Origin of the sequence: Pedobacter sp. ASV1-7, assembly GCF_040203335.1 — a bacterium.
Taxonomy (GTDB): Bacteria; Bacteroidota; Bacteroidia; order Sphingobacteriales; family Sphingobacteriaceae; genus Pedobacter.
In genome coordinates this window covers 115,343-230,685 of sequence record NZ_JBEHBV010000005.1, presented here as the reverse complement: position 1 = coordinate 230,685, position 115,343 = coordinate 115,343, and the positions used below count along the sequence as shown (strand labels likewise).

Here is a 115,343-nt window from a genome sequence, read left to right as displayed (position 1 = left end):
TGTCATCAGAGCTGACTTTCGAATAGATATTGTTTGCTGTAACGTTGTTGCAGCTCATAAAATCATAGATGTCACGGGCATTTCCTTGATTGTTTTTGCCAAAATAAGTATTGTGGACATAGATATTGTCTGTGCCGGTGGCAAGTAAAACAAAATGGCCAGCCTGGTCAATTTGTAACATATTACCCAGGTCTGTTATTTTACTGCCATCTTCGCCAATATAGTAAGGTTCATCAATCTCAGCGTCATACCAAAGATCTTCAGGGCGGTAGATGCCACCAATTTCCAGATTGCTGCATAATTTTAATGTGAACATTTTGTCTGCACGATGACCCACTGGATTATTCATAACTTTATCGCTTGTAACCAGGTTTCCATTACCGGTTATTAAGCCGTTTCCAATAATCTTAACATTGTCTAATCTTTCCCCGAAAAACATAGTATTCCTGAAGTAATGATGACCAACATCCTGCTTGGTCATGTAGTTTTCCGGATCAGCATATGGACCGATATCCGTCGGGGATAAGCCTGAACGATATTTCTTATCACTAAACCAGGTTCTCTCTGGCGGATCTGCACCTTTTAGTGCAGCAATAATCGCCTTTTTATCGATAAATAAGTAAACATTGCTTTTTAAATGGACAGTTCTTACATTATAGGTTCCGGCACTAAATAAAAGAGAACCACCACCCATTTTATTTAGAGAATCAATGGCATCATTAATTTTTTGTGTATCATCCGCCTGCCCATTGCCATTTGCACCAAAGTGTTTAACATCTATCTTTCCGGTATAAAATCTGAGCTCATTTGATAAACCTTTGTTTGGACCATGTTTAATATCAAGCTTAAACATGTATAATGTATCAGGTAGTAAGCCCGATACTTTGGCGGTTGCTTTTTTAGTATCAATTACGGCTCTGGCAACCGTCCAATTTTTACCGTTGTTTACGGATTGTAGCAATTTAAAGTGCTTTATATCAACGTTAATTCCCCATTTAAAACTAGCTGAGGTGTATCGGTTTGCATGTTCAGTATAATGAAGTTCTCTGCTTACAATCCTTTCAAAGCTCGAAACTGTTGCTGTTACTTTAAGTATTGTGTTAGCTCTGCCAGTTGTTGGACTGTTTAAAATTTCTGGTTCGGAGGTGGTGTAGCTGCTGCTAAAAGCATATTCTCCAATTTTTTTCAGCTTTACATTTTGAATGGTCAGTATTAAATCAGGGCCGTTTGAAGGTCTCAGATCTAAATCGTTAAAAGTTAGGATAGAGCCACCCTCATTCTTTTTTCTGATGGTGAAAGTTCCGACCTTAGAATAGGAATAGTTAGCACCAAAACGACCTATAGATTGTGTGTTCAGATCCTTTAATTTAACAGTGCCTCGCCCAATCACATTCACGGTGGTGTTTTCTGGGGTGACTTCAATTCCTGCAGGTAAAAATAACTGAACCCTCGCCTTAGGTGTCCTTTGTCCGGCGGTAAAGAATAATGTTAAATCATTACTGGTGTTAAGTGTAGCCTTAGAATGTAATAGAGAGAGTTCACTGGCTATGGCCATTGCTTTGGTGATAATCTGATAAACTTTGGTAGCCCTTCCATCTGCAGAAGTAACTACAAGTTGGTCGCCATTTAGGATCTCTCCCTCATTTTTGTCAGTTCCATCTTTATTGGTAATCCTGTATTTTTGAACTGAACCATCTTTAGACCTTAGCTGCATTGCTATTTGTTTTACATCAATACCTGTAGAAACTAATCCTTTGTCTTCTGGCGTGTCAACAGTAAAACTATAAGTGCTCCCGGAGATAATAACCAGTTGGTTATTTGTTATTTTTGCAATATGTGTAGCGGACTTAGCAACCATTATTTCAGGATCAGACTTATGCTTGTCAATTTTAATTGCTTTTGAAGTTGTATGAATACATATCATGAGCAATAGAAACAATGATTTTAGATTGGACATAATAGGTTAAGATGACTGCTAAAAGTCGGAATTATGTATTAAATATATATGGCCAATCATTAAACTATTCTAGCAGAAAACTTATATTTACCAACAAGCCCATTGGTGTTATGAAGAAAATCCTATCGATAGACGGAGGTGGAATAAGAGGAATTATTCCCGGAATGATTTTAGTCGCCCTCGAAGAGAAGTTAAAGAGGGTGAGTAAAGATCCTGATGCAGCGATTGTTGATTATTTTGATTTTTTTGCTGGAACCAGTACTGGAGGTATTCTTACCTGTTTATTATTATGTCCTTCGGAATCTGATCCAACAAGGCCTCGTTTCTCTGCTAAAGCCGCTTTAGATCTATATCTGGAGCATGGGAATGAGATTTTTAAAATGAGCTTTTTTAAAAGAATAAGGGCTAAATTCGGACTTGCAGGTGAACGTTATAACAGTGCTATTTTTGAAGGTGTATTGAATAATTATTTTGGTGATACCAAGCTTAGTGAGCTTATTAAGCCTTGTATCATCAGTGCATATAATATTGAACTTAGGAAAACACATTTTTTCAGACAGCAATCGGCTATTGCCAGAGGTGATGCAAGGGATTTTTATTTAAGAGATGTGTGTCGGGCTACATCTGCTGCACCTACCTATTTTAGTGTTGCAGAAATCCATTCTATTGCCAATGTACGTTATCCTTTACTTGATGGTGGTGTTTTTGCAACAAATCCTGCGCTTAGTGGTTTAATAGAAGTTACCCGGGCTTTTAATCAAACTCGTATTAACGATATATTTTTAGTGTCACTAGGTACGGGGAGATCCAGAAGATCATATGATTATGAGCACTTTAAAAAAAGTAGCGCCATGGCTATTGTACCAGCAATTCTGGATATTATGATGAGTGGTGTTGCAGAAACCAGTGATTTTTTTCTGCAGCAGCTGTTTCGCTCTGCCGGAAGGATAGAAAATTATATCCGTGTAGAACCTAATAGTCTGGAGAGTATTAAGGAAGGCCTCGATGCTGCCAGTGCATCGAATATTGAGAAATTAATGGCTCTTGGAGATAGAACGGTTAGCGAAAATAATGCACGTATTACAGAGCTTGCCAGGCTTCTGGTTGAAGAGAAAAAACATGGTTCAACTAAAAAAACATGGGACTTCTTAAAAGCTGTAAGATCTCTAGGTTCTTTATAATCCATTATATTTGTAGCATATTTTTTGTTTTTTATAGGACTGCGGTATTAAACTCTGATTATTGCCGTTTTTAATTAACAAACATGAATAGTAAATCCCCTAAAATTTTCTTTAAAGCCATAAAAGGAAAAATCATTATTGCTTTGCTATTGGCTTGCTGTGCCTTGTTTATGGCCTGGGGGGTAAGTAAGATGGCTTTTAAGGAAATGTTGACTACGGTCGAGAATATTAACGCTCCAAGTGAAAGATTGCGAGTGGTAAATGCCATTTCAAGGAAAATAAGCAGTCTTGACCAGCTACAGAAAAAACAGGCTTTTAATGATCCTGGAAATTATAATAAACTGTTTAAAGAGTCCGGACAACTGCGACTGGTACTGGATACTTTAGCCGGTTTATATGCTGCTGATTCTTTACAGCTGGACCGTATTCTGACCATAAAAAAACTCTTGGGGGAAAGAGATAAGCAGTTTATAAATTATCTCAAAGTAAGAGAGCGCCTTATAAATAATAAGTCTTTTTCTTCGCAGGTTAAGAGTCTGAGTGCAATGGTAGCCAAAGGTTCAGAACAAGGCGATAGTACAATTGTTGCCACCGAGCGGAAAACATCAACCACAACTGTATACCCCACAGAAGAACAGGAAAGGCAGAAGGGTTTTTTTAGCAGGCTGTTTGGTAAGAAAAAAAATAATGAAGAGGATAATTCCTTAAAAATTGTAAATGAAGAAAGCGTAAAAAGAGATACAATTGCTTTGTCGGCCGAAGACCGCATGACCAGAAATCTGGAACAATCTTTAAAGGAAATTGAAAAGGAACAGCGACTTAAAAATGAAAGTTTCCTAACCAGGGAAGCTATTTTAACCAATGCAAATAACCTTTTGGTGAGCCAGATGCTGGATGTTTTAAGAAAGGTAGAGAGTGAAGTGGTAGCCCAGATTGAACTTAATGGAATTCAGGCTAAAAATGTGGTAAATACAGGTATCAATACCATAAGCATTATCATGCTGGTATTTTTCTTTTTAACAGTTTTGCTATTATATTTCATATTAACAGATATTACTCAAAGTAATAAATACAGAGTGGAGCTGGAAGCTGCAAAAGATGAAGCCGAGTATCATGGGATGGCAAAACAAAGGTTTCTTTCTAATATGAGTCATGAAATCAGAACTCCATTGCAGTCTATTATTGGCTATTCTGAGATCATTAAAAATGAAAAGTCTCCTCAGAAAAAAGATATAGATGCAATCTATAATTCCTCCACACACTTATTGCAAATTGTGAATGAGGTGCTGGATTACAACCGGATTATTTCTGGTAAATTTACTTTTACGGACAAAGCTTTTGATATTATAAAACTGCTGAATGAAGTAGTTTCTGTAATGAGACAGCAGGCGGAAAAGAAATCACTTGAACTGAATACAGAATTTGATTTACCAGGGTTGAATTATATTGAAGGTGACCCTTTCAGGCTAAAGCAAATCTTGTATAACCTTTTAGGGAATGCGATAAAATTTACCAGTAAAGGTGAGGTTACTCTATCTGCTTTTTATAAAAGACAAGGTGAACTTCTGCACTTTACTTTCATGGTAAAGGATACTGGAATAGGGCTTACTGAAGTTGAAAGCCAACAGATATTTAATGAGTTTGAACAGGTTAATTCCTTAGAAAATGAAGAGCTGAATAAAGCAGGAGCAGGATTGGGATTAACAATTATCAAATCACTTATTGAACAGCAAGGAGGTAGGGTTTATGTTAAAAGCAAGAAAGATGAAGGTAGTATTTTTACGGTTTACCTGACTTTTAAAATCGCTGATGCACCTCAGGATGAAAATACTACAGAAGCATTGCGCGTATACAATGGACAAGTTTGGGTTGTAGATGACGACCAGTTGATTCTTGATTTGTGTGAAATCATTTTTAAAAAGAATGGAATTGACTGCAAGTTGTTCAGTTCCCCATCACAACTGCTGACTGCAGAATGGGATAGGAGGGTGAAATACGTACTTATGGATATGCGAATGCCGGAAATGAATGGCATTGCATTATGTGGTTTGTTAAGGGAAAGGGTAGGGGCAGATGTAAAGATTTTTGCCATTACAGCTCAGGTATTACCTGATGAACGAGAACTGCTTTTAAACAGTGGCTTTGATGGTCTTTTAATGAAGCCCTTTAAGGAAAAAGAACTTTTATCTGTGTTTACGGAGGTTCAGGATTTAAAAGAAGATTCAGATGAAGGTAATGAGGACGTTGACCTTGATTTGAGTAATCTGAAAAGGATGACTTTCGGTGATGAAGAACAGCTCCAGCGTGTATTATTGAGGTTTACTGAAGATAGCATAAATGATACCAGTGAAATTCAGGAAGCTTTAAGGATTAACGAACAGGATCAGGTAAGGTTGCTTGTGCATAGAATGGCTGGAAGAATAGCACAGATTGGCTCAAAAGGTCTGGCAGCATCGTTCAGGCAAGTGGAGATTGATATTGCTGCAGAGGGACTGGATGAGGGTAAAAAAGGCAGGATAGAGAAGCTGTTAAAGCAACTGAGATCATTGCTTAAACAATTAGAGTAATAATAGTTGATTTATTATTCGATGTCATAACGTTCCATTTTACTATACAATGTTTTCCGGTCAATGTTAAGTAGTTTGGCCGCTTTGGATTTATTGTATTTAACCTTTACAAGGGTTTCAATAATCATTGCTTTCTCGTTGATTTCATTGATGGCTTTAAGGTCTGAAGTATTGGGTCTTGGTACTTGATTTACTGATACGATCATTTCATCAGGAAGTGAATCTATATCTGCAGTCTCGCCGGGGGTTAGTAAAACCATTCGCTTTATCACATTTTTTAGTTCACGTAGATTGCCTGGCCAGTCGTATTGCAGTAACAGATCTTTTGCTGTTGTCGAAATATGTTGCACATTTCTGTCCAGCTCCTGGTTTGATAGTTTCACGAAATGGTTAATAAATAGCTCGATGTCTTTTCCTCGTTCCCTCAGTGCAGGTAACTGTATTTTGAATTCATTGATGCGGTGATATAAATCTTCCCTGAATGATCCATTAGCAACACTATTTTTAAGATCATCATTTGTAGCTGTGATGATTCTTACATCAACTTTAACAGACTTAGTACTACCAAGTGGTTGTATAATTCTTTCTTGAAGGGCACGAAGCATTTTTACCTGAACTTCATAACTTAAATTACCAACCTCATCTAAAAACAGAGTACCACCATCTGCCGCTTCAAATTGCCCTTTTTTATCAGTTAAAGCACCTGTAAAGGCGCCTTTTGTATGACCAAATAATTCACTCGCAGCAAGTTCTTTTGAAAGTGCCCCACAATCAATTGCAATAAAAGGCTTATCATTTCGCTTACTCTGGCTATGTAAAGCACGGGCAGCATATTCTTTACCTGTACCACTTTCACCCTGGATGATGACCGACATGTCGGTTGGGGCAACCAGATTAATGTGCTCATAAAGCTTGTCAGCAATTGCACTTTTACCTTTTATAGCATCTGTATGCTCTACAGATCTTCCAGATTTCCCTTTTTCCTTTTTACCAAGTGCATTTTTTATGATCATTAACAGCTCATCCGGATTAACAGGCTTGGTAATGTAATCAAATGCACCCAGCTGAATAGATTTTACAGCGGTGCGGACATCGTTAAAGCTGGTCATGATAATTACAGGCTGGGCCTGACCCTTTTCAAGAATGTGCGAAAGAATATCTAAGCCAGTGCCATCTGGTAAACGATAATCTATAAGTAACAGATCAAAACTTTGTTCATCAGTTATCTTAAAAGCTTTTTTTACATCATTTACAACATGAGCTTCATGACCATGTTTTGCAAGAAAGCCTTCCAGTACCTGAGAGAAAGTAGAATCGTCTTCAATGATGAGTATTTTTGCCATAGGATTTCGCTTAGATACAGCAAAAATACAAAAGCCGGACGAAATCCGGCTTTTATAAGGTGTTTAATTGTTATTTATTAAGGGATATAGGGATTATTCAATAACTACTCCATCTTTTCCTATTTTTAAAGAAGCAGTTTCTTCTTGTTTTTTAACGTCAACTTGATAATATTCTGATTTGTCAGCTTTTGTTACAAGGAATGCTGCAGTTGGAATCCATTCTTTATATTTTTCTGAAGAAAGAGTAGCCTTAACCGGATCCGGAAGGTCTTTCACCTCAACCGGTGTTTTAGTTACACTGTCTTGTAATGTGCTGATAACTATTGGAGCTTTGATGTCGCTTGCTTTTACTGTGGTTAATCCAGCAAATGCCAGGATCGCTGCAGATAAAATGATCTTTTTCATACTTATAATTTTAAGTTCTTATCTAAATTAATTACGAATAGATCTGATACAGAATGATGCCATAAATGATTTTTGTGCTTAATTGATTGGTATTCAGTTGTTTTGTTGTTTTTGTGAAGTTGCACATTGTAGAATTATTCTACAATGTGTAGCGATGTGAAGCATTAAATCTCTGATATGAAAGAATGTTGGAATGAATGCAGTCAGTTCAAAATTTATACAAATCCGTAAATCTTTTCTTAGCTTTGCTAGTATGCTGTCTAAGAAAACGAAATATGCAATAAAGGCACTGGTTGCTCTTGGCAAAAATATGGAAAATCCTCCAATGCAAATAGTGAGGTTGGCGGAGCAGGAAATGATACCCAGAAAATTCCTGGAACAGATTCTGTTGGATATGCGTAATGCAGGATACTTATATAGTAAGAAAGGTGCAGGTGGAGGATATAGTCTTAATAAAGATCCACGTGATATTTATCTGGCTGATATACTTCGTATTACGGATGGGCCTATCGCGATGGTTCCTTGTGCTAGTTTAAAGTTTTACCGTAAATGTGACGAATGCCATGATGAGGTAACCTGCGGTATCAGAAAGACATTTATTGATGTAAGAAATGCTACGTTAAAAGTTTTAGCCCAAACATCAATTGCCGACGTAATTGCCAGAGAAACTGATGATACATTGGTAAGTTAATGTGTTCCTGTAGGACAGGACATTTTATAACAATTTTAATACACAATCGCCGCATAGAAATAAATTCTTGCGGCGATCGTTTTTTAAGGCGTTTACGCTGTATTTATGATAAGATTGAATTATTTCTCCTGATATGTATGGCCAGAATTTAATTAACTTTGTCAAAAATTGAAAAACTATGAAAAAGAATGTCATGACATTTTTCGGCGGTAAGGGATGGTGCATAGCGTTATTGGCTGCTATGCCATTTGCTTCATTTGCCCAGAAGCCAAATTGGCAGAATCTGGATTTGCAAGCAGATTCTACATTTGGTATAAGTACAGAAAAAGCATATAATGAACTTTTAAAAGGTAAGAAATCTGTACCAGTTATTGTGGCGGTGCTTGACGGTGGTGTTGAGATTGCCCATGAAGATTTGAAAGCAGTTATCTGGGTAAATAAAAAAGAAAAGGCTGGTAACGGTAAAGACGATGATAAGAATGGTTATATAGATGATGTACATGGCTGGAATTTTTTAGGTTCATCAAAAGGTTCTATTAACTATGAAACATTGGAATTGACGCGTTTGGTGAGAAGAGATAATGCGAAATTTGCGAATGCAGATGCTACATCTGTAAAAGCAAATGAATTACCTGCATTTGAAGCTTATCAAAAGAATAAAGCTGAATTGGAAAAAGAACTTGAAGAAGCGAAAATAGGATTACAGCGTTTTTCAGGTATTAAAAATGCAATTGATGCCTTAGTAAAGAAAATTGGTAAAGATCAACCTACGCGTGCAGATTTTGAGGCGTTTAAGCCTTCAGATGATATGGAAACCAATATTCAGAGAATCTTGGTTAATCAGCTAAAAAATACCAGTTTCGAAGATTTTTATAAAAAGCAGATTGAACCAGGATATGATCATTACAAGCAACAGGTTGATTATAATCTGAATCTTGACTATGATCCTCGGGGAATTGTTGGAGATGATCCAAACAATAGTAAAGAGCGCTTTTATGGCAATAATGATGTTACTGGTCCTGATGCAAGACATGGTTCTCATGTTGCAGGGATTATAGGTGCTGTACGTACCAATGATCTTGGTATTAAAGGGGTCGCTAATAATGTGATTATTATGGGGGTAAGAAATACCCCAAACGGTGATGAGCGCGATAAAGATGTTGCTAATTCTATTCGTTATGCAGTTGATAATGGTGCTAAAGTAATCAATATGAGTTTTGGGAAATCATATTCCTGGGATAAGGCAATTGTAGATGAGGCTGTTAAATATGCAGTTTCGAAGGATGTATTATTAGTACATGCTGCTGGTAACGATAATAATAATCTGGAAGTTGAATCTAACTTTCCTGATCCTGAATATTTGGGTGGTGGCAAAGCTGCTTCGTGGATAACGGTGGGAGCGTCTGCATGGACAAATGATGGCCAGATAAAGGCTAATTTTTCTAACTATGGAAAAACTAAAGTTGATGTTTTTGCACCTGGTGTAGATATTAACTCTACTGTACCGGGATCAAAATATGAGAAATTAAGTGGTACAAGTATGGCTGCCCCTGTTGTAGCTGGATTAGCTGCCCTTATTCGTTCATACTATCCAAAGTTAAAAGCAGTAGAGGTTAAAGATATCATCCTTAAATCTGTTGTTAAGGTTAATCAGTCTGTAGAAATCAGGACTGAAACGGATGTTAAGACTGTTCCTTTTTCTGATTTATGTGTTACAGGAGGAATTGTAAATGCATACAATGCATTAAAATTGGCTGCTGAATATAAGAAATAACTATAGATCCATTCATAAAAAAGGGCCTTTTATTAAAAAGGCCCTTTTTTATGAATGTTTGATGCCTATTGGCTCTTTTGATATAGAAAATATATTTTTTGAAATGTTATGTTCTTCCATAAAACAAAGACGTTCATATTTATATTCATTCAGCTTAGCAAGGTTTTCAAGATCAGTGTAGATGTCAATCATCAGGTCGTAAATGAGGATGCAATTTAAGTTTAAATTGTTCTCTTTGAAAAAAACGATACATTCCTGACATTTTTCGCCTGCTAAAACATTTTTTCCCTTATTTCTAAGTTGAAAAGCCTGTGTCATTTTAAAGATTGCCTCTGCTTTCTGTGAAACTCTAAATCTTTCTTTATTTTCATGAATAAGAACAAGGATCCTCTCCAGTTTATCTGTTTTTGGACCTGGTCTGAATCTTGAAAGTTGTAATGTGAGGAAATTTATCATTAAGATACTGAAGACTGAACGCTTTGAAAATTCTTCAGGATGTGCTTTGATGATTTTCTCTAAAAGCTCAATATTTCTTTCGTCAGATCCATAGAACATATTAAGTAGGATATTCAAAAAGTAAGTAATTCCTTGTTTGGTTGTAAGCGGCTTTTTGTCTTCTCCAAATGGATATTGTAAACTTTCTACATCTTCCATCAGGTCGTTTAAATCAGTGGGATTATTAGTGATTTTTAAATAAATCAGTTGTAGAATCTCGTGGGGACTTAATTCCCAGCTTGAACAGCTGATCCGATTTAAAATCATCATTCGCTTATGTATTTTCTTCTGGTTCAGGCTTACTACATCCATTATGGTAAGAAGAGACTGATAAAGCAATGTATGCTCATTGGAATCAGAAATGTCAATGGCAACCTCAATTGTCTCTTTATATGATGAGTCAACAAAGTCAAAGTGCTTCATATCTTCAATAATTCTTTCGTGAATTTTGTTGGCCTTTAACAGAGATAGGGTATCGCTGCTATATTTGGATCTATACTTTAAATTTTCTGCAATGAAAAGAGTTAAGTAATTATGTTCAGAATGACCGAATGGGAAATCAAAAATACAGTTCAGGACTTTAAAATCTCCAATTCTAATTACGAAGCGGACAGCCCATTGTAGTAATTGAAAACGTAAATTGACATTTTCATATTCAGTTTGGATGTAGGAGAAGAATTTTTCGTCTACTTGTAAATTGAATTTTTCGAGGAGTTCAACAAATAGGAAGTATTCAAATATATGAGGATGTATAAACAGAACGAATTCCCGAGGATGAAAATCTTCATACCGTTTCTCTTCCATTATTATGCCATCTGAAAGCAATTCAGTATAAGCATTTTTGAATGTTGACAGCTCTCCAATTAGGCTGTCCTTTTGAATTGACGTCCCGTTTCTGCCATAATCTGTAAGCTGGATTATTTTTTTAAGAAATAGAATCTTCTCTGTATAATAATTAGAGCTATAGATATTCTCCTGGATAAATCTGGATGCTAATTCGTGGAAAGTAATATTTGTCGAATAATTAAAAGAAGGATCTTCTTCCTTTAATTGGTGATATAATTGGATATGAAATGGATACTTAAGTTGCGCTTTAAGGTTTGGATTAATTTCTTTGCTGTTCAGCCCATCAATTTTAGAGATAATCAGGTCTATTTCTTTCTCTGTTAATGGTGGCACATTTGAAGGCTCATTTATGTTAAAGTAGTTGCCAGGAAACCATTTTGCTTTTAAATAAGCAGAATGTCTGAACAAATCATAGAACCATGACCAGGTAGCAGATCGCATGCTTATGACTAGTTTAATAGAGCTAATATGTTCAATTGCACAAATGAAATTTATTATACTTTCGAAAAGTTGTTTCATTGATTCCTTTTTTAAAGGAAGTTCTGAAAAACTGTCTAATACGATAACGAGTTTCCCTTTAGTCTTCTTATGATTTTCTTCTATATAAGTCATAAGACTATCCCTTTTAGGGATATTAAGCACGGCTTTTAAGAGGTCTTCAAAATTAAAGGTAGGGTTTTCAACATTGAAAAAACTATAGGCCTGTAAAAACAGGAGAGCGGAGTCTCTATAAATAGAAGTATTGTTTCTGGCGAAGCTCTCGGCAAGGTGACTCAATAGAATAGTTTTGCCATATCCAGGTTGTGCAACGAATGCTGTAAAGCTATGTTCACTTTGAAAAAAATCATCAAAATCATATTCAGCGAATTTTCTGCTTATGGTCATTTCATAAGGCATACCAGATCTGTTTTTGATTCCTTTTAAAGCAAAGTCTGTGATCTTGAGTACTTTTTTCTTGACATCAATCCAGGATGCGGGAATGATATTTTTACCTGTACCTCCGGATTCAATGTTTTCCCCACTAACATATTCAGACAGCGTTGTAATTGTGAATTTTGAGAAATTATGTTTCACTTCAGCAAAGCCAAACAATCTCTTGATTGTTGTTTCACTAACATTCTTATTCAATGTTCTACTGATTTCAATAGATATCCGTTTACAATCAGCCGGGGTCACCGTCCTAATTCCATTTTTGATTAGGATTAATCCCTTGAGTTCATTTAAGATAGATATTTCATCCATACACTTTATAAGTGAGCGTTAAATAACAACCAAAACGAATATATAGCTTTAATAGGAATAATGAACAGAGGTTTTCAGGTTGAAAAATGAACGGAAAGGATGGGTTTTTGCCAAAAACCTCGTCTACAGGTGTTTAGAGGCCGATTTTTGTGAATAACTTTTAACCTTAAATTCAATAATGAACAGAATGAACAGAAATCATGCTGTAGTGAATGAGAAATGAACAATTCGAACAGAGCATAGGATACAATCTATACCTAAAATTGTAGGATAATTATAGTAATCCTCAATCAATCTCCTATGAAAAGAACATCTACTCTGTTCGAAATATTTAAAAAATCGTTACTTCTTCTATTTTGTTTTACAACTATAACGCTATTTAGTGAAAAATTGTATGGACAAGCAAAAGAACGTGTTTATGCAACTTCACAAAACAGTAGTACAACTGGTTTATGCTTATTGTGTAATGTTGCAACTGCAGGCAATGCCGCAGATGGTAAACCAGGTACAAAGTCTACAATAAATTTGCCTGTAGGTTTAGTAGGACCGACCATTTATCAGAACCTTAAGTTTGACAACAATAATATACCTGGTAATACTGAAGTTGTTGTTAAAATAGGTACTACCGGAAAGCTTTTAACCGCCAATGTTTTGGGAGGAGTTAAAATTCAGGCCATAAATGCTTCCGGAGCATTAGTAGGACCGCAAATGGATGGTAACTCTGGCTTATTAACACTTTTAGCAGTAGGTAATCAAACGGAAATATTTATTACACCTGGAGTTGCTTTTGCTGGGGTAAGGGTAACACTAGATGGGGGATTGATCAATGTAGGAGCAACTATAGAAGTTTACGATGCATATTATTTAAAGGATGCAACAAATGCTAACTGTGATAAACCTATAGATGAGTTGCATGGAATATCCGGAAATATTGCCGGTCTGGGTGGGGTTGCCAATCCATTAAATGCGATAGATGGTTCAGATGCTACTTTCTCAACTTTACAAGCAGCAGTAGGAGTTCTTGGCTATTCACAGCAGACAATTATATTTCCTGGCTTATCATCTGCTAAGGATTCTGTTAGAATGCTGGTCTCAACAACTGATGCACTACTTTCTGTAAATCTGCTTAATTCAATAAGTATTGAGACTTTTAAAGGAAATGTCAGCAATGGTTTGATAGACAATTCTGGAGGTTTACTTAGTTTAAGGTTGTTGAATCCCGGAGGTAACATAGGTATACTAACATTTTCACCGGGGGAACCTTTTGATAGAGTTCAGTTGAGAATGGGAGGTGTAGCCAGTGTATTGGCAGCATTAAATCTTCACGAAGTTTCACGTGTTATGTCACTACCCGTATCTATTAAAGTAAATAATGTCAGTTCAGCATCTGGCATTGCATGTTTGAATGATGGCGTAGTTTTAAATATTGAGAATCCAGAAGCAAATGTAATATATACATGGTATACACAAGCGAGTGGTGGAACAGGCATAGCAGGAGCAAGCTTTACTCCTACAAATCTTACTACCGGAACTCATAAGTTTTATGTGACTGGAAAAAGACCAGGATGTCAATTTGAAAGTGACCGTAAACCAATAACTATTACAGTCAAAAATCCAACATTGCCAATTGTCAATACACCACTTCCAACTTGTAGCGGTGGTCAGGTAACATTAACAGTTAGTGCTCCTGTTGCAGGACAATCTTATAGGTGGTTCGATCAGGAAACAGGTGGGGATGTTCTTTTAACTGGTAATAGTTTTACTACTCCGGCTTTAACTATCGGCAAATCATTTTATGTAGAGACCTTTATTGAATCTTGTGTTAGCGTACGTACCAAAGTTGATGTAACGGTAAATCCAATACCAGCCAATGCCACTGTTGCTTTATCCAATGTTGAAATCACAAAAGGACAAACCGCAACACTTACAGCGTCGCCTGAAGCAGGGAGTACGGGTAATACCGTAAAATGGTATGCTGCTTCAACAGGTGGGACTGCTGTATTTACTGGTGCTGTATTTAAAACTCCGGTTTTAAATACAACTACTATATATTATGCAGAAATACAAAATGCAGGAGGTTGCGTTAGTGCTGCCCGTATACCGGTTACTGTAACAGTAACTGATATTAACCCTGGATCAGCATGTAACGTTCCAAATGCACAAGGAAGTGGCGTTGAAGGTTTACTTTGTGTATTATGTGGTGTTGAAAATGGTGCAAATGCAATAAATTCAGATCCTACTAAATTTTCCAGCCTTCGCCTTACATTAGGTGTGGGTGGTCAGGTTTATCAACGTTTGTTTTTTCCAGGTGCAGGTGCTGCAACAGATAGCATCCGTTTGGATTTAGCAATCCCAGGTGGACTGGCTGATCTTAATTTGCTGGGTGGTGTGACTATAAATGTGATGAGCAATGGCGCTGTAGTTAAAAGCTATCCTCTGAATTCAGGTCTTTTACATTTAAGCCTGTTAAGCGGTAACCGTTTTAAAGCAACCCTTCCAGCTGGTGCAGCATATGATGCTGTCGAAATTCGTTTGGGTGCAGTAGCAACTGCTTTAACTACCGTTGATGTTTATGGTGCACAGGTAATTTACCCTAACCCAACGATTCCTGCAGGAGGTTTCAATGCTTGTTCTGGTAGCACAAATACTTTCACTGCAACGCCTGTTGGCGGTACAAGCCTTAAATGGTTTGCTAATTCAACAGGTGGTGTCGCATTGGCTACAGGAAATAGCTATTCTCCATCTGGATTAACAGAAACAACAACCTATTTCATAGAAGTAAGTAATGGCACTTGTGTAAATGCAGAACGTTTCCCTGTTAAAGTAAATGTAAACCCTGCAATCGTTTTTGCAGCTAGTGCTTTAACTAATGCAACATCAGGTTCATCTTATTCAAAACAAATTGCGCTGGCTACAGGTGGAACACCAACGTTCACTTATAAGTTGGCAGCAGGATCTGGCCTGCCTGCAGGTTTAACATTTTCTGCCGATGGTACAATAGGTGGTACTCCAACAGCTGCACCTGCTGATTATAGTTTTACAATTACTGCAACTGACAGTAAAGGCTGTGCTGTTGATGCTATTTTTAATTTAAAAGTTACAGAAGGAATGAGTCTTTCTGATAAGCTTTTACCTAATGGAACTGTAAATACATTATATCCCACGCAGGTAATTCCAGGAGCTAGTGGTGGTACCACTCCTTATACATATACTGCTACGAATCTTCCTCCGGGATTAGATTTTAATGAGACAACAAGAGAAATTACTGGTACACCAACGCAAAAAGGAACCTTCCCTGTTCATGTAACTGCTACTGATCTTAATGGGAATAGCATTACAAAAGACTATACTATTGTAGTGAGAGATCCACTGGTATTAGCCTCAACAAATCTGGCTAATGGTACAGTGAATACTTTATATCCTACACAAACCATTCCAGCAGCTACAGGTGGAAGTGGCTCTTATACTTATACAGCATCAAACCTTCCTGCAGGATTAGATTTTGATCCGCTAACAAGAAATATTACAGGCACACCAACAGTTGCTGGCACTTTTGTGATTCCTGTTAAAGTAACTGATACGGAAGGAAATACTGTAACTACTAACTACACAATTGTAGTTGGTAATCCATTGTTATTAACCGCTAAGCCATTGGCTGATGGCACAGTAGGTGTAGTATATGTTACTGAAACTATTCCAACAGCTACTGGTGGTGATGGTAATTATACTTATACAGCATCAAACCTTCCTTTGGGATTAAGTTTTGATGCCGCAACAAGAGAGATTTCAGGTACACCGACAAAATCCGGATCATACAATGTTTCAGTGAGTGTTACTGATGGTGCCGGAGCAACAGCATCTCAGGTGTATGTGATTAAAGTAAATGGAGAATTAAATCTCCCTTCTGCTACTTTGCCAAACGGACTGGTAGGAGCTCTTTATCCAACACAAATTTTACCAGAAGTAACTGGGGGGACTTCACCTTATACTTATGACTTACAAGGTTTGCCACCTGCATTAACATTTGACAAAGATACCCGCGAAATAAAAGGTACACCAGTAATTGGTGGAACATTTACCTTAACGATGACTGCCACTGATAAAAATGGAATAACGACTTCTACAGATTATACATTGGTAGTAAATGTAAGTGCTCCTGTTGTGGCAGCAGTAACTACATGTAGTGGAAGCACAGCAACTTTAACGGTTACTAATGCAGATCCAAGTTTTACTTATAAATGGTATGCAAGTACTGGTAGTGTATCTATATATAGTGGGCCGACTTTTACAACTACGGCTCTTAACAGTAATGCTACTTATTATGTTGAAGCGATCTCTGGAACAGCAGTAAGTACTAGAACTCCGGTTAATGTTACTGTTAATCCAGCCCCTGAAATGGCAACCGTAATTTCAGCTAATGAAAGTATCAGCGCCGGACAAAAAGCAAGTTTGTCTGTAAGTGCTGCTGCAGGAAATACCATCAAGTGGTATACTACCCCAACTGGAGGGAGCTCATTCTTTACAGGTGCAAATTATACTACACCTGCATTGAGTGCGACTACTATTTATTATGTAGAAACAGAAAATGCATCAGGTTGTGTAAGTGCAGCAAGAGCAGCTGTTACAGTTACAGTAAGTAATGGTCCGGCTAATCCAAACTGTAATGCTGCCGTTCGTCAGGAAACTGGAATTGATGGACTTTGTGTGTTATGTGGCGTTGACAATGCAGGAAACTCTACGGATGATAATCCGAATAACTTTACCAAAATTAATCTTGTAGTTGGTGTTGGCTCAACCGGATACCAGCGTTTGATTTTTGCTCGTACTGGTGCGGCAACTGACAGTATACGTTTAGATTTGGCGACACCAGTTGGTTTAGCTGATATAAATGTACTTGGTGGAGTAACCATCACAGTAATGAACGGAAATACACCTGTAACTACTTATGCTTTAAATAATTCAGTTGTTGATCTTAAATTGTTGGGAGGAACTCGTTTTAAAGCAACTTTACCAGCTGGCGGTGTTTATGACCGCGTTGAGATTCGCTTTGGAGCAGTAGTTGCTGCTTTAAGTAACCTTAGCATTTATGGTGCTGAAGTTATTTATCCTAATCCAACTGTGGCAGCTGCAGGACAGCTAATTTGTGCTGGTAGTGGAACAACGTTGACGGCTACGGCAAATGGTGGTACTACTTTAAAATGGTATGCTACCGCAACAAGTACTACTGTTCTGGCAACTGGCGAAACATTTACAGTGGCTGGTCCTTTAACAAACAACATTACTTATTATATCGAAGTGAGTAAAGATGGTTGTGCAAATGCACAACGCATTCCTGTTACTGTAGTGGTAACTACAGCTCCAACTGTTCCTACATTGGCCGCAACTGCGGAAGTATGTGCGGGTTCAGCTGCAGTATTACCTGTTAACAATCCTGTAACAGGAACAACCTATAAATGGTATACTTCATCTACCGGAGGTACTGCAGTTTTTGAAGGAGCAGTATTTACTACTCCAGCGCTTAATGCAGACATTACTTATTATGTAGAGGCATCTAATGGAAATTGTGTTAGTGCCAGCCGCGCTGCCGTTGCAGTTAAGGTTAATCCACTTCCGGTATTGCCACAGGTTCAGGTATCGTCAAATACAGTTAGTCCCGGACAAACGGCTATTCTGAATGCTACATCTTCGGAAAGTAATGTAATATTTAACTGGTATAGTACAGCAAATGCCACTACGCCAATTTATACAGGCCCTACTTATGTAACCACGCCTTTAATGGTTACTACAACCTATTACCTTGAAGCAGTATCATCAGCTACTGGCTGTGCAGCTTCAGGTCGTGTGCAAATCACCATTAGTGTTGATGGTAATGGTGCTCCAAATCCAGTACCTTGTGAAGCTGCATCTACTCAAACGAAAGGTGTTGACGGAATTGCATTGCTTGCAGATGTATTTAACCCCGGACTGGCAATTGATGATGATACCAAAACAGGATCTTCATTAGTATTACCTGTAGGTTTATTAGGTGGTTCAGTTTATCAAAAATTAGGATTTAATGGCCTGTCAACTGTTGGTGATACTGTAAGGATTAAGCTAACTGCTCCGGGTAAATTACTTTCATTAGGTGTTTTAGGAGGAATTACTTTAACTACATACAATGGTGCAGCAAGTAATAATGATGAATTACTAATAAACAATGCGTTAATCAATCTTGAATTGTTAAGCGGAAATACAGAAGCTTTACTTTCATTTGTTCCTGCTAAAACTTTTGATCAGGTTGAGGTACGCTTAAATGCAGGTATAGCAGGAGTGCTGACTACCGTTGATCTGAACTATGCCCAGCGAGTAATGGTAGCACCGACAATAGCTGCAGCTGTTGTTAATATCTGTGCTACTCAAACAGCTACTTTATCTGTAGCAAACCCAACACCGGGGCTGATTTATAAATGGTACGATAATACAGGTGCTTATATTGCCGGTAAGGATGGAATTACATTTGTTACTGATGCTTTAAGTGCCAATACAAAATATTATGTTGCATCTGCTAATGCTGTTTGTACTAGCTATAAGTCTTTAATTGAAGTAAAAGTAAGTGCAGCTCCGGCAACACCAGAATTAGAATCACCGGTTGTAACCACTTGTGCTAACAATGATGTGATATTACGTGTTAAAAATCCAGTTGCAGGAATCACTTATCAGTGGTTTGATGGAACAAATACTTATCTGGCAGGTAAAGACGGATCAACATTACAGGTTACTGTAGGGTTAACTGATGAAACTTATACTGTAAAAGCATTCGACAATACTTGTGGTATAACCTCTGCTGCAGCAACAGCAACAATCAAAGTTGGTAGTCTGGATGTGCCGATTATAACGCCACCAGCTATTACTGTAAAAGTTAATTCACCAGCTGTTTTAACCGCAACTTCAAGCACGGCAGATGTAGTCTTTACCTGGTATGATGCTCCAAATGGTGGAACATTGTTACATACAGGCCCTACTTATATTACCGTGCCAAGAACAACTCCAGGTGTTGTCACCTATTATGTTGAAGGTTCAGTTGCCGGAGGATGTACTACAAATACAAGAGCAACAGTTACAGTAACAACTGTTCCTAATGATGGAGCTACTGATGTACCATGTGAGCCTGCAATAACAGAAAATCATGGTGTTGAAGGTATCGCTGTTCTTGCTGATGTATATAATCCGCTATTAGCTATTGATAATAATGCTTCAACTGCATCATCATTAGTAATCCCTGTTGGTTTATTGGGTGGAGCAGTTTATCAGCAGCTAGGTTTTAACGGAATATCTAACCTGGGTGATACTGTTCGTGTAATGCTTACATCACCAGGGAAAATTCTTACTTTATCGGTATTGCCATCTTTAGAAATCAGTACCCTTAAAAATGGAGTAAGTAATAATGATGCAACTGTCATTAACAATCCATTGATTAATCTTGAATTATTGAGTGGTGGTACTCAGGCTTTATTATCATTTGTACCGACAAGCACTTTTGATGCAGTTCAGGTGAAATTAAACTCAGGACTTGTTGGCGCCTTCTCTTCTATAGATATCAATTATGCACAACGAGTAATGATAGCACCAACTGTAGCAGCAAAAACTGCATCAGCTTGTGAAGGCTCTTCGGCAACTTTGTCAATCAATAACCCATTATCGAATGTAACTTACAGATGGTATCAGGGAACTACATTCGAGGCAGAGGGCACTTCATTTAATACTCCTGTTAGTTTAACCGCAGGAAATCATGATTTCTTCGTTACTGCAGTTAGAAATGGTTGTGAAAGTGCAAGGGTGAAAGTAGTCGTAACTATATTACCAGTGCCAGTACCTCCAGTGGCCGATGCAGGTAACCCGCCTTCAACTTGTATTGGTTCTGCTGTAACTTTAAAAGTAGTTCCAGTAGCTGGTGTAGTATTTAATTGGTATGACGCAGCAGTAGGTGGAAACCAATTGGTAGCTAACAACATTAGCTATACTACTCCTGCCAATCTTGCCGCTGGTACTTATGATTACTATGTGGAAGCTGTAAATACAAATAGCTGTACAAATGCAACAAGAACAAAAATTACATTAACTGTTAAAGCGAATGCAGTTGCTTCTGATATTACTGCAGCCGACAAAACAATTTGCTCGGGTACAACAGCAACTTTAACAGCAACAGCTACTGCTTTTCCAGGCGCTGTATTCAAGTGGTATACTACTACTGACTTAACGGATGTTCCTTTTGAGGGAGCTAGTTTCACTACCCCAGCTTTAACAGCTACTACTAAATATTATGTGATCATCACCGGAGCAGATATCTGTGCTAATGATGCTTCATCAGCAAAAGTAGTAACGGTAACTGTAAATAGAAATGCAATTGCTTCAGATATCGTTGCAGCAGATAAAACGATCTGCTCAGGAAGTACAGCGAATCTAACTGCATCTACCACTAAGGTTGCTGCTCCGGTATTTAGCTGGTATAAAAACGCTGATTTATCTGATGCTCCATTTGTAGGAGCAAGCTTTACAACAGATGTGCTTACTGCAACTACTAAATACTATGTAACAGTAAGTGGAAGCGATGCTTGTGCAAACGATGCAGCTTCAGCTAAAGTTGTAACAGTAACAGTAAATAGAAATGCAACTGCAGCGGATATTGATGCAGCAGATAGGAGTACATGTATTGGTACTGCAGTAACATTAACTGCGGCTAGTACTACGGTAACAAATCCAGTATTTAGCTGGTACCGAGATGCAAATTTAACTGACCTGGCTGTAAGAGCAGCTTCATTTACAACACCTGCCTTAAGCGTAACGACTAAATATTATGTAACTGTAAGTGGAAGCGATGTTTGTGCAAATGATGCAGCTTCAGCTAAAGTTGTAACAGTAAATGTTAACCGCAATGCAACAGCTTCCGATATTATCCTTGCAGATCAAACCATCTGTGCAGGTACAGCTGCAGTGCTTAGTGCAAGTAGTACAACGGTAGATCAGCCGGTATTCAGATGGTATCGTGATGCTTCTTTAACAGACTTTGCTTTCCAGGGGCCTACATTTACTACTCCTGCTTTAACGCTTACCACTAAATACTATGTAACGGTGAGCGGAACTAATACTTGCGCAAATGATGTAGTTTCTGCAAAGGTGGTTACGGTTACCGTAAATAGAAATGCAGGGGTAACCGACATCATAGCGGCAGATCAAACGATTTGTTCTGGTACGAATACACAGCTTACTGCAAGCAGTCCAACAGTTACCAGTAATCCCGTGTTTACCTGGTACCGTGACGCAGCTTTAACTGATGTAGCTTTTGTTGGTGATAACATGCCTGTTTCAGGATTAACTGTTACTACAAGATTCTATGTAACTGTAAAAGGAGATGGTGTTTGTGCTAACCTTCCGGGATCAGCAAAAGTGGTAACAGTTACTGTTAACCAATTACCAAATGTACCTATCATAAGTACAACAGGAACAGCAATATGTTCTGGTAATACAACATTGCTGAGCATACAAAACCCTCAGACTGGTGTAGTGTATGAATGGTATACTGCCGCTACTGGTGGAACTTTAGTCAACACAGGAACAACATTCCCTACAGGTACTTTGAATGCAAATGTGGATTATTTTGTACAGGCTACAAGTACTACTAATTGTGGTAGTGTTGGAGGTAGGGTTAGAGTAACTGTTGTAGTTACAACTACACCTCAGACCCCTTCAGTTGTATCTGGTACTGTAAGTACCTGTCTGGGTAGTACCGCTACTTTATCAGTGTCTGGTTCAGTAACAGGTGTTACTTACAACTGGTATGCAACTGCAGTTAGTACAACAATACTTGGATCGGGTGTGGATTTCACAACACCTGCAACAACCACTGCAATGACAACATATTATGTAGAAGCAGTATCAGGAACCTGTAAAAGTACTTCACGTAGGCCTGTAGTTGTAAATGCTGGTGCAATACCACTACCGCCACCTACGGTATCAGGCGCAGGAAGCCCGCTTTGTCCGGGTAGCACAACAGTATTAACTGTAAATAATCCGGATCCGGCTCTTAAATATACCTGGTATACCAGCGCAACTGGCGGAACAGGTGTAGACGGAACAACATTTAATGTTCCTGCATTAAATGCAACAACTATTTACTATGTAGGTAGCAGCAATATTGCTAGTGGTTGTACAAGTGCTACAAGAACAGCTGTTACAGTTACAGTGCTAGGTAAGTTGGACGCTCCGGTAGTTTCTACATCAGCAGTAACAGCAACGACTATTACATTCGCATGGCCAGCAGTAACAAATGCTGTTGAATACGAGGTGTCTGTTGACAATGGCTTAAACTGGACCGCACCAAGTTCTGGTGCTGCGGGAACTACGCATACGGTTTCAGGTTTACAGCCAAATCAGAGTGTAACTATCAGGGTAAGAGCAGTAGGACAGTTGGCTTGTCAACTGAGCGATGCAACCACCTTTACAGGTAATAGTGATAATCCATTGGGTAACAACATATTTGTTCCAAACACATTTACGCCAAATAATGATGGTAAAAATGATGTCTTATATGTATATGGAAATACCATCGCTAAAATGCAGTTACGTGTGTATAGTCAGTGGGGCCAGTTCCTTTACGAATCTCTAAAAATAGAAAATGGTTGGGACGGAACCTTTAAAGGACAGATGCAGCCAAATGGAGTATATGTGTATTACCTGGAGGTTGAGTTTAATGATGGCACGAAAGCTACTAAAAAAGGAACCATAACACTTTTAAGATAAGATGTACCAGGCCATAATGAAAAATAAATCTATCATGAAGAAACTAATAAAAACAATAGCCATAGGCGCATTTTTAACACTTGGGACATTTAAGGGGATCGCACAGATCGATCCCCATTTCTCTCAATATTATGCACATCCATTATGGCTAAATCCGGCATTGACCGGTGTTACAGATGGAGAGTACAGGGTTTCTTTAAATGCTAAGCAGCAATGGGGATCAATCTCCAATTCATTTTTAACTGGAGGTGCCTCATTTGATATGGCTCCCGTTAAAAACCTGGCTTTTGGAGCAATGGTATTGAACCAGAATGCAGGTGATATCAGTTATAACCATTTAAATGTAATGGTCTCTGCCGCTTACAGGATTCACTTTGGAAGTGCAGGTTTAAATATGATCAACTTTGGAGTGCAGGCAGGAATACTCAATAAGAGTTTCAATCCTTCCAAGATTACTTTGGGTGACCAGTATAATCCGGTTACAGGATATGATCCGAATTTTGGTATCAGTGAGTCTTTTGCGTCTTCTAATACACTTGTGCCTGATGTAAATGTGGGTGTCATGTATTTTGATGGAAATTCAGATCAGCGAGTAAATGTGTTTGCAGGAGCTATGGCAGGCCATATTACAAGGCCCATTGATAAATTTATAGGTAATGATGTGCGCATGCCAATCCGTTATGCTGCTCACGGCGGTGCTCGTGTTAAAGCTTCTGACTTGCTTAGTATTACACCAAATGGCTTGTATATGAAGCAGGGAAATGCAAAGGAAATTTCGGCAGGAGCATATGCAGAATATATGCTTAATGCAGAAACGGATTTATTGTTCGGATCAAATTACAGGGTAGATGATGCAGCTATTGCTTTTTTTGGTTTGCACATCAAAAATATGGTGTTCGGATTGAGTTATGATTTCAATACTTCTAATTTAAATCGTGTTACTGGTAGTAGAGGCGGATTGGAGCTATCAGTATCATTCACCGGTAGAAAAGGAATACTTGGACCAAACTTCTTTTGTCCACGATTATAGTTGAACTAATATGAAATCTCCCATTAATGATATAATGATGAAAACAAAGATACTTCTGATCCTCTGTATATTTTTCTCCGCTTCGGTGCAGGCACAATTCGTAGCCAATAACAAAAGAGTGGCGGATGTATATTTTCAAAATAAAGAATATTTTGCTGCAGCCGAATATTATAAAAAGGCATTGAATATTAAAAAAGATAGCACAGGAGCTTTTGTTGTAGTACCTTATGGTTTCGCAAATAAAACAAAAGAAGAAAGTCCTAAAAAGGTTGAAGAACAAGAATATTTAAACTTCCAGCTTGCAGAGTCATTAAGACTATATAATAACTTTGAAGAGGCTGTAAGTTTTTACTTTATAGCTAAGGACTATACTAACCCTAAATATATTCTAAGTAATTTTTGGTATGCAGAATCACTTCGCGCCACTCAAAAATATAATGAGGCGATTGATGAGTTTAATAATTTCCTGAATAAATACAAGGTTAAGGATAGTTACACAAAAAAAGCATTAGAAGAAATTGCTTCTTGCCGGTTTGCATTAAAGGAATTGCGTTATCCACGAATGTATAATGTAGCCAAATTGGATAATAAAATAAATACACTGGGATCTAATTACACGCCGAATTTAAAAGCGGGCAATTTGTATTTCACTTCGTCAAGGCCTATTGCTGTTGGAAATAAGAAGGAAGTGCTGGTTAGTAATGACGTTAAGGTTACCAGAAAGGAAACTCCATTTGTAAATGCTATCTATGTAACCAAGGGAGATCCACTAAATAAAGATGTTGCAGTTACTAAAACAGCAGTGATAGGAAAAGATAAGGAGTCGGCAGCACCAGCTTTTCATCCTGGTGGCAAGTTCGCTTATCTGACCAGTTGGACAGCAAATGGTAATAAGAAAATATATCAGTTAAACGCAGTGTCGACTGCTTCAAATGAATGGTCTGAGCCTGTTGAATTAGGAAGTCAGATCAATGTGAAGGGGTTTAATTCAATGCAGCCATTTGTAACTAAGGATGGTAATTACCTGATTTTTTCTTCGGACAGGCCAGGTGGATCTGGTAAGTATGATTTATGGTATGCTGCAATTCGTGTAGATGGGTCACTAGGTGCCGCGGTGAACATGGGGAATGTAATTAATACTCCAGAAGATGATCAGGCTCCTTACTATAATGGAAATACTAAAAGATTACTTTTTAGCACAAATGGGAGAGTAGGAATGGGAGGCTTTGATTTTTTTGAAAGTGATGGTGATTTTGGTAATTGGTCTGAACCGAGAAATATGGGTGCCCCTTTTAACTCGGCTAAGGACGATCTTTATTTCACACCACTTAACAAGGATGAATCTGAAGCATTAATTAGCTCTGACCGCGAGTCGGCTTGCTGTCTGGAGATCTTTCATCTCAGAACACAGAACCTGGTAATTAAAGGAAGATTATTAGATTGTAATGCGTTAACACCGCTAAAGGATGCCACTGTGATACTTACAGATTCGGTAAGGCAGTTTAAGGTGAAAACAGATGATAATGGGAACTATAGTTTTAAAGTAAACTCAAACAGATACTTTAAACTGACTGCAGAAAAGGATAAATACTTTAGTAAAATACTGACCTTTAGTTATGGTCAGATGGCACAAAGGGATACATTATTTAGTCCGGAACTATGCCTGACTCCTTTTGAAGTTGACAAACCAATTGTGCTTAAGGATGTTTTATATGAGTTTAACAAAGCTGAATTAACACCTGATTCTAAAGAAAAACTAGATCACTTATATGATATTATGGTGGATAACCCAACTATCGAGATTGAGTTAAGTTCGCATACTGACAGTAAAGGTACTGATGCTTATAACTTAGATCTTTCAGATAGAAGAGCGAGATCCTGCGTTGATTACTTAATAGAAAAAGGTATAGCTAGTAATAGAATGACCAGCAAAGGCTATGGCGAAAGCAGACCGATTGCGCCAAATGAGCTTGCAGATGGAAAAGATAATCCGGATGGAAGGGCATTAAACAGAAGAACTGAATTTAAGGTTACCAAAAAATAAGTAGTACTAATTCTCTGCAGGGCCCCGTATAGACTTTTTCTTAAGAGTTTATATGGGGTTTCTGCTTTATGGTTGGTTTTACTTGCGTTATTAAAAATATTTATGTTATAATTACATTAAATTGTAAATTGGCATTTTATTCTTAATTATGCGCTACTCTAAATACGCGATTCTCTTGCTCTTGATATTCAGTGCTTTCACTGGTTATGCTCAAAATAATATTCAAGTAACTAATAATGGTGATACTGGTCCGGGAACATTGAGACAGGCACTTCTTGATGCTGCAAACAATGGAACAGTAACTAAGGATATCATAACTTTTAATCTTCCTAATAATGGTGCGGGGAGTAATATTATCCGGTTGAGGAGCCAATTGCCAGTTGTAACAACTAATGTAACAATAGACGGTACTACACAAGGCGGACCACCATTAGGGGTGTCCGGCGCAAAAGTAATTATAGAACCCGAACTTCCTTTATATAGTGGTTTCTCGGGTCTTATTATTGGCTCCAATCCTTATGTAAACGGAAATATTATTAATGTTCAAACAACAGATGTAGAAATTTATGGCTTATATCTTAGGAAGTTTGCAATAGTTAATAGTTTACAACCTTCAAACCAGATTTCAGGGATAATTATTGATTATAGAGTTGACCGGATTCAGATAGGTGCTGCGGGTAAGGGAAATGTAATAGGTGGAAATACGAATGGTATTTTACTTAGAAATAATTCGGGTGGAGCTGAACTCATTAATAAACAGGACCAGATTTCTATTCAGGGGAATTTAATAGGGGTAACTGATGATGGTTATACACATGAACCCAATGTTTCTGGTATAAATGGTGATATTTCTTTTGCGGCTTTATCAATAGGTGGCGATGCTGTCGGTGATGGTAACGTGATCGCAGCGAATGGGACGGATATCAATCTGACAAGACAGTACTACACAACTTTACCAATGCTCTTAAATATTTTTAATAATAAAATCGGAACTGATTTTTCCGGAACAAGAAGCTATAAAACACTCCCTCTATTTTCTGGTTCATCTGCGGTACAGATGACAGGGATAAAGGTGAATGCTGGTAATACAACTGTTAACATTAGCAAAAACATTGTTTCTGGTCATATTACCGCAGGTATCATCATTACTAATTCTATATTTTTAATTAATGGAAACCATATTGGGGTTGGAACTGTCGGGACGGAAACGTCTATGGGAAATGGAGCAGGAATCCGGCTGGAAGGAAGTGCTAATGGAACAATCGGTGGAACTGCCGATCCCGACCCGAACCTTATAGGGTATAATCGTTTTGGAATTGAAAGTGTCTCTACAGGTACGGTGAAAATCATGCGTAACAGTATATATTGTAATTCTGAGGTGGGTATTGCGAAAGTAACTTCTGCCCCTCAGGCTTATATCCAGGTGCTGAAAATAAACCCTAATTATATAACTGGTAAGGCTAATGCAGGATCCGAGATAGAACTATTTTATACAGATGATTGTCCAGGCTCATGTCAGGGTAAGACTTATTTCGCAACAGTAAGGGCAGGTTCAGATGGTAGATGGCGTTATGATGGGCCGATAGCGGGTCAGGTAACTGGTACTGCAACCATGCCTGGTGCTGGGATAACTTCACAGTTTTCAACGGCCGGACTTTTACCAAATGAAGGAATTAAAATTCCGGTAACCTGTAATGGGCTAGGGAGTGTGACCATTGCTGAAGAAAGAGAGGGAATTACTTTTGAATGGTATAAGTTGGAAGCTGATGGAACAGAAGGTCTTATTGGAAGTACACAATCAAAGGATGGTTTAGATGTAGGTTCTTATGAGGTAAGAATTAATGACGGTTGTTATGTATCAAAGCATCGTTTTGATATTACCGATCAGATTATGACTGAACTTATAGTAACAACTCCAATTGCTCAATGTGGCGAAAATGATTTTACTTTTACTGCATCTGTGTATAGAGGAATGGGGACAATCAAGTATGAGTGGACGAATGCTGCTGGTGCATTAGTAGGAAGGGGGCCCTCAGTTAGACTTCCTGAAGGGACTTATACAGTTACAGCTACAGATGATGCCGGGTGCCCTAAAACCCATACTTTCCCATTTATTGAGCGGAGGAAAAAACCTCGTATTGTACCACCGTCTTCGCCAAACTGGTCTGCTAGGTGTGGCCTGTCTGATGGACTAATCAGAGGGATTACCGTTGCTGACACAGAAGGAACGGTAACTTACAAATGGTATAATTATAATAATGTAACTGGTGTTAAAGGAGCAATAATTCCAAATGCTACAACTGCTGATCTTGATGATGTCGCTGGAGGATATTATTTACTTGAAGTAACGGATGGGGGCAGCTGTTCACCTGCGGTTCCTTATATTGCTTTTGTACGCACAACTAAATCTGTTATAATTAAGAATGGTACACCTAGAAATACAACGTGTAATAATAATAATGGTGCAATTTTAGGTGTCACCATTGAAGAAGGAAATACCTGGAAACTGACCACCGCTGCTGGTGCACCTGTAGCTGATGGAGTTTGTAATCCTAATGTTCCGTTCGATATTCCAAATCTTCCCGCGGGGAACTTTGTGTTAAATGCTAGTAATACAACAACACTGTGCGCAGCAGACCCTAGGCCATTTACAATTCTTCCTACTCAAATTGTGCAGTATGTTGCTCAGGTAAGGAGAATTGGTAATGCTTCATGTGGAGATGATAATGGATCTATATCGCTATTTTATCCTAATAACATCAAGCCATTAACAGGTAGGTATTTTTGGGAGAATGAAGCTGGGGTGCCTTTTACAGGTACTTCTGAGTTGATCACCGGTCTACCTGAAGGGAAATATACTTTAAGAATAACAGATCCGAATGGATGTACTTCGCCCTCTATTGGTCCTTTTGAAGTGATCAGAATACCTCTAATTATTGTTGATCAAACTAGTGGCCGGGCAACAGATGATGTATGTGGTTTAGAACGAGGAACAATAGCTGGGGTTTTGGTTACGGGTGGATTACCTTCAATTGACCCTAATGCCACATATACATATACATGGAAAAAAAGTACTGGCGAAATTGTGAGTACAGATAAGGATTATACAAAGGCAAGTAAAGGTATTTATTATTTAGAAGTGACCGACCAAGCTTCATGTACTCCTGTAATAAGTCAGACTTTTACAGTGGACGCGCCTGTTATAAAATTGCCAACGCCATTAGTAAATAATATACGTGTCTGCTATGCAACAGAAATTATGTTGCCAGTTGTCGCTCCTGATGAAGGAGTATATCAAATGTACGTTTCTGAAGATGATGCCAGGCCATTATTAGAAACAAGCAATGGACGCTTTATTTTCAAAGTAAGTAAAACAGGTGATTATTTAATTCGTAGGAAACTGGGGGATTGCTACAGTGATTTTACTTCTGTTCATATAGAAGTAACAAATGATAACCTCGAGATCAAAAATACTATGACTCCAAATGGAGACGGTATGAACGACTATTGGTCAATTACAGGTTTACCTGATCATGCTGATATAAATATAAAGGTTTATGCAAGAAGTGGTCAATTGGTTTATGAATCTGTGGGGGCATATAGCAAACCATTTGATGGCCGTTTCAGAGGTGTAGAACTTCCCAATGGTGCATACTATTATCGGATCGACTTAAGGGCTGACTGTAATCCAATAGCAGGTAGTATTACTTTGCTGCGATAAGTGTATTGAGGCAAGAAAATAACTATGGGTAATTTAAAACTGACGGGTAGAACATTTTACATCATAGCGGTTGTTTAATAAGATACCCATTACAATTTCATGGGTACCATTACTCACAGATCTCAAAGCCGATGTGGTTACATCATAAGAATAACTGATGTTAACTAATGAGCCAATATTAAAACCTGCAAGTGCAGAAAAAGAATCGTTATTTCGTAAACTGCCACCAATCCAGAATTTATCCTGGTAAGCAATTTTAAGGTTCGCATCCATAGTCATTGGTGCACTTAACCAATAGGTAAGTAATGTAGATGGAATAAAGGCAATGTCTTCATCCACAAAAAATTTATAGCCCACCGTACCATAAAATGTAGTCGTCTGGTAAGCCGATAGGTTAGTTTGCTTGTTTGCCGTTGGGTAACGATAGCCTAGTATTTGTTTTGCTGATGCACCTAAAAAGAACCTGGGACTGTAAAGCCAGATTCCGCCTCCAACATCAGGCCTTATTCTGTTATTGTAATCTGCACTTAGGAGTGGATCTGAAGAGTTGTCTACTGTAACATTGGCGATGTCTACACTTGTAGAAGATATTCCGGCAGAAACACCTACAGACAGATTTAAATCGAGGCTTAAGCCCAGGTGATAGGCATAAGTCGCATTTACATTGGTCTGCCTGATTCTTGCCGCCTTATCTGTGATGGCATAAAAACCAACCCCATGATGAGGCTCTGCAGAAGTATATGAATTTACATAACTGCGACTTAATGGATTGTAGCCAGCACCAGAAAAAGAGTTTACTGAGCCTCTGACAAAGTCTTCGCCTATCGGAGCATGTACAGAAATATACTGAGTAACAGGAGCCCCCTCAAGTCCTTTCCACTGATTTCTATGACCGAGTTTTAAGTCAGTATAGTTATCAATCCCGGATACAGCAGGATTAATCAGTAAACTGTTAAAAATGTATTGCGTAGACCGCGGCATCTCCTGCCCGAAGCTTAGAAAGCTAATTAAAACTAATAACGAGGCGTTAAAAAATGATTTCATTTTTATCAAATAGCGGTTTAGATATTCAATATTAAGATAAATTTGTGTATAATAAGCAATTAAAATAAAATCTTTAATTAAATAATAAATTATGCACCCTGAAATGCAGATTAAACTCATCGCAGATACTTTACTACCAGGCTTTATTCCAAAGGATCAGAATGAGCGTGAGCTAACTTTTCACTTTACAATTCCACCTAATAAAAGCTACAAGGTTTATTATCAGAAGGACAAAAAAAATGAATGGACTTTTATTAGCTATGAGTCAGTAGAATACTGAGTAAATTTTGCCTCGCCCATTTCTCGTAAATCCTCAATTTTATTTTTAATCCCTCAATCTTAAATTTAAGCGATGAAATGTAATTATCTGAAAAAGTCAGGAAAATTGCATGAAAAAGGCCTAATATTTTGCTCATCAGGTAGTTGTTCTGGTTCTTTGAACTAATAACTGGATAAAAATATAATATAGGTATGGTAATTGTTTATTTGTATACAACTACCTATTGTCATACAGAATTGGAAAACAGAATAAATAGAGCTATTACAGCTGAAAAGTCGAGACTTAATCATAAAAGCCGATATAGGGTATTAGGAACATCCTCATCAAAAATCCTTGACGATTTAACATCGTATACCGCTGATGTCTTTAAAATGCAAATTGCCATAGTCAATTTTGTTGACGGAGAGGATCTCTGGACCAAAAGGATAAGTCTATTAGAACGATACAAGGAATCAAACGTTTGCTCATTAGCAGTTATCAATGATTTGGTTGATTTCATTGAAAGTCAACTTGAAGCACCAGCATGGCTAACTAATCCTATAATTGCAGCTGAAATGGGGATGAAATTTTATAGGGCTGTACCTATCATAATCAGTAATGGGATACAGGTTGGAACGATCTGTATTCTAAATAGGGAAGACAGGGAATTTCTTCCTAAGGAACAAGATAAATTGAATTTAATCGCCTCAATTATTGGGCGACAAATGGACAAAAGGATTGTCAAAAAGGTTAATGTCTAAACAAAGCTTACTATTAAAGGGGCATCACTTAAACAGTGATGCCCTCTTTACGTAAGATATAGTTATAAATTCCCTCTATAGGTTTTTGGAGAATTTGTCCAACTTTAATATGGTTTTTTAAGCATACCTCTCTAAGGATATCTTGATAATAAAAGGCAATTGAGCCAACGAAATGGCAATCCAGATTTTTATAGTTGTTATAATCTTTGATATTGGTATCCACAAATTCCTGGAATCCCTCTCGAAGAATATCTACAATAAAAGGATGTTCCTTATGATTAATCATGAAGCGGCTTATTGATGCCAGATAAGTATTCGGAGCAGCTTTCTGGTATACATTTGTAATTACCGTTTCCTTGTCTATCTGAAACTCATTGCCGAAAGCTACACTTAATTCTGATGGCATCTGATGGTAAAGGTAAGAGGTAACTAGTTTTCGTCCGAACCAAGTCCCAGAACCCTCATCACCTAATACATAGCCTAAGCCATGAGTACCATGATGTAAATCTTTTCCGTCATAATAAGATATATTTGAACCTGTACCTAATATACAGGTTAAGCCTTCTTTTTCACCACAGGTTGCATAAGCTGAACCCATCAGGTCATGTTCAACAGCTACATAAGCATTGGTAAAAAAAGAAGAAATACCATTTGAGATAACTTCTATCTTATCAGGAGAAGAACAACCAGCCCCAAAAAAGTAAACTTCTTTTACAAGACTTGCATACTTTGCAATTTCTTTCTTCTTTGAAAAAAGTTTGAAAATGTCATGTGCATTAAGAAAATAAGGATTAATGCCTTGTGTACTAAAACTGATTTGTTCAGTTGGGCTGTAACCCATCCAATCGGTTTTTGTGGAGCCACTGTCTGCTACTAGAATCATTTGCTAAAAATAGTAATCTTATTGAATATTTAAAGTGCCGCTGATTTCTTTTAGGTTGATTTCGGTAAGTTTTGCCTGATATTGTGCTTCAAGATAGCGTGTAATTGCATCAATTGAGTTTTTTTGCGCTTCTCTCAGCTCCAAAGGAGAAATACTGCCTAATCGGTATTTCTCTAATGTTATATCCAGGTTCTGTCTGGCAATATCAACATTGCTTTTCTCAATTTTAAGTAAATCGAGATTTGTATTATAGTTCTGATAAGCAGACAACAATTGTGCACCGATTTCCTGTTTCGTTTTTTCGAAAGTTAATTCTGATGAACTGATTCCTATTCTTGCATTACGTTCATTCTGACGCTGCAAGAAACCATTGAAAATGTTTAAACTCGCGGTAAGACCATAGGTGAAGCCGGTGGCTCGGTTCTGAGTATTAAAGCCGGTAGGACTCGCACTTTTCTGAAACTCATATCCACTATTAATGGATACTACCGGATATCGCTGCCCTTTGATCTGTTTTAAATTAAGCTCCGCTATTTTCCTGTTGATAAAAGCATTTTGTAAATCAGGGTTTAATTGAGCCATTTGTGTACTTAAAGTGGAATAATCCAGGGCACCATCAATATTGATTTCATTGTCAACTATAAAATCAGTGTTTAAATCTCTTGCCATTACCTGATTCAATGCAGTCTTGGCAGTTTTAAGTAAATTGATTTCCTGTAAATAAGCTGAAGTATCCGTGTTGTAATCTACCTTAGCTGCAAGGACATCTAGCTTAGAGCCCCTGCCAATAGCTAATTTATTATTGGCTATGCGTAACCGCAGTTGAGAAATGTCAAGGACACTATCTCTTGCATTAACCAATTGTTGCTCTTTCAATACAGTATAGTAAGAACTAATTACATTTCCGACAGTGGTCAATATTGTAGCTTTTGCATTTACTTCACCTAATTTTTGAAGCTCCTTAAGCTTTTCATAATTAGTAAACATCTGCAAACCATCAAAAATTGTCCAACCCAATGAAGCACCATAATTCATACTTGTATTCCTTACTCCATCAAGTGTTTGCTGGTTGCCGTTACTTTGAGTCCGGGTAATGTTTTGTCTGCTTCCTCCATCAGAAAAGCTACCCTCAACTCTGGGCAACATGCCTGCATTGCCCAAATTCACATTGTTCTTGGCAATTTGAATATCGTTGTTTACCAGTTTAATATCATAGTTGTTGGTTAATGCAATACCAATTGCATCTTCCAGGCTGAGCTTTTGCTGTGCAAAAGCCCATTGTGAGGTCCATATCAAAACCGTCATCAGGCATAATACAGTGCCACGTTTCCCTGGCATATAATTAAGCTTTTTCATGTTCTAATGCTGCTTTTAATGAATCTTGTAAATCTGAGTTAGGTTTGTGTTCTTTCGACCAATACGAATAGATGGCTGGGATAACGAATAAGGTTAAAATCAATGCAAATGTTGTTCCACCTACAATAACAATTCCCATACCCATTCTGCTTTTTGCTGCGGCACCTAATGCTAATGCGATAGGAAGTGCTCCGATAGCAATGGCAAGACTGGTCATCAGGATTGGTCTTAACCTTGATACTGAGGCTTCTCTAATGGCATCATGCACGCTCTTGCCCTGTTCCTTAAGCTGATTGGCAAATTCAACAATCAGAATACCGTTCTTTGTAACCAGGCCGATGAGCATAATGGTTCCGATTTGGCTAAAAATATTCCAGCTTTGTCCAAATATCCAAAGAGATAAAAAGGCTCCGGCCACAGCCATTGGTACAGTTAATATGATAATGATGGGATCGACAAAACTTTCAAACTGCGCTGAAAGTATTAGGTAAACCAACAGCAATGCAAGCCCGAAAGCAAAAAGAGTATTTGATGAACTTTCCTTAAAATCCCTGGATTCACCACCGAGATCGGTTGAGAAAGATTCATCAAGTATTTTATCCGAAATTTTGTCCATGGCTTCAATTCCCTCTCCAATACTTTTTCCAGGAGCCAACCCAGCAGAAACTGTAGCCGAAATAAAACGATTGTTTCGATATAGCTGTGGTGGACTACTTTCTTCTTCCGCTGTAACGAGGTTGTCTAGTTGTATCAGTTCATTTTTATCATTGCGAACATATACCGAACTTAAATCTAAGGGATCTTTACGATCGCCTACTTCAAACTGTCCGATAACCTGGTACTGTTTTCCATTCATAAAGAAATATGAAAACCGCTGGCCACTTAAGCCTAATTGTAATGCAGTACCAATATCAGAAACTGTTACACCTAGATTCTTTGCCTTTTCTCTGTCGATAGTCAGGTCAATTTCAGGTTTATTGAATTTTAGGTTTACATCGGAAGTAGTAAAAGTAGGGTCTTTAGCAACCTCTTCCATAAAAACTGGAATTTTCTCTCTTAGTTTTTCAAAGTTCTGAGCCTGGATAATATAATTAACAGGTAAGCCACCACGTCGTCCAACTGAAATCGTGGGTTGTTGTGTAACTGTAACTTTTCCCTCAGAATATTTTCTGGTAATTTTTGTCAGCTTAGCGGCAACTTCTGCCTGAGTCTTATCTCTGTCGCCCGGAGGAAGTAATCCCATTCTTACAAATCCACTGTTTGTAGATCCAGCCCCTCCAAAACCCGGAGAAGTAATTGTAATGTTTACTTTCTTTTCAGGAATAGAGTCGTTAATCATCTGTTGAACTTTCATCATGAATCTATCCGTATAAGCAAAGGACGAACCCTCTGGAGTGGTCAGGTTCATGTTTATGGCACTACGGTCATCATATGGAGCTGTCTCTTTTGGTAATACAGTCCAGAATAGAGCGATTAATCCCATACAAACTGCTATAATTGGAATAGCCAGCCACTTTCTGTCTAAAAAGTAATTTAATTTCTCTGCATATCCCTCGTTAAGCCTTACAAAATATGGTTCAGTAACTTCATAGAATCTGGATTTTTTATGTCCGGTTTTTTTCATCAGGTAGGCATTCAGCATAGGCGTTAGAGTTAGGGATACAAAGGCGGATATTAATACCGCGGCACCAATTACTACCCCAAACTCCCTAAACAGCCGGCCTACGAAGCCCTGCATAAAAATAACCGGTAAAAACACTGCCGCAAGAGTGACAGAAATAGAAATTACTGCAAAAAATATTTCGTTTGAACCTTTAATGGCAGCCTCAAAAGGAGAGTAACCTTCTTCAACCTTTTTAAATATGTTTTCTGTAACTACAATTCCATCATCCACTACCAGACCTGTTGCCAATACAATTGCCAGAAGCGACAATACATTGATAGAGAACCCGAATACATACATAATGAAAAAGGTAAATATCAATGATACTGGGATATCAATAAGTGGTCGGATAGCAATGGCCCAATCCCTGAAAAATAGATAAATAATCAGGATTACCAGGATTAGCGACAGGATGATTGTTTCTGCAACTTCTGTTACTGAAGCCTTTATAAATTTGGTGTTATCTAAAGATATATTCAGCTTAATGTCATGAGGAACATCTTTTTGTAATTGTATAAAACGCTTGTCAAATTCTTTAGAAATATCAAGATAATTTGCCCCGGGTTGAGGTATCAATGCAACAGCAACCATCGGTTTTCCCGATTCTCTTAAAACAGTTTCTTCATTTTCTGAGCCAAGTTCAACAAAACCAATATCTCTAAGTTTTACGACATTGTGTGTGTCATTTTTTAAGATAAGGTTATTGAATTCTTCTACATTAGTTAGCTTTCCTAAGGTTTTTACAATAAGTTCAGTATTTGCACCGGTAATTTTTCCTGATGGCAATTCTACGTTCTCCTTATCTAAAGCGGCAACAATATCCTGGGATGTCAAACCATAAGCTGCAAGTTTGTCTGGGGATATTCTGATACGCATAGCATATTTCCTTTGACCTTGAATTTGCACACTACTCACACCAGTAATGGTCTGTAGCCTATCTGCAATAACATTCTCTGCGTAATCGCTCAGTTGCATTACATTGCGTTTGTCACTCTGTATGGTCATCGTGATAATAGCATCTGAGTTCGCGTCAGCCTTACTTACTACAGGATTCCCGTCAATATCTTTAGGTAATCTTCTTGCTGCTTCTGATACTTTATCACGAACATCATTTGCTGCATCGTCAATATTCTTATCCAGATTAAATTCGATCGTGATGTTACTTGTGCCTTGGTTACTGGATGAAGAAATGTTTCTGATCCCGTCAATACCATTAATGGATTTTTCCAGAGGTTCAGTAATCTGCGATTCAATAATATCAGAGTTCGCCCCAGGATAAGAAGTTCGTACGTTAATTACCGTGGGATCAATATTTGGATATTCCCTTACCCCTAAAAAGTTATATCCGATTACCCCAAATAGCAGGATCATCAGGTTCATCACAATGGCCAGAACGGGCCTTTTTATACTGGTGGTTGAAATACTCATGGTTTTGAATTATGATTAACAACCGTAACATTTACAGGAGAGCCATTTCTTAAGGCCATAGCACCTGTAGTTAATACAGTATCACCCACACTTAAACCGGATGTAATCAGGATTTGCTCAGCAGTACGGGTACTTGATTCAACTGGTATTTGTTCTGCCTTACCATCTTTGCTGATAAAAACTGTTTTCCCTTTTAAAACTGGAATAATAGCTTCATTAGGAATCAATATTGCATTCTTTATTGTATTCAAGCCAAGCTTGATTTTAACAAAGGAACCTGGTAGCAGCTCGCTATTAGCATTGGGAACTAGTGCTTTGATCTGTAATGTACGCGTCTGTGTATTGATTCCTGGTTCAATAGCAAATACCTTTCCGGTAAATGTCTTGTTAAAACCATCCGTATTAAAAGAGATTTCAGAGTTAAGTTTTATCTGACCTATATATTTCTCAGGAATTGAAAAGCTAACTTTTAAAGGGTTAATGCTCGATAAGTTGGCAATAAGCGTAGATGGTGTTAAATACCCGCCTACAGAAACAGAACGTAAACCAATCTTACCGCTAAAAGGAGCATAAATGGCTGTTTTAGCAAGTTGAGCCTGAATGAGTTGTGTTTGAGCTTTTAATGATTGCAGATCTGCTAATGAAGTATCATACTCTTCCTGACTGATGGCACCTTTTTCCAAAAGTTGTTTAGAGCGGTTTTCATTGGTAGCCGATAACCTTTGTTTAGTCAATGCCTCCTGAAGCTGAGCTTGTATATCTCTGTCGTTGATCTTTACCAATAAACTGCCTTTAGTCACATTCGAACCTTCTTTGAAATTGATACTGGTAATCAAGCCAGATACCTCGCTTCTGAGTTCAACAGATTCATTGGCTTCGAGTGTGCCTGTAATGTCAAGATCATTGGTGAAATCCATTTCTTTGACAACAACACCGTCAACTTGAAGACCTTTTGACGAACCAGCCTTGCCCTTGCCGCCCATGATAGCCCCATTTTCTGCAATCTTCTTATTTGCAGAGATTCTGTAATAGATTAAATAACATAGCCCTATACCAATAAGGACATAAATAATGTACTTCACTTTCATTTGTGTGGTTCTTTTTTGCAAACGAGGTTAATCGGTCACATTTGTGTTAGATATTTTTCCCTTCCTTAAAGGATAAAAGAAAACAGTTTTGTTTATGGTAACGTACAAAAATATTTAAAATGACTAGAATAGCTTGTATTAAGTGTGTTACAGGATGTAATTCTTAATGGTATATAACCAGAGGTCTTATACCTAAGCTAAACTGCCTTGCTTTAAGGGGCAAATTTTTCTAAGTTTGGCACAGTTTAGCAATTATTATTCATATGAACAAACCATTAATCGCATTAGTAATATTACTCTCAGTAGGTATGACGGCCAAATCACAGGTAAAAATAGGGTTCGAAATTAGTTTTACAGAACCGCAGGCGCATTATGCCGAAGTAGAAATGACCATTTCAGGTCTGGTTAAGGATTATGTTGATGTAAAAATGCCGGTTTGGACTCCAGGTTCTTATTTGGTACGTGAATTCTCTAAAAGTGTGGAAGGATTTGCTGCTACAGCCAACGGTAAAACACTAAAACATGAAAAGGTAAGAAAGAATGCCTGGAGGGTATATACAACCAGGGCAAATACTGTAAAAATAAAATATAGGGTATATGGATTTGAAGTTTCTGTACGCACTTCCTTTATTGATGATACGCATGCTTTCCTTTCAAGTACAAGTATATTTATGTACCCGGATGGATTATTGAAAAATCCAAGTACGGTAAAGATTAATCCATACAAAGGCTGGACTAAGGTGTCGACCGGATTGGAGCCTGTTGCTGGCCAGAAGTTTACTTATACAGCAGAAGATTTTGATGTGCTGTTTGATAGTCCTATTGAAGTAGGTAACCAAGATATATTTTACTTTACCGCATCAGGTGTAAAACATGAAGTAGCTATGTATGGTGGTGGTAATTACGATAAAGAAAAGCTTAAGGTTGACATGGCGAAAATTGTTGAGCAAGGCACGGCGATTTATGGTGAAAACCCAAACAAGCATTATACTTTTATCGTACATAACTTTACTACAGGCGGAGGTGGCTTAGAGCACCTGAATTCTACAGTATTGGGAGCTAGTCGTAATGCTTATAATACAAAGGAAGGCTATATAGGTTTTTTAAACCTGGTTGCTCATGAATACTACCACCTTTGGAATGTAAAAAGAATGCGTCCAATAGCTTTAGGCCCATTTGATTACGATAATGAAAATTATACAACTAGTTTGTGGGTAGCAGAAGGCTTTACTGCTTATTATGAAAACAAGTTGATGCTACGTGCTGGTTTTATTACTGAGAAAGAATTTGTTGATCAGTTAGTCACTGCAGTAAGCAATGTATCAAATATTCCTGGAGCTCAGGTTCAATCAGTAGCTGAAGCTAGTTATGACGCATGGATTAAGTTGTACAGGCCTAATGAAAACTCTAACAATACCACAGTTTCGTATTATGCCAAGGGAGAAGTAGTAGGTATATTGATGGATTTGGCAATTTCAAATGCTACAAAAGGAACGAAGAGCCTTGATGATGTAATGAACGCTATGTATTATCAGAATAAGGCACAAAAAAGAGGTTTCACAGATGCTGAATTTAAGGCTATGGTAGAGAAGGTCAGCGGACAGGATTTTACTGATTTCTGGGCCAAATATGTAAATGGCACTACTTTGCCTGAGTATGCTAAGTACTTCGGGTATGCAGGGATAAATGTAAAAAATGAGCTTGAAGGTAAGAGCAGTCCTTACTTAGGGGTAACGTCTAAAAAAGTTGAAGGAAGAATGTTTGTGTCTGCAGTACTACGTAATTCTGCAGCCTGGGTTGATGGAATAAATGCTAATGACGAGCTGATAAGTATTGATGGTATACCTATCGAAGCTGCAGTTGAAAGAATGCCTGCTATTTCCAATAAAAAGGTTGGAGATGTTGTAGTGATAAAAGTTGCCAGAGATGGACAGCTTAAAGATATTAAGGTGACGCTTAAAAATTACCATGGTATAAAATTAGTAGGAGAGATTGATGAGCAGGCAAGTGACTTGCAAAAGAAAGTTAGAAAACAGTGGATGTAAAAATTCAGAAACTGATCTTTATGGTTAAGCAGGGAGCTGATCAAAAAAAAAGCGGCATTTTTACAAATGCCGCTTTTTTTTTGATGTTAAAGAAGTCTAGAAAGTGAAACGTACACCTAAACCTATGTCGCCACTGTAAAAGTCAGTGTCAGGAGTTAGTCTTAAAGTAGGAATCCAGTCTAAAGAAAGGTTAATTGGAGCACCATTAAATTTGTAATCTAAACCTAAAACGCCATTTAAACCTAAGTAAATATCGCCGTCATACCCTTTAACTTTCATACTTCCTACGCTACCACCACCACCATAGTACCAATTTAATCCAGGTGCACCGCTAATTGGGTTATAAACTTCATAAAGACCAGTTAATTGTACGTAGTTTACACCACTAGAACTTCTAAAGTTACCAATTAACTCTAGCATAGCTCCTTTGTTTAAGCCAGTTTTAAAAGAAACTCCGTTATAGCTACCAAAACGTCCACCAATAGCGTTTTTGTATTCCTGAGCATTTGCATTATTAGCACTCATTGCAAAAAGACCCGCAACAGCAATTAAAGTAAAGAGTAATTTTTTCATAATCATAATGTGTTTATTTAATTTTTCTAATCGGGAATCTCCTAGCAAGTATTGTGCCGGAATACTAACATATCTATGACAATTGTGAAAAGGTTATTCTCTGTCTATGTACAGATATGAGAAAGCTTCTAATTATAACCCAAAAAATACTCTATAATAACAATGTATAAACAATATTAAAGATACTGTTATCACCCTGTTTAGATATTGCTTATATTGGATGCTAACGGATGGCTTTATGATAGAATTATTTAGCCTATATCAATTGTTGCAGGTCATTTTATTGCAAAAAAGAAGGCCTTAAAACAAAGATTGTGAATCAATGTTTTTAAATTAATTTTAGTTAAGTTTGAGAAGCAAGGGATGCGCAGAACATCATTTGCTGTATAATCGTTAACCAAATTTTTTATTAAAGCTGATCATATATGGCTGCAACTATAACCAGAGTATTCGATTTACTTCAATACAATTTAGAGAGATTTCCGAAAGAAGAATTTATCAGCGGTAAAGTAAAAGGCCAATGGCTTAAATACAGCACTCAGAAATTTTGCGATACGGTTGATTTATTGAGCAAAGGTCTGATTAGTTTAGGCATAGGCAAAGCTTCAAGGGTAGCCGTAATGTCTCACAATCGACCGGAATGGAATATTAGTGATTTTGCAATTATGCAGATAGGTGCTTATCAGATTCCATTGTATCCAACTCTGGCAGAACATGACATTAAGTTTATTCTTGAAAACGCTGAAGTTACTGTCGTCTTTGCTGCGGATGAAACTATATATAGAAAACTGGAATCAGTAAATAAAGAGTTGAAGTCGCCGGTAAAGATTTACACATTTGATGAAATAACCGGGGCTGAAAATTGGTCTTCCTTATTAAAGGCAGGTGAAATGCAGGAGGGGGTACAGCTTGATGAATATAAAAAAGAGGTAAAGGCAGATGACATCTTAACCTTGATTTACACTTCTGGTACTACTGGAACTCCGAAAGGCGTTATGTTAACGCATAATAATCTGGTGAAGAACTTTGAAAATTCTGCAGTATTGCTTCCAGAGGGGATCGAAAAAGGATTGAGCTTTTTACCACTCTCTCATATTTTTGAGCGGATGGTGGTTTATTTATATATGTATTCTGGTGTAGGTATTTATTATGCAGAAAGTATGGATACCATTGTTGCGGATATACAATATGTACAGCCAAGTGTTTTCTCTACCGTTCCGCGTTTACTGGAAAAGGTATATGATAAGATCATGGAAAAAGGAAAAGCCCTTACTGGAATTAAAAGAGGGATCTTCTTTTGGTCGGTGGCACTTGCAGAAAAATACGAAACCAGTAATAGCTGGTGGTATAATTTTAAATTAGGTATAGCCCGTAAATTGGTTTTTAAGAAATGGCAGGAAGCGCTTGGTGGAAATATTATTGTTATTGTCTCGGGAGGAGCAGCTTTAAATCCACGTTTGGCACGCATTTTCTGGGCTGCTGGCATGCCTGTTTTTGAAGGTTATGGCTTGACAGAAACATCGCCAGTAATCACTGTCAATCATTTTGATAATACAATGTTTGGAACAGTTGGGCCAGCGATTAAAGGTATGGAGATTAAAATTGCAGAAGATGGGGAAGTGCTGGCTCGGGGGCATGCCATTATGAAGGGCTATTATTTACGGGATGATCTTACTGCTGAAACAATAGATGCTGATGGTTGGTTCCACACTGGTGATATTGGTGAAATATTAGGTGGTCGCTTCCTTAAAATTACAGATCGTAAGAAAGAAATTTTTAAAACTGCCGGAGGCAAGTACGTGGCTCCACAGATTATAGAGAATAAATTTAAAGAAATACCATTGGTAGAACAAGTGATGGTGTTGGGTGAGAATCGTAAATTCCCCGCAGCATTGATTGTTCCTAACTTTGCTGCACTAAAAGTATGGGCACAGAAAAAGGGGATTACATATACAACAGATGAGGAAATGATTAAGAATTCCGAAGTTTTAGAGAAGTTTAATAGGATTGTTGAATTAAGCGGAAAAGACTTTGGTAAATGGGAGCAAGTGAAACGATTTGCACTCTTGCCTAAGCAATGGAGCATCGATGGAGGAGAATTGACACCAAAGTTAAGTCTGAAAAGAAAAGTTGTGCTGGAGAAAAATGCAGCACTTATAGATAAAATCTACCTTGATGCAGAAGGTTATAAAGGATAAAGGTATTTCCCTGACTATCGTACTGTCGGTTATTCTTGCTTTTGCTGGGTGTGTTGGGGGGCAACTAGGGCAGAACAATAGCAATGAGTACCGTAAAGGAATGGTCGTTTCGGCAAGTGAAGATGCTTCTCTTGTTGGAATAGATATTTTAAAAAAAGGGGGGAATGCAATTGATGCAGCGGTAGCTGTTCAGTTTGCTTTGGCTGTGGTGTATCCAAATGCGGGGAATATTGGTGGAGGTGGATTTTTGGTATATCGTTCTGCAGAGGGGGAAGTTAATACATTGGATTTTAGAGAGAAGGCGGGTTTCAGAGCTTCAAGAGATATGTATTTAGATCCTGATGGCAATCCTGTGATTGATAAAAGTTTATTTGGGCATCTGGCAGTCGGGGTGCCTGGCTCTGTTGCAGGAATGGTAGCTGCGCATCAAAAATATGGTAAATTGAAGTGGGGTGATCTGTTAGAGCCAGCTATTGTATTGGCCAAGAGCGGCTTTAAAATTACAGCACGTCAAGCCAGGGAATTGAATGGATTGAAAGAGCGTTTTATAACCTATAATCCTAATGGTACAGCATTGGTAAAAGATAGAGAGTGGCTGGAAGGAGATATATTGGTGCAATCTGAACTAGCTAATACTTTAGAACTAATCAGAGACAAAGGTATGGCTGGATTTTATAGTGGTCCGGTTGCTGATAGTTTATTAGCTGAAATGAAACGTGGAAAGGGGATTCTTAGTGCCGACGATTTAAAAAGTTATAAAGCTATTTGGCGTAAACCAATAATTGGAGATTATAAAGGTTTTAAAGTAATTACTATGCCGCCACCATCCAGTGGTGGTATTGCATTGATCCAACTACTTAAATGTGTTGAACCTTATCCTTTAAAACAATGGGGTTTAAATTCGGATTCAACAGTGCAGCTAATGGTTGAAGCAGAGAGAAGGGTGTATGCGGATCGCGCTACACATCTGGGTGATCCGGATTTTTATGATGTGCCGCAAGAGCAGCTTCTGAGTAATGCTTATATAGAAGAAAGAATGGCAGGTTTTAACTGGGCACATGCAACTCCAAGTGCAAATATTAAAGCCGGAACATTTAAAGTGGCGGAGCATGAAGAGACGACTCATTTTTCTATAGTTGATAAGGCTGGAAATGCTGTTTCGGTAACCACTACGTTAAATGGGTCATATGGCTCAGCAGTAATAGTCAAGGGGGCTGGCTTTTTATTAAATAATGAAATGGATGATTTCTCAGTAAAGCCCGGTTCGCCAAATATGTATGGTTTAGTAGGTGGTGAAGCTAATGCCATTATGCCTGCTAAACGAATGCTAAGTTCTATGACACCAACAATTATTGAAAAGAATGGTGAATTGTTTATGGTAGTGGGCACTCCGGGTGGTTCTACTATCATTACATCTGTATTTCAAACTGTGATAAATGTAATTGAGTTTGATAAAAATATGCAGGCTGCTGTAGATGCTAAAAAATTTCATCATCAATGGCTCCCTGATACTATTTATATGGAGAAAGGTGCACTGGATAGTTTGACTGTTGTAAAACTAAAGAGTAAAGGTTACCCGGTTTTAGAGCGTGGAGCTATTGGAAGAGTTGATGCTATTTTGAAAACCAGATGGGGCTATTATCAAGGAGGGGCAGACAGAAGAGGAGATGATAAAAGCATAGGTTGGTAGTCGTACTAAACCTTCTTTTTAATTCATATATTTTATACTATCTACTTGCATTATACTTTTTAATTCTATAGCTTTGTTATGCAAGCATAGTAATTGATGAAACAGCAGGAAACGATAGATTATTTTTTAAAAGTAGTTTGGCAGAATGTATCTAATACATACAATCAGATTGCTTCAGGGTTTGGGATCACACAAGCTATAGGTTATGTGCTGATTAATATTGGCAAAGAAGGTACAGCCGTATCTCAACTCGCAGGTTTACTGGGTGTAAAAGCAACCAGCCTATCCAGGATGTTAAACAATATGGAGGAATCTGGGTTAATATACAGGGAAACTTCTACTGGCGATAAACGCTCAGTAAAGGTTTTTCTGACAGAGCTCGGTTATGAAAAGCGACACATGGCTAAGGGAGTTGTAATTGCTTTTAATGAGTATTTGGCAAAGAACCTGAGTACTATTGAAAAGAATAACCTTTTAATAACCCTGCAGAAATTGAACAAACTTACATTGGCGTATAAAATTCCCGTTGAAAATGATGAACAAAAAGATAAATAAAGTAGTGGTGTTGGGCTCAGGTATTATGGGCTCACGTATTGCCTGTCACTTTGCGAACATAGGAGTAGAGGTGCTTTTACTGGATATACCAGCAAAAGAAGGGGATAAAAACACCATTGTGAACAATGCATTGCAGAATGCGGTAAAAACAAACCCTTCTCCGGTTTATTCGAAAAAAGTTCTGAATAAAATTACAACCGGAAATTTTGAGGATGATATGGCCAGGATTGCAAATTATGACTGGATCATAGAAGTTGTAGTGGAAAACCTTGAAATCAAGAAGAAAGTTTTTGAACAGGTTGAGCAATATCGTAAAGCTGGGACTTTAATCACTTCAAATACTTCGGGTATTCCTATTCATTTGATGGCTGAAGGACGCTCAGAGGATTTTAAAGAAAACTTCTGTGGGACTCACTTTTTTAATCCACCTCGTTATCTGAGATTATTAGAAATTATTCCAACTCCTCATACTAAGCCTGAACTGGTGGATTTCCTGATGTATTATGGGGATAAGTTCTTAGGTAAAACAACTGTGCGATGTAAAGATACCCCAGCATTTATTGCAAATAGAGTCGGGGTATATTCGATTATGGCTTTACTCCATCTGGTAGAAAAAATGGATCTAACTGTTGAGGAAGTAGATAAATTTACCGGGCCGGCATTAGGCAGGCCTAAATCTGCCACTTTCCGTACCACAGATGTGGTAGGTCTGGATACCATGATTAAGGTATCGAAAGGCTTGTACGAGAATTGCCCGGATGACAAAGCGCATGACTTATTTAAGTTACCTGTTTATGTAGAAAAAATGGAAGCCAACAATTGGTTGGGGGATAAAACAGGACAAGGGTTTTATAAAAAGACAAAAACTGCCGAAGGCAAAACAGAAATATTAGCACTTGACCTGAAGACACTGGAATACAGGCCACAAGTTAAAGTGAAATCTGCGACATTGGATCTGACTAAACCTATCGAGAATGTGAAAGATAGAATGAAAGTGTTTGCTGCTGGAAAGGATAAAGCGGGCGAGTTGTTCAGAGCTTCTTTCTTTGGTTTGTTTGAATATGTGTCTGACAGAATCCCTGAAATTTCTGATGAGTTATATAGAATCGATGATGCAATGCGTGCAGGTTTTGGATGGGATCTAGGTCCATTCGAGGTTTGGGATGCGGTAGGTGTTGTTGAATCTATTGAGGGAATGAAAAAATATGGACACGAGGCTGCAGCCTGGGTTCATGAAATGCTGGATGCTGGAAATAAATCTTTCTATAAAGTTGAAGACGGAATTAGAAAGTATTACGATATCCCTTCTAAAAGCTACAAGGCTGTACCAGGTGCGGAAGAATTTATTATTCTTGATAATTTAAGAGCAAATAAAGTGATCTGGAAAAATTCTGGTGCTTCTATTATTGATCTTGGCGATGGGATTCTGAATGTAGAGTTTCACTCTAAAATGAATACCATTGGTGGTGATACCTTACAAGCTATCAATAAAGCTATTGATATGGCTGAAAAGGATTATAGGGGAGTAGTGATTGGTAATGATGGGGCAAACTTCTCTGCCGGGGCGAATGTGGGAATGATCTTTATGATGGCGGTTGAGCAAGAGTGGGAAGAGTTGAATATGGCTATCAGAATGTTCCAGAATACTTCTATGCGAATCAGGTATTCATCAATTCCGGTAGTTGTAGCGGCACATAACTTAACACTTGGGGGGGGATGTGAGTTCAGTTTACACGCAGATCATGTTCAGTTGAATGCTGAAACTTATATGGGGCTTGTGGAGTTCGGTGTTGGAGTTATTCCTGGAGGAGGTGGTACCAAGGAGTTTGCACTTCGTGCTTCTGATGAATATCGCGATGACCAGATTGTTCAGAATGCTTTAAAAGACCGGTTCCTTACTATTGGAATGGCAAAGGTTTCTACTTCAGCTGTTGAGGCATTCGAATTGGGTTATTTGCAAAAAGATAAATATGCTATTTCTATGAATAGAAGTAGGTTAATTGCCGATGCTAAAGCAAAGGCGATTGAACTTGCTGATGCAGGATATACTCAGCCGGTAAGGCGTAAAGATATTAAGGTTTTAGGTAAACAAGGCTTAGGTATTGTTTATGCTGGAGCCAATACCATGTATTCTGGCCATTATATTTCTGAGCACGATAAAAAGATTTCGGAGAAGCTGGGATGGGTAATGTGTGGAGGAGATCTTTCTGCGCCTACGGAAGTAACAGAACAATATCTACTTGATCTGGAAAGGGAAGTGTTTTTGTCGCTTTGTGGTGAAAGGAAAACTTTGGAGCGTATTCAGAGTATTGTGACAAAGGGTAAACCTTTAAGGAATTAATTTTTAGCTTAAAAAAGATAAGACATGCAAGAAGCATATATTATAGCAGGATATCGTACCGCAGTGGGCAAGGCCCCACGTGGTGTATTTCGTTTTACCAGGGCTGATGATCTGGCGGCTGAGGTGATCAGAGGATTGGTTGCTTCGATACCAAGCCTGGATACGGAGCATATAGATGATGTAATTGTAGGAAATGCGACTCCTGAGGCGGAACAAGGATTGAATATTGCACGTATGATCTCTTTGATGGGATTAAATACAGATAAAGTACCTGGTGTCACTGTAAACAGATATTGTGCATCTGGATTAGAAACTATTGCTACAGCAGTTGCGAAGATTAAGAGTGGAATGGCGGATTGTATTATTGCAGGTGGTGTAGAAGTGATGTCGGGCATGCCTTTTGGTGGTTGGAAGATTGTCCCAAATGCTGATGTGGCCAAAATTAATCCGGATTGGTATTGGGGAATGGGATTGACTGCAGAAGCCGTTGCAAAGGAATATAATGTGAGTAGAGAAGATCAGGATGTATTTTCTTATCATTCGCATCAGAAAGCAATCGAGGCTATTAAAAATGGTCATTTAAAAGAGGGTGTCTTGCCGATTACGGTGAATGAAAATTACCTGGATGCGGATATGAAAAAGAAAACCCGTAGTTATGTGGTGGATACGGATGAAGGCCCAAGGGCAGATACTTCAGTAGAAAAACTTGCTAAGCTAAAACCTGTATTTGCGGCTGATGGTGTAGTCACAGCTGGGAACTCATCACAAACTTCTGATGGTGCAGCATTTGTACTCGTCGTTTCCGAGAAGAAAATGAAAGAACTTGGAGTTGAGCCTATTGCTCGTTTGGTAAGTTATGGTATTGCTGGTGTTCCTCCCAGAATTATGGGGATAGGTCCTATATATGCGATACCCAAAGCGCTAAAGCAAGCAGGTATGACACTTGATCAAATAGACCTGATCGAATTAAATGAAGCTTTTGCATCCCAATCACTTGCAATTATAAGAAAACTTCATATTGACACCGATCGGTTAAATGTAAATGGAGGTGCAATTGCACTTGGACATCCTCTTGGATGTACTGGTGCTAAATTATCCGTGCAGATATTTAATGAGTTAAAAAGAAGAAAACAAAAATATGGGATGGTGACTATGTGCGTAGGTACAGGTCAGGGGGCCGCTGGTATTTTTGAAATGCTTTAGTAAAGAACAATGATTTAATCAAAAAAAATGGAAGCTACAGATAAAAAAGCGATTAAAGGTGGCGAGTTTTTGATAACAGAAACCACTTATCAGGATGTATTTATTCCTGAAGAATTTGATGAAGAACAACTAATGATTGCCCAGACCTGCCGGGATTTTCTGGTAGCGGAAGTATATCCTAATCTGGATCGTATAGATACGCAAGAAGAAGGATTGATGCCTTCATTGATGGATAAAGCAGGTGATCTGGGGATTTTAGGTGTTTCAATCCCTGAAGTTTATGGTGGATTTGGAAAGAATTTTAATACTTCAATGCTGGTTGCTGATGTGATTGGTGCTGGACATTCATTTGCTGTTGCCTTGTCGGCACATACTGGAATTGGAACCTTGCCAATTTTGTATTATGGAACAGAGAACCAGAAAAGTAAATATATCCCTAAATTGGGAACAGGAGAGTGGAAAGCTGCTTATTGTTTGACTGAACCAAATTCCGGGTCTGATGCTAATTCTGGAAAGACAAAAGCTAAATTATCTGAAGATGGGAAGCACTATGTGATCAATGGTCAGAAAATGTGGATTACCAACGGTGGGTTTGCAGATATTTTTATTGTGTTTGCAAAGATTGATGATGATGCTAATCTGACAGCTTTTATTGTTGAACGCTCATTTGGAGGCATTACAATGAATCCGGAAGAACATAAAATGGGTATCAAAGGTTCTTCAACAAGGCAGGTGTTTTTTAATGATTGCCATGTGCCGGTAGAGAATATGCTTTCTGATAGACAGAATGGTTTTAAAATCGCTGTTAACATTTTAAATATTGGAAGAATTAAATTAGCTGCTGCTGCTATTGGTGCATCGAAAGCTGTAATTGATACTGCCATAAATTATTCGAATGAGCGTGTTCAGTTTGATCGCCAGATTTCTAAATATGGGGCAATCAGGTATAAGCTTGCAGAGATGGCGACTAAGGTTTATGCAGTTGAATCTGCTAATTACCGGGCTGGTCAGAATATTGATGATGCATTTGATGCATTGGTAGCAGGAGGAATGGATGAAGGTAAGGCAAAACTTAAATCTACAGAGCAGTTTGCTGTCGAATGTGCAATTCTGAAAGTATGGGGTTCTGAAGCTTTGGATTATGTTGTTGACGAAGGCGTGCAGATTTATGGCGGTATGGGCTTTTCAGCTGATGCACCAATGGACCGTGCTTACCGTGATGCCAGGATCAACAGGATTTTTGAAGGTACAAATGAAATCAACAGGTTGCTTACGGTTGACATGATGTTGAAGCGTGCGATGAAAGGTGAACTTGATTTGATGACGCCGGCAACTGCTGTTGCTGCCGAATTGATGTCGATTCCTGAATTTGGTGATGAGGATGATACGCTGTTTGCTGCGGAAAAGAAGATCATTAAAAACCTGAAAAAGGCAACACTTATGGTAGCAGGGGCAGCTGTCCAGAAATTAATGATGAGCTTATCAAAGGAGCAGGAGATATTGATGAATATTGCGGATATGGCGAGTTACGTGTATGTGGCTGAATCTGCCATGTTAAGGACGGAAAAGTTGGTAAGTATGCGTGGCGAGGAAGCTTGCGAAGGGCAGCTGAATATGATGCGTATTTATTTTGTTGAAGCAGTAGATGCGGTTCAGAAAGCTGGTAAAGAGGCATTATGGGCATTTGCCGAAGGGGATGAGCAAAGAATGATGATGGTAGGTTTAAGACGATTTACCAAAATGGAAGCCTTTAATGTTAAAGATGCAAGACAGAAAGTGGCACAGCAATTGATTAATGCTAATAAGTATTGTTACTGATGTTATAATATAAAAGAAACGATTCATAATTAAAACTGGAAGCCCGTAATCTGATTGATCACGGGCTTTTTATGTGAGATAATAGATAGGTCCTTTATAATTGCCAAGATTGCTTTAAAATTGTTAAAATTGGTTAAAAATTGCGCCATCGGCAATAAAAGACTATTTTTGTGAATTATGTTAAAAACCAGTGGCTTGTTAGGCTTTTTTTTGATTGCAGTAGCATTTATTGCTTGCGAAAAGGAAGCGCCTTATGATGGAATTAAGCAATTGGAGATTGATGATGCTATAATTGTTAAGTACATGGCAGATAGTGGCGTGACGGCGACTAAACATAGTTCAGGCTTATATTATAACATCATCAGGCCTGGAGCAGGAAAAGAAATCGTTCAGGTGGATACTGTGTATAGTAATTATACTTTAAAAATTTTAAAAGACTCGGTTTTGTTGAGTAAAAGTGTTGACAGTACGTTTAAATTCATGCTCCCAGGCTACATCGAAGGATGGAAGACCGGGGTTAGTTTAATTAGGCCTGGAGGATCGATCCGATTGCTGATCCCTTCTACACTTGCTTATCAGCAAAGGGCAATTACTTCACCACGAATACCCCCAAATTCAATATTAGATATTACTTTAGAAATAGTTTCTGTAAATAAAAAACCCAAATGATTAAAAAGTTATCATTATATACCATTGCCTTGTTAGGTTGTTTAGTACTGTTCAATTCATGTAAAAAAGATTATGAAACTATTGAAGCTTTTGATGAGCGTCAAATAGCGGAATACCTGGCGAAAAATAACATTAAAGATGTAAATGATACATTGGGTTATTATTATCAGATTCTTGATGAGGGAACTGGTGGAACAGTAGATAGGACAGACTCTGTATTCTATACTTACGATTTCAAACATGCAAGTGGTGCCTCATTTTTTAAAAATTCAGATTACCAGATTCCACGTAATTTCTTAGGTTATACAGATAGATTTGGTTTTAAAGATATTCTGGCTGTTAGACTTACATTAGCTAAACTTCAAAAAGGTGGAACTGCAAGAGTTATTTTACCTTCACGTTTAGCTTTTGGCAAAAATGGGAATAAAACACTTGGGGTAGAATCTAATGAGATTGTTGTAATCGATTTAGCCTTACTTACTCAGAAAAACTGGGTGGAAATGGATAATTATTTGTTGGACAAGTTTGTTGCAGCAAAAGGTATAAATCCAGTAATAGATCCAAGTAGAGTTCGCTATATTATTTCTGCCGAAGGTACTGGAAAGGAAGATGTAAAATCAACTTCAAAAGTTAAAGTAAAGTATACCGGAAGATTATTGGATGGAACGGTATTCGATTCAAGTACTGATGGTGTAGAATTCCTGCTTGATGGCGTAATTAAAGGATGGACAGAAGTTTTGCCAGGTAAAATTGGGGTAGGTGGCAAAATAAGACTTCTGATTCCTTCTGATTTAGGATACGGACAAACAGCTCAAAGAGATGGTAACGGGAATGTGAGTATTCCTGCAAATGCAATTCTGGATTTCGATATTGAGATCGTAAGTGTTACTAACTAATATAAATTAGTTATAGATATTTGATAATGCATCCTCCAATCTGGTGAACTGAAATTTAAAATCTATTGATAATAGTTTTTGAGCCGAGGTATTTGTGCTGATGAAAATTACCTCGCTCATTTCTCCCAAGATTAACTTAAGTATTGTTTCGGGTACGTTTAAAGGCCATAGCGGACGATGAAGTTCATGAGCAATAGACTTTGTTAAAGTTAGATTGGTTATTGGAAATGGAGCACAGGCATTATAGGCACCTTGAAATCTGGGGTTTTCCACAGCATTCATAAACATGGAAACAATATCGTTTATATGTACCCATGGTATCCATTGCCTGCCAGTCCCAAGGGCTGCTCCCAGAAAGAATTTTATAGGTTTTTCTAAAGAAGATAGAGCACCTTCTCCCTTCGCGAGTATAAAACCAATTCTGAACTTTACAATTCGTATGCTAAGTGATTCTCCTTGATCTACAGCATCTTCCCACTGTTTGCAGCATTCTGCTAAAAAGCCAGAGCCTGATGCTGATTCTTCCGTCAGAATCTTATCACCACAGTCGCCATAATAACCCGCTGCTGAAGCAGATATGAAATTTTTAACATCGGCATTGGTTTCTTGTATGGTTTTGTATAATAATTGGGTTGATAAAACCCTGCTATTGATAATTTGTTGTTTACGTTTTATAGTCCACTTTCTTGATGCAATATTTTCTCCGGCCAAATGGATGATGGTATCTGTGCCGGACATACATTTGGGATCAATTTTGCCATTGTCAACATCCCAGATATATGATTTTACTCCAGGAATATTTACTTCATTTCTCGAGAGAATGGAGACGGTGTGCTCTGCCTTTTGTAAAGTATGAATTAACTTTCGTCCAATCATCCCTGTTGCACCTGTAATCAAAATCTGCTTCTTCATATGTTGGAGCTTTTATTTGTCTAAATTATCTTTTTATCGTAAAGGTTTTGTTCTGCTTATGTAAATATTGGCTTTTACATTAGTATTAAGATTAAAAATGCTATAATTTTGAGTTTATCGCAAAAGTTTAGTTCAGAGGTTAATTAATCTGCATCAGCTTGTTGCATGCAAAGTGCAATGAATAAACTTTTCAAACTTCATGGACATTAAAAGACAATATATATAATGAAAAACAAAAAAATATTGGTTTGGTTTAGAAATGATCTTCGCTTACATGATAATGAAATGTTAGTTGAAGCTATTGCTAAATCTGACAGTATTTTGCCTGTTTACTTTTTTGATCCTCGCTATTTTGATGAAACCAGATTCGGTACTGCCAAGACAGGTGTTTTTAGAGCTGAATTTTTGAGAGGAAGTTTGAAATCTTTGAGGAGTGCTTTCCGCAAAATGGGAGGAGATATTCTTTTTGTTCAGGGAAGACCTGAAGATTATTTAAAGGAACTCGTTGAACGTTTTGATATTGCTGAAGTATATCATCATCGGGAGGTTGCACCAGAGGAAACACTGATCTCTGACAATGTAGAGGATCTGTTATGGACACTTAAAGTTAATTTAAGACATTTTATAGGGCATACACTTTATAATAAAGAAGATCTTCCTTTCCCTATAAAGGACATTCCTGATGTCTTTTCTCAGTTTAAAAAGAAAACAGAAAGGGATGCCATTGTAAAGTCTTGTTTTTCATCACCTGAAAGTATTGCTTTTGTGGAGAATCAGGAATGGGGCGAAATACCTTCATTAGAAGAATTGGGTTTCATATTAAATGGTAATGAGAATTTTAACGGCTATCCTGAAGGCGGGGAAGAGGCTGGTTTAGGACATTTGAAATCATTGTTTGCTGCTGATTCAACCATTTATCTGAAGAATGGGAAAAATAACGCTGATAAATCCGGGCTTTCATCGCAATTGTCGGCTTGGTTGGCTTTAGGTTGCCTATCGCCAAGAATGGTTTATTGGCAAGTTAAAGATGCAGAAAGTAAGTTTGGACCAAATATTCATTTTAACCAGATTCTACTAGGGCTATTGTGGCGGGACTATTTCAGGTTTATGTTTAAAAAGCATGGTATTGCTTTCTTTCAGGAAGAAAAGTTGGAGAATGAAGTTCTTTATGCTGCAGTTGAAGGAGATGCGTTAGACAACTGGAAACTTGGTAAAACAGGAAATCCTATAGTAGATAAGTATATGTTTGATTTAAATACAACTGGTTTTATTCCGCATATAGGAAGACAGCTTGTGGCTACTTATCTAATTCATGTACAAAAGATTCATTGGACCTGTGGGGCGGCTTATTTTGAAGAAAAGCTAATAGATTATGCTGCGGCTAGTAACTGGGGTAATTGGGCGAGTATAGCTGGTCTTAGTAAAGACGTAAAATCCAAAAATAGCGTGGATTTAAATAAACAATTTAAAATTTTAGAAGTTGAAATTCCTGATCAACCTTCTTTTGCCTGATAGTAAAAGTTTTACATTTTGATTTTGATGAAAAGTTAAACAGATTTGTATTTTAAACAAAGTTGTTTAAGTTTTGTTGTTATAATCAAGGTGAAAAAATATTCAATCAGCGATATAGAAGCCCTTATCGGCATTAAAGCCCATACTATTAGGGCCTGGGAAACAAGATACAATCTTGTCCCACCAAAACGTACTCCTACCAACATCCGATATTACGATGAGGAAGATTTAAAGATGCTTTTGAATATAGTTGCGTTGAATGAGAATGGTTATAAAATCAGTCGGATTTCTAAACTTAGTAAGCAGCAAATGATAGATTTGGTGGTGCAACTCAATTCTAAATGGGATAATGATGCTGTTCAAGTATTGAATCTTTCCAAAGCGACTTTACAATACAATGAAAAAGCGTTCTCATCCATCCTTTCTGGTTGCATTAAAACAATGGGGTTAATTAAGACTATGGATGTTGTGTTATTCCCTTTTATGAAACGAATAGGGATGCTTTGGCAAACAGGAACGATTGATCCCTCTCAGGAACATTTTGCAGCTAACCTGATTAGAGATCGTATTATAGTTGAGATTGATAGGGCTAAAAAGCCTGAAATTGAAAAGCCATTACGTTTTGTGCTTTTTTTGCCAGAAGGAGAGATACATGAAACAGGTTTACTTTTTGCGCGGTATTTGCTAAAGAGTTGTGGACATGATGCACTTTATCTAGGAAGTGAAGTCCCATATGCAGATCTTAAAAAAGTTACTCATTCTTATAAGCCTGATTATATGTTTGTTGTTTTAACCTCTTTAAATTTGGGAAAAGACATTAATAAAATCATAGCAAAAGTATTGGATTATGTAGATGTTCCATTGCTTGCCGGAGGAAGCTTGATCTCTGAATTTGATGTTCTTGTAAATGATCGGCTTACCCCTTTGAAGAATGTATGTCAAATGGTAGATTTTCTTGAAGAATTATAAAGAATGTTGCCTATATTATGAGGTAAAATCCTAATTTTGCAACACTTATAGCATATTTAAACCATAATGGATAATTTATCTTATCTCAACGGCGCAAACGCCGAATACGTAGACTCGTTATACCAATCTTATAAAGAAGATGCAAACTCAGTTGAATTTGGATGGCAGAAGTTTTTTGAAGGCTTTGACTTTGGAAAAGGTGCTTCTGGTGCCCCTGTTAGTGCTGAAGCTCCGGAACATTTCCTAAAGGAGGTTAATGTGTTAAACATGATCAATGGCTATCGCCAACGTGGTCATTTATTTACACATACCAACCCGGTAAGAGAAAGACGTCAGCATTTACCTACGCTTGACCTGGAGAATTTTGGCCTGGCTCAATCTGATCTTGATACTGTTTTTAACGCAAGTGTGGAACTGGGGATTGGTGCGGCTAAATTAAGTGACATCATCACAGTTCTGAAGCAAACTTATTGCAGCTCGATCGGGGTTGAATATAAGTATTTACGTACGCCTGAAGTACTTTCCTGGTTAGAGGATAAAATGGAAAGCACTCGTAATACGGAACAATTCTCTATTGAAGAGAAGACTCGTATTTTAAAGAAGTTGAATGAGGCTGTTAGTTTTGAGAATTTTCTTGGGACTAAGTTCCTTGGTCAGAAAAGATTTTCATTAGAAGGTGCTGAGGCGCTGATCCCTGCTCTGGATTCAGTAATTGAAAAAGGTGCAGAGCTTGGTATTGAAGAATTTGTAATTGGTATGGCACATAGAGGACGTTTAAATGTCCTTGCCAATATCATGCAGAAGTCTTATAAAGAGATTTTTGCTGAGTTTGAGGGAAAAGGCTATAGTGCAGAGTCTCCATTTGGAGGTGATGTAAAATATCACCTTGGTTACTCTACTGACGTAACTACAAATGATGGTAAAAATGTTCACCTGAGTCTTTGTCCTAATCCTTCGCACCTGGAGACTGTAAACGGAGTGGTTGAAGGTATGACCAGATCTAAGATAGACTTTAAATATGGTGGTGATAATGCTCGTATTGCACCGATCCTGATCCATGGTGATGCTTCTGTTGCCGGACAGGGTATTGTTTACGAAGTAATTCAAATGGCTGGACTTGATGGTTATAAAACAGGAGGTACCATTCACCTGATCATTAATAACCAGGTAGGTTTTACAACAAACTTTAAAGATGCCAGAACCAGTACTTATTGTACTGATATTGCTAAAGTTACTTTATCGCCGGTATTCCATGTGAATGGCGATGATGTAGAAGCTTTGGTGTATGCGATTAACCTTGCTATGGAATATCGTCAGAAATACAGAAATGATGTATTTATTGATATTTTATGTTATCGCAGGTTTGGACATAATGAATCGGATGAACCTAAATTCACTCAACCTTTATTATATAAAGCAATAGAGAAACACCCAAATTCAAGAGATATTTATATCGATCAGTTGGTTAAAGAAGGTTCTATTGAAGCTGGTTTTGCAAAAGATATGGAAAAAGAATTCCGTGGCTATCTGCAGGAGCGGTTGAATGAGGCGAAAGCATTGACTTCAACATATCAGGATGTGAAGTTTGGTGGTGCCTGGGCGGATATGCGTATTGCGACACCGAAGGATTTTGAAAGTTCACCAGTAACATCAGTTAAGGAAAGTACTTTGCTGGAAATAGCAAAAAGAATCAGTACATTACCTTCTAATAAGAAGTTCTTTAAGAAAATAGAAAAACTTTTTGAGGAGCGAAGTAAGATGGCAAATACTACCCACATATTTGATTGGGCTATGGGAGAACAACTTGCATACGGAACTTTACTTGCAGAAGGTAAAAGGGTTAGATTAAGTGGACAAGATGTAGAACGTGGTACTTTCTCGCATCGTCATGCTGTAATTAAGTTAGAAGATTCTGAAGAAGAATATATCCCATTGGCTAATTTATCTGATCAGCAGGCACCATTCGATATTTATAATTCACATTTGTCTGAATATGGTGTTTTAGGTTTTGAGTATGGTTACGCCATGGCCAATCCTAATGCCTTGACTATTTGGGAAGCTCAGTTTGGAGACTTCTTTAACGGAGCTCAAATTGTAGTTGACCAGTATATCGCCAGTGCAGAAACGAAATGGCAACGTGAAAATGGCTTGGTAATGCTATTGCCTCACGGATATGAAGGACAAGGTCCTGAGCACTCATCTGCAAGGATTGAACGTTTTATGGAGCTTTGTGCAGATTATAATATGCAAGTAACAAACTGTACTACTCCTGCAAACTTCTTCCATTCGTTACGCAGACAGTTTAAACGTGATTTCAGAAAACCGTTAGTTGTATTTACACCTAAGAGTTTATTACGTCATCCTCTATGTGTGTCGCCACTGGTTGATTTTACTGAAGGTAAATTCCAGGAGATCATTGATGATACTAATGTTAAATCGGCAGCGGTTAAGAGGGTATTGTTCTGTAGCGGTAAGATTTATTATGAGCTATTAGAGAAACAACAAAAAGATCAGACTAAGGATGTGGCTATCGTTCGTTTAGAACAATTGTATCCTTTGCCTGTTGAACAGATGGAAGCTGTATACAAGAAATATAAAAATGCTAAGGAAGCCGTTTGGGTTCAGGAAGAACCTGAAAACATGGGTGCATGGCCATATTTGTTGCGTAAATTGAGAAAAACTATTTTTGGTGATATGGAGTTAATCTCAAGAAAAGAAAGCAGCAGTACAGCTACTGGTTTTGCGAAACAGCATGCCGATCAGCAGGCTTATATACTAGCCAAAGCATTTGAAATGGCTGTTACTGCGCAAGAGAAGAATATTGCGAATAAGTCTGTGAGTAAAGTATTTAATGTAGATTAGAAAAATATAATACACCTGTTATGAGTATAGAAATAAAAGTTCCGCCTGTAGGCGAGTCGATAACTGAAGTTGTTTTATCACGTTGGGTGAAAAATGATGGCGATGTAGTAGAAATGGATGAGGTGATAGCAGAACTAGAGTCTGATAAAGCAACATTTGAACTTACTGCTGAGCAAGCCGGAACTTTAAAAACAGTAGCTGCTGAAGGTGATACTTTAGCGATAGGTGCTGTAGTTTGTAAAATTGAAGATGGTGGTGCTGCACCAAAAGCTAAGGAAGAAGTTGCTCCTGCTGCTGAAAAACCGGCTGTGGCAGATAAAGCTGCTGCTCCTGTTGCAGAAAAATCCGGAGAAAGCTATGCTACTGGTACACCTTCGCCTTCGGCAGGTAAAATCCTTGCTGAAAAAGGTGTTGATCCGGCTTCTGTTAAAGGAACTGGTGTTGATGGCAGAATTACAAAAGAGGATGCTGTGAATGCTCAGAAAACAGCTGCTCCAGCTGCTAAAGCAGATGCTCCGAAAGCAGCTGTTGCTGCTCCTGTTGCAGGTTCAAGAAATGAGCGTAGAGAAAAGATGTCTCCATTACGTAAAACAGTAGCTAAACGCTTGGTTACTGTTAAAAATGAAACGGCTATGCTAACTACTTTTAACGAAGTAAACATGAAGCCAATCATGGATTTACGTGGTAAGTATAAAGATATGTTTAAAGAGAAATTCGGTGTAGGCTTAGGCTTCATGAGTTTCTTTACTAAAGCAGTATGTGAGGCTCTTAAAGATTTTCCTGCGGTAAATGCACGTATTGATGGCGAGTCTGTTGTTTACAATGACTTTGCTGATATTTCAATTGCCGTTTCAGCACCTAAAGGATTGGTTGTTCCAATCATCAGAAATGCTGAAAGCATGAGTCTTGCTCAGATTGAAAAAACTGTAATTGAACTGGCTACTAAAGCCCGCGATAGCAAATTAACAATCGAGGAAATGACTGGTGGTACCTTTACCATTACTAATGGTGGTGTTTTTGGTTCAATGATGTCTACTCCGATCATCAATGCTCCTCAGTCGGCCATTTTAGGTATGCACAATATCATTGAACGTCCGATTGCTGAAAAAGGTGAAGTTGTGATTCGCCCAATGATGTATGTTGCTTTATCTTACGATCATAGAATCATTGATGGAAGAGAGTCTGTTGGCTTCCTTGTTAGGGTTAAACAATTATTGGAAGATCCGGCCAGATTGCTTTTAGGCGTATAATATTGTAAAATATTGAATATAAAAAGGCTCCGGAGACACTTCGGAGCCTTTTTTATGAGATTAGTTTTCTATTTTAGGTGTTTGACCCGATCCTGAACATATGAAACATTTAATCTTTACCTTTCTTATTTCTCTTTTTGTACTGAATAGTTTTTCGCAACATGTAAACCAAAATTCCGGATGGCTGATGTTGTTAAATGGGACAAAGTTTAATGATAAATGGGGTATGCATCTTGATCTGCAGTTAAGGACAGCAAATGACTGGGATGGTGTCAGGAATGTTCTGTTCAGACCCGGATTAACTTATTACATTAATAAGAATAGCAATGCTACCGCGGGATATTTGTTAACAAATACTTATGTAAAGCAGGATGGGGCAGCAAACAATACATTGACAGAACATCGCATCTGGGAGCAATATATTTATACCCATAGAATTAAATCCGTTTACGCGCAGCATCGTTTCCGGTTGGAGCAACGCTTTATGGAAACTGCTGGTGGGGATGTTTTTTCACAAAGATTCAGATATTTTTTTAGAGCTATTCTCCCGATTTCCGGATTAAAAGAATCATTTGTAGAAGGACCATTTGTGGCGTTGCAGAATGAATTGTTTTTTAACATTCAAAACAAAGATCAGTTAAACGGTAAGTTATTTGATCAAAACCGTGCTTATGGCGCGGTCGGATACCGTTTCAGCAAAAGTTTCGACATTGAAGCAGGATACTTGAATCAATATCTTAAAGGGCGATCGAATAACACTACTAATCATGCAGTGCAATTGGCTTTCTATACCAGATTTTAATTGGTTAGTTTAACGTTAATGTAAAAGTCCGGATCTGTTTTAAATGATTTATTACTGATCGATTTATTGATCATGGTGCTTTTCCAATTGGTAGATGGTGTAATAAAGCTAAAGCTACCTGGCTTAAGCGTTACTTTTACTGGCATATCAAAGTCTTTTACATCGGTAACCCACCGGTATTTAAGTATCCCATTTTTGATTTGATATTCCAGTGTTGGTATACTTGTCTTGCGTAGATACTGATCAAAAATCTTAGTTAGTTTTAACCCGCTATATTTACTGATATAGTCTTCAACTTCTTGCCCCGTAACCGTACTATGATAAAAGTCTTTGTTTAGGCCACGTAGTATATTCCTAAATTTTTCATCATTATTGATGAGTTGTCTGATGATATGAATAAGGTTTGCACCTTTATAATACATATCTCCAGATCCTTCATGGTTAACATTATAGGCACCTATAATGGGGCGGTCATTATTGATGTTTCTTCTTATCCCTATAACATAGGCCGAAGCAGCCTTTTTTCCGGATATTGATTCTGTAAATAAGGTTTCAGAATAGCAGGTAAATGCTTCATGTACCCACATATCAGCTACATCTTTAGTGGTGATATTGTTCCCGAACCATTCATGTCCACTTTCATGGACGGTAATGAAATCAAACTTTAACCCCCAACCAGAGCCAGAAAGATCACTGCCATTGTATCCCATTTTAAAATTATTGCCATAAGCGATAGCACTTTGATGTTCCATGCCAAGATGCGGTGCCTGAACAAGTTTATATCCATCTTCATAAAAAGGATAAGGACCAAACCAATGCTCAAAAGACTTTAACATAGGTTTAACATCTGCATTCCAATGCGGTCTTGCTAAGGTGCTGTCTTCCTTTAAGGACCAGTAATCTATTGCTAATTTTCCTTTTTCGCCTATATACTCATCTGTCCAATGTGCATATTTACCAATGTATAGGCTGACATTATAGTTGTTGATTGGGTTATTTACAAACCAATTGTATTGAGTGTAGCTCTGATCTAATTCCTTTATACTGCGTAGCTTTCCGTTTGAAATTTCCTGGAGCCCTTTGGGTACACTGATACTGATTAGCATACTATCGACTTCATCACTCTGGTGATCTTTATTTGGCCACCAGCTGCTGGCTCCAAGACCCTGGCAGGCTACCGATACCCATGGATTGCCAGACTTGTCTTTTGAAAAGATAAAACCACCATCCCAGGGCGGATTTTTAGCAATAACCGGGTTCCCGGAATAAAAGACAGTGAAGCTTTCTTTTGAACCTTTTTTGATCTCCTGAGGAAAGTGGATAAATACGGCATTAAACTCTCTTTTAAAAGAGAGTTCAGCACCTTTATAAGTTATTTTGTCCACTTTCAGATTATTAAACAGATCAAATTGAAGTTTGCTAAAGTTTTGTGTTGCAGTAAATCTGAATTCATTGCTGCCGCTGATGAACTTATTTGAAATATCTACTTTAACGTTAAGGTGGTAATAGTTGATGTCATAACAAGTCCGTAAGGGTGTTAATGTTCCACGGAGACTATCAGCCCTCGTAAAATATTTCTTTTCTTTTAATAGCTGGGCATTTGCATTTATCCTTGAAAATACCGTATTGATAATTAGGATTAGAAACAGACTATTATACAGGAGTTTTTTCATTATGGCGTTAATACAGTGAATGTTAGTGCAGAAGCATTGTTTACATCATGGAATATACGGTGTGTAGCTTTTTGAAAATCAGATGTATCTGCTTCATAAATATTCATGAATTTCTGAGGATTTCTGTCGGCCAGTGGAAACCATGAGTTTTGCACCTGTACCATAATGCGGTGACCTTTTTTGAAGGTATGGGCAACATCGGGTAAGGCATAATTTACTTTAGTAACCATTCCTGGAACGAAAGGTTCTGGGTTCTCGAAGCTATTTCGATATTTCCCCCTCATAATTTCTCCACGCACCAACATCTGGTAGCCTGCCATAATAATATTTTGAGGATTAGGAGAGGGCGAAGGGCTATCTTCCGGATATACATCAATCAGTTTCACCACGTAATCCGCATCTGTACCCGTAGTAGAAACCACAAGGTTCGCCATTATCGGACCCACCAGCGTTATGTCTTCAGTTAGTATATCGGTTTGATAAACCTTTACATCAGGTCTTCGGGCAGCAAAACGCTGATCGTCGATCATGTATTCACGAGATCTTTTGGTTTGTACTCCATTCTGATAAGGAACTGGACTATTAGGATCGCTTATATATTCGTCCCAACTATCTGTTCGCTGAACTTTGTCAAAACTGAGTTTTCCATTAGGTTGTAAATACAGTGTTTTAGTCTCTGCTTCCTTTGGAGGCCAGGCATTGAATTTTTTCCATTCATTGCTACCTGTTATAAATATGGTAGCTTCAGCAGGATTAAAAGTACCTTCACTTTTAAGGTGATATTTAAAGAAAGGGAGTTCCAGATTTTCCTGATAATAGGTACTGGTAGGCTGGCCAAAATTTATATCTCCGAAGCTGCTGCCTTTACTACGTACCCATCCACCATGATACCAGGGGCCTGCAACGAGTATGTTATTTGCTCTTGGATTTTGCTTTTCAATTGATTTATAAGTGGCAAAAGTCCCATATGCATCTTCCGCATCAAAGAATCCACCTACCACCATCACTGCAGGTTTTACATGAGTAAGGTGTTGTACGATGCTTCTTGCCCTCCAGAATGTATCCAGATTAGGATGGGCAAATAGATTATTCCAGAAGAGGATGCTGTCTGCAAAGTATTTTTCTTTGAGATTTTTAACCGGACCTGCTTCCAGATAAAACCTGTAAAGGTCTTTAATTGGATATACAAAACCTTTCGGGCCCTTATCCGGGGTAATAGGTTTTGGTCTTGGCACACCAAATGTGCTCATGAAGCTAAAAGCGTCAGCAAGAAATAAAGCGCCGTTGTGATGAAAATCATCGCCAATAAACCAGTCTGTAACCGGGGCCTGCGGTGATACTGCCTTTAATGCAGGATGAGCTCCGGGTAAGGCCGTTGTACTATAAAATCCTGGGTAGGAAATCCCATAGATGCCCACTTTTCCATTGTTATTCTTTATGTTCTTTATCAACCAGTCAATGGTATCATATGTGTCAGAACTTTCATCAATGTCCTTCTTACTTTTTTTATGGGCTATTTGTGGTCTGATGTCATCAAAATTACCTTCACTCATCCATTTGCCTCTTACATCCTGATAAACAAAGATAAATCCCTCTTTCATTTCAGCGGGGAAATTACCCAGGCTGGTTTTATAATTTTCTTCACCATATGGAGAGACTGTATACGGGGTCCTGTTAACTAGAAAAGGATATTTTTTACTATTGTCTTTCGGGATATAAATGGAGGTAAATAGTTTGACTCCATCCCGCATCGGAATGCGTCTTTCTATTTTTGTATAGTTCTGTCGGACATATGCAGAGTCTGGTTGTTGAGCAAATAGGTTAGGAGCTGTAAAAAGAAATACAATTGCCAGCCATATGGATTTAACAGGAGACATATAATAGTTTTTTTATATATATAAATATAGGATTTGGCTAAGGTAAAGACTAATATTCGCTTTAGGTTTATTAACTTTACGCAAAAAAAATCCTTAATATGCAATACGATGTAGTTGTAATTGGCTCGGGCCCGGGCGGTTATGTTGGAGCGATCAGATGCGCCCAATTAGGCTTAAAAACGGCAGTTATAGAAAAATATAAAACTTTTGGTGGTACCTGCTTAAATGTTGGCTGTATCCCATCTAAGGCCTTGTTGGATTCTTCGGAACATTTTCATAATGCCGCACATACTTTTCAAACACATGGTATCAACTTAAAAGATTTAAAAGTTGATATGCCACAAATGATCGCACGTAAAAACGATGTAGTAGCTCAGAATACAGCTGGAATCCAGTATTTATTTAAAAAAAATAAGATCGACTCATTTGAAGGAGTAGGTTCTTTTGTTGATAAAAACACAATTAAGATTACCAAAGATGGTAAGTCTGAAACTATAACTGCAAAGAATGTAATCATTGCTTCAGGCTCAAAACCGACTGCTTTACCTTTTTTACCTGTAGATAAAAAGCGTATCATTACTTCTACTGAGGCTTTGAATATTACTGAAGTGCCAAAACAAATGATTGTAATTGGTGGTGGTGTAATTGGTCTTGAATTAGGATCTGTTTACGCTCGTTTAGGTACAAAAGTTTCTGTAATTGAATTTATGCCTTCTATCATCGGGACTATGGATGCTGGCTTAGGTAAAGAATTGCAACGTGTGTTGAAAAAGTCGTTGGGTATTGAGTTCTTTATGGGCCATAAAGTAACGGGTGCTACAACTAAAGGTAAAAAAGTTACTGTTACAGCTACAAATGCGAAAGGTGAAGAAGTAAGCTTTGATGCTGATTATTGTATCGTTGCGGTTGGACGTACGGCTTATACAGAAGGGTTAGGCTTAGAGAATATTGGCATTAAGACTGAAGAAAGAGGAAATAAGATCCCTGTAAATGACCACCTGGAGACTGCTGTACCAGGAGTTTATGCTATAGGAGATGTGATAAAAGGTGCTATGCTTGCGCATAAAGCGGAAGACGAGGGTGTATATGTAGCTGAGCGTATTGCAGGTCAAAAACCGCATATCAATTATAATCTGATCCCGGGAGTAGTTTATACCTGGCCTGAAGTTGCTTCTGTAGGTTATACAGAGGAGCAGTTGAAAGAGCAGGCTGTTCAATATAAGGCTGGTTCATTCCCTTTCAAGGCGAGTGGACGTGCTAAAGCAAGTATGGATACTGATGGTTTTGTAAAGGTATTGGCTGATGCTAAGACTGATGAGATTTTAGGTATACATATGATTGGTCCGCGTGCAGCAGATATGATTGCTGAGGCAGTGGTTGCAATGGAATTCCGCGCTTCGGCTGAGGATATTGCAAGAATTTGTCATGCACATCCAACTTATACTGAAGCTTTAAAAGAAGCAGCAATGGCTGCTACTGAAAACAGAGCAATCCATATTTAGGTATAAATATTGTTTAAATATGATATAAAATCCTGCGGTTAATTGCCGTGGGATTTTTTGTTGTATTTTAGTTCTAATGAGATCAGGTATTTTCTTAACGGTAATTTTGCTCTTTTTGGTCGCATGTGTGCCCTTAAGGTCTATGAAATATTTGGTGCCTGATTTAGGGGACAGTGCAAAATTTGAGAATGTAACCATTGCTAAATCGGTGAAACCTTATTATTTTAAAGAGGCTTATCCGGACAAAAAGTACGATTCGTTAAAAACACGATTAGATACTTCGTTACTCAATACAAAAACTAATGTTTTCCTGATTATTAAAAATGACAGTATTATTTATCAATATCTTTCTGAGGGAAATACTTTAGCGGCTAAGCAACCTAGTTTTTCGATGGCAAAATCTTTTGTAGGTACGCTGGTAGGTATAGCTGTAGATCGGGGACAAATAAAATCAACAAATGAATTGGTCATTAAATATTTACCAGAGCTGGCTAAAAATGATGAACGTTTTAAGCGATTAACCATACAACATGTTTTAGACATGAGAAGTGGATTTCATTTTGCAGAAAAGTCATTTAATCCTTTCTCTAAAATTGTTCGGAGCTATTATGGAGCCGATTTGAAAAGGATTGTAGGAAGGTTGAAAATGAAGAACGAGCCAGGTAAGGTTTTCGAGTATCAAAGTATAAATACGCAAGTACTGGCATTTATACTGGAGAAGGCTACCGGTAAAAACTTACAAGTATTATTACAGGAAGATTTATGGAGACCATTAGGCGCAGAAAGTGATGCTTTATGGAGTTTAGATTATAAAGATAATATCAAAGCTTTTTGCTGTATTAATGCCAGGGCACTGGATTTTGCAAAACTCGGTCGGCTATACTTAAACAATGGAAATTGGCAGGGTAGACAAATTATCTCTAAAAAATGGATAATGCAAACCACTGATCCAGATACTTTAACCAAGAGAAGATATAAAAACCAGTTCTGGGCTTGCAGAGATTTCAGGTTTTTCAAGGATTCCGTAAACGCAGTAAGTTCACTAAGTAAGGAAGGTTTGAACTACCCAGTGGAGAGAAATTCTGATGGGCGTTATTTTTATGCAAAGAAAGTATACGATTTCAAAATTCAAGGAATGTTCAATCAGTCGGTTTATGTTAATCCGAAAAATAACGTGATCATAGTACGTTTAGGAAACAGACAAAAAAGATTAAACTTTCATTCTTTTGTACAAGAAGTAGGGAGGTCTATCCGATAATAAAAACGGCCACCTGGTAAAAACCGGTGGCCGTTTGATTTATTTGTGTGGATAATAGATTAGTGTTTCATGTCGTATTCGTGTACGTCCTTGTGATCGTAATCTTCAGCAATTAATTCATCAATTGGTCTACCCTTTTTATCCATTTTAAAGAAATGCAGGATATTATCAAACCATTGATACATTACCGGTACGATGATCAATGTTAAGAACAATGAACTGATCAAACCTCCAATAATAACCCAGGCCAGTCCATTTTTCCACTCAGCTCCTGCTCCTGCAGCCAGTGCGATAGGTAGCATACCAATCACCATTGCAATGGTTGTCATCAAAATAGGGCGTAAACGTGCATGGTTAGCTAAAATCAAGGCTTCTCGAGTTGATTTACCTTCCGCTTTCATTTGGTTGGTAAAATCGACAAGGATAATTGCATTTTTGGCTACCAAACCAATCAACATAATTAAACCTAAAATGGTGAAAATACCTAAGTTGTTATTAGTTAAGGCAAGGGCTAAAAATGCACCAATTACTGCCAAGGGGATAGAGAACATTACCACTAATGGATAAACAAAACTATCGTACAAACCAACCATGATGAAGTAAACCAATATAATTGAGGCTAGTAAAGCTATGCCTAAAGTACCGAATCCTTCACTTTGATTTTCCTGATCACCAGCCCATGCGTAGCTTACTCCAAGTGGACGATGTAGTTTTCCTTCTTTTTCTTGTTTATCAAGCTCTGCCTGGAAATCTTCTACAATACTACCTGTTGGACGACCAATTGATTGCGCTTTTAAAGTTACCGAAGTCGTTTTATTTAGACGCTCTAATTGCGATGGTCCGGAATCTTCATTGATGTCTGCAAATTGCATCAGTTTTATCTGCTGACCTTTATTATTGATAAAGGTTAAGTTACGAACATCGTCAATGTTTTTCTTGTCAAAATCCTGGTATTGAACATTGATGTCGTATTCATATTGACCTTTACGGTATTTCGCATCGGTGTTGCCGCTAAATGCATACTGCATGGTCAGACCTACAGTTTGCAGGGTTAAGCCTAAGGAAGCCATTTTATCGCGATCTACTTTTACATTGATCTCTGGTGTTCCCTTTTCTACCGAAAGTTTAGTTTCTGCTGCACCAGGTATTTTAGCTAAAATAGCTTTTGCTTGTTCTGCATAATGCAAGGCGCTATCTAACTCTGGCCCCATTACTACCAGCTGGATATTAGCATTTTCTGCGGTACCCATAATGGAGATGTTTACCGTTTTTACGTTTGCACCAATCAATTCATTGGTTAATTCTCTGGAATAGGTTTTAGCTATGATGTCACTACTGGTTCCAGGTCTAAGTTCACGAGCTACCAACTTTACATTGATTTCTGCTTTGTAAGCTGTTGCTTGTGAACTTCCCATATCACCACTCGATTGCCCCACTGTTGTAATTAATTGCTCAACATCAGCTTTTTTACTTAAGTAGTTTTCAGCACGTAGTGCATATTGATTGGTTAACTCTAAAGAGGCATCTTTAGGTAATTCAATTTGTACAAGGAACTCACCTTTATCTGATTTAGGGAAAAACTCAAACCCAATGTATTTACCTGTAAATAAGCCACATGAACTTAATAGGAGCATAAATACACCAATTAGTGTAATTGCTTTGTGGTTTAAACTCCAGTTAAGAATGTTTGTGATCCAAACTGTGAATTTTGCCAATTGTTTTTCAAACCATAATATAAATTTGCCAAAAGCATTTTTACCTTCTATACGCTCTAATTTACCAAAACGAGAGAATAGCAATGGTACAATCGTAAATGAGGTAATTAACGACATTAATGTGGCTATAATTACTACAATACAAAACTGGCGAAGGATATTTGATACCAGACCAGTACTCATAGAAATAGGTAAGAATACTACTACGATTACAAAAGTGATGGAAATTACAGTAAAGCCAATTTCTTTGGTGGCATCAAAAGATGCTCTGAACTTGTTTTTACCCATTTCCATGTGACGCTGGATGTTTTCTAATACAACAATTGCATCATCTACCAAAATACCTACTACTAAAGATAAACCTAGTAATGACATTAAGTTTAGCGTAAAGCCAAATTGACTAATGGCAATGAAAGTAGCAATTAATGATACCGGAATAGAGATCATTACGAATACTGCATTTCTTAAGCTATGTAAGAAGAAAAGCATTACAAATGCTACCAGTACAACCGCGATCATTAAATCGTGGATTACTGCATCTGCCGATTCTAAAGTGTAAATAGAACTATCGTTAACAATCTTTAAATTTAAGGCATTAACTTTGGAATAATCGGCATTTGTTTTTGCAATTGTAGCCTTAATACCTTCGCTTACACTTACTGCATTGGCATCACTTTGCTTAACAATACTTAAAGTTAGTGAGTTAGATCTGTCGATACGAGCAATTTTTTCAGCCTCTTTTGAGCTTTCCTGCACATCGGCAAAGTCTGAAATTCTAACTTGAGTCCCGTTTTCAGTAGTTGTTACTACTAAATTTCTTAATTCATCTACACTATTGAATTTACCGGACAAACGAACTAAAATGTCTTGTCCATTTGCTTTAACACTACCTGTAGGGAAATCTAAGTTGGAGCCTTGTACCAATTGTTGAACTTGTACAATCGTTAAGCCGTAGCCCTTTAATTTAGCGGCATCAATTCCTACTTTAACTTCTCTTTCAGATCCACCAATTATAGATACCTGAGCTACCCCAGGAACGCGGGAAAGTTCGGGAGCAATTTTTTGATCAATAATGTCATAAAGGTCAATGTCAGAGATTTTTGCAGTTGCAGCAATCGTGATAATTGGCATATCATCCAGGGAGAATTTACTTAATGAAGGGGTCTTTACGTCTTCAGGTAAATCAGATAAGATGGCATTTACTTTACGTTGTGCATCATTTAAAGATAAATCTACGTTTGCACTTGCAGTTAGCGTTATAGTGACAATAGATACACCTTCTAATGATGTAGAGTTAATCTTTTTTACATTTTCCATCGAAGAAACGGCATCTTCGACTTTTTTAGTAACTGTATTTTCGACCTCACTTGGCGATGCTCCCGGATAAATGGTAGATACCGATACCACATTTGGAGAGAACTTTGGTAATAATTCGTAGCCTAGTGAGAAATAACTTAATAAGCCTAATAGAGTTAATGCAGTAAAAACTACAATTACCAGTGAAGGTCTTTTAATGGATATTTCTGCTATTTTCATTTAATTGTATTTTGCTTCTTTTAAAAGAATGTTTATTTCACAATACTTACAGGAGTGTTGTCAACCAGGTTGATCTGACCACTTGTAATTACTGTTTCGCCTTCATTTAACCCACTTAGTATCTCTACCATGTCACCTAAAATTCTACCGCTTACCACATTCCTGATTTTTGCAGTATTGCTAGCCTTGTCTAATATGAAAACCTGATTGCTACTTACACTACCTACAAAAGAAGTACGTGGAATTAAAATGCTGGCAGCTTGTTTTGGGAAATTAAATAATGCTGTACCATACATTCCCGCCTTTAAAGAATTTTTAATATTATTTTCAACTTCAATTTCTATAGGGAAATTTAATGCGCCATCTGCTTTGGCAGCAATAAATGAAACTTTACCAGTAAATTTATCATCAGGAAAAACAGTAGACTGGATAGCTACTTTGTCGCCAACTTTCAAATTAGCAACCTGACTTTCGTTTACATTTACCTTTAATTTCAATTTAGATACATCAACAAGTTCAAATAATTGTGTTCCTTGCGCAGTTACAAATGCACCTACTTCAATATATTTTTTGTTTACAATGCCATTAATCGGAGATTTAATATTCGCATCACTTAATCTTCTTTTAGATGCCTGCAAGTGTAATTTAGCATTCTGAGTTGCCAATTTAGCTTGATCTAATTGTTGTTGGGTTACACCACCAGTAGCATAAGAACTTTGATATCTAGCTTCGTCTTTTAATGCATTTTGATAAGCAGCTTCCGCAGTTTCTCTGTCCGTGTTGATAATCTCAGCATCAATTTTAGCTAAAACCTGGCCCTTATTTACTCTAGAACCCTCCTTAACGTAAATTGCTTTTACACGACCAGCATTTTCTGACAAGAAATTTAATTCTTGAATTGGCGCAAATGTTCCATTTGCATTGAAATCTAATTCAGGTACTGTTCTAGAAACTGTCGCAACGTTAACAGCAATTGCGCCATTGCCTTTTGCTACAAAGTCTGTTTTTTCCTGGTTTTTCTTTTTGTTATTGTTAAGTACAAAAGCAATTCCCGCAAAGGCTATTATGATTACTAAAACTGTAATTATTACTCTTTTCATTATAGTAGTGATTTTATATTTCCGTTTGATTTGATTAATTGTATTTCGGCAATTTTATAGTTTAGCAGTGCCTGGGTGTAGCTGTTTTGTGCTTCTGTTAATGCTGTTTCCGTATCTAGTAAGTCAGTTAACGCAGCTAAGCCATTGTTGTAATTGTTTTGTGTACTATTGTATATCTCTTGTGCAAGTAAAACGTTTTGACGCTGAGAGTTAATAGTACTGATGTTGTTTCTCAATTCTATTTTAGCATTTTCATAAGCTAGATTGAGCGTGTTTGTAGTCTCTCTTCTGTCTTCTTCAGCTTTTTTAAGGTCAACTTCAGCCTGACGGATTTTTGATCGGGTCAGGAAACCATTGAATAATGGGATTTTTAAACTCAATCCTATTGCAGAGGCATCATACCATATTGCTGTAGTGTTTTTGTTTTTGAACAGATCAAACTTATCGCTTTGACCTTTTGAAGTGTAGTTCCCTATTAATGAAATGTTAGGGTAATACTCAGCTACATATGCTTTGCGTTGTAAGCTTAAAAGCTCTTTTTGAACATCAAGAAGTTTCATTTCTGTTCTTCCTGCTGTATTTATACTATCCGTAAAAGCAGGTAATATTGGATTGCTATTTAGCTCTGTTGAAGGTAGTGTGATTTGGGTTTGAACAGGCATCCCCATTGTATATTTTAGTTGGTTTTCCAGTTGAATAATCGCATTCTGAGTTTGCTCACGTTTGTTTTGTAGATTTGTTAGGTTAACTTTTATCCTGTCTACATCAATTTTTCTTGCAAGACCATTTTTGTATTGATTTCCAATTACTTTTTCTACAACCTGTACATTTTTGATATTGGTATCGATAACATTTAACTGTTGTCTGTTTACTAAAACCTGGTAGTAATTATTGGCAACTTGTTCAATGATTTGCTCTTCGGTTAAACCTGCTGTTAGATTATAATAACTCTCACTAGTTTTTGCTGCTTTTAAACCTGTGAACACCTGTTGATTAAACAATTGCTGAGTTAATTGAACACCTGCTGTCGCATCGTACTTAGCGCCGATCCTAACTTGCTTTCCACCAAAAACCAATGATCCAATTACAGGGTTGTAGTTAAAACCGGCGTTACCGGTTAGCTGAGGCAAAGCCTGAGCTCTGACTTCTTGTGTTTTATATTTCCCCCCATCAATATCCAATTTTGCCTTGCGTACTTTTACACTGTTTTGTACAGCGTAGTTTAGTGCTTCTTTAAGTGTTAGCCTTTGTTGAGCGCTAACGGTATTGGATAAAAATAACCCCAGTAATAGTACCGGTATTATTTTTATCTGTTTAATTATTGAATTCATATATGTAGTTTGTTGTTATTTTAGACCTTTAATAAAAATTGCTGATAAGCTAAGTTGCTTATCCAGGATATCTTTCATTTCTTTTTTACTTGGGAAAAGCTCTTTGTTGCCATGCATGATACACAAGGACGTGATTCCTGCCAAACTGTCAATGTATAATTCTGCAGTTTTATTTGTATCTGTAGGTGTGATTTCTCCTTTATCCATTGATTTCTGGAAAATATCCGCATGTAATTGTACATTTCTTGTTTTCATTTTCATGAAACGTTCTTTTAGTACATCTGAATTAAGTGATGGATCAGGTGTGTTACCTGACAAATGCATCATATAGTATTTCTGAAAAAAACGATGTCTGATTTCAATAAAACCAGCCATACAGTCTTCAAGAGGGAGGTCTGCATGTTGTACTTGTTCTATCAGTTTAAAATAATCATCAAATATTTTCTCAATAACCCCCAGTACTAAACTATTTTTATCAGGGAAATAATAATACAGGGAAGGTTTGGATACAGAAAGATCCTCTGCAATCTCATTCATAGTGGTTTTATTAATTCCATAGTGAATAAAACGTTTGATCGCGCCCTCAATTATCGTATCTCTTTTTTTATCTGTTTCTACCATTCTACTTTTTTACTTTCTGACTTTTTCTTTTGAGTGGTCAAAAATAAGGCCATAATTTTATATACCGAATTTTAGTTCGAAAACAAGGAGAAACTTACAATTTTATGACTTTTTCGTCAGGATTTTGGCTTAAGGCCTTTCAGGAAGATGTCAGCGAATACCTTTTCCTTTAAAAAGATTTGTTTAAACTGCTCTTTTTCAGGGAATATGTTCTTGTCTTTGGCGGTGATATTGAAGTGTATTCCAGACAATGCATCAATAAAAATTTCTGTAGCTATCTTTACGTCTTCTATCTCCAGCTCGCCGCTGGCAATACCGCGGTTAAATAAAGAGCTGATGATAATAGTCTCAAAAGCTCTGGCTTTACTGAATTTTTCGTGGAGATCATCTGGTAATTCGGTGCCGATGACCTGAGTAGATTCTAATAGTGTGTAATATTTTTGAACAAAGGATTGTCTCTTTTGCAATAGTTTATGTATCCCCTCTGTGGTCGTATTGGTTTTGTCGATAGATTTCACCAGGTCACGACTAATGACATGCATGAGGTGTTCTATCGTAGATACATAAAGACTTAGCTTATCAGGGAAGTAGTAATAAAGTAATGCTTTAGAGAAAGATACGTCTTTAGCTATTTCTGTCATTGTGGTTTTTGATAAACCATAATGAGCAAAGCGTTTCAATGCGGCTTCAATAATTATAGCTTTTTTCTTATCCTGATTTTCCATAGACTAAACGATACTCTTTTTTTATAGGTTTTAATAAATGCGTAATTGATGGAAAAATAGGCAAAATTTTTAAATAATGCTTTTAACATGTTTAATACAACAGTTAACAATTACATTTGTGCTATATATAGCTAATTTTATTTATGTCACTTTTACAGCAAAACATATCCTTAAAGCCTTACAATACATTTCGAGTTGCGGCTCAATCCGCTTTTTTTTCTGAAGTTTTTAGTGAAACAGATTTGAAAGAGCTTTTAGGATTGTCTGTTGTTAAGCAACACTCTTTATTGGTTTTGGGTGGAGGGAGTAATCTTTTATTTACTAAAGATTTTGAAGGCTTAGTAGTTAAGATTAGTATTCCGGGCATTTCGTCGGTTGTTGTTGATGAAGATGTTTTTGTTACAGCTGGGGCGGGGGTAGTCTGGAATGATCTCGTAAGTTATTGTGTAAGTCATGGTTTTGCAGGTGTAGAAAATTTAACGCTAATACCGGGGACAGTGGGTGCTTCTCCCATCCAGAATATAGGGGCATATGGAGTAGAGCTTAAAGATGTGTTTTATCGTTGTACTGCATACGAGGTTGCAACTGGAAATAAGCGTGTATTTGAATTTGATGATTGTCAGTTTGGTTATCGTGACAGCGTTTTTAAAAATGAATTGAAAGGTCAATATATTATCACTGAAGTTAGTTTTAAATTAGGTAAACATGCAAAAATCAATACGCAATATGGCGCAATTCAGTCTGAGTTACAAAGCAGGGGAATAGATAAACCGACAATAGCAGATGTGTCAGCAGTCGTGGCTGATATTAGGGTAAGTAAGTTGCCTGATCCGTCAACTATTGGTAATGCGGGCAGCTTTTTTAAAAATCCAGTTATTGAAAAGGGTTTATTTGATCAGGTTGTTTCAGATTTTCCGGATGTTGTTCATTACCCAGCGCCAAATGCAAAGATTAAGCTAGCGGCTGGTTGGTTAATAGAGCAGTGTGGTTATAAAGGTAAGGTTGTTGGACAGACGGGAACCTGGAAAAATCAAGCACTTGTTTTGGTTAATCATGGCTCTGCTACAGGACAGGAAGTGTATAGTTTTTCAGATGAGATTATAAAATCTGTTTACTTAAAATTTGGCGTAAGGCTGGAAAGAGAAGTAAATATTCTTTAATAAGCCTGTTGTTAGGCTGTTAGCGCTGTATTAGCAATTTCTTAACATTGAATCTCATTTTTTGGTACGTGTCTTGTATAGGTATTCTTGTGTATTATTAAACAAATTGTGAGCGCCACTCACTCAGAAAATGTTTGTTTGTTTTTTTAACCCCTAAATTAAAAACTATGACAAAAAATGAGTTCAATGTACAGCTTCATGATCATTCGGGTTCCCTACAATCTTTTGCTCTTAATTTTACCAAGGATATCGAGGATGCTAATGATTTAGTTCAAGACACTATGCTTAAGGCTGTTACCTATTACGGTAAGTTTAAAGAGGGCACGAATTTGAAAGGTTGGTTATTCACTATTATGAAAAACACTTTCATTAATAACTATAGGCGTTTGGTAAAAACAAATGCGCTGATTACAAAATCGGAAGATATATCCTCGGCAAATCTACACTACAGCGCAACGAAAAACACCAGTGAGAGTAAGTTTGTTATTGGTGATATTAATAAGGCTTTAGCTACGCTTCAGCCAGAATATTATATTCCTTTTGTTAAATATTTTGAAGGATATAAATATCATGAAATTGCAGAAATTCTTGAGATTCCAATCGGAACGGTTAAAACGAGAATTCATGTGGCACGTCAGATTCTTAAGAAATATCTGAAAACTTATTCAAAAGACATTTTGGGCGCAGATTTAATGTAAATAATAGCCCTAAACAAAAAAAAGACACCTTAAGGTGTCTTTTTTTTGTTTGTTAACCTGCAAAGAAATTAGATTTAATCCCATTTATGCCAGGTTTAACTGCAAACAGACCTCCGCTGTTAGGGTAGTCGCTCAGATCGCTATCTGATATTTGTCCTTTTGCAGAGGTAATATAAAGTGTGTCAAGTTTCTCACCGCCAAATGCACATGAGGTAATATTTTTTGATGGCACTTCTATCTTTGATAATAGTTCCCCGGTTTTTGGGTTCCATCTGGTTACGCAATAACCTCCCCACATTGCAATCCAGATCATCCCTTCAGAGTCAATGGTAGCGCCGTCAGGCCGACCCATATTTATTGGGATGGTGATGACTGACCGTGGGTTGCTCAATTGTCCTGTGTTGTTGTCAAAATCATATGCCGATACCTTACATGTAGGGGTGTCAATGTAATACATGGTTTTTTGATCGAGTGACCAGAGAATCCCGTTGGAATTGGTTATGCCTGTTTGCATGGTTTGCAGAATGTAGTCAGCGTTCATGCAATAAAGCGCTGCTGATCGCTCTTTTCCCATTGTACCTACCCAGAAACGTCCGGCGGGATCACATTTTCCATCATTAAATCTATTTCCTGTTAAGTTGTTCTCCGGGTTTACATGTCTGAGCTGTAATTCACTTGTAGATTTGTTGTAGCTGTACACCCCATCCTCAAGAGCAACCAGCAGTTCTCCATTTATTGTTGGTACTACTGTCGTTATTTTCTTTGGTAAATACGTGGTTTGATGAAGGTTGTTCAATGGGTTGAGCTGATGGAGTAAATGTTGATCAATATCTACCCAATACAATTTTTGATCTGCATAATTCCATATAGCTCCTTCTCCTAAGATCGATTGAGTATCTAATACCAGTTGTGCTTTTAATGTGCTACTAGATGATAATTGGTTAGGCATGTTTGTATTTGTTTTAATGTGTTTTACTAATGTATACCTTTTTCTTTTGATTTAGTTTACATAATTTGTCTTTTACTCTTTGTAATTTCATTTGTTAAATGCTGTTTTGCTGATTGAAGTTTTTTTTGCTGGGTTTAATCCTTGATTTTCAAAAGTTTGATTAAATGAATGGTTAAAGTGTTTTGCTATTTTTTATTCTGAATAAAAAATCAATAAAATTATTTTGTTTACAAAAAAAGTATATATTTGTATACATAGATATTAAAAACTAACCAATCATAAACATTTAAACTGTTGTAATACCGCAATATACGGGAATAAGATTTTCAATTTTTTTGTACCATTAATGCATTGTGTTTATCCAGTCGGCAGATTGGGGAAATTGAAATTTATATCGGGGGATGTTCGCCGGAAGTGGAACAGGAAAGGAGGTGAAATATGAAAATAAAATAACTACTCAAATCCAGGTCTATCCTAATAACTATAATTAAGAAAGTGTTTACTATGCAAATCACATAGGTAATGAAATCAAAATATTTTTGGCCAGACGGCTATATTAAATGTTGGAAGATAATGAAGTTAGCTGCTGTTGTTTCAATAGCAAGCGTATTGCAGGCTAAGGCTGAACCATTGCATAATCATTTATTTATTCAGCAAGACCCTGTTTCTCAGGAGGGCAAGGTTGTTGATTCTGAGGGGATGCCTTTACCGGGAGTAGAAGTAAGGGTTGTGGGCTCAAGTGTTGTGACTGTTACCAATGGTAACGGGCAATTTACTATAAAAGTTAAGCGAGGCGATAAGCTTAAATTTCATATGCTCGGGTATGTTGATGTGGAGAAGGTAGTGGATTTTAAGTCCGTTACTGTAACGCTGGTTACTTCTGCGCAGGATTTGAATGAGCTGGTTGTGGTTGGTTATGGCACACAGAAGAAAGTAAATTTACTTGGAGCTGTTGCTGCTGTAAAAGTGGATGAGCAGTTAACCAGCAGGGCTTTGCCAAATGTTTCCTCTGCTCTGCAAGGTATGTTGCCGGGTTTAGCGGTAAATCAGACCTCTGGTATGGCGGGGAATAATAGTGCTACATTATTAATCCGTGGTTTAGGTACGGTAAATGATGCCAATCCGCTCATCGTTGTAGATGGAATGCCTGATGTTAACATCAACCGGATCAATATGAATGATGTGGAGAGTGTTTCTGTTTTAAAGGATGCAGCGTCGGCAGCTGTGTATGGCTCGCGTGGTGCAAATGGTGTAATTCTCATTACTACAAAGTCAGGGAAAGGGGCACAGGGAACTAAGATCAATGCTTCTGTTAGCTCTACTATAACAAAGCCTACCAATGTCTATGAGTTTTTGCCAAACTATGCGAAAGCACTTACGGTAACGCAACGCGCACAAGCGGTAACTGTGGTGCCAGCTTCTATTGTCTTTAAAAATGGTACAATTGATGAATGGCTTGCAAAGAGTATGATTGATCCGTTACGTTATCCAAATACAAATTGGTGGGATCTTGTTACAAGAAATGGACAGTTGCAGAACTATAATATTTCAGCTACAGGTGGTAATGAGAAGTCAAATTTTTATCTCTCTGTAGGGGTGATGGATGAAAAGGGGATTCAGATAGAGAATGATTTTAATAGATACAATGCACTTTTTAGCTACGATGCAAAAATTAAAAAGAATATCAGTACAGGGGTTCGTTTTTCTGGCAATTGGTCGAATTATAAATATAATTACGATGAGGGGTTTACAGCTAATGGGACTAGTGGATTGGATATTTTTACTGCCCCGGCTGGTATAACCCCTTATGATCCGATTACTGGATATTATGGTGGTGCTATGGCTTATAATGAGAGTATACTGGCTAGTAATCCTTATGTAGATTATATTAATAGGAACAAAAATAATCTGGAGCGGCAGGAGGCAATGGGGAATGTTTATATCGAATATAATCCAATTCCTGGGCTTAAAGGACGGGTTGATTATAATTTGAAATATGGCAGTCAGTTTTCCTGGCGCGCAGACATTCCTTCTAAAGCCTATAATTTTCAACTTAATCAGTTTAATAATCGTGCTTATGTTGGGGATAATGAAAGGATTTATAATGCGGATAGGAACGATTTTAAGACTCAGTTGACTGCAAAAATTAGTTATGATAAGTTGATTGCTAAGCATCATGAATTTAGTATTATGGGGGCTTATAGTGAAGAGTTTTGGAAGATCAGGACTTTGGCTGCTAACAAAGAGAATAGATATCATCCTTTATTACATGAATTAGACGCTGCTTTGGGTAGTTTGAATATTACCAATAGTGGTGCTTCGAGTACCGAGGGGATGCGTTCTTATATAGGTCGTTTTAATTATTCTGCATATAACAAATATTTATTTGAGTTTAATCTGCGGATAGATGGTTCTTCTAAATTTATTAAGGGATATCAGTACGGAAGTTTCCCTTCTGCTGCGGTAGGTTGGCGTTTTACAGAGGAGTCATTTATTAAATCATTAACAGAAAAGATTGGATTAACTAATGGTAAGTTAAGAGCTTCTTATGGTTCTTTGGGTAATAACAACGGTATTGGTTTGTATGAACAGCAGGAAGTATTGGCGACCAGCAATTATGTAGCAACTTCAATAAATGCAGGGTCTGCCGCTCAGTCTGCTGTTATGGGGTTTCAAAATAGAAAATTAATCAACAGAGATTTGACCTGGGAAAAAACTACCATGTTGAACCTAGGTTTGGATATGGCATTTTTCGGCAATAGGTTAACAACTGAATTTGATTATTACGACAGGTTAACGACAGGAATGATACGTCCTGGTGATTTGTCTATCCTGCTTGCAGCGGCACTTAGTCCTCCACCAAGAAGAAATCTTGGTGACCTTAGAAACAGAGGGGTAGAAGCTAATCTTACCTGGAAAGAGAATAGAGGTGATTTCGGATATATGTTAAATATCAATGCGAGCTACAATACTACACTGTTAGAGAAATGGCCTGAATTCCTTGCTAGAAGTGCTGTTTTTATTGATATGCCTTATTATTTTGTTTATGCTTATCAGTCGTCTGGCATTGCCCAGACCTGGGAGGATGTATATAATGCACCGATACAAAGTGCTTCTCCTGGTGATATTTTACTTAAAGATATCAATGGGGATGGTAGAATTGATCACAATGATCAGGTGGCTTATCCAAATTTTCAAACACAGCGACCAACCACAAATTTTGCTTTTAGAGGTAATGTGTCCTGGAAAGGATTTGATTTGGGAGTAATGTTGCAGGGGGCTACCGGACGTAAGGATTACTACAATAACAGGATGACCAATACTAAGCTGTCTCAGGCTGTCAATGTTGCTGTGAATTGGAACCAATATCTGAATACCTGGGCGGTTGATAACAGGGATGCTTCTTTGCCTCGTTTAACGAGTGGGACTGTGGCACCTTTTACAACAAATGCAAGTACCTTTTGGTTGGATGATGTAACTTATCTGAGATTGAAAAATTTGCAGTTAGGTTATACTTTTGATAAGCCCTATATCAAGAAGTTGGGTTTAGGAAGCATCCGTATTTATGGTTCTGCGGATAACCTGGCTACTATTACCAATTATCGTGGTTTAGATCCTGAGAAGGTAAGTTATAGCGATGATGTATATCCGCTTAGTAAAACGTTTGTACTGGGCCTGAATGTTGAATTATAAAAGAAGATCATCATGAAACAAAATTATTTTATACGACTTTCCATTCTGTTTCTCATGTTTGGGACGGTTTTGCTGAGTTCATGCAGAAAAGATTTACTCGATCAAAAGTCTACGGTTAATTTGCCTTCTGACATTTACTGGCAAACTGAGGCTGATGCGACTTCTGCTTTGATGGGGGTATATAATGCCTTTCGGTCAAGTTTTGACCGCGATTATCATTTTGATGGTCACGCAGAGTTTGTAAAGGTTTATAATACCGGAGCGGTTTCCCCAGCGCCAATTGGGGTAAATAATCCTAGTAGTTATGGTGGTACAGCTTTGGAAATGTACAAGAATTTGTATGGTGTAATTACTCATGCAAATTATGTTATAGAAAATATAAACGTAAAGATGTTGCCTGCTTCAAAAACGGAGTCTGCAACCAAGAGTTTAGAAAGTATTAAAGGGGAGGCTCGTTTATTGCGTGGGATTACTTATTTGCGTTTAATTTCTATGTGGGGGGATGTGCCTTATGTAAGTAAAATTATATATAATCCTATCAACGTTGATACCTTGTCCAGGATGCCAATTAAGCAAATAAAAGATTCTATATTGGCTGATTTTACTTATGCTTTTGAAAAATTACCTGTAAAAAATCCTATAATCAGTAGGCCATCAAAACCTGCAGCTCTGGCTTTTAGAGGTAAAATGCAATTGTTCTGGGCGAGTTGGAATAAATTTGGTTGGCCTGAGCTAGAGAAGTTTCAGCCTAGCTCAACAGAAGCTGAAATCGCCTATAGAGCTGCAGCGGCTGATTTTAAAGGTGTAATTCAGGATTATAGTTTAAATCTTTTCCGTGGTGGAGAGCCAGGGCAATGGGGCTCGATGGGTGCAGCTGATGTGTTGCCTAATTATTACTATATGTTTATCCCTAATCCTGGAAATGTAAATGATGGGGGTGAAATGCTAATGGTTCTGCCGCATGGAGCAGGAATGACTCCTGTGCAAGGTGATGAATATCAAAGAGTTTTTACTGGACCCTTAAATGGTTTAGGGCAAAATCAAGTGATACCTCGATATGAATTAGCAGATCGCTACCAGTCTACTATTACTGGAGATTTTATGCCGCCTTTAGTACAGATTCAGCCTGGTGTTGCTGGAGCAAGGACGGCCTTAAATTCTGCAATTAATCCTGAAAGTTATAGGAATCGGGATTATAGGATGAAAGCAACCATGCTTTGGGATTATGAAAAAATTATGGGACAGGGAGAGGTTGAGCAGACTTCATATATCAACTTTCTTTATAAAACCTTCTCAGGTAAGTCGACGATTAATGGTGTAGAATATTTCAATTTTACAGATAATGCTACAAATTTTTCCGGCTATCAGTTTAGAAAATTCGTTCGGAACTACGGAGGTCTGGCTAGGAGCAACGGTGATTTTAACTGGCCTGTAATGAGACTAGCCGATGTATTTCTAATGTATGCTGAAGCAACAAATGCTGTTGATGGACCTCAGGCTGATGCGATTGCTTTGGTGAATAGAGTGCGTCACAGAGGAAATCTTCCGCCTTTGTCAGGAGCCAAAACTGCCAGTCCAGCGGCGTTTTTTGATGCAATAGAGCAGGAACGTATTGTTGAGTTGGTTGGAGAAGGACAGCGTGCTTTCGATTTGCGACGCTGGAGAGCGATAGAGCGTGTTTTCGGTCCGGCTTATGGTAATGGTAAATGGTTTATGGATACGCATGGTAACAATTGGGAGCGCTTTTTTCTAAATGCTTCTGAGTTGATTTATCAACGTTGTTATATTTATCAGATTCCAGAGTCAGAGCGTACTCGTAATCCGAATCTGAGTCAGAATATTCCTTGGAGATAACCTATAATTTAAACTGATAGAAATGAAAAAATCACTATATTTTAGCCTATTTATTTTATCCATGCTAGCTGCAGGATGTAAAAAGGGGTTTCCTGTTGATGAAGATGGGTTGTTGATTACGACAAGGTCTGATTGTTATGTTAGTAATTTTGAAATACTCGGAGCAGATTATCAGACTGTGCGGACTAAGGCCGCTGTTATAGATACTGTGGCGCAAACCGTAAATGTTGAAGTGCTTTTTGGAACGGATCTGAAGAATTTGTATCCTCAATTTACCTTGGTTACGGATGCTAAATTAGATCCTAAAATTCCTGGAAAAGTAGACTTTTCAAACTTGGCTAGCCCAAAACAATGGACAGTCGTTTCTGGAAACCGAAAGGTAAGGAAGACTTATACGGTTAATCTTACAGTTCAAAAAATAAATTAAAAAACTGCGTCATGAAGAATAAATATATTTTATATGTGCTTGGTCTTTTTGTACTTGTTTTTACAGGATGCAAAGAAAAGGAATATGAAGTTCCTACAGCACCATCAGAACTGCAAAATGACTTAATCAAACGGTCGTTGGGGCCTAGTATAGTAGGACTGGATATTGAATTTGCTTATGCAATGGCTTTGTTGCCTGAGAAAGGAAAGCTCGCTTCAGCGACAGTTACAGCTTCTATCGCAGGTGCAGCAGGTACTTATATGGATAATAAGTTTTATAGCACAAATTCTAGTGGTACGGAGGTTGGAACGGTCGTTGGAGCACCATCTGTTAATAGTGGAAATACTACAACTGTAACTTATAATCCTGATATTTCTGCAGCTACTTTGCGTTATTTTTACAGAGTTCCGGAAGAGGCACGTGGTAAGGATGTAACATTTACTTTCTCTGTGACTTCAACCAATGGAGAAACAAAAAGCTATAAATCGGGACCATATCCAATCCGGAAAATGGACATCAAAAAAAACCTGACAGTTATTGATCCTGCTAACTGTTACATCTCCATTGCAGATATGGCTGTTTATGACGCTACATTTGCTGCGGCTAACCCAACAAAAATTGACCTGGTGTATTTGTATCGTGTGATAACAGGTGTAACCTTTAATCATTCTTTAGTAGCGCCAACTGCAAGTGCAGAATATAGACCAGGAATAACTTTACCTGCAGGATTGACCAATAAAACAAAACTGATTAAAGCATGGGATATTAGAGATGCACAGTTGATTCTTGTGAATAATTTAGCTACAAGTGTTTTTGTTGATGATGTAGACCTTCAGCAGCGTAACTTCACAGATGCACCAGATTTTGCTATTAATACCCGAGCTGAATCAGGGGTTTGGGTTGAAACTGCAGATGGCAAATACAGAGCCTATGTTTACATTAATAGTGTAAATAATGCAAGTAAGCAGATGGTTATTGGGATTAAAAGGTTAACAATGAAATAGAAAACTATTGGATAGCCGGCTGTGTTGGTTATCCAATTTTTATTAGTAGAAATGAAAGTGAAAGTAAGATTTGTTTTTTTAGCGTTGTTAATTGTTGATACATTGAGTGTTTTTGCACAGGTGCATCCTTATGTTGTTGGGGATAAATATGCTAAACGCTTTAATGGCGGTCAGGCTCAATTAAACAGTAAAACGACTGAAAAGATTTCTATTGCTAATGCTGAAAGTAAGGTTGCGTTATTAAATGATGCTCCTGCCAGAGTCGATAGTGATATGTCTGAAGCTGATTTAGTGTTTTCAGTGAAAGTGCCCGAAGCTGGGATTTATGAGATTTCGACCAAAGTTGTACCGGTAGGAAATGGACCAAAGAAAGATGCAAAAGGGAATGTATTGACGTCTTATGTTAAAATGCAGATCGATAACCAGCGTCCTACAAAACGAATTATTTATGATTTGTATCAAGCGGCAAGTCAGGTTTCCGGTAAGTTTGAAATGAATGGCAAGGATCAGAAGATTAAGATTTGGTTGCCAAAAGATATTGCTTTGGAATATCTGGAAATCAAAAATTATAATGAACCAGAAATCCCTTTGGTTGCACGTAACTATGTTCCTAAAATTGTTCCGCCATCCGGGCATCCAAGATTATGGGTGACTGCAGAGAGTCTGCCTTTGATTAAGTCAAGGTTGACTAAAGGTGAAAATCAGCCTGTGTGGATTAAAGTGGAGGCGACTGCAAAAGTGCCTTATAAGTTTGAATTTAATTCTGAAAAGGAAGTGTTTTATCAGGAAGAGCTAGAAAATGTGGCTCAGGTAAAGGCTTTTTATTATCTGATGACTGGGGATAAAAAAGTAGGTAAGGAAGTAGTAAAGCTAATGGTTAATTATATGACCATGTTGGAGTTTGGAAATGTGAAATATGGCGACATCACGAGGGAAGTAGGTAGGTCAATTTATACTGCTTCATTAGTTTATGACTGGTGTTTTGACTTGCTTGCTGAAAAAGATAAACAATTACTGTACGATAAAATGCTTGGGCTGGCCAGAGAAATGGAGGTGGGTTGGCCACCATTTATGGATAGCATTATTAATGGGCATGGTAATGAGGCGCAAATTAGTCGCGATCTGCTGGCTATGAGTATTGCTTTGTATGATAAAAATCCAGAGCTCTATAAATATACTTCATATACAATTTTGGAGGATCTGGTTCCTATGAGGAAGTTTGAATATGAGTCGCCGCGTCACAACCAGGGTGTGGATTATGGAGCGTATAGATTTGGTTGGGAGATGTATGCGGTATGGCTTTATTATCGGATGACTGGACTTTCTGTTTTTGATGATAACATCAAAAGCTTGCCGTATTATTGGTTGTATATGCGTCTTCCTGATGGCTATATGTTGCGGGATGGTGATATGTTTAGTGTAAAGTTTGGTGGCGATAAGCCGCTTTACTGGAAGCAGCAACAAACTATGCTTTTGAGTGGTGCTTATGCTAATGATCCATTGATTAAGGGAGAGTCTGAACGTCAGGGGGGCTTGCCTGATAATCCTGTTTTGTTCTTGCTGGTGAATGATCCTCTGTTAAAAGCGGATCATGACCTTAATTCCCTTCCATTAACTAAAGATTTTGGAGCTGTGTTAGGTGGGATGGTTGCCAGAACAGGGTGGGATAACAAGGAGACTAGTAAAGATGTGATTGCTGAAATAAAAGGTGGTGGTTATATTTTTGGAAATCACCAGCAGGCTGATGCGGGAAGTCTGCAGATTTATCATCATGGAATACAGGTTGGAGATATAGGTTTGTATTTATCTTATGGCACTCCTTATGATTTTAATTTTAATAAAAGATCGGTTGCCCATAGCATGATGTTGGCGGTAGATCCTCAGGAACCACTGCTTTTCAGGACAAAGGTTCGTGATGGAGGTGCCCGGTTTAACCAGCGTTTCCCACTAACGCCTCAGCAAGTTACTTCTGATCCTTGGTTTGATAATGGTAAGGTTTTGTCTGCTGATTTTGGCCCATCAAAATTGAAACCATCATTTAGTTATTTTAAAGTTGATCTGACTGCTGCATATAGCGCAAAAATGACTAATTACAGCCGTGGTTTCTGTTTCTTAAATCTTGAAAGAGCAGATGTGCCAGCGGTAATCATTTTAACAGATGATATGACGACAGCAGATTCTGGATTTAAAAAGTTCTGGCAAATTAATACATTGAATAAACCGGAAGAGCTGAATGGGAGCTTGGTGCTGAGAAATGAATTAGCTGGTCTGGTTGGAAAAACTTATGTGAATATGTTGTTGCCATCCGCTGCGGAACGTAATATTGAGGTCTTAAGTGGGGATAATGCAAATAGTACTTTTGAACAGCAGTATAAAATCGTTTCTTCAAAAGCAGAGGCAAAGGCCCATCGCATAATGGTATCGCCAAAAAATGCCAGAAAACAAGATAAGTTCCTGACAGTGTTTCAGATGACAGAGGGAGATGCAAAGCCTTTGCCTGTGAACTTTAAGGAGTTGGATGGGCGATATCAGATTGCTCTTGCTGATCGTTTGGTGAGTATGAATTCAGGGGCGGATCTAATTCATTCAGCGTTTACAATCGATGCTCCGGATAAAGATACGTATGAATTTATCTTGTTAGGCATGAAGCCAGGGTTCTGGAATGTAAAAAGTGCAGATGGTAAGGTTGACTTTAATTTTAATGTTATTCCTGGCAAAAATACAATTTACTTTAAGGCAGAGGGAGCAAAGTATTCTGTAACTCCGACAAGGTCTTATAGTGCTGGTGATTTAAAGTAGGTTGTAATGTTATGTTAAATGCATAAATTGTTTACTATCTTGCATTAATTTTTAATATTGTTTACTTTTTATAAAAGTATTTGTTTACATAATTTGACATGAAAGAAGATTCGCAATCAAACAAAGTATATTCTGAACTACGGAAAAAGATATTATCAAATCAATTGGTTCCCGGAACCAGGTTGAAAGAAGATGTCTGGGCGACAAAGACGGAAGTAAGCAGAGTGTCGGTTAGGGAGGCTCTGAATCGTTTGTTGGGTGAGGCTTTGCTGGAGGTAGGAGAAAAAGGTGGTTACTATGTGAAAACGATGACGGCAGCTGACATCCGGGAGATTCGGGAGATTCGTGAATTACTTGAGCTGGGAGCTCTCAGGTTAGCTTTTAATCATGTAACTGAAGATGATATTGCTGAGTTGGACCGTATTTGTGATGATTTTTCAGCTATGGTAAAGAATGGATATTTTTCAGGAGCTTGTGAAGCTGATGTGAAATTTCATGAAACATTAATCAATATCTCTAGAAATGGGAAGTTGAAACAACTTTATGAATTAAGTAATATTCCATTGTTCCATCTGAAGCTTGGAAGGTCTCAAACCCATATGGATGATTATGAATTAACAGATAAGGAGCATCGTGAGATCCTGAAAGCGCTTAAAACAAAAAGTTTGAAAAAGGCAGAGGATTTTTTAGTTAAGCATCTAACCAGAGGTGAGGCAGCTTCTCTTGAATTAGAATAAAATATCTTTACATTTTTTGATGCCGCATCATTAGCTGATGCGGCATTTTTTTTGCCTTAAAAAAAATGTAATAAAATAATATTAAGTGCAATATGATTTTGATGTATACAAAAAATAAATATATTTGTATACAAAATCAGTATGTTGGTGCTTCTCATTTTGTAAAAGGAGCTATTTCAGACTGATTGGTATTTAGAAATTTAAAAATTTAAAAAATCATGAATAGTTGGCTAAAATCGGCGTCAGTAATTACCAAGAATGAAAAATGGATACCTGGAGGAGTTGTTTCACTTAATCGGAAGTCGGAACCTAACATTTGTTTTTCGAAGGGACTTGGGAGTAGAGTTTGGGATATTGAGGGTAATGAATATATCGATTATCAAGCCGGATTTGCTGCTGCATTTCTAGGGCACAATGATTCTGATGTAAATGCTGCTGTTTTGGCGTCTATAAATGACCAGTCGGTTTTAATGGGTGCAGGACCTACAGATCTGGAAGGGCAATTTGCCGAATTGTTTTGTAAATGTGTACCTACAGCTGAGAAATTGCAAATTACAACAACAGGTTCTGAGGCGACTTATCATGCTATGCGTATTGCAAGAGCGGTTACTGGTAGAGATCACGTAATTATTATGCAAGGAGGTTATAACGGCTGGCACAATGATGTGGCAGGAAATGTGATCAGTAATTTGCAGGATATTGGTGATAGAGTTAGCCCGGGAGAGTATCCTTTTGATTCTCTTTCTGCGGGAATACCTGACCAACATAAAGCATTGGTTCATGTTATTAACTATAATGATCTTGAATCTGTTCAGTACATTGTAAAGCGCTATCCGACGGCATGTATTATTCTTGAGCCAATTCTTCAAAACATTGGAATCGTAAAACCTCAGGAAGGGTATCTTGAAGGTTTACGTAAAATGGCTGATGATGAAGGCTTTTTGCTGATATTTGATGAGGTGAAAACAGGATTTCGTCATGCTTTAGGTGGTTTTCAGCAAATCTGCGGTGTGACTCCTGATTTGAGTACGTTCGGTAAGGCGATTGCGAATGGCTATCCAATGGGCGTAATTGCCGGAAAAGCAAAGTATATGGATTACTTTGTACATCCTGAAAAAGAGAAAAGGGTATTAATTGCAGGTACATTTAATGCACATCCTTTAACTACTATTGCTGCTATCGCTACTTTAAAGAAGCTTTCTTCAGGAGTTGTTTATGAGCATGTTGAGAAGTTAGGGGCTATGTTTGAGACTGGTTTAAATGACATATTATCTAAATATGATAAGCCATTTTATGTTGCTCGTCAGGGCTCCGCATTTTGTGTTTATTTTATGGGGCATGCTCCAAAAGATTTTCACGATATTGCTCTGAATAACGATGCTGCATTTGATAAAGAATACCGTCATAAGTTAATTGAACAAGGAATATTTAACTTTCCATTGCCATCTAAACAGGGCAGTATTTCTTATGCACATAGTGTGGCTGATATAGAAGAGACATTGGAGAAGAATAAACAAGTGTTGTCGGCATTATTTAACGGATAGTACGGATGAAAATAACAGCTATAGAAACTTTTGTGTGCCATGCACGCATGAGGAACTGGATCTTTGTAAAGATTGTAACTGATCAGCCCGGTCTTTGGGGTTGGGGTGAGGCTACGCTTGAGTGGCATACCCGTAGTGTTGTAGGTGCTATTGAAGATTTATCACAATTGCTTATAGGTGAAGATCCCCGTCGAATAGAACACTTATGGCAAATGATGTACAGACAGCATTTTTGGCATGGTAACGGTATTGTAAGAGGAACTGCAATCAGTGGAATTGATATTGCATTATGGGATATTGCAGGTAAAATACATGGGGTTCCTACTCATGAACTATGGGGAGGTCGGGTACGTGATTATATCAGATTGTACTGTCACCTTGGTGGTGGGAAAATGGAAGATTTCTATCAAACACGTCCTGATGATGTTAATCGATTTGGTGAATTGGCAAAGCAGGCAGTGGAAGATGGGTTTACCGCCTTCAAATCTATGGCTGTCCCAGAAACGATGCCTTTAGAAGGATTAAAACCTATACATTATGCAGAAGCTTGTGTTAAATCAATGCGGGAAGCTGTAGGGAATAATATTGATATCATGGTAGATTGCCATGCTCGTCCCAGCCCACGTATGGGAATGCAGTTTGCTAAGGCATTGGAACCTTATGGTCTATACTTTTTCGAAGAACCATGCTGGCCTGAAAGTATTGATGATATCGCTTTAATTCAGAGAGCGGTATCTACTCCAATTGCTAGCGGTGAAAGGTTGGTAACTATACATGCATTCAGGGAGCTATTTGAAAAGAGAGCTGTGAGTGTTATTCAGCCTGATATTACGCATTGTGGTGGATTGAGTGAGGTTAGACGCATTGCTGCAATGGCAGAAGCCTATCGGATTTCCATTGCGCCACATAATCCGCAAGGACCTGTAAGTACTGCCGCTTCTATTGAATTCGGTTTTGCGACACCTGGATATATCATTTGCGAAAGTGTACATAATGATGTGCCTTGGCGTGCTGATGTGGTAAGTGAAGGATTTACGGTAGAGAAAAAAGGTAGAATTGTTCGTCCAAATACGCGTCCGGGACTTGGAATCGAAATCAATGAAGAGGAAGTTAAAAAGCATCCGTTTGAACAGGAAGTGTTACAAAGAACATTTTATAAAGACGGTAGTGTTGGCGATTGGTAATTCAAAGCAATAGAGATATATGGAAAAATTGTTTCAGCATAAAGTCCTTGTAATTAGTGGAGGTCTTGGAGATATTGGCCGGGCCATTTGCCTGGAGTTTGCCAAACAAGGGGCAGCTATAGCTATTGGTGATCTACAGGATGAGAAGGATGCACATGCATTTTTAGATAAGCTGAAGCAAGAATATAATGTTTCCTCTTATTATACTCAGGTTGATATTTCAGATTCAATTGCGGTTGATAAATGGTTGAAGGATGTGGAGCAGCAATTAGGCCTGCCTGTTTTGATCATTTCTAATGCCGCCACGGTAACTCAGGCATCTATTCATGAGATAAGACCTGAAGAATGGTCGCGAGAGCTTCGTGTCAATCTGGATGGAGCATTTAACCTCACACAAAAAGCAACAAAAAGGATGGTTGAGGCTGATATGAAAGGTCATGTTATATTTATTGGTAGCTGGGCTGCTGAAGCTGTTCATCCCGGACTCCCTGCTTATTGTGTATCAAAGGCTGGTTTAAGAATGCTTTGCAAGTGTATGGCGCTTGAACTGGCACCTCATGGTATTATGGTAAATGAGGTTGCACCTGGTTATGTGGAAGCAGGCCTGAGTGCTGAAATATGGGCTAAAAATCCTGTGCTTATTCAGGAAGCCGCTAAAAAGGTACCTATTGGTAAGATTATGAGTGCTACCGCTGTTGCACAACAAGTGGTTCATTTATGTCACCCAAGTAATGAGCATATTACTGGGAGTACATTGTTAATGGATGGTGGACTTTCTTTGCGTTCCTTATGATTAATGATAAATCATTTACCGGAATTATTGGTGTAGCTCAAGAAGACATTACGCCTCCTGTGGGGATATATGCCAGAAGTTGGGGAGCTGCACTGCATGATGTTGCTGAAGGTATTCATAGACCACTTAAGCTTAGTTGTGTTACCTTTCAAAATACAAAACAAGATAAACCGCTGGTGTTGATTTCAGCGGATATGGGCTGGTGGAAAAGTGCTGCTGATGAAATAGAATTGCGGACTGCGATACTTGATGCTTTTGGACTCCAATCTTCACATCTAATGTTCTGCTTATCACATACTCATGCAGGACCCAGTTTGTTTTCGGAAGATTCTACTAAACCAGGTGGTGAGCATATTGTTCCTTATCTGAAACAAATTAAAGAAAAGGCTATTTCTGCTATCCAGGTGGCGATAAAAACAGCTTCTCCCTCAACGCTTTCCTTGAGGTATGGTAAATGTGATCTGGCAACAAACCGTGATTTACCGGATTCCAATAGCGATAGGTTATTGGTAGGTTTTAACCCTGAACAATCAGCAGATGATACTCTGCTTGTAGGCAGGATTGTTGATGCAGGAGGGAAAGTTACCGGAACGATTGTAAATTACGCTTGTCACCCAACTACGTTGGCATGGGATAACAAGCTCATTTCGCCTGATTATGTTGGTGCAATGCGCGAATTGCTTGAAGAGAATTGCGCTGCTCCATGTCTTTTTTTACAAGGGGCTTCTGGTGAACTGGCTCCCGCAGAACAATATACCGGAGATTGTGGACTGGCTGATATTTATGGAAGACAGTTAGGTTATGCAGCTTTGTCTGTACTGGAAGCTATGTATCCAGCAAATACCGGACTTACATTGGATAGGGTGGTTGAATCAGGCGCACCTTTAGCGGTCTGGAAAAAACATTCTATAAAACCGGCAGAAGTACTGAAAGTTGAACTGGTAGATATTCCAATGAATTTAAAGGAATTGCCTTCATTGCAAGAGATAGAAGATCAATGGAGTGAATGTACCGATCATGTTCTTAAAGAGAGACTCTGGCGCATGAGGGGGATACGTAAGACTGTAGGGGAGGGCGACGTGTCAATCATGCCACTTTGGGTATGGAGGCTTGGGGATGTTTGTATAATGGGGCAGCCTAACGAAGCTTATTCTTTTTTTCAGGAAGAAGTTCGTAAACAGCTGCCGACCTATCCTGTAGCCGTAATGAATATTGTAAATGGTTACGCCGGTTATCTTCCACCAAAAGATTTGTACGATAAAAATATGTATGCCGTTTGGCAAACACCTTTTGCTGCCGGGGCGCTTGAGCAGTTAACTGCAATAGCAATTAAGACAGCAAACAAGATAATGACCTAACCAACTAAAGAACCAAATAGCCAGTATGAACTCAAACTTTACCACCCTTGACGCTGCCGTTTTCAGTATTTATATCATCGGAATTATTGCGCTTGGTATTTATGCATCAAGAAAGGGCAGTAGTACAAAGAGAGATTATTTTTTGGCAGGTGATAAACTTCCCTGGTGGATGGTCGGCGGAAGTATTATTGCTGCTAACATCAGTAGTCACCAACTGGTTGGTGTAATGGGAGTTGCATATAGCCGTGGATTTGTGGCTGTAGTAACGGAATGGGGTGCGATATTGATCGGTTTCAACGCTTTGTTATGGGTGTTCTTACCTTTTTATCTGAGAAATGGTTTTTATACCATGCCCGAGTTTTTGCAGAAACGTTTTGGTGAAGGCGCGCGTACCATTTATTCAGTATTGGTATTGCTTACTTATATTTTTGTTGAGATCAGTGCAGTACTTTATTTAGGAGCATTGTCACTTCAAGCATTACTGGGTATTCCCATGGTTGCAAGCGTATTGATATTGGCTATCACAACAGGTGTTTACACTATTGCAGGAGGTCTACGTGCCGTAATTTGGACTGAAATGGTTCAATTAGCCGTGCTAATGTTGGGGATGTTTGCCCTTTCTTATACCACAATAGATGCTGCAGGAGGATTCTCTGCAGTGTTGGAAACAACTAAAGACTGGAAACTAATGATGCCAGCAAGTGATCCTGATTTTCCATGGACAATGTATCTTGGTGGCCTTTTGTGTATCAGTATTTTTTACAACGCTACCAATCAATTTATAGTACAGCGGACATTGGCGGCTAAAAATGAATGGCATGCACGTATGGGAATTATTTTTGGGGATTATCTGAAGTTTTTACTCCCATTATTGATCATATTTCCTGCATTAGTTGCAGCTAAGTTGTTCCCTGATCTTGATAAAGCCGATTTATTATTTGCTACACTAGTAGAGAATCTGCTGCCATCCGGATTGGTTGGCTTAGTTATGGCGGGGCTAATTGCTGCGGTAATGTCGCACCTATCCGGTGCAATAAATTCCTGTACAACCATTTTAACCATGGATGTGTATTTGCCTTATATCAAACCAAATTCAACCGAAAAACAATCAGTTCGGTTTGGTAAAATAACAGGTGTAATCATTATTACTTTGGGTATTATTTGTACAGCATTATTAACGCAATACTCACATAAGCCTATTTTTATTTACTTAATGAATGCGTATGGGTATTTTACGCCAGGTATTGCTACTATGTTTTTGCTTGGGATTTTGTGGAAGCGTACTACACATACAGGTGCTGTAGTTGCTGGATTACTAACCATTCCATTGTCATTAGCGATTGAATACGGCTTTCCTGGAATGCCTTTTTTTAATCGGACGGGCATTGTTTTCTGGTCGTGTATGGTTAGCTGCATACTGGTTAGTCTTGCTACAAAACCAAAACCAGCAGCCGATCTGGTGGGATTAATCTGGACAACGGATAGTCTTTCTCTACCGATAACTGAGCGTGCGCAGCAGCGTGGCTGGCGTAATCCCTTTATCTGGTGGGCAATTGTTACGGCAATGGTGCTTTATTTTTACATCAAGTATGCTTAGATTTCCGAAAAACTTACGAAGTGATTTAAAAAATTAACAAATAGAAATGTATGACGAATTCTTTAAAAAAATGGCTGGTTTCTCTTGGTCCTGGTATTGTTACTGCGGCTATTGTTTTTGGGCCAAGTAAAATCACGATAACTTCCAAGATGGGAGCAATGTATAGCTACAGTTTGCTTTGGGTTGTTATTATAGCTATTTTCTTTATGATTATTTTTACTTCTATTGGATCGCGGATTGGTTTAGCTACGGATGAATCTGTGTTAAATACTATCCGCAGGCAATATGGTAAATGGATATCGGGTTTGATGGGGATTGGTGTTTTTTTGGTAACCACTTCGTTTCAGGCTGGAAATTCAATTGGTATAGGTATATCTCTTTCTGAAGCAACTGGTACTTCAGCTACACCATGGATTATTCTTTTTAATGTAATTAGTATCGGATTGTTGTTTTTCCGTGATTTTTATAAAACACTGGAACGTTTAATGATTGCTATTGTAGCTTTAATGCTTTTTGCATTTTTGACAACAATGTTCCTTGTTAAGCCAGACGTTGGAGGTATCATAACAGGTTTTGTCCCGTCTTTTCCACTGGGTTCAACTGGTCTTGTAATTGCTTTTTCAGCCTCATGTTTTTCTATTGTTGGTGCTTTTTATCAGACTTATCTGGTACAGGCACGAAAGAAAGTGAACCCTGCTTCTGTTAAGGATAACGGTAATGGTTTTGTAGGTATGATTGTTCTTGGTGTAATGAGTGCCGTAGTGATGATCTGTGCTGCTGCTGTATTAAATAAACAGGGTATTCAGGTAAATAAGGCCTCAGATATGGCACTTGCTTTAGAGCCGCTTTTTGGACATAATGCCTCACTTCTGTTTTTAGTAGGCTTATTTGGAGCATCTTTTTCATCATTAGTTGGAAATGCAACTATAGGAGGTGCCTTGCTTTCTGATGGTTTTGGCTATGGTAGTCAGCTGGATTCAAAAGTAGTAAAAGGTTTTATAGCGATGGTTATGGTTATAGGTAGCATTATAGCCATAGGATATGAAAAACCACCTCTTGAATTGATTATTTTTGCTCAAAGTATAACCATTTTTTTAGTTCCTTTTATTGGAGTTGCAATGTATATGCTTTCAAATAATCGTAATCTGATGGGGGAACATGTGAATACACCATTTGTTAGATATGCAGGTGCGGCTGGACTTTTAGTTTTAACCTTACTCGCACTTTATAATTTTAATGAGTTGTTTTTGAAATAAATAATTAACAATATAGAAAAACATGATATGAACAATTTATCCTTGCTAGAACAAGAAATATTAAAGCCCTCTGATGCATTGATTAATGATGTAAGTCGTATAAAAGGTGATATAATGCTGTTGGGAGTCGCCGGTAAAATGGGCCCTTCAATGGCTTGCTTAGCACGTCAGGCTGTTGATGTCGCTGGTACAGGGCAGAGAATAATCGGTGTGTCCCGTTTTTCAGATCAAGCATCACGTGCAACACTTGAAGCATCGGGTGTTGAAACAATTGCTGCTGATTTGTTGAATGAAGCAGAGCTGTTGGCCCTTCCTGATGCTGCGAATGTCATTTACCTTGCGGGTCATAAATTTGGGACAACAGGTAATGAAGCGTTTACCTGGGCAATGAATACTTATTTGCCAGGTCGTGTAGCTGAAAAATACCGAAATTCTAATATTGTTGCTTTCTCTTCGGGTAATGTTTTGCCATTTGTACCCGTTACATCAGGAGGGGTGTCTGAAGAAACTACTCCTGAGCCTATAGGGGAATATGCGCAATCTTGCTTAGGAAGAGAACGGATATTTGAATATTTTTCTCAAAAGAACAATACGCCAATGCTGATTTACAGATTAAATTATGCTGTTGACTTTCGTTACGGTGTAATGGTGGAACTAGCAAAATCTGTTCTTAGTGGTAAACCTATAGATCTACGTACAGAAAATGTAAATGTAATCTGGCAAGGCGATGCCAATGAAATTGCCATACGTTCCTTGTTACATTGTGAAGCTCCGGCTAAAATGTTAAATGTAACGGGTCCTGAAACATTATCTACCAGATGGATTGCAGAGCAGTTTGGGGTAATCTTTAATAAGGAACCAAATTTTGTTCATGAGAGTGCTGGTACAGCATTGTTAAATAATGCTTCGACTTGTCATCGTTTATTTGGTTATCCAAAGGTTACCGTAAGGGAGATTATAGAACTTACTGCAACCTGGATGCAGGAAGGCGGAGAAGCGCTCAATAAACCAACACATTTTCAGGAAAGATCAGGTAAATTTTAAGACATGGCAACTCAGTTATTATCAAAAAAAAAGCAAAACATACTTCAGCAGGGAACCGTAATTCCTGCGCACCCTTTAGCGCTTACCGCAGGTCGTGAGTTAGATGAAGCTTATCAAAGACAACTTACACAATACTATCTGGCATCAGGGGCTGGGGGAGTGGCCGTTGGAGTGCACAGCACACAATTTGCTATCCGTAATCCACAAGTAAATCTATACGAAAAGGTACTAGCCTTAGCTGCTGAAGAAATAGCAAAGTCTGGAATTCAGGATAGCTTTATAAGTGTTGCTGGAATCTGTGGTGATACGCATCAGGCTGTTCGGGAAGCCGGACTTGCAGTTCAATATGGTTATGATCTGGGATTATTGAGCATGGGTGGTTTGCAAGATAAAACAGAAGAAGAAATTCTGGATCGTACAAGAGCTGTTGCTGCAATTATGCCTGTATTTGGATTTTATCTTCAGCCGAGTGTTGGTGGTCGTATTTTTTCTTATGACTTCTGGTTGCAGTTTGCCAACATTGAAAACGTACTGGCTATTAAAGCTGCGCCATTTAACCGTTATCAGACCTTGGATATGGTTAGGGCTGTGTGCCATTCTAAACGAAATAATGAGATCACATTATATACCGGTAATGATGATAATATTGTAGCTGATTTATTGACTACATATCAGTTTGAAATTGATGGAAAGACAGTTAGCAAAAGGTTTGAGGGAGGTTTACTGGGGCACTGGGCGGTGTGGACTGAGGCTGCAGTAAGACTTTTTGAAGAGATTAAGCAATGCCGTGATTCGGGTTATGAAGGGGCGGCAGAGTTATTAACTAAAGGAATAGCTGTGACTGATATGAATGCATCAATATTCGATCCTTCACATGGTTTTCATGGTTGTATCCCCGGTATTCATGAGGTGCTGAAGAGGCAAGGGCTACTTCAGGGCATATGGTGTCTTGATCCTGATGAAGATTTGTCACCTGGACAGGCAGAAGAAATTACCCGTGTATGTCAGGCTTATCCTTATCTTACGGATGATTCCTTTGTTCAGGATTTTCTGGCCTCAAAGAAATAATGTTTAGATTTTGAAATTGAAAATTGCATGATGCGTTTAATTAGAATTATAGCTTTGCTGCCCTTGGCAGGATTATTTATTCATTGTAACTCTTCGAAACTAAATAATCCACCTGAACAACAGTTCAAAATAGGGAATACTACAGTTGGTATACAGTCCGTAGCTACTAATTTGAATGTACCTTGGCAAATAGCATGGGGGGCTGATCAACAGATTTGGTATACAGAACAATCTGGTAGCATAAGTAAAGTTAATCCTGAAACAGGTACAACCAAGCGGTTGTTACTGCTTAATGATGTGTTTCGTGATCGTACTTCAGGTTTGTTAGGAATGACATTACATCCGGATATGAAAGCTCATCCTTATGTATTTATCAATTATAGTGGTTATTCAAAAGATAAAAGCAAAGTATCTAAAGTGGTTAGGTATACCTACAATGCAGAAAAGGATACTTTGTTAAGTCCAGTAGTCTTTTTGGAGTATCCGGCCTGGACATCACATTTTGGTGCTCGTATTGTAATTGCACCAGATGGAAAGGTTATGATTTCTACTGGTGATGGGGCACAGCACGACAATGCACAGAATGTGCAGTCGCCAAACGGTAAAGTGTTGAGGTATAATTTGGATGGTAGCATTCCGACTGATAATCCTTTTAAGGGTAATCCGGTATGGGCTTGGGGATTACGTAATCCTCAAGGACTGGTATATGGGAATGGTAAGTTGTATTGTTCAGATCATGGCGATGCAACTGATGATGAGGTTAATTTGATTCATAAGGGGGCGAATTATGGTTGGCCATTTGTAGAAGGCTTTGTGGATACAGATAAAGAAAAGCTTTTTGCTAAAGACTCTATGGTTACTGCCCCATTAAAAGCCTGGACGCCAACAATTGCCCCTGCAGGTATGGCTTATTATTCGTCAGATAAAATCCCTGAACTAAAAGGTAATCTGTTATTGACTACTTTAAAAGGAAATAGTTTACGCGCTTTAGCGTTAGATGCTAATGGAGAACAGCTCGTTGAAGATGTGAATTATTTTGAGAAAGTGTTTGGAAGAGTGCGTTCAGTATGTGTTTCTCCTGCTGGGGATGTGTATATAGCTACGAGTAATCGCGATTGGAACCCCAATGCTGCCCCTGCTAAAAATGATGATCGGATTATCCGAATCTATCGATTAGATGCAAAAGATTCGGATCCTGCAGCTCAATCTGCAGTGATAGCCCATGAAAAAAACGAAGGCCTTAATAAGGGAGCGTTGCTTTATACTAATTACTGTGCGTCTTGTCATAAAGAGGATGGAAAGGGGATTGATCAAACGTTCCCGGCTTTGTTAAAATCACCTGTAGTTACTGGAGATAAAAAGCTATTGGTTCATACTGTGATGAATGGAAGAAACGCTATGCCTAAATTCTCTTTTATTGAAGATAAGGAGTTGGCAGTGCTACTTACTTATGTGCGCAAGCAGTTTGGTCAAGGCGCAGATGCAGTTTCAACTGAAGACATTAAAAAGGGCAGAAAGTAGTGCTGCTGTTTGTGTGTGTTAGTTATTAAAATCTTATGAGTAATCTTCCAAATATTAATCTTAAAGGGAATTATTAGAGTTTATTTTTATTTAAACATCAATCTTATTTTACTAAAGTATTACTAGGGCTTTTTTAGGGTTAATGGCCCTAGAAAGACCCTAGTAACCCCCTAGTAACCCCCTAGTAAAGCTATCGTAATACAAGCATCTGACACGTTCTTATACGAATACAAAACCTTGATTGTGAATTTTTTCTTAGAAACCAAAAAACCCTCTCAGTAAAACTGAAAGGGTTTGTATTTGGCTCCCTCTGCTGGGCTCGAACCAGCGACCCTCTGATTAACAGTCAGATGCTCTAACCAGCTGAGCTAAGAAGGAGTGCTGGTTACCAAAACGATGCTTTATGTTCCTTTAAAGGAAGCTTTTCATCTGCTTTGGGAGCACGAAGGTAAGAAACATAAATCAAATTGGCTAGGGAATTTTTAAAATAATTTGTTTCTTGTGTTTTATCTTTGTTTTTATCAATTGATATTTAACCATTATGAAAATAGATTGATTTTTTATTTGCAAGGGATAATGTTAGTTTAGTGTATACCTGCTACTGCTCTGCTACTGGTCAGATACTGGTCTGTTACTGGTTGGCTACTGCTTTTGCAGTAGAAAACCAGTGTTAAAGCAGTTCTAAGGCAGTTTTCGTGCAATATCTGTTACTTTTCAATGTCAAATATAATCAATCGACGTTTTCTAATAACGATAATTGTGATGAGGTTAATTTGATCCTTGATCCCATAAATTCCGCTTGATCTCATAAATGTGGATTTTGCATGAAAACCAAAAAAGCCTTTCAGTGAAAACTGAAAGGCTTTGTATTTGGCTCCCTCTGCTGGGCTCGAACCAGCGACCCTCTGATTAACAGTCAGATGCTCTAACCAGCTGAGCTAAGAAGGAGTGCTGGTTGCCAAAACGCCGTTTTTGATCTTTTAAAGAACATAAACGTTTGTTCGTTTTGGGAATGCAATATTAGGGGTTTTAATTTATTTATGCAATATTTGCAGTGAAAAAAAATTAAATAATTTATATGAGCCTGATAATCATAGGAACTGTAGCTTTCGATGCTATTGAAACTCCCTTCGGGAAAACGGATAAAATAGTAGGTGGGGCTGCAACATACGCAAGTTTAGCTGCTTCTTACTTCTATAATAAAGTGAAAATAGTAGGAGTTGTAGGAGATGACTTCCATAAAGAAGACATAGATACTTTCACTAAACATGGTATTGATACTGAAGGATTACAGATAAAAGAAGGAGAGAAATCTTTCTTCTGGTCTGGAAAATATCATAATGATATGAACAGCCGCGATACATTAGCTACTGAATTAAATGTATTAGCAGATTTTGACCCGATCATCCCAGAGAACTATCAGGACTGCGAATATTTAATGTTAGGTAATCTTACCCCTATAGTACAGCAAACTGTCATTAATCGCCTTAAAAACAGGCCTAAGCTGATTGTATTGGATACTATGAACTTCTGGATGGACATCATGATGGATGATTTAATGGAAACCATTAAAATGGTAGATGTTTTAACCATCAATGATGCAGAAGCTCGTCAATTGTCTGGTGAATATTCCCTAGTGAAAGCAGCCAAGAAAATTTTAGGAATGGGACCAAAATACCTGATCATCAAAAAAGGTGAGCATGGGGCTTTATTGTTCCATGAGGATAAAGTATTCTCAGCACCAGCACTTCCATTAGCAGAGGTTTTTGATCCAACAGGAGCAGGGGATACATTTGCAGGTGGCTTTATTGGTTATATGGCTAAAGTTGGAACTGTGAACTTCAATAATATGAAGAATGCAATTATCTTCGGGTCGGCATTAGCATCTTTCTGTGTAGAGAAATTTGGAACTGAGAAAATAAAAAACCTTACTGAAGCAGAAGTTGCTGCTCGTGTCCAGGAATTTGTAAACTTAAGTTCGTTTACTATCGAAGCGTAATTGCAAAATAGTATGATATGAAAATGGCTATTCAATTAAAGAATAGCCATTTTCATATCAAGATAATTTACCCACAACTTTAAATTTCTCAAATACGGTTTCTGTATGTGGGGCATCAGGTAACTCATCTGTTAGATCTTGTCCAGCCCAATGTTCATAGTGTTTCCCATTTCGCCATAATCTGCTTTCGCTAACGTCATAAATTATTCCTCTATAGGCTACCCATATTTGTGGTTTATCTTGTCCGTTTCGTAAGGCAAGCTGTTGTTTTGTATATAAAGGAAGTTTATCCATGTGTACCAAGCTTTTTGCTTTTAAAAAACTCGAACAGATAGATCGCTGCTAAAAGCATTCCCATAAAATAAAAATATACTTCAATAGGTAAATAGAACAAGTTCAATTTTAATGTCGCATCTTCATTGAAGATCAGTTGAGATTGTTTTTTGATGAAAATGCATAGTAAATAAAACGGAATAAGTAAGGTCGCATATGTACGATAGAATCTGTACATAAAGCGCAGTTTGTTTTTGTATTCTATATAAAGCAATAAGGCAAATAGAATCAAAAATGTAATTAAAGTGTACAATTTAAGGTAGCCAAAAAATAGCATCGCAACACAAATGCCGAGAACAAGATTGCTCAAAGAAAGACTAAAACTGTCTAAATTATTATCAGGGAACTTATTGTTTAAAAAATCATATAAATATAAACCCAAAACTGGAATAAAGAACTGCAAAGCAATAATACTAAGTGTAAAGCCGATGTTCTGATGATCGAATAATCCAAGCCCACTAAGCGATAGAACTCCTAGTACACTGAATAAATATGTAATCAGGAAAAAGAAAATTCCTGTTAAAGCAACTGATAGTGAAAATGCTTTTGGATAACTATTGTTCATGTAGGAATAGTAAGTTCAGCCCCAAAAGTATGATTTTGATACGGTTAAAGTCTATAATTAAGAATGGATTTTTTATATCTTTAAAATAATATCTAATTAAACTTTATCTCCATGAAAAAAACATTACTCTCATTTGTGCTCGTTGTAGCAGGCTTATATGGGTATAGCCAGGATGCACCAAAGGTAGATACCACTAAAAACTGGACTATTCACGGAGAAAATACTTTCCTCATAAACCAAAGTTCATTCTCTAACTGGTCTTCTGGTGGGGTAAACTCTATTGCGGGTAACCTGGTTTTTAATTATGATTTTAATTATAAAAAAGACAAGTGGAGTTGGGATAATAAAGTAATTGTTGGCTATGGCTTAAGTAAACAGGATGATTTGGGGTTACGTAAAAATGATGATAGGGTTATTTTAAATAGTTTGTTGGGCTATAAAGCTGCTCAGTACTGGTTGTATACTTTTTATGCAAATTTCCAAACGCAGTTTGCAAAAGGTTACACATATGATGGGAATAACAAAACTAAAATATCGAATGCTTTTGCTCCGGCATATCTTACTTTTGGTCCAGGTATCGCCTATAAGCGCTCCGATAATTTTAGGATTAACTTCTCTCCCGTAGCCTCAAGAATAGTAATGGTATTTGATGATGATCTCAATGCTGTTGTTCCTGCTTTCGGCGTTGATCCAGGTAAGAACATGCGTTTCGAATTTGGTGCTTCACTGGATGCTTACTATAAGGTTAATCTGATGGAAAATGTCAGTTTTGAAAATATATTAAAACTCTACTCTAATTATCTGGATAATCCACAAAATATTTATACTGATTATACCGCAAATCTGTTTATGAAGGTGAATAAATTCGTTACTGTAAATGCTGGTGTACAGATGATTTACGATGATAAAACATTAATTGCCAAAGAAGTAAATGGAGTGGTGGAAAGACATAAAGCTTTGCAGGTTAAACAGATTTTTGGTGCAGGCCTAACGTATAAATTTTAAGGTAAATACAATGTCTAATATCAATCTTATTATTGAGGAACGCCCAGCTAATATAGGCAACTTTATGGTTGGCAGATTATTGCCTTTTCGTGAAAAGCGGATGGTGGGGCCCTTTGCCTTTATAGATCATATGGGGCCGGTATGCATGAGTGATACTGAAAATATGGATGTACCACCCCATCCGCATATTGGTTTATCTACACTTACCTATCTTTTTGAAGGTAGTATTATGCATCGGGATAGCCTTGGTACAGAAATAGAAATAAAACCGGGGCAGGTGAATTGGATGACAGCCGGAAAAGGAATAGTGCATTCAGAAAGAACCCCCAGGTATCTTCGTAATTCGGATAAACTAATGCACGGCCTCCAGATATGGGTTGCCCTGCCTAAACATCTGGAAGAAATGGAGCCAGAGTTTTTCCATGTAGAGGGAAAAGGCTTACCTGAGTGGACAGATCAGGGTGTTCATTTTAAATTGATTGCAGGTGAGGCTTTTGGGCGGAAATCGGATGTGCCTGTTTATAGTCCGCTTTATTTCCTGGAATTAAAAACAACTGACCGACAAAGTATTAAAATTGGTAAAGACTTATTCGGGGAAAGTGCTTTGTATATTCTGGAAGGGGGGATTGAGAGTGAAGGTAATACTTTTGTGCCTAAACAATTATTGGTTGCTAAAGACAGCAAACTCTGTGAATTTGAAATGCTGGAGAATTCTACAATCTATATTTTTGGTGGTGAACCATTCAGTGAAGGGCGTATCATTTATTGGAATTTTGTGGCTTCAACCCCTGAAAGAATTGAAGAAGCAAAAACAATGTGGTTGGAACAAACCTTTAAACCTGTACCTGGCGAAACTGATTTTGTTCCCTTGCCAGTGCAAAGTGAAAATATAAAACGGCATAAGCCCTAGGGTGTATTTAGTAATTGGCGTTGCATTGCTTTTGCGGTTTGAGTGCTGCCATCATGACTCCAGCCCGGGGGATAAAGGAAATACTTAATCTTGTCCGTTAATTTTGGTGCTCTTTTTACATCGGCTAGTAAAGCTTTAAACTCATGAAAGATAATATTTAAAGCTCCTGTGTCTTCGGGTTGTTTGGTTAGTCCATAGACAATTTTCTCTTCATCAATTTCTTTTTGGAAAGTGCCAAATATACGATCCCACAGGATTAGCACCATACCCATATTTTTATCAAGATAGCGTAAGTTACTTGCATGATGAACACGATGATGGGAAGGGGTTACGAAGATATATTCGAAGATTGGATGTAGTTTGCCGATAGTTTGGGTATGAACAAGGTTACCGTAAATCTGAGTAATGAGATAAGCAAACAGAATATCGAATGCACTAAAACCCATTAAAGCGAGTGGAAGGTAAAAGAATACTCTGTAAAGTGGTTCGAATACAGTAGAACGGAAGCCCGTAGTAAGGTTGAAATATTGAGAAGAGTGATGAGTAACGTGCATGGCCCAGAAAAAACGTACATAATGGCCTGTGTAATGTAATACCCAATACAAAAAGTCTTGAGCCAGGATTAATATTAACCAGTAGAGGTAAATGTTAGTAATCTGAAACAACCTGTGGTACCTATAAACATATTCGAGCAACATAAAAGTGCCTGCTTTTGTGGTTACATTAACCAAAAATGCAATCGCCATAAGGTACATATTGGTTAAGGTGTCACGCCCCTGATAGTGTTTGCTATCGTGGGCGTAACTAAAATACATTTCAACCAGACTAAGTAAAATGACAAAGCCGAATAAAGTAACAACGGTTATACTTTTATCAAATTCAATCATCTTATTTTTTATTAAGGTATTGTTATTGTTTTTCGTTGTACGGTATGTGCACTAAAGAAACCGAGAGCATCTCCGCTGATGTTACTCACCGGGTTGCTGGGGGCAGCACCATTGTCTGATCCATTGGCATTAAATAAGCTGAACAGGTAGGTATATACACTAACATCTACGCAATGCATTTCTGCAGTTAGTTTATCACCTTTTTTAAAATTCAGCGATTTGTTTTTTGTGTCGTTTTCAAATACCAGATAGTCGTTAACTTCCTGTCCAGTAGTAAACTCATCATTCATTACTTTATACTGTTTCTGTATCCTATCATTAACAAACTGTTGAAACCAATAAAAGTTTTTAGTTTCTCCTGGATCTTTAAATTTCACCATTGGGGTTACTCTTGTAGTATCAAAATCAGCAGGCTTAAGGGTGAAATCTAAAAAAGGAACAAGTTGCGGCATAGTGCTACTAGCCTTAAATACCTGATCTTTAATATTTACAGTCAAATTATAGGTCTCACCGGGGATACCGGTTAATGCTGCGGATTCATAAATGCCTTTCTCTATTTCTGTCAACACAATGGTAATTTCTTTATTTTCAATTTTTACAATAGCACCACTAATTCCATTAAACTGATTGTCATCTCCAAAATCTTTGGTTTCACTAATGTATACCCTGCAAGAGCCGGCTTCATTGGTTATTGTGCCTTCTATTACATATTTGAGTACGTTGTCTTTAAGTTTAAGATCTATTGCTTTTTCGCATGACCATTGAGTCGAAATGATGAGTAAAAATATAAAACGAAGTATTATTTTCATAGGACTAGAATTTAAAATTATACGAAATTGACGGGACAAACTTGAACAATGTTGTTCTTACGGCTTCCGTTCTATTGGGGTCTGTTTCTTTATCTCTAAAAGTGATGCGATATGCATTCTCTCTTCCATAAGCATTGTATAAGCTGAAATTAAGTTCTGAAGAGAATTTCTTTGTCTGCTTTAACAATTTTGTAGCACCCAAATCAAGTCTGTGATAGCTTGGCATCCTGTCTGCATTACGTTCAGAAAAATTAAAATAGCTATGACCGAGAAGCTTGTACTTTCCGATAGGGAAGGTGACCGCATTTCCGGTAGCAAAAACCCAGTTGGCAGATAATGACCATTTCTTGTTAAGCTGATACATACTAACCAATGATATATCATGGGTTCTGTCCTGCCTGGCATTATACCAGTTGTTATCGTTAATGCCATCTATCTGTCTTTCTGACTTAGAAATGGTATAAGCAATCCAGCCTGTTAACTTACCATTCTTCTTTTTCAATAGAAATTCAGCGCCATAAGCTCTTCCTTTTCCATATAGTAATTGAGTCTCTATAGGTTTATTGGTATAGATATCGGCTCCGTTTCTATAGTCAATTTGGTTTTGAAGTGTCTTGTAGTAAGTTTCAACAGTTAGCTCATAATTGTCATTCCCCAGGTTTTTGTAATAGCCCAGAGACACCTGGTCACTTAATTCCGGTTTGATGATATTGGTGCTTGCTACCCATCTGTCTGTTGGAGAGGAAGCATTGGAATTGGATACCAGGTGTAGGTTTTGTGCATTTCTAACATAAGAGGCTTTAAGTGCTGTTGATTCATTCAGTTGTAATGCAGCTGCTATTCTTGGTTCTAAATTCACATAAGTTTTTACAAACTCCCCCTTTTTGTAACTGGTAGTTCCTGTTACATTACCCCCGTCATCTAAAGTATAGTAGTCGCCTTTTCCAAGTATGCTGAAGGCTGAAACCCTTAATCCATAAGTAAAGCTAAGTGCATTACTTGCTTTCCAGGTATTGCTGGCATAAATGGCATTCTCCAATGAATATCGGTTTTGAAGATCTTGTGAGATTAAGCCCGAGTTGCCGGTGGCCTGTACTTCACCGGGCTTTATGGTATGGTAAATGGAGTTTAAACCAAAGCTCACTGTATTTTTTTCATTCGCATACCATTGTAAATCTTCCTTAAAATTCCAATCTCTGATCTGTGAGAATAAAGTCAACGAACTTTCATCATCTGTGGATTGGATTTTATAGTTGTAGTTGCTGAAAATAAGTGAAGTGTTAGAGAATAATTTATTGCTGAAAACATGATTCCATCTTAATGTCGCAGCAGTATTGCCCCAATTTATTCCTATCAGATTGTCGGAGCCCAAAACATCCTTACCGAAGTAACCGGATACGAATAATCGGTCTTTATCACCAAGGATATAATTGGCTTTTAAATTGACGTCGTAGAAGTATAGTTTTGCATCTCTGACTGCTGAATCGCTTGATAATTTTAAAAACATATCTGCATAAGTTCTTCTGGCCGAAATGAGGAAGGAGGACTTCTCTTTTTGAATTGGTCCTTCTACATTGATTCTGGCAGCAATTAAACCTACTCCACCGCTTACACCATATTTCTGATTATTGCCATCGTTCATCTTTACATCAAGAACTGAAGATAGTCCGCCTCCATATTGTGCAGGCATACCGCTTTTATAAAGCGTTACATTCTTAATGGCATCCGAATTAAAGGTGGAGAAAAATCCAAGTAGATGCGAGGCATTGTAAACAGGTGCTTCATCGAGGAGAATCATGTTCTGATCGGCACTACCACCCCGCACAAAGAATCCTCCACTTCCTTCTCCGGAAGTTTTTACACCTGGTAAAAGCTGTAAAGTTTTTATAACATCCCGTTCACCAAGTAAGACAGGCACATTTTTAGTTTCATTGATACTCAGGCGTTCCATCCCCATCTGCGGGTTGTCTATATTCCTTTTTGTTGCATTTGAAGTAATGGTTACTGTTTCTAATTCGTTTAAGTCATCTTCAATAGCCACATTTAAACTGGTGTTTTTTTGAAGGTTTATTGTTGTTCTATAACTTTTGGAACCTATCGCATTTACTGTAATGGTATAATTTCCTTGAGGAAGTGTAAGTGAGTAAAAACCATATTCATTACTTTGAGTAGCATATTTGGTATCCATAGCACGAATAGTTGCTGCTATTAATGTTTCACCTGTGCTGGCCGATTTAATAGTACCACTTAAAGTATGTTTTTCCTGGCTTTTTTCCGGATTTGCCGCCGGACCGGCTTCCTGCTTTTTTTCTTTTGAGGAATCAAAGCGTATAAATATTTCTTTTCCTAAGGCCCTGAACTGGAGTGGATGTCCTGTAAAGGCTGTAGTCAGAATTGTAGATACTGACTTGTTCTGTGCAACAACACTGATCTTTATTTTACTCACAGCTATTTGTTCGTTGTATGTGAATTTAATACCACTTGTGTTGCTGATTTTATCTAAAGCATCTTTTAGCGACTCATTTTTCAGGCTAATCGAGATTTTTTTGTCGAGCTGTTCTTGTGCGTGTGTCCGGGTTTGCACCATAAGAAGCAGTAGTAATAGGATTGCAATAAGGGTCAGGAATCTGACCGATCCATTAAGTTTCATATAATTGTTTTGTGTGTTAAGGTTACAAAACCTGCATTAAATAATTTCGGCCTTAAAGCGGGAAATCTGTGCAGGATTCATAACTTTATAATCGGATATTGATTGAATTGCCCGTTAGTTCTCAAGGCTTGGGCATTAAATTAATTGGATACTTGCCTGGTTGTGTTCTTACATTGCCAGGCATTTATTTTATGATAACATACTTTCCTCCATCTTTCTCCCATTTAGTTTCCATTACAGTACATAGTTTGTCTAAAGTTTCATTTAGCGAATGGGTCATATTTAAACTTCCATAAAAAGTTTTTGTATACAAATCATGATCAAGATCAATTTGAATATTGTACTGGTTTTCCAGATCTTTAATGACTTCCTGAAGCGCAGTTCCCTTATAATCATATAAGCCTAACCGCTTATTAAGAAAAGCTGCTGCATCCGGATAGTTTACCTTAGAGACACTCAAAGCTGTTTTATCAATGATCAGGCGCTGGTTTGCGGTAATTGTATCTCGTTTGGTGTTGTTGTCGCCTTTTAAGGCAACGGCTACCTTGCCGGTAACCAGCGTAACATTTATGATGTGTTGATTTGTATATGCTGTAACATTAAAGCTAGTGCCCAGTACGGTTGTGCTTACTTCGCCACTCTTAATGATAAATGGATGTTTAGCATCATGTGTTACTTCGAAAAAAGCCTCTCCATCAAGAATTACCTTGCGCTCATTATCATCAAATTTTGCAGGATAACTGAGTGTACTATTCGGACTAAGCCAAACTTTTGTGCCGTCAGTAAGTTGAAGTTGTCTCCGTTCAGTTGTTGATCGTGCAAGCTGGTGTTTTGTTGTTGTATTGAATAGTTTGGTTATGTTCGATTGGTAAAAATAGATTCCTGTCAGAGCAATCAGTATAGCTGCTACTCCAATCCATTTCTTTAAACTGTAATATTTATGATTACTTACATCCAGCTTTATCTGTTTAGTATATTGTTGCAGAAATGGTGGTACTAACCCCTCTTCAGGGAGAGCTTCTGTCTGGTCCCATGTGTCGGATAACAAAGCCATGATTTCCTCCTTATCATGATGTTTGTTCAATAGGTTAAAGAATTGTTTAAGTTCATCTTCAGTACAACGGTTATGCAGGTACTGGTTATACAGGTATTTAAATCGTTCTTTTCCCTCCACAGTGTTGTGATTTTTATAACGTGGCTTCGTTGCCCGTTTATTATAATACAACTGAAGAATCGGAGGGGACTAGTGCGGACGAAAATAATTTGAAGATGCAATAATGAAACATACCATACTACCATGTTTATTTACATAACTGCGGATGAATTTTGTAGCTTCCACCATATGGTTTTTTACCGTGTTTTTTGAAATGTTCAACTTCTCAGCAATTTGATCATGGGTCATTTCTTCATTTCTGCTAAGCTGATAAATGATTTTCTTTTGAGGGGGTAAGAGGGATATTGCCTCATCATAGGTTTTTAATAGTTCTTTTTCCAACAGGTTGTCTTCTGTCGTATTGCGAATCTCCTCAATATAGCCCAATACCTCCTCTTGTAAGCTTTTCTCTCTAGCCACTTTTTTTAAGTAATTCAGCACATGGTTCAGCGTTATTTTTTTGATGTAGGCATTAAAGTTTAGTGTTGTATTGATCTGTTCTCTTTTTTGCCAGAGACGAATAAATACTTGCTGAACAATTTCTTCCGCTTCTTCTGACGATTTACAAAGATTATAAGCATAAGTGTACATTTTACTTCTGTATTGGTTGTAAATTTCTGCAAATGCCAGTTCATCGCCGTTCTTAAGTCTGGTCAGCAGTTCATTGTCCTCAGTAATATCTGATCGGTCCGTATGCATGGGAGTTTATAGCACCCAATGTTAGATATTTTTTTTAACAAAAAAAATAAGATGGCAATTGTCCCTGCTTACCGACCTGTAAGATCTACAATAAAGGTATCAAACAATGCATGGTTTTTATTTTCTGAATTTTTGTTAGAAACCGTGTAGTATTCTCCTTTTATAATAAAACTAAAAGGATTTTTTTCGATTACAATTTTTAAAAAACCACGCCTGTTGTCGCAGTAGTTTTCCAGATGGACCTGATCAAACAGGGGGCTTTCTGTATAATATTCCGGATCTGTGGGATCTGCCAATGTATGCAGCTCTTCAAAGCCACCGGCTCCTGCAACTACAAAAGGAACGGTTTTGCCATCTAGGTATTGTTTGTTAAATCTTTGGTAGTTGTGTACGTGACCACTAAAAACAATATCAGGTTTTACACCTGCTTCTTCAAAAGCAGATTCCAGAAACTCAATCATGTTAGGGCTCGATCCATGATTAAAGTCGGCCGAGTAAGGTGCATGATGTAAACAAACAATAATGGCCTTTTCTGAACTGAATTTAGCAGCATGCTGAAGTTCTTTTACAAACCAGCTTCTTTGTTCTTTTTTTATACAGCCATATTTAGGGACATTGGTATATAGGCCTATTATGGTTGCTAAGCCGGCTTCCATAGTCCAGTAAACATGAGGTTGGATCTGACTTTTACGGTGTTTGTTATTTCCAAAATGTATTGTTTTTGGACATGTATTGCAAAAGGTAGTATAAAAAGCTTCTAAACTTTCATAAGCCTCCTTACTTTGTGGATTCACATCACTGTCATGGTTTCCGGCAATAGCATAGATAGGGGCAGGGTATTGTTCAAAAGGAGTTAAGAATTGTGTATCGTATTGTTCTGCTTCTCCATAGTGATATACAATGTCGCCGAGATGGTATAGGAAGGATGGCTGCTCGTCAGGTGTTGAATTCAGATATTGAGTTGTCATTTGATTTACAACAGTCTGTTGTAAATCAGATTTGCCTATTCCAGCTGTGTCGCCTACCATATGGAAAACAAGTTTCTCATCATTGTGAATAGGGTCAACTTTTAGTCGATACGGATAACTGCCAGATGGTTGTGGCAAAGACTGGAATTTATGAGCATCATCAATTTTTTCTGTTTTTAAAACAGCGCTATATAAAACTTTTGTACTGATCATAACCATTTGCTTCTGATTACAATAAAGTTAAAGGCTTACTATTAAGGTATTGTTAAGTAATTGATAATTGCTAACTATTTTGGTTTTAGAGTCAACTGTAATTTCTGTGTAATTTAAAGAGAATAAGTTATATAGAAGATTGCACTTGTAACATTAAACTGATTTTATTCTCTAATTTTGAAATCGAATTTTGATAATTTATATGAAACGCATCATCTTTATGGCAGCTCTGGTACTAGGCTTGAGTGCTTGCGATAACACTAAAGTACGGTTGAGAGCTCCTGAGACAAATAGTAATACTGTTTCAACCGAAGTGGCAGTAAAGCCGGACACTGTTACAAATAATTCTTTGCAAAAAGATTCTGTTATTTCGGACTGACATAGGGCTGTCAATATAGCTTGTAATTTTGTCTTAAGAATTCAGGAAACCTGAATGACTAATAAATTATATATTCATTAAGATGGAAACTCAAGTATTAAGATCCTTCCCTGTTATAGGGATTAAAGTAAGAACCAGTAATGCCGAAGGAAAGGCCTCGATAGACATTCCTGCACTCTGGGAAAGATTCTGGACAACAGATGTCGCTGCAAAAGTGCCGGGACGAATAAATAATGATATTTATAGTGTTTATACTGAATATGAGGGAAATTACACCCAGCCATATACTACATTGATTGGTTATAAGGTTGAAGATCTTGATTATATACCTGAAGGATTAACCGGAATAATGATAAAAGAAGGGACCTATCTGAAATGTACTGCAAAGGGTAAGCTTTCAGAAGGGATTGTTTTTGATGCATGGACCGATATCTGGAATTCTCAGATATCCCGTGCTTATACTACTGATTTTGAGGTTTATGATGAACGATCAGGTAATCCGGATGCTGCCGAGATAGACATTTTTTTAGCGGTAAGACCATAACTTTTTATTAAGTTTGAAAGTACTAACTTTTAAACTTATGATAAAATTGAGTAAATCAACAGGCTTGCTGATGTTTGCCGGAAGTGCATTATTTCTGACAGCATGCAGCAATTCTGAAGTTAAACAAGAGCTTCAGTCAGGAATCATCCTTAAAAATATGGATACGACTGTTGTCCCGGGTAATAATTTCACTGATTTTGTGAATGGTGCCTGGATGAAAAATACAAAAATCCCTTCAGATAAGGCTCGTTATGGTGTAATGGACATGATTAATGATCAAGCCCAGGAAGATGTAAAAGCATTGATAGAAAATGCTGCTAAAAGTGAAGCTAAGGATGGTTCGGATGAACAAAAGATTGGTGATTACTATGCATCATATATGGATATGAAAACCAGAGATGCTATAGGTTTAAGCCCTTTGGATGCTGAATTCAAAAAAATTGATGCATTATCTTCAAATAAGGATCTGGCTGGCTATTTTGCTTATGCAAATAAAACAGGTAGTAAAATTCCTTTTAATCTGGGGGTAATTGAAGATTTTAAAGATCCTAAAAAATATATGTTATACACCTGGCAAGGTGGTTTAGGTTTGCCAGACCGTGATTTTTATTCTTTAACAGATGCGAAGTCAAAAGAGATTCGTGAAAAGTATGTTCAGCATATTGAAAATATGCTTAATCTGGCGAAGATTTCTGATGCAAAGATCAAAGCCGCACAGATCATGGCACTTGAAACTTTGTTGGCTTCTAAACAAATGAAAAAGGAGGAAACAAGGAATATGGTAGGCTTGTATAATAAATATGCTGTTAAAGATCTGGGCACATTATTATCTGGTTTTGACTGGAATACTTTATTAAATGATGCAGGAATAAAAAATCAGGATAGTTTGGTGGTTACTCAGGTGGCTTATACAAAAGCCCTGAGTGCGATATTGAAAAATACACCCATTGATACCTGGAAAAATTATCTGAAATGGAGTGTAATCACTGATGCGGCATCATCTTTAAACTCAGAATTGGATAAAGAAAATTTTGAATTCTATGGCAAAGTCTTGAAAGGTATAAAAGAACAGAAACCACAGTGGCGCAGAGCGGTTGATGTAGTGAATGGTAATTTAGGTGAGATCGTAGGTAAACTATACGTAGAGAAACATTTTTCACCTGAAGCAAAAGAGCGTATGTTAAAGCTTGTGGGGAACTTGTTAAAAGCCTATGAAACCAGCATTAAAGAACTGGATTGGATGAGCCCTGAGACCAAAAAGGAGGCTTTGGTTAAAATTAGTAAGTTTACACCTAAAATTGGTTATCCTGATAAATGGAGAGATTATAGCTCATTAAAAGTGGCTAAAAATGATCTTTATGGTAATAATGTACGTTCTGCAGAGTTTGAATATAACAGAACCATTAACAAATTAGGTAAGCCTGTAGATAGATCGGAATGGGGTATGACGCCTCAAACGGTTAATGCTTACTATAATCCTACTATGAATGAAATTGTATTCCCTGCTGCTATTTTACAACCTCCTTTTTTTGACATGAAAGCTGAAGATGCTGTAAATTATGGTGGAATTGGCGCTGTAATTGGTCACGAAGTGGGACATGGTTTTGATGATCAGGGTAGTACTTTTGATGGTGATGGAGTAATGCGTAACTGGTGGACAAAGAAAGACAATGAAGAGTTCAAAAAAAGGACGGCTGCGCTTATTGCACAATACAGTGGATTTAAAGTATTCCCGGACTTAAATGTGAACGGTGACTTTACTTTAGGCGAGAATATTGGTGATCTTGGTGGCTTAACTATCGCTTTGAAAGCTTATAATGCAAGTTTGAATGGTAAGCCTGCTCCGGTTATGGATGGCTTTACAGGAGAGCAAAGGGTATTTATTGGCTGGGGACAGGCATGGTTAAGTAAATCTACTGATGAAGCTTTAAGAAACCAGGTTGCAACTGATCCACATTCTCCTGCGCAATTCAGAGTAAATGGTGTAGTAAGGAACATCCCTGAGTTTTATACAGCATTTAATGTAAAAGCAACTGACTCCTTATATCTTGCTCCTGAGAAACGAGTTAAGATTTGGTAAGGTTATTTATCACATAAAAAATGTCCCAAATTGCATGCAATTTGGGACATTTTTTATGGATAGTATTTTTGAACTTATTCTTCGTATAAAGTTGTTCTATTTATATTTTAGCTGTTAATATAGGTTTCCAATTGTGTTATAGTTTGTTTCTGATCCTCTATGATAAATTTAACCATATCACCGATAGAGACCATAGCTAATAACTGATTGTTTTCCATTACAGGTAAATGTCTGATGTGTTTCTCCGTCATAATTCCCATGCAATAATCAATGCTGTCTGAAGGTAATACTGTAATCGGATTAGCGGTCATAACCTCATTTATAGCCGTATCCGCAGAAGATTTACCATGTAAAACAATCTTTCGGGCATAATCTCTTTCCGTAAAAATCCCCTTTAATTCAAGTCCATCAAGGATTAGAAGAGCGCTAATGTTTTTCTCCATCATTACTTTCAATGCGTCTAATACAGAAGTTTGCTGTGTTACCGAATGAAGTTGAACGGATTTGGTGCTGAGTAATTGTTTTACAGTCTTCATAAGAGGTTCGTTTTTAGCTAATTAAATTTAATGAAAAAAACGCAAACTTACAATAAGTAAAAAAAATTAATTGAGTTATTAAATTATAGCCAGAATCTCTTCTACATAAGTACGGTCATTCGCTAATCTTGGAACTTTATGTTGCCCCCCCAGTTTACCTTTTGATTTTAACCAGTTGTAAAAAGTGTTTGAAGGCGCAATATGGACCTTTGGTCTTCGTAAAGCAAGATCTTTAAAACGTTTTGCATCATAATCTGAGTTGACCTCTCGTAGTGTCGTATCAAGAACATCAACGAATTTCTCAAAATCATTTGGCTTCTGGTCAAATTCAATAATCCATTCATGACCACCTACTTCTTCACCTTTAAAGTATATAGGACAGGCAGTGTAGTCTTTAAAAACGGCATTGGTTTCTAGACATGCTTTACAAATAGCCTGCTCTGCGTTATCAATAATAACCTCCTCACCAAAAGCATTGATGAAATGTTTGGTGCGTCCTGTGATTCTTATACGGTAAGGAGAAAGATTTGTAAATTGAACTGTATCACCAATCATATATCGCCATAAACCTCCGTTGGTAGAAATTATAATGGCATAGTTCTTATTTAGTTCTACTTCATCAAGAGATAAAGTGCGGGCATGTTCGTCCGCAATATTTTCTAAAGGCAGAAATTCATAGTAAATACCATAATCCAGCATCAATAGCATTTCGTCTGAGTTTACCTCATCTTGTATGCCGA

77 protein-coding genes and 2 tRNA genes (2 of these 79 running past the window's edge) are annotated in these 115,343 nt (G+C 37.8%); 48 read left to right on the top strand and 31 right to left on the bottom strand.

Going from position 1 to position 115,343, the window contains the following annotated elements; translation table 11 throughout:
* Nucleotides 1-1,957, bottom strand: partial view of a glycosyl hydrolase family 28-related protein gene (locus tag ABDJ41_RS13465; RefSeq protein WP_349786573.1) — the 5' portion only. The gene continues 1,037 nt to the left of window position 1, outside the view; the window shows 1,957 of its 2,994 coding nt (coding positions 1-1,957); the start codon lies at nt 1,955-1,957; its stop codon lies beyond the left edge, outside the window.
* Between the two features lie 110 nt (nt 1,958-2,067).
* Here ABDJ41_RS13465 and ABDJ41_RS13460 point away from each other — a divergent pair, with 110 nt between their 5' ends.
* Both ABDJ41_RS13460 and ABDJ41_RS13455 read left to right on the top strand, forming a co-directional pair.
* Nucleotides 2,068-3,138 (top strand): patatin-like phospholipase family protein, encoded by a 1,071-nt coding sequence (locus ABDJ41_RS13460; RefSeq protein ID WP_349786571.1) that lies wholly within the window; start codon nt 2,068-2,070, stop codon nt 3,136-3,138.
* Between the two features lie 83 nt (nt 3,139-3,221).
* A complete protein-coding gene (locus ABDJ41_RS13455; protein WP_349786570.1) occupies nt 3,222-5,705 on the top strand; it encodes an ATP-binding protein in 2,484 nt (827 codons plus the stop codon).
* Between the two features lie 14 nt (nt 5,706-5,719).
* On the opposite strand, the gene ABDJ41_RS13450 is transcribed toward ABDJ41_RS13455, so the two are convergent.
* On the bottom strand, nt 5,720-7,048 hold the full coding sequence (locus tag ABDJ41_RS13450; protein WP_349786569.1) for a sigma-54-dependent transcriptional regulator: 1,329 nt from the start codon (nt 7,046-7,048) through the stop codon (nt 5,720-5,722).
* 93 nt (nt 7,049-7,141) lie between these two features.
* Nucleotides 7,142-7,453: a hypothetical protein gene (locus tag ABDJ41_RS13445; protein WP_349786568.1), complete on the bottom strand. Its 312-nt coding sequence runs from the start codon at nt 7,451-7,453 to the stop codon at nt 7,142-7,144.
* Between the two features lie 253 nt (nt 7,454-7,706).
* Between ABDJ41_RS13445 and ABDJ41_RS13440 the strand changes: the two genes are divergently transcribed.
* Both ABDJ41_RS13440 and ABDJ41_RS13435 read left to right on the top strand, forming a co-directional pair.
* A complete protein-coding gene (locus ABDJ41_RS13440; protein WP_349786567.1) occupies nt 7,707-8,144 on the top strand; it encodes an RrF2 family transcriptional regulator in 438 nt (145 codons plus the stop codon).
* Nucleotides 8,145-8,322: 178 nt separating this feature from the next.
* Complete coding sequence (locus ABDJ41_RS13435) at nt 8,323-9,918, top strand: S8 family peptidase (protein WP_349786566.1); 1,596 nt, start codon at nt 8,323-8,325, stop codon at nt 9,916-9,918.
* 48 nt (nt 9,919-9,966) lie between these two features.
* Here ABDJ41_RS13435 and ABDJ41_RS13430 read toward each other — a convergent pair whose 3' ends face one another.
* Complete coding sequence (locus ABDJ41_RS13430) at nt 9,967-12,501, bottom strand: NACHT domain-containing protein (RefSeq protein ID WP_349786565.1); 2,535 nt, start codon at nt 12,499-12,501, stop codon at nt 9,967-9,969.
* 300 nt (nt 12,502-12,801) lie between these two features.
* Between ABDJ41_RS13430 and ABDJ41_RS13425 the strand changes: the two genes are divergently transcribed.
* The 4 genes from ABDJ41_RS13425 (at nt 12,802) to ABDJ41_RS13410 (ending at nt 30,072) form a co-directional block, all read left to right on the top strand.
* Nucleotides 12,802-23,277, top strand: coding sequence for an Ig-like domain-containing protein (locus ABDJ41_RS13425; RefSeq protein WP_349786564.1), 10,476 nt, complete (start codon nt 12,802-12,804; stop codon nt 23,275-23,277).
* Between the two features lie 34 nt (nt 23,278-23,311).
* The gene (locus ABDJ41_RS13420; RefSeq protein ID WP_349786562.1) at nt 23,312-24,307 is read left to right on the top strand and encodes a PorP/SprF family type IX secretion system membrane protein; all 996 of its coding nucleotides are present in this window, start codon (nt 23,312-23,314) and stop codon (nt 24,305-24,307) included.
* Nucleotides 24,308-24,341: 34 nt separating this feature from the next.
* Complete coding sequence (locus ABDJ41_RS13415) at nt 24,342-26,351, top strand: OmpA family protein (protein WP_349786561.1); 2,010 nt, start codon at nt 24,342-24,344, stop codon at nt 26,349-26,351.
* A 148-nt stretch (nt 26,352-26,499) separates the two neighbouring features.
* On the top strand, nt 26,500-30,072 hold the full coding sequence (locus ABDJ41_RS13410) for a T9SS type B sorting domain-containing protein (RefSeq protein WP_349786560.1): 3,573 nt from the start codon (nt 26,500-26,502) through the stop codon (nt 30,070-30,072).
* A gap of 33 nt (nt 30,073-30,105) precedes the next feature.
* Here the strand turns inward: ABDJ41_RS13410 and ABDJ41_RS13405 are convergent, their stop codons facing one another.
* Nucleotides 30,106-31,116: a PorP/SprF family type IX secretion system membrane protein gene (locus ABDJ41_RS13405; protein WP_349786559.1), complete on the bottom strand. Its 1,011-nt coding sequence runs from the start codon at nt 31,114-31,116 to the stop codon at nt 30,106-30,108.
* A gap of 91 nt (nt 31,117-31,207) precedes the next feature.
* Between ABDJ41_RS13405 and ABDJ41_RS13400 the strand changes: the two genes are divergently transcribed.
* Both ABDJ41_RS13400 and ABDJ41_RS13395 read left to right on the top strand, forming a co-directional pair.
* Nucleotides 31,208-31,396, top strand: coding sequence for a hypothetical protein (locus ABDJ41_RS13400; protein WP_349786558.1), 189 nt, complete (start codon nt 31,208-31,210; stop codon nt 31,394-31,396).
* A gap of 191 nt (nt 31,397-31,587) precedes the next feature.
* Nucleotides 31,588-32,136, top strand: a complete 549-nt coding sequence (locus tag ABDJ41_RS13395) for a GAF domain-containing protein (RefSeq protein ID WP_349786557.1) — start codon at nt 31,588-31,590, stop codon at nt 32,134-32,136.
* A 28-nt stretch (nt 32,137-32,164) separates the two neighbouring features.
* Here the strand turns inward: ABDJ41_RS13395 and ABDJ41_RS13390 are convergent, their stop codons facing one another.
* The 4 genes from ABDJ41_RS13390 to ABDJ41_RS13375 are packed head-to-tail and all read right to left on the bottom strand — an operon-like array spanning nt 32,165 to nt 38,554.
* Complete coding sequence (locus ABDJ41_RS13390) at nt 32,165-33,019, bottom strand: N-acetylglucosamine kinase (protein ID WP_349786556.1); 855 nt, start codon at nt 33,017-33,019, stop codon at nt 32,165-32,167.
* Between the two features lie 18 nt (nt 33,020-33,037).
* Nucleotides 33,038-34,375, bottom strand: a complete 1,338-nt coding sequence (locus ABDJ41_RS13385) for a TolC family protein (protein ID WP_349786555.1) — start codon at nt 34,373-34,375, stop codon at nt 33,038-33,040.
* Complete coding sequence (locus ABDJ41_RS13380) at nt 34,362-37,466, bottom strand: efflux RND transporter permease subunit (RefSeq protein WP_349786554.1); 3,105 nt, start codon at nt 37,464-37,466, stop codon at nt 34,362-34,364. Before ABDJ41_RS13380 ends, ABDJ41_RS13385 begins: the two co-directional genes overlap by 14 nt.
* Nucleotides 37,463-38,554 carry an efflux RND transporter periplasmic adaptor subunit gene (locus ABDJ41_RS13375; protein ID WP_349786553.1) on the bottom strand — a complete coding sequence of 364 codons (1,092 nt, stop codon included), beginning with the start codon at nt 38,552-38,554 and terminating at the stop codon, nt 37,463-37,465. The genes ABDJ41_RS13380 and ABDJ41_RS13375 overlap by 4 nt, the downstream gene beginning before the upstream one ends.
* Before the next feature lie 263 nt (nt 38,555-38,817).
* On the opposite strand from ABDJ41_RS13375, the gene ABDJ41_RS13370 reads away from it, so the two are divergent.
* Nucleotides 38,818-40,599 carry a M61 family metallopeptidase gene (locus ABDJ41_RS13370; RefSeq protein ID WP_349786552.1) on the top strand — a complete coding sequence of 594 codons (1,782 nt, stop codon included), beginning with the start codon at nt 38,818-38,820 and terminating at the stop codon, nt 40,597-40,599.
* 96 nt (nt 40,600-40,695) lie between these two features.
* On the opposite strand, the gene ABDJ41_RS13365 is transcribed toward ABDJ41_RS13370, so the two are convergent.
* The gene (locus ABDJ41_RS13365) at nt 40,696-41,172 is read right to left on the bottom strand and encodes a hypothetical protein (RefSeq protein WP_349786551.1); all 477 of its coding nucleotides are present in this window, start codon (nt 41,170-41,172) and stop codon (nt 40,696-40,698) included.
* Nucleotides 41,173-41,597: 425 nt separating this feature from the next.
* Between ABDJ41_RS13365 and ABDJ41_RS13360 the strand changes: the two genes are divergently transcribed.
* The 8 genes from ABDJ41_RS13360 (at nt 41,598) to ABDJ41_RS13325 (ending at nt 52,542) form a co-directional block, all read left to right on the top strand.
* Nucleotides 41,598-43,370, top strand: a complete 1,773-nt coding sequence (locus ABDJ41_RS13360; protein ID WP_349786550.1) for an AMP-dependent synthetase/ligase — start codon at nt 41,598-41,600, stop codon at nt 43,368-43,370.
* Nucleotides 43,348-45,060 carry a gamma-glutamyltransferase gene (ggt, locus tag ABDJ41_RS13355; protein WP_349786549.1) on the top strand — a complete coding sequence of 571 codons (1,713 nt, stop codon included), beginning with the start codon at nt 43,348-43,350 and terminating at the stop codon, nt 45,058-45,060. Before ABDJ41_RS13360 ends, ggt begins: the two co-directional genes overlap by 23 nt.
* A 96-nt stretch (nt 45,061-45,156) precedes the next feature.
* Nucleotides 45,157-45,615, top strand: a complete 459-nt coding sequence (locus ABDJ41_RS13350; protein WP_349786548.1) for a MarR family winged helix-turn-helix transcriptional regulator — start codon at nt 45,157-45,159, stop codon at nt 45,613-45,615.
* Nucleotides 45,596-47,956, top strand: coding sequence for a 3-hydroxyacyl-CoA dehydrogenase/enoyl-CoA hydratase family protein (locus tag ABDJ41_RS13345; RefSeq protein ID WP_349786765.1), 2,361 nt, complete (start codon nt 45,596-45,598; stop codon nt 47,954-47,956). The genes ABDJ41_RS13350 and ABDJ41_RS13345 overlap by 20 nt, the downstream gene beginning before the upstream one ends.
* 24 nt (nt 47,957-47,980) lie before the next feature.
* A complete protein-coding gene (locus tag ABDJ41_RS13340; RefSeq protein WP_349786547.1) occupies nt 47,981-49,159 on the top strand; it encodes an acetyl-CoA C-acyltransferase in 1,179 nt (392 codons plus the stop codon).
* Nucleotides 49,160-49,186: 27 nt separating this feature from the next.
* A complete protein-coding gene (locus tag ABDJ41_RS13335; RefSeq protein WP_349786546.1) occupies nt 49,187-50,977 on the top strand; it encodes an acyl-CoA dehydrogenase FadE in 1,791 nt (596 codons plus the stop codon).
* A 177-nt stretch (nt 50,978-51,154) separates the two neighbouring features.
* A complete protein-coding gene (locus tag ABDJ41_RS13330; RefSeq protein ID WP_349786545.1) occupies nt 51,155-51,646 on the top strand; it encodes an FKBP-type peptidyl-prolyl cis-trans isomerase in 492 nt (163 codons plus the stop codon).
* A complete protein-coding gene (locus ABDJ41_RS13325; protein ID WP_349786543.1) occupies nt 51,643-52,542 on the top strand; it encodes an FKBP-type peptidyl-prolyl cis-trans isomerase in 900 nt (299 codons plus the stop codon). Before ABDJ41_RS13330 ends, ABDJ41_RS13325 begins: the two co-directional genes overlap by 4 nt.
* Nucleotides 52,543-52,548: 6 nt before the next feature.
* Here ABDJ41_RS13325 and ABDJ41_RS13320 read toward each other — a convergent pair whose 3' ends face one another.
* Nucleotides 52,549-53,454 (bottom strand): TIGR01777 family oxidoreductase, encoded by a 906-nt coding sequence (locus ABDJ41_RS13320; RefSeq protein WP_349786542.1) that lies wholly within the window; start codon nt 53,452-53,454, stop codon nt 52,549-52,551.
* Between the two features lie 225 nt (nt 53,455-53,679).
* On the opposite strand from ABDJ41_RS13320, the gene ABDJ41_RS13315 reads away from it, so the two are divergent.
* The 5 genes from ABDJ41_RS13315 (at nt 53,680) to ABDJ41_RS13295 (ending at nt 60,849) form a co-directional block, all read left to right on the top strand.
* Nucleotides 53,680-54,966: a DASH family cryptochrome gene (locus ABDJ41_RS13315; RefSeq protein ID WP_349786541.1), complete on the top strand. Its 1,287-nt coding sequence runs from the start codon at nt 53,680-53,682 to the stop codon at nt 54,964-54,966.
* Nucleotides 54,967-55,056: 90 nt separating this feature from the next.
* Entirely contained in the window at nt 55,057-55,935 is an 879-nt protein-coding gene (locus ABDJ41_RS13310; protein ID WP_349786540.1) for a MerR family transcriptional regulator, read from the top strand.
* Nucleotides 55,936-56,001: 66 nt separating this feature from the next.
* Entirely contained in the window at nt 56,002-58,797 is a 2,796-nt protein-coding gene (locus tag ABDJ41_RS13305; RefSeq protein ID WP_349786539.1) for a 2-oxoglutarate dehydrogenase E1 component, read from the top strand.
* A 20-nt stretch (nt 58,798-58,817) separates the two neighbouring features.
* The gene (gene odhB, locus ABDJ41_RS13300; RefSeq protein ID WP_349786538.1) at nt 58,818-60,047 is read left to right on the top strand and encodes a 2-oxoglutarate dehydrogenase complex dihydrolipoyllysine-residue succinyltransferase; all 1,230 of its coding nucleotides are present in this window, start codon (nt 58,818-58,820) and stop codon (nt 60,045-60,047) included.
* Nucleotides 60,048-60,147: 100 nt separating this feature from the next.
* Nucleotides 60,148-60,849: a DUF2490 domain-containing protein gene (locus ABDJ41_RS13295; RefSeq protein ID WP_349786537.1), complete on the top strand. Its 702-nt coding sequence runs from the start codon at nt 60,148-60,150 to the stop codon at nt 60,847-60,849.
* Here the strand turns inward: ABDJ41_RS13295 and ABDJ41_RS13290 are convergent.
* Together ABDJ41_RS13290 and ABDJ41_RS13285 are read right to left on the bottom strand one after the other, a co-directional pair.
* Nucleotides 60,846-62,522, bottom strand: a complete 1,677-nt coding sequence (locus ABDJ41_RS13290) for a M1 family metallopeptidase (RefSeq protein WP_349786536.1) — start codon at nt 62,520-62,522, stop codon at nt 60,846-60,848. The genes ABDJ41_RS13295 and ABDJ41_RS13290 overlap by 4 nt on opposite strands.
* Entirely contained in the window at nt 62,522-64,399 is a 1,878-nt protein-coding gene (locus ABDJ41_RS13285; RefSeq protein ID WP_349786535.1) for a CocE/NonD family hydrolase, read from the bottom strand. The genes ABDJ41_RS13290 and ABDJ41_RS13285 overlap by 1 nt, the downstream gene beginning before the upstream one ends.
* A gap of 98 nt (nt 64,400-64,497) precedes the next feature.
* Between ABDJ41_RS13285 and lpdA the strand changes: the two genes are divergently transcribed.
* Nucleotides 64,498-65,901 carry a dihydrolipoyl dehydrogenase gene (gene lpdA / locus ABDJ41_RS13280; protein WP_349786534.1) on the top strand — a complete coding sequence of 468 codons (1,404 nt, stop codon included), beginning with the start codon at nt 64,498-64,500 and terminating at the stop codon, nt 65,899-65,901.
* 142 nt (nt 65,902-66,043) lie between these two features.
* Complete coding sequence (locus ABDJ41_RS13275; RefSeq protein WP_349786533.1) at nt 66,044-67,159, top strand: serine hydrolase domain-containing protein; 1,116 nt, start codon at nt 66,044-66,046, stop codon at nt 67,157-67,159.
* 59 nt (nt 67,160-67,218) lie between these two features.
* Here the strand turns inward: ABDJ41_RS13275 and ABDJ41_RS13270 are convergent, their stop codons facing one another.
* The 5 genes from ABDJ41_RS13270 to ABDJ41_RS13250 all read right to left on the bottom strand — a co-directional run bounded on the left by ABDJ41_RS13270 (nt 67,219) and on the right by ABDJ41_RS13250 (nt 74,187).
* Nucleotides 67,219-70,410, bottom strand: a complete 3,192-nt coding sequence (locus ABDJ41_RS13270) for an efflux RND transporter permease subunit (protein WP_349786532.1) — start codon at nt 70,408-70,410, stop codon at nt 67,219-67,221.
* Nucleotides 70,411-70,442: 32 nt separating this feature from the next.
* On the bottom strand, nt 70,443-71,510 hold the full coding sequence (locus ABDJ41_RS13265; RefSeq protein ID WP_349786531.1) for an efflux RND transporter periplasmic adaptor subunit: 1,068 nt from the start codon (nt 71,508-71,510) through the stop codon (nt 70,443-70,445).
* Complete coding sequence (locus ABDJ41_RS13260; protein WP_349786530.1) at nt 71,510-72,841, bottom strand: TolC family protein; 1,332 nt, start codon at nt 72,839-72,841, stop codon at nt 71,510-71,512. Before ABDJ41_RS13260 ends, ABDJ41_RS13265 begins: the two co-directional genes overlap by 1 nt.
* Before the next feature lie 15 nt (nt 72,842-72,856).
* Nucleotides 72,857-73,462 carry a TetR/AcrR family transcriptional regulator gene (locus ABDJ41_RS13255; RefSeq protein ID WP_349786529.1) on the bottom strand — a complete coding sequence of 202 codons (606 nt, stop codon included), beginning with the start codon at nt 73,460-73,462 and terminating at the stop codon, nt 72,857-72,859.
* Between the two features lie 116 nt (nt 73,463-73,578).
* On the bottom strand, nt 73,579-74,187 hold the full coding sequence (locus ABDJ41_RS13250) for a TetR/AcrR family transcriptional regulator (RefSeq protein ID WP_349786528.1): 609 nt from the start codon (nt 74,185-74,187) through the stop codon (nt 73,579-73,581).
* Nucleotides 74,188-74,330: 143 nt separating this feature from the next.
* On the opposite strand from ABDJ41_RS13250, the gene murB reads away from it, so the two are divergent.
* A complete protein-coding gene (gene murB, locus ABDJ41_RS13245; protein WP_349786527.1) occupies nt 74,331-75,347 on the top strand; it encodes a UDP-N-acetylmuramate dehydrogenase in 1,017 nt (338 codons plus the stop codon).
* Between the two features lie 167 nt (nt 75,348-75,514).
* On the top strand, nt 75,515-76,045 hold the full coding sequence (locus tag ABDJ41_RS13240) for an RNA polymerase sigma factor (RefSeq protein ID WP_349786526.1): 531 nt from the start codon (nt 75,515-75,517) through the stop codon (nt 76,043-76,045).
* 52 nt (nt 76,046-76,097) lie between these two features.
* Here the strand turns inward: ABDJ41_RS13240 and ABDJ41_RS13235 are convergent, their stop codons facing one another.
* Nucleotides 76,098-76,994 carry an SMP-30/gluconolactonase/LRE family protein gene (locus ABDJ41_RS13235; protein ID WP_349786525.1) on the bottom strand — a complete coding sequence of 299 codons (897 nt, stop codon included), beginning with the start codon at nt 76,992-76,994 and terminating at the stop codon, nt 76,098-76,100.
* 573 nt (nt 76,995-77,567) lie between these two features.
* On the opposite strand from ABDJ41_RS13235, the gene ABDJ41_RS13230 reads away from it, so the two are divergent.
* The 15 genes from ABDJ41_RS13230 (at nt 77,568) to ABDJ41_RS13160 (ending at nt 98,873) form a co-directional block, all read left to right on the top strand.
* Nucleotides 77,568-80,687 (top strand): SusC/RagA family TonB-linked outer membrane protein, encoded by a 3,120-nt coding sequence (locus ABDJ41_RS13230; protein WP_349786524.1) that lies wholly within the window; start codon nt 77,568-77,570, stop codon nt 80,685-80,687.
* A 12-nt stretch (nt 80,688-80,699) separates the two neighbouring features.
* Nucleotides 80,700-82,541: a RagB/SusD family nutrient uptake outer membrane protein gene (locus tag ABDJ41_RS13225; protein WP_349786523.1), complete on the top strand. Its 1,842-nt coding sequence runs from the start codon at nt 80,700-80,702 to the stop codon at nt 82,539-82,541.
* A 22-nt stretch (nt 82,542-82,563) separates the two neighbouring features.
* Nucleotides 82,564-82,968, top strand: a complete 405-nt coding sequence (locus ABDJ41_RS13220; RefSeq protein ID WP_349786522.1) for an SGBP N-terminal domain-containing protein — start codon at nt 82,564-82,566, stop codon at nt 82,966-82,968.
* 11 nt (nt 82,969-82,979) lie between these two features.
* Complete coding sequence (locus ABDJ41_RS13215; RefSeq protein ID WP_349786521.1) at nt 82,980-83,972, top strand: DUF4466 family protein; 993 nt, start codon at nt 82,980-82,982, stop codon at nt 83,970-83,972.
* Between the two features lie 51 nt (nt 83,973-84,023).
* Nucleotides 84,024-86,771, top strand: a complete 2,748-nt coding sequence (locus ABDJ41_RS13210; protein WP_349786520.1) for a DUF4962 domain-containing protein — start codon at nt 84,024-84,026, stop codon at nt 86,769-86,771.
* Nucleotides 86,772-86,869: 98 nt separating this feature from the next.
* On the top strand, nt 86,870-87,508 hold the full coding sequence (locus ABDJ41_RS13205; RefSeq protein WP_349786519.1) for a GntR family transcriptional regulator: 639 nt from the start codon (nt 86,870-86,872) through the stop codon (nt 87,506-87,508).
* A 218-nt stretch (nt 87,509-87,726) separates the two neighbouring features.
* Complete coding sequence (locus tag ABDJ41_RS13200) at nt 87,727-89,052, top strand: aspartate aminotransferase family protein (protein ID WP_349786518.1); 1,326 nt, start codon at nt 87,727-87,729, stop codon at nt 89,050-89,052.
* A gap of 5 nt (nt 89,053-89,057) precedes the next feature.
* Entirely contained in the window at nt 89,058-90,236 is a 1,179-nt protein-coding gene (gene dgoD / locus ABDJ41_RS13195) for a galactonate dehydratase (protein ID WP_349786517.1), read from the top strand.
* A gap of 19 nt (nt 90,237-90,255) precedes the next feature.
* Nucleotides 90,256-91,029, top strand: a complete 774-nt coding sequence (locus ABDJ41_RS13190) for an SDR family NAD(P)-dependent oxidoreductase (protein WP_349786516.1) — start codon at nt 90,256-90,258, stop codon at nt 91,027-91,029.
* Nucleotides 91,026-92,387 (top strand): neutral/alkaline non-lysosomal ceramidase N-terminal domain-containing protein, encoded by a 1,362-nt coding sequence (locus tag ABDJ41_RS13185; protein ID WP_349786515.1) that lies wholly within the window; start codon nt 91,026-91,028, stop codon nt 92,385-92,387. Before ABDJ41_RS13190 ends, ABDJ41_RS13185 begins: the two co-directional genes overlap by 4 nt.
* Before the next feature lie 25 nt (nt 92,388-92,412).
* Nucleotides 92,413-93,984: an SLC5 family protein gene (locus tag ABDJ41_RS13180; protein WP_349786513.1), complete on the top strand. Its 1,572-nt coding sequence runs from the start codon at nt 92,413-92,415 to the stop codon at nt 93,982-93,984.
* A 50-nt stretch (nt 93,985-94,034) separates the two neighbouring features.
* Complete coding sequence (locus ABDJ41_RS13175; RefSeq protein WP_349786512.1) at nt 94,035-95,240, top strand: Nramp family divalent metal transporter; 1,206 nt, start codon at nt 94,035-94,037, stop codon at nt 95,238-95,240.
* A 27-nt stretch (nt 95,241-95,267) separates the two neighbouring features.
* A complete protein-coding gene (locus tag ABDJ41_RS13170; protein WP_349786511.1) occupies nt 95,268-96,284 on the top strand; it encodes an NAD-dependent epimerase/dehydratase family protein in 1,017 nt (338 codons plus the stop codon).
* A 3-nt stretch (nt 96,285-96,287) separates the two neighbouring features.
* Nucleotides 96,288-97,352, top strand: a complete 1,065-nt coding sequence (locus ABDJ41_RS13165; protein ID WP_349786510.1) for a dihydrodipicolinate synthase family protein — start codon at nt 96,288-96,290, stop codon at nt 97,350-97,352.
* A gap of 27 nt (nt 97,353-97,379) precedes the next feature.
* Nucleotides 97,380-98,873 (top strand): PQQ-dependent sugar dehydrogenase, encoded by a 1,494-nt coding sequence (locus ABDJ41_RS13160; protein ID WP_349786509.1) that lies wholly within the window; start codon nt 97,380-97,382, stop codon nt 98,871-98,873.
* Nucleotides 98,874-99,174: 301 nt separating this feature from the next.
* On the opposite strand, the gene ABDJ41_RS13155 is transcribed toward ABDJ41_RS13160, so the two are convergent.
* Both ABDJ41_RS13155 and ABDJ41_RS13150 read right to left on the bottom strand, forming a co-directional pair.
* Nucleotides 99,175-99,251, bottom strand: a tRNA-Asn gene (locus tag ABDJ41_RS13155).
* Nucleotides 99,252-99,744: 493 nt separating this feature from the next.
* A tRNA-Asn gene (locus ABDJ41_RS13150) sits at nt 99,745-99,821 on the bottom strand.
* 130 nt (nt 99,822-99,951) lie between these two features.
* Between ABDJ41_RS13150 and ABDJ41_RS13145 the strand changes: the two genes are divergently transcribed.
* On the top strand, nt 99,952-100,872 hold the full coding sequence (locus tag ABDJ41_RS13145) for a PfkB family carbohydrate kinase (RefSeq protein ID WP_349786508.1): 921 nt from the start codon (nt 99,952-99,954) through the stop codon (nt 100,870-100,872).
* 57 nt (nt 100,873-100,929) lie between these two features.
* Here the strand turns inward: ABDJ41_RS13145 and ABDJ41_RS13140 are convergent, their stop codons facing one another.
* A complete protein-coding gene (locus tag ABDJ41_RS13140; RefSeq protein WP_349786507.1) occupies nt 100,930-101,166 on the bottom strand; it encodes a cytochrome b5 domain-containing protein in 237 nt (78 codons plus the stop codon).
* Complete coding sequence (locus tag ABDJ41_RS13135) at nt 101,159-101,770, bottom strand: lycopene cyclase domain-containing protein (protein ID WP_349786506.1); 612 nt, start codon at nt 101,768-101,770, stop codon at nt 101,159-101,161. The genes ABDJ41_RS13140 and ABDJ41_RS13135 overlap by 8 nt, the downstream gene beginning before the upstream one ends.
* A gap of 111 nt (nt 101,771-101,881) precedes the next feature.
* Here ABDJ41_RS13135 and ABDJ41_RS13130 point away from each other — a divergent pair, with 111 nt between their 5' ends.
* Both ABDJ41_RS13130 and ABDJ41_RS13125 read left to right on the top strand, forming a co-directional pair.
* The gene (locus tag ABDJ41_RS13130; protein ID WP_349786505.1) at nt 101,882-102,775 is read left to right on the top strand and encodes a DUF3078 domain-containing protein; all 894 of its coding nucleotides are present in this window, start codon (nt 101,882-101,884) and stop codon (nt 102,773-102,775) included.
* Nucleotides 102,776-102,785: 10 nt separating this feature from the next.
* Nucleotides 102,786-103,685, top strand: coding sequence for a pirin family protein (locus ABDJ41_RS13125; protein ID WP_349786504.1), 900 nt, complete (start codon nt 102,786-102,788; stop codon nt 103,683-103,685).
* On the opposite strand, the gene ABDJ41_RS13120 is transcribed toward ABDJ41_RS13125, so the two are convergent.
* From ABDJ41_RS13120 to ABDJ41_RS13095, 6 genes are all read right to left on the bottom strand, one after another.
* Nucleotides 103,682-104,572, bottom strand: a complete 891-nt coding sequence (locus ABDJ41_RS13120) for a sterol desaturase family protein (RefSeq protein WP_349786503.1) — start codon at nt 104,570-104,572, stop codon at nt 103,682-103,684. The two genes, ABDJ41_RS13125 and ABDJ41_RS13120, sit on opposite strands and share 4 nt — an antisense overlap.
* A gap of 11 nt (nt 104,573-104,583) precedes the next feature.
* Nucleotides 104,584-105,381, bottom strand: a complete 798-nt coding sequence (locus tag ABDJ41_RS13115; RefSeq protein WP_349786502.1) for a DUF4249 family protein — start codon at nt 105,379-105,381, stop codon at nt 104,584-104,586.
* A 4-nt stretch (nt 105,382-105,385) separates the two neighbouring features.
* Nucleotides 105,386-108,031: a TonB-dependent receptor gene (locus tag ABDJ41_RS13110; RefSeq protein ID WP_349786501.1), complete on the bottom strand. Its 2,646-nt coding sequence runs from the start codon at nt 108,029-108,031 to the stop codon at nt 105,386-105,388.
* Nucleotides 108,032-108,215: 184 nt separating this feature from the next.
* On the bottom strand, nt 108,216-109,205 hold the full coding sequence (locus ABDJ41_RS13105) for a FecR family protein (protein ID WP_349786500.1): 990 nt from the start codon (nt 109,203-109,205) through the stop codon (nt 108,216-108,218).
* Between the two features lie 69 nt (nt 109,206-109,274).
* Nucleotides 109,275-109,883: an RNA polymerase sigma factor gene (locus ABDJ41_RS13100; protein ID WP_349786499.1), complete on the bottom strand. Its 609-nt coding sequence runs from the start codon at nt 109,881-109,883 to the stop codon at nt 109,275-109,277.
* Between the two features lie 68 nt (nt 109,884-109,951).
* Nucleotides 109,952-111,064, bottom strand: coding sequence for a metallophosphoesterase family protein (locus tag ABDJ41_RS13095; protein ID WP_349786498.1), 1,113 nt, complete (start codon nt 111,062-111,064; stop codon nt 109,952-109,954).
* A 461-nt stretch (nt 111,065-111,525) separates the two neighbouring features.
* Here ABDJ41_RS13095 and ABDJ41_RS13090 point away from each other — a divergent pair, with 461 nt between their 5' ends.
* Nucleotides 111,526-111,987 (top strand): GyrI-like domain-containing protein, encoded by a 462-nt coding sequence (locus tag ABDJ41_RS13090; protein WP_349786497.1) that lies wholly within the window; start codon nt 111,526-111,528, stop codon nt 111,985-111,987.
* Between the two features lie 37 nt (nt 111,988-112,024).
* A complete protein-coding gene (locus ABDJ41_RS13085; protein WP_349786496.1) occupies nt 112,025-114,067 on the top strand; it encodes a M13 family metallopeptidase in 2,043 nt (680 codons plus the stop codon).
* Nucleotides 114,068-114,174: 107 nt separating this feature from the next.
* On the opposite strand, the gene ABDJ41_RS13080 is transcribed toward ABDJ41_RS13085, so the two are convergent.
* Both ABDJ41_RS13080 and ABDJ41_RS13075 read right to left on the bottom strand, forming a co-directional pair.
* A complete protein-coding gene (locus ABDJ41_RS13080) occupies nt 114,175-114,603 on the bottom strand; it encodes a CBS domain-containing protein (protein WP_349786495.1) in 429 nt (142 codons plus the stop codon).
* A 78-nt stretch (nt 114,604-114,681) separates the two neighbouring features.
* Nucleotides 114,682-115,343, bottom strand: partial view of a GH3 auxin-responsive promoter family protein gene (locus tag ABDJ41_RS13075; protein ID WP_349786494.1) — the 3' end only. 847 nt of this gene lie beyond the right edge of the window; the window shows 662 of its 1,509 coding nt (coding positions 848-1,509); its start codon lies off the right edge, out of view — the gene reads right to left on this strand; the stop codon is at nt 114,682-114,684.

Excerpts from the sequence above, each read along its gene's own strand:
- ABDJ41_RS13460 (WP_349786571.1), top strand. The coding sequence starts at position 2,068 with ATGAAGAAAATCCTATCGATAGACGGAGGTGGAATAAGAGGAATTATT.
- ABDJ41_RS13455 (WP_349786570.1), top strand. The coding sequence starts at position 3,222 with ATGAATAGTAAATCCCCTAAAATTTTCTTTAAAGCCATAAAAGGAAAA.
- ABDJ41_RS13450 (WP_349786569.1), bottom strand. The coding sequence starts at position 7,048 with ATGGCAAAAATACTCATCATTGAAGACGATTCTACTTTCTCTCAGGTA.
- ABDJ41_RS13445 (WP_349786568.1), bottom strand. The coding sequence starts at position 7,453 with ATGAAAAAGATCATTTTATCTGCAGCGATCCTGGCATTTGCTGGATTA.
- ABDJ41_RS13440 (WP_349786567.1), top strand. The coding sequence starts at position 7,707 with ATGCTGTCTAAGAAAACGAAATATGCAATAAAGGCACTGGTTGCTCTT.
- ABDJ41_RS13435 (WP_349786566.1), top strand. The coding sequence starts at position 8,323 with ATGAAAAAGAATGTCATGACATTTTTCGGCGGTAAGGGATGGTGCATA.
- ABDJ41_RS13430 (WP_349786565.1), bottom strand. The coding sequence starts at position 12,501 with ATGGATGAAATATCTATCTTAAATGAACTCAAGGGATTAATCCTAATC.
- ABDJ41_RS13425 (WP_349786564.1), top strand. The coding sequence starts at position 12,802 with ATGAAAAGAACATCTACTCTGTTCGAAATATTTAAAAAATCGTTACTT.
- ABDJ41_RS13420 (WP_349786562.1), top strand. The coding sequence starts at position 23,312 with ATGAAGAAACTAATAAAAACAATAGCCATAGGCGCATTTTTAACACTT.
- ABDJ41_RS13415 (WP_349786561.1), top strand. The coding sequence starts at position 24,342 with ATGATGAAAACAAAGATACTTCTGATCCTCTGTATATTTTTCTCCGCT.
- ABDJ41_RS13410 (WP_349786560.1), top strand. The coding sequence starts at position 26,500 with ATGCGCTACTCTAAATACGCGATTCTCTTGCTCTTGATATTCAGTGCT.
- ABDJ41_RS13405 (WP_349786559.1), bottom strand. The coding sequence starts at position 31,116 with ATGAAATCATTTTTTAACGCCTCGTTATTAGTTTTAATTAGCTTTCTA.
- ABDJ41_RS13400 (WP_349786558.1), top strand. The coding sequence starts at position 31,208 with ATGCACCCTGAAATGCAGATTAAACTCATCGCAGATACTTTACTACCA.
- ABDJ41_RS13395 (WP_349786557.1), top strand. The coding sequence starts at position 31,588 with ATGGTAATTGTTTATTTGTATACAACTACCTATTGTCATACAGAATTG.
- ABDJ41_RS13390 (WP_349786556.1), bottom strand. The coding sequence starts at position 33,019 with ATGATTCTAGTAGCAGACAGTGGCTCCACAAAAACCGATTGGATGGGT.
- ABDJ41_RS13385 (WP_349786555.1), bottom strand. The coding sequence starts at position 34,375 with ATGAAAAAGCTTAATTATATGCCAGGGAAACGTGGCACTGTATTATGC.
- ABDJ41_RS13380 (WP_349786554.1), bottom strand. The coding sequence starts at position 37,466 with ATGAGTATTTCAACCACCAGTATAAAAAGGCCCGTTCTGGCCATTGTG.
- ABDJ41_RS13375 (WP_349786553.1), bottom strand. The coding sequence starts at position 38,554 with ATGAAAGTGAAGTACATTATTTATGTCCTTATTGGTATAGGGCTATGT.
- ABDJ41_RS13370 (WP_349786552.1), top strand. The coding sequence starts at position 38,818 with ATGAACAAACCATTAATCGCATTAGTAATATTACTCTCAGTAGGTATG.
- ABDJ41_RS13365 (WP_349786551.1), bottom strand. The coding sequence starts at position 41,172 with ATGAAAAAATTACTCTTTACTTTAATTGCTGTTGCGGGTCTTTTTGCA.
- ABDJ41_RS13360 (WP_349786550.1), top strand. The coding sequence starts at position 41,598 with ATGGCTGCAACTATAACCAGAGTATTCGATTTACTTCAATACAATTTA.
- ggt (WP_349786549.1), top strand. The coding sequence starts at position 43,348 with ATGCAGAAGGTTATAAAGGATAAAGGTATTTCCCTGACTATCGTACTG.
- ABDJ41_RS13350 (WP_349786548.1), top strand. The coding sequence starts at position 45,157 with ATGAAACAGCAGGAAACGATAGATTATTTTTTAAAAGTAGTTTGGCAG.
- ABDJ41_RS13345 (WP_349786765.1), top strand. The coding sequence starts at position 45,596 with ATGAACAAAAAGATAAATAAAGTAGTGGTGTTGGGCTCAGGTATTATG.
- ABDJ41_RS13340 (WP_349786547.1), top strand. The coding sequence starts at position 47,981 with ATGCAAGAAGCATATATTATAGCAGGATATCGTACCGCAGTGGGCAAG.
- ABDJ41_RS13335 (WP_349786546.1), top strand. The coding sequence starts at position 49,187 with ATGGAAGCTACAGATAAAAAAGCGATTAAAGGTGGCGAGTTTTTGATA.
- ABDJ41_RS13330 (WP_349786545.1), top strand. The coding sequence starts at position 51,155 with ATGTTAAAAACCAGTGGCTTGTTAGGCTTTTTTTTGATTGCAGTAGCA.
- ABDJ41_RS13325 (WP_349786543.1), top strand. The coding sequence starts at position 51,643 with ATGATTAAAAAGTTATCATTATATACCATTGCCTTGTTAGGTTGTTTA.
- ABDJ41_RS13320 (WP_349786542.1), bottom strand. The coding sequence starts at position 53,454 with ATGAAGAAGCAGATTTTGATTACAGGTGCAACAGGGATGATTGGACGA.
- ABDJ41_RS13315 (WP_349786541.1), top strand. The coding sequence starts at position 53,680 with ATGAAAAACAAAAAAATATTGGTTTGGTTTAGAAATGATCTTCGCTTA.
- ABDJ41_RS13305 (WP_349786539.1), top strand. The coding sequence starts at position 56,002 with ATGGATAATTTATCTTATCTCAACGGCGCAAACGCCGAATACGTAGAC.
- odhB (WP_349786538.1), top strand. The coding sequence starts at position 58,818 with ATGAGTATAGAAATAAAAGTTCCGCCTGTAGGCGAGTCGATAACTGAA.
- ABDJ41_RS13295 (WP_349786537.1), top strand. The coding sequence starts at position 60,148 with ATGAAACATTTAATCTTTACCTTTCTTATTTCTCTTTTTGTACTGAAT.
- ABDJ41_RS13290 (WP_349786536.1), bottom strand. The coding sequence starts at position 62,522 with ATGAAAAAACTCCTGTATAATAGTCTGTTTCTAATCCTAATTATCAAT.
- ABDJ41_RS13285 (WP_349786535.1), bottom strand. The coding sequence starts at position 64,399 with ATGTCTCCTGTTAAATCCATATGGCTGGCAATTGTATTTCTTTTTACA.
- lpdA (WP_349786534.1), top strand. The coding sequence starts at position 64,498 with ATGCAATACGATGTAGTTGTAATTGGCTCGGGCCCGGGCGGTTATGTT.
- ABDJ41_RS13275 (WP_349786533.1), top strand. The coding sequence starts at position 66,044 with ATGAAATATTTGGTGCCTGATTTAGGGGACAGTGCAAAATTTGAGAAT.
- ABDJ41_RS13270 (WP_349786532.1), bottom strand. The coding sequence starts at position 70,410 with ATGAAAATAGCAGAAATATCCATTAAAAGACCTTCACTGGTAATTGTA.
- ABDJ41_RS13265 (WP_349786531.1), bottom strand. The coding sequence starts at position 71,510 with ATGAAAAGAGTAATAATTACAGTTTTAGTAATCATAATAGCCTTTGCG.
- ABDJ41_RS13260 (WP_349786530.1), bottom strand. The coding sequence starts at position 72,841 with ATGAATTCAATAATTAAACAGATAAAAATAATACCGGTACTATTACTG.
- ABDJ41_RS13255 (WP_349786529.1), bottom strand. The coding sequence starts at position 73,462 with ATGGTAGAAACAGATAAAAAAAGAGATACGATAATTGAGGGCGCGATC.
- ABDJ41_RS13250 (WP_349786528.1), bottom strand. The coding sequence starts at position 74,187 with ATGGAAAATCAGGATAAGAAAAAAGCTATAATTATTGAAGCCGCATTG.
- murB (WP_349786527.1), top strand. The coding sequence starts at position 74,331 with ATGTCACTTTTACAGCAAAACATATCCTTAAAGCCTTACAATACATTT.
- ABDJ41_RS13240 (WP_349786526.1), top strand. The coding sequence starts at position 75,515 with ATGACAAAAAATGAGTTCAATGTACAGCTTCATGATCATTCGGGTTCC.
- ABDJ41_RS13235 (WP_349786525.1), bottom strand. The coding sequence starts at position 76,994 with ATGCCTAACCAATTATCATCTAGTAGCACATTAAAAGCACAACTGGTA.
- ABDJ41_RS13230 (WP_349786524.1), top strand. The coding sequence starts at position 77,568 with ATGAAGTTAGCTGCTGTTGTTTCAATAGCAAGCGTATTGCAGGCTAAG.
- ABDJ41_RS13225 (WP_349786523.1), top strand. The coding sequence starts at position 80,700 with ATGAAACAAAATTATTTTATACGACTTTCCATTCTGTTTCTCATGTTT.
- ABDJ41_RS13220 (WP_349786522.1), top strand. The coding sequence starts at position 82,564 with ATGAAAAAATCACTATATTTTAGCCTATTTATTTTATCCATGCTAGCT.
- ABDJ41_RS13215 (WP_349786521.1), top strand. The coding sequence starts at position 82,980 with ATGAAGAATAAATATATTTTATATGTGCTTGGTCTTTTTGTACTTGTT.
- ABDJ41_RS13210 (WP_349786520.1), top strand. The coding sequence starts at position 84,024 with ATGAAAGTGAAAGTAAGATTTGTTTTTTTAGCGTTGTTAATTGTTGAT.
- ABDJ41_RS13205 (WP_349786519.1), top strand. The coding sequence starts at position 86,870 with ATGAAAGAAGATTCGCAATCAAACAAAGTATATTCTGAACTACGGAAA.
- ABDJ41_RS13200 (WP_349786518.1), top strand. The coding sequence starts at position 87,727 with ATGAATAGTTGGCTAAAATCGGCGTCAGTAATTACCAAGAATGAAAAA.
- dgoD (WP_349786517.1), top strand. The coding sequence starts at position 89,058 with ATGAAAATAACAGCTATAGAAACTTTTGTGTGCCATGCACGCATGAGG.
- ABDJ41_RS13190 (WP_349786516.1), top strand. The coding sequence starts at position 90,256 with ATGGAAAAATTGTTTCAGCATAAAGTCCTTGTAATTAGTGGAGGTCTT.
- ABDJ41_RS13185 (WP_349786515.1), top strand. The coding sequence starts at position 91,026 with ATGATTAATGATAAATCATTTACCGGAATTATTGGTGTAGCTCAAGAA.
- ABDJ41_RS13180 (WP_349786513.1), top strand. The coding sequence starts at position 92,413 with ATGAACTCAAACTTTACCACCCTTGACGCTGCCGTTTTCAGTATTTAT.
- ABDJ41_RS13175 (WP_349786512.1), top strand. The coding sequence starts at position 94,035 with ATGACGAATTCTTTAAAAAAATGGCTGGTTTCTCTTGGTCCTGGTATT.
- ABDJ41_RS13170 (WP_349786511.1), top strand. The coding sequence starts at position 95,268 with ATGAACAATTTATCCTTGCTAGAACAAGAAATATTAAAGCCCTCTGAT.
- ABDJ41_RS13165 (WP_349786510.1), top strand. The coding sequence starts at position 96,288 with ATGGCAACTCAGTTATTATCAAAAAAAAAGCAAAACATACTTCAGCAG.
- ABDJ41_RS13160 (WP_349786509.1), top strand. The coding sequence starts at position 97,380 with ATGATGCGTTTAATTAGAATTATAGCTTTGCTGCCCTTGGCAGGATTA.
- ABDJ41_RS13145 (WP_349786508.1), top strand. The coding sequence starts at position 99,952 with ATGAGCCTGATAATCATAGGAACTGTAGCTTTCGATGCTATTGAAACT.
- ABDJ41_RS13140 (WP_349786507.1), bottom strand. The coding sequence starts at position 101,166 with ATGGATAAACTTCCTTTATATACAAAACAACAGCTTGCCTTACGAAAC.
- ABDJ41_RS13135 (WP_349786506.1), bottom strand. The coding sequence starts at position 101,770 with ATGAACAATAGTTATCCAAAAGCATTTTCACTATCAGTTGCTTTAACA.
- ABDJ41_RS13130 (WP_349786505.1), top strand. The coding sequence starts at position 101,882 with ATGAAAAAAACATTACTCTCATTTGTGCTCGTTGTAGCAGGCTTATAT.
- ABDJ41_RS13125 (WP_349786504.1), top strand. The coding sequence starts at position 102,786 with ATGTCTAATATCAATCTTATTATTGAGGAACGCCCAGCTAATATAGGC.
- ABDJ41_RS13120 (WP_349786503.1), bottom strand. The coding sequence starts at position 104,572 with ATGATTGAATTTGATAAAAGTATAACCGTTGTTACTTTATTCGGCTTT.
- ABDJ41_RS13115 (WP_349786502.1), bottom strand. The coding sequence starts at position 105,381 with ATGAAAATAATACTTCGTTTTATATTTTTACTCATCATTTCGACTCAA.
- ABDJ41_RS13110 (WP_349786501.1), bottom strand. The coding sequence starts at position 108,031 with ATGAAACTTAATGGATCGGTCAGATTCCTGACCCTTATTGCAATCCTA.
- ABDJ41_RS13100 (WP_349786499.1), bottom strand. The coding sequence starts at position 109,883 with ATGCATACGGACCGATCAGATATTACTGAGGACAATGAACTGCTGACC.
- ABDJ41_RS13095 (WP_349786498.1), bottom strand. The coding sequence starts at position 111,064 with ATGATCAGTACAAAAGTTTTATATAGCGCTGTTTTAAAAACAGAAAAA.
- ABDJ41_RS13090 (WP_349786497.1), top strand. The coding sequence starts at position 111,526 with ATGGAAACTCAAGTATTAAGATCCTTCCCTGTTATAGGGATTAAAGTA.
- ABDJ41_RS13085 (WP_349786496.1), top strand. The coding sequence starts at position 112,025 with ATGATAAAATTGAGTAAATCAACAGGCTTGCTGATGTTTGCCGGAAGT.
- ABDJ41_RS13080 (WP_349786495.1), bottom strand. The coding sequence starts at position 114,603 with ATGAAGACTGTAAAACAATTACTCAGCACCAAATCCGTTCAACTTCAT.